Annotated in this window: 95 protein-coding genes, 4 tRNA genes, 4 rRNA genes and 1 other RNA gene (2 of these 104 only partly in view); 35 read left to right on the forward strand and 69 right to left on the reverse strand. The window is 45.5% G+C overall.

The window, feature by feature from the left end:
• A protein-coding gene (locus J4N42_RS11750) for a phosphoglucomutase/phosphomannomutase family protein (protein WP_252028173.1) crosses the window boundary here: on the forward strand, positions 1-185 show its final stretch. It extends 1228 nt beyond the left edge of the window; 185 of the gene's 1413 nt are visible here — the last part of the coding sequence; its start codon lies beyond the left edge, outside the window; it ends in the stop codon at positions 183-185.
• A gap of 72 nt (positions 186-257) precedes the next feature.
• On the opposite strand, the gene J4N42_RS11755 is transcribed toward J4N42_RS11750, so the two are convergent.
• The 11 genes from J4N42_RS11755 to hrpB form a co-directional block, all read right to left on the reverse strand.
• On the reverse strand, positions 258-1286 hold the full coding sequence (locus J4N42_RS11755) for an ABC transporter ATP-binding protein (protein WP_252028175.1): 1029 nt from the start codon (positions 1284-1286) through the stop codon (positions 258-260).
• Positions 1286-2911: an ABC transporter permease gene (locus tag J4N42_RS11760; RefSeq protein ID WP_252028177.1), complete on the reverse strand. Its 1626-nt coding sequence runs from the start codon at positions 2909-2911 to the stop codon at positions 1286-1288. The genes J4N42_RS11755 and J4N42_RS11760 overlap by 1 nt, the downstream gene beginning before the upstream one ends.
• A gap of 100 nt (positions 2912-3011) precedes the next feature.
• Positions 3012-4028 carry a Fe(3+) ABC transporter substrate-binding protein gene (locus J4N42_RS11765; RefSeq protein WP_252028178.1) on the reverse strand — a complete coding sequence of 339 codons (1017 nt, stop codon included), beginning with the start codon at positions 4026-4028 and terminating at the stop codon, positions 3012-3014.
• Between the two features lie 163 nt (positions 4029-4191).
• Entirely contained in the window at positions 4192-5010 is an 819-nt protein-coding gene (locus J4N42_RS11770; RefSeq protein WP_252028180.1) for a DsbC family protein, read from the reverse strand.
• Positions 5011-5134: 124 nt separating this feature from the next.
• Positions 5135-6364: an ammonium transporter AmtB gene (locus J4N42_RS11775; protein WP_252028182.1), complete on the reverse strand. Its 1230-nt coding sequence runs from the start codon at positions 6362-6364 to the stop codon at positions 5135-5137.
• Between the two features lie 26 nt (positions 6365-6390).
• Positions 6391-6729, reverse strand: coding sequence for a P-II family nitrogen regulator (gene glnK / locus J4N42_RS11780; protein WP_004742633.1), 339 nt, complete (start codon positions 6727-6729; stop codon positions 6391-6393).
• Between the two features lie 198 nt (positions 6730-6927).
• On the reverse strand, positions 6928-7290 hold the full coding sequence (locus J4N42_RS11785; RefSeq protein WP_252028183.1) for a YacL family protein: 363 nt from the start codon (positions 7288-7290) through the stop codon (positions 6928-6930).
• Positions 7291-7432: 142 nt separating this feature from the next.
• Positions 7433-10021: a bifunctional aconitate hydratase 2/2-methylisocitrate dehydratase gene (gene acnB / locus J4N42_RS11790; RefSeq protein WP_252028185.1), complete on the reverse strand. Its 2589-nt coding sequence runs from the start codon at positions 10019-10021 to the stop codon at positions 7433-7435.
• A 253-nt stretch (positions 10022-10274) separates the two neighbouring features.
• Entirely contained in the window at positions 10275-12542 is a 2268-nt protein-coding gene (locus J4N42_RS11795; RefSeq protein ID WP_503034768.1) for a patatin-like phospholipase family protein, read from the reverse strand.
• Positions 12543-12622: 80 nt separating this feature from the next.
• Positions 12623-15010 (reverse strand): penicillin-binding protein 1B, encoded by a 2388-nt coding sequence (mrcB, locus tag J4N42_RS11800; RefSeq protein ID WP_252028187.1) that lies wholly within the window; start codon positions 15008-15010, stop codon positions 12623-12625.
• The gene (gene hrpB, locus J4N42_RS11805; protein WP_286036671.1) at positions 15007-17514 is read right to left on the reverse strand and encodes an ATP-dependent helicase HrpB; all 2508 of its coding nucleotides are present in this window, start codon (positions 17512-17514) and stop codon (positions 15007-15009) included. Before hrpB ends, mrcB begins: the two co-directional genes overlap by 4 nt.
• A gap of 64 nt (positions 17515-17578) precedes the next feature.
• On the opposite strand from hrpB, the gene sfsA reads away from it, so the two are divergent.
• The 7 genes from sfsA (at position 17579) to panC (ending at position 23539) form a co-directional block, all read left to right on the forward strand.
• Positions 17579-18295 carry a DNA/RNA nuclease SfsA gene (gene sfsA / locus J4N42_RS11810; protein ID WP_252028189.1) on the forward strand — a complete coding sequence of 239 codons (717 nt, stop codon included), beginning with the start codon at positions 17579-17581 and terminating at the stop codon, positions 18293-18295.
• Between the two features lie 135 nt (positions 18296-18430).
• Entirely contained in the window at positions 18431-18877 is a 447-nt protein-coding gene (gene dksA, locus J4N42_RS11815) for an RNA polymerase-binding protein DksA (protein WP_252028191.1), read from the forward strand.
• Between the two features lie 121 nt (positions 18878-18998).
• Positions 18999-19889, forward strand: coding sequence for a tRNA glutamyl-Q(34) synthetase GluQRS (gene gluQRS / locus J4N42_RS11820; RefSeq protein ID WP_252028193.1), 891 nt, complete (start codon positions 18999-19001; stop codon positions 19887-19889).
• Between the two features lie 88 nt (positions 19890-19977).
• Positions 19978-21324 carry a polynucleotide adenylyltransferase PcnB gene (gene pcnB / locus J4N42_RS11825; protein WP_252030841.1) on the forward strand — a complete coding sequence of 449 codons (1347 nt, stop codon included), beginning with the start codon at positions 19978-19980 and terminating at the stop codon, positions 21322-21324.
• Complete coding sequence (folK, locus tag J4N42_RS11830) at positions 21324-21809, forward strand: 2-amino-4-hydroxy-6-hydroxymethyldihydropteridine diphosphokinase (RefSeq protein ID WP_252028194.1); 486 nt, start codon at positions 21324-21326, stop codon at positions 21807-21809. The genes pcnB and folK overlap by 1 nt, the downstream gene beginning before the upstream one ends.
• A gap of 25 nt (positions 21810-21834) precedes the next feature.
• The gene (gene panB, locus J4N42_RS11835; protein ID WP_252028197.1) at positions 21835-22629 is read left to right on the forward strand and encodes a 3-methyl-2-oxobutanoate hydroxymethyltransferase; all 795 of its coding nucleotides are present in this window, start codon (positions 21835-21837) and stop codon (positions 22627-22629) included.
• A 10-nt stretch (positions 22630-22639) separates the two neighbouring features.
• Positions 22640-23539: a pantoate--beta-alanine ligase gene (gene panC, locus J4N42_RS11840; RefSeq protein WP_252028199.1), complete on the forward strand. Its 900-nt coding sequence runs from the start codon at positions 22640-22642 to the stop codon at positions 23537-23539.
• 89 nt (positions 23540-23628) lie between these two features.
• Here the strand turns inward: panC and J4N42_RS11845 are convergent, their stop codons facing one another.
• The 3 genes from J4N42_RS11845 to J4N42_RS11855 form a co-directional block, all read right to left on the reverse strand.
• Positions 23629-24399 (reverse strand): ABC transporter permease, encoded by a 771-nt coding sequence (locus tag J4N42_RS11845; protein WP_252028200.1) that lies wholly within the window; start codon positions 24397-24399, stop codon positions 23629-23631.
• 1 nt (position 24400) lies between these two features.
• Entirely contained in the window at positions 24401-25318 is a 918-nt protein-coding gene (locus tag J4N42_RS11850) for an ABC transporter ATP-binding protein (protein WP_252028202.1), read from the reverse strand.
• A 206-nt stretch (positions 25319-25524) separates the two neighbouring features.
• Positions 25525-27195 (reverse strand): SulP family inorganic anion transporter, encoded by a 1671-nt coding sequence (locus J4N42_RS11855; protein ID WP_252028203.1) that lies wholly within the window; start codon positions 27193-27195, stop codon positions 25525-25527.
• 238 nt (positions 27196-27433) lie between these two features.
• Here J4N42_RS11855 and can point away from each other — a divergent pair, with 238 nt between their 5' ends.
• A complete protein-coding gene (can, locus tag J4N42_RS11860; protein WP_252028205.1) occupies positions 27434-28093 on the forward strand; it encodes a carbonate dehydratase in 660 nt (219 codons plus the stop codon).
• A gap of 70 nt (positions 28094-28163) precedes the next feature.
• On the opposite strand, the gene hpt is transcribed toward can, so the two are convergent.
• Positions 28164-28694: a hypoxanthine phosphoribosyltransferase gene (gene hpt / locus J4N42_RS11865; RefSeq protein WP_252028207.1), complete on the reverse strand. Its 531-nt coding sequence runs from the start codon at positions 28692-28694 to the stop codon at positions 28164-28166.
• A gap of 313 nt (positions 28695-29007) precedes the next feature.
• On the opposite strand from hpt, the gene J4N42_RS11870 reads away from it, so the two are divergent.
• Entirely contained in the window at positions 29008-29625 is a 618-nt protein-coding gene (locus J4N42_RS11870) for a LuxR/HapR/OpaR family quorum-sensing transcriptional regulator (RefSeq protein ID WP_252028208.1), read from the forward strand.
• A 127-nt stretch (positions 29626-29752) separates the two neighbouring features.
• On the opposite strand, the gene lpdA is transcribed toward J4N42_RS11870, so the two are convergent.
• From lpdA to xerD, 7 genes are all read right to left on the reverse strand, one after another.
• The gene (gene lpdA, locus J4N42_RS11875) at positions 29753-31183 is read right to left on the reverse strand and encodes a dihydrolipoyl dehydrogenase (protein ID WP_252028210.1); all 1431 of its coding nucleotides are present in this window, start codon (positions 31181-31183) and stop codon (positions 29753-29755) included.
• Positions 31184-31442: 259 nt separating this feature from the next.
• Complete coding sequence (gene aceF, locus J4N42_RS11880; protein ID WP_252028212.1) at positions 31443-33332, reverse strand: pyruvate dehydrogenase complex dihydrolipoyllysine-residue acetyltransferase; 1890 nt, start codon at positions 33330-33332, stop codon at positions 31443-31445.
• Positions 33333-33362: 30 nt separating this feature from the next.
• Complete coding sequence (gene aceE, locus J4N42_RS11885; RefSeq protein WP_252028214.1) at positions 33363-36026, reverse strand: pyruvate dehydrogenase (acetyl-transferring), homodimeric type; 2664 nt, start codon at positions 36024-36026, stop codon at positions 33363-33365.
• 49 nt (positions 36027-36075) lie between these two features.
• On the reverse strand, positions 36076-36846 hold the full coding sequence (gene pdhR, locus J4N42_RS11890) for a pyruvate dehydrogenase complex transcriptional repressor PdhR (protein ID WP_252028216.1): 771 nt from the start codon (positions 36844-36846) through the stop codon (positions 36076-36078).
• Between the two features lie 414 nt (positions 36847-37260).
• The gene (gene recJ / locus J4N42_RS11895) at positions 37261-38997 is read right to left on the reverse strand and encodes a single-stranded-DNA-specific exonuclease RecJ (protein WP_252028218.1); all 1737 of its coding nucleotides are present in this window, start codon (positions 38995-38997) and stop codon (positions 37261-37263) included.
• A 48-nt stretch (positions 38998-39045) separates the two neighbouring features.
• A complete protein-coding gene (locus J4N42_RS11900) occupies positions 39046-39852 on the reverse strand; it encodes a thioredoxin fold domain-containing protein (RefSeq protein ID WP_252028220.1) in 807 nt (268 codons plus the stop codon).
• A 15-nt stretch (positions 39853-39867) separates the two neighbouring features.
• Positions 39868-40764, reverse strand: a complete 897-nt coding sequence (xerD, locus tag J4N42_RS11905; protein ID WP_252030842.1) for a site-specific tyrosine recombinase XerD — start codon at positions 40762-40764, stop codon at positions 39868-39870.
• Positions 40765-40922: 158 nt separating this feature from the next.
• Between xerD and fldB the strand changes: the two genes are divergently transcribed.
• Positions 40923-41441 (forward strand): flavodoxin FldB, encoded by a 519-nt coding sequence (gene fldB / locus J4N42_RS11910; RefSeq protein WP_252028222.1) that lies wholly within the window; start codon positions 40923-40925, stop codon positions 41439-41441.
• Between the two features lie 104 nt (positions 41442-41545).
• Here the strand turns inward: fldB and ampD are convergent, their stop codons facing one another.
• The gene (gene ampD, locus J4N42_RS11915) at positions 41546-42100 is read right to left on the reverse strand and encodes a 1,6-anhydro-N-acetylmuramyl-L-alanine amidase AmpD (protein WP_252028224.1); all 555 of its coding nucleotides are present in this window, start codon (positions 42098-42100) and stop codon (positions 41546-41548) included.
• Positions 42101-42255: 155 nt separating this feature from the next.
• Between ampD and nadC the strand changes: the two genes are divergently transcribed.
• The 8 genes from nadC to yacG all read left to right on the forward strand — a co-directional run bounded on the left by nadC (position 42256) and on the right by yacG (position 49362).
• Positions 42256-43158 (forward strand): carboxylating nicotinate-nucleotide diphosphorylase, encoded by a 903-nt coding sequence (gene nadC, locus J4N42_RS11920; RefSeq protein WP_252028226.1) that lies wholly within the window; start codon positions 42256-42258, stop codon positions 43156-43158.
• A 254-nt stretch (positions 43159-43412) separates the two neighbouring features.
• Positions 43413-43841, forward strand: a complete 429-nt coding sequence (locus tag J4N42_RS11925) for a pilin (protein WP_252028227.1) — start codon at positions 43413-43415, stop codon at positions 43839-43841.
• 10 nt (positions 43842-43851) lie between these two features.
• Entirely contained in the window at positions 43852-45537 is a 1686-nt protein-coding gene (pilB, locus tag J4N42_RS11930) for a type IV-A pilus assembly ATPase PilB (RefSeq protein WP_252028229.1), read from the forward strand.
• Between the two features lie 23 nt (positions 45538-45560).
• Entirely contained in the window at positions 45561-46787 is a 1227-nt protein-coding gene (locus tag J4N42_RS11935) for a type II secretion system F family protein (RefSeq protein WP_252028230.1), read from the forward strand.
• 45 nt (positions 46788-46832) lie between these two features.
• Complete coding sequence (locus J4N42_RS11940; RefSeq protein WP_252028231.1) at positions 46833-47702, forward strand: prepilin peptidase; 870 nt, start codon at positions 46833-46835, stop codon at positions 47700-47702.
• 1 nt (position 47703) lies between these two features.
• Positions 47704-48318: a dephospho-CoA kinase gene (gene coaE / locus J4N42_RS11945; protein ID WP_252028232.1), complete on the forward strand. Its 615-nt coding sequence runs from the start codon at positions 47704-47706 to the stop codon at positions 48316-48318.
• A gap of 26 nt (positions 48319-48344) precedes the next feature.
• Positions 48345-49085, forward strand: a complete 741-nt coding sequence (gene zapD, locus J4N42_RS11950; RefSeq protein ID WP_252028233.1) for a cell division protein ZapD — start codon at positions 48345-48347, stop codon at positions 49083-49085.
• 79 nt (positions 49086-49164) lie between these two features.
• Positions 49165-49362: a DNA gyrase inhibitor YacG gene (yacG, locus tag J4N42_RS11955; protein ID WP_252028234.1), complete on the forward strand. Its 198-nt coding sequence runs from the start codon at positions 49165-49167 to the stop codon at positions 49360-49362.
• Between the two features lie 507 nt (positions 49363-49869).
• On the opposite strand, the gene eno is transcribed toward yacG, so the two are convergent.
• The 5 genes from eno to rlmD form a co-directional block, all read right to left on the reverse strand.
• A complete protein-coding gene (gene eno, locus J4N42_RS11960; protein ID WP_252028235.1) occupies positions 49870-51168 on the reverse strand; it encodes a phosphopyruvate hydratase in 1299 nt (432 codons plus the stop codon).
• A 77-nt stretch (positions 51169-51245) separates the two neighbouring features.
• Positions 51246-52886, reverse strand: a complete 1641-nt coding sequence (pyrG, locus tag J4N42_RS11965) for a CTP synthase (protein WP_252028236.1) — start codon at positions 52884-52886, stop codon at positions 51246-51248.
• A 211-nt stretch (positions 52887-53097) separates the two neighbouring features.
• Positions 53098-53901: a nucleoside triphosphate pyrophosphohydrolase gene (gene mazG / locus J4N42_RS11970; RefSeq protein WP_252028237.1), complete on the reverse strand. Its 804-nt coding sequence runs from the start codon at positions 53899-53901 to the stop codon at positions 53098-53100.
• Between the two features lie 203 nt (positions 53902-54104).
• A complete protein-coding gene (gene relA / locus J4N42_RS11975) occupies positions 54105-56327 on the reverse strand; it encodes a GTP diphosphokinase (protein ID WP_252028239.1) in 2223 nt (740 codons plus the stop codon).
• A 91-nt stretch (positions 56328-56418) separates the two neighbouring features.
• Complete coding sequence (gene rlmD, locus J4N42_RS11980) at positions 56419-57735, reverse strand: 23S rRNA (uracil(1939)-C(5))-methyltransferase RlmD (protein ID WP_252028241.1); 1317 nt, start codon at positions 57733-57735, stop codon at positions 56419-56421.
• Positions 57736-57901: 166 nt separating this feature from the next.
• On the opposite strand from rlmD, the gene barA reads away from it, so the two are divergent.
• Positions 57902-60691 (forward strand): two-component sensor histidine kinase BarA, encoded by a 2790-nt coding sequence (barA, locus tag J4N42_RS11985; protein WP_252028243.1) that lies wholly within the window; start codon positions 57902-57904, stop codon positions 60689-60691.
• Between the two features lie 12 nt (positions 60692-60703).
• Here barA and J4N42_RS11990 read toward each other — a convergent pair whose 3' ends face one another.
• The 14 genes from J4N42_RS11990 to rpoE form a co-directional block, all read right to left on the reverse strand.
• On the reverse strand, positions 60704-61930 hold the full coding sequence (locus tag J4N42_RS11990; RefSeq protein WP_252028244.1) for a diguanylate cyclase: 1227 nt from the start codon (positions 61928-61930) through the stop codon (positions 60704-60706).
• Positions 61923-62333 carry a hypothetical protein gene (locus J4N42_RS11995; protein ID WP_252028246.1) on the reverse strand — a complete coding sequence of 137 codons (411 nt, stop codon included), beginning with the start codon at positions 62331-62333 and terminating at the stop codon, positions 61923-61925. The genes J4N42_RS11990 and J4N42_RS11995 overlap by 8 nt, the downstream gene beginning before the upstream one ends.
• A 9-nt stretch (positions 62334-62342) precedes the next feature.
• Positions 62343-63614 carry a hypothetical protein gene (locus J4N42_RS12000; RefSeq protein WP_252028248.1) on the reverse strand — a complete coding sequence of 424 codons (1272 nt, stop codon included), beginning with the start codon at positions 63612-63614 and terminating at the stop codon, positions 62343-62345.
• A gap of 123 nt (positions 63615-63737) precedes the next feature.
• The gene (acpS, locus tag J4N42_RS12005) at positions 63738-64118 is read right to left on the reverse strand and encodes a holo-ACP synthase (protein ID WP_252028250.1); all 381 of its coding nucleotides are present in this window, start codon (positions 64116-64118) and stop codon (positions 63738-63740) included.
• A gap of 18 nt (positions 64119-64136) precedes the next feature.
• Entirely contained in the window at positions 64137-64868 is a 732-nt protein-coding gene (pdxJ, locus tag J4N42_RS12010) for a pyridoxine 5'-phosphate synthase (RefSeq protein WP_252028251.1), read from the reverse strand.
• Positions 64865-65605: a DNA repair protein RecO gene (recO, locus tag J4N42_RS12015; protein ID WP_252028253.1), complete on the reverse strand. Its 741-nt coding sequence runs from the start codon at positions 65603-65605 to the stop codon at positions 64865-64867. Before recO ends, pdxJ begins: the two co-directional genes overlap by 4 nt.
• 105 nt (positions 65606-65710) lie before the next feature.
• Positions 65711-66673 (reverse strand): GTPase Era, encoded by a 963-nt coding sequence (era, locus tag J4N42_RS12020; protein ID WP_252028254.1) that lies wholly within the window; start codon positions 66671-66673, stop codon positions 65711-65713.
• Positions 66674-67360, reverse strand: coding sequence for a ribonuclease III (rnc, locus tag J4N42_RS12025; RefSeq protein ID WP_252028256.1), 687 nt, complete (start codon positions 67358-67360; stop codon positions 66674-66676). It lies immediately after the preceding gene.
• Positions 67361-67455: 95 nt separating this feature from the next.
• The gene (gene lepB, locus J4N42_RS12030; RefSeq protein ID WP_252028258.1) at positions 67456-68352 is read right to left on the reverse strand and encodes a signal peptidase I; all 897 of its coding nucleotides are present in this window, start codon (positions 68350-68352) and stop codon (positions 67456-67458) included.
• A 104-nt stretch (positions 68353-68456) separates the two neighbouring features.
• The gene (gene lepA / locus J4N42_RS12035) at positions 68457-70250 is read right to left on the reverse strand and encodes a translation elongation factor 4 (RefSeq protein WP_252028260.1); all 1794 of its coding nucleotides are present in this window, start codon (positions 70248-70250) and stop codon (positions 68457-68459) included.
• 121 nt (positions 70251-70371) lie between these two features.
• Positions 70372-70842, reverse strand: coding sequence for a SoxR reducing system RseC family protein (locus J4N42_RS12040; protein WP_252028262.1), 471 nt, complete (start codon positions 70840-70842; stop codon positions 70372-70374).
• Complete coding sequence (gene rseB / locus J4N42_RS12045) at positions 70839-71813, reverse strand: sigma-E factor regulatory protein RseB (protein WP_252028264.1); 975 nt, start codon at positions 71811-71813, stop codon at positions 70839-70841. Before rseB ends, J4N42_RS12040 begins: the two co-directional genes overlap by 4 nt.
• Positions 71810-72445 carry an RseA family anti-sigma factor gene (locus tag J4N42_RS12050; RefSeq protein WP_252028266.1) on the reverse strand — a complete coding sequence of 212 codons (636 nt, stop codon included), beginning with the start codon at positions 72443-72445 and terminating at the stop codon, positions 71810-71812. The genes rseB and J4N42_RS12050 overlap by 4 nt, the downstream gene beginning before the upstream one ends.
• A 14-nt stretch (positions 72446-72459) precedes the next feature.
• The gene (rpoE, locus tag J4N42_RS12055; RefSeq protein ID WP_252028267.1) at positions 72460-73038 is read right to left on the reverse strand and encodes an RNA polymerase sigma factor RpoE; all 579 of its coding nucleotides are present in this window, start codon (positions 73036-73038) and stop codon (positions 72460-72462) included.
• 343 nt (positions 73039-73381) lie between these two features.
• Here rpoE and nadB point away from each other — a divergent pair, with 343 nt between their 5' ends.
• Positions 73382-74992, forward strand: coding sequence for an L-aspartate oxidase (gene nadB / locus J4N42_RS12060; protein WP_252028269.1), 1611 nt, complete (start codon positions 73382-73384; stop codon positions 74990-74992).
• A 28-nt stretch (positions 74993-75020) separates the two neighbouring features.
• Here nadB and J4N42_RS12065 read toward each other — a convergent pair whose 3' ends face one another.
• Complete coding sequence (locus tag J4N42_RS12065; RefSeq protein ID WP_353505332.1) at positions 75021-75419, reverse strand: protein YgfX; 399 nt, start codon at positions 75417-75419, stop codon at positions 75021-75023.
• Positions 75388-75648, reverse strand: a complete 261-nt coding sequence (locus J4N42_RS12070; RefSeq protein ID WP_252028273.1) for an FAD assembly factor SdhE — start codon at positions 75646-75648, stop codon at positions 75388-75390. The genes J4N42_RS12065 and J4N42_RS12070 overlap by 32 nt, the downstream gene beginning before the upstream one ends.
• 195 nt (positions 75649-75843) lie before the next feature.
• On the opposite strand from J4N42_RS12070, the gene ygfZ reads away from it, so the two are divergent.
• The 3 genes from ygfZ (at position 75844) to J4N42_RS12085 (ending at position 78054) form a co-directional block, all read left to right on the forward strand.
• On the forward strand, positions 75844-76815 hold the full coding sequence (gene ygfZ, locus J4N42_RS12075) for a tRNA-modifying protein YgfZ (protein ID WP_252028275.1): 972 nt from the start codon (positions 75844-75846) through the stop codon (positions 76813-76815).
• Positions 76808-77287, forward strand: a complete 480-nt coding sequence (locus J4N42_RS12080) for an aminoacyl-tRNA deacylase (RefSeq protein WP_252028277.1) — start codon at positions 76808-76810, stop codon at positions 77285-77287. Before ygfZ ends, J4N42_RS12080 begins: the two co-directional genes overlap by 8 nt.
• A 560-nt stretch (positions 77288-77847) precedes the next feature.
• Positions 77848-78054: a DUF1107 domain-containing protein gene (locus J4N42_RS12085; RefSeq protein ID WP_252028279.1), complete on the forward strand. Its 207-nt coding sequence runs from the start codon at positions 77848-77850 to the stop codon at positions 78052-78054.
• Positions 78055-78129: 75 nt separating this feature from the next.
• On the opposite strand, the gene J4N42_RS12090 is transcribed toward J4N42_RS12085, so the two are convergent.
• Genes J4N42_RS12090 through J4N42_RS12100 form a run of 3 tightly spaced genes read right to left on the reverse strand, consistent with a single transcriptional unit; the run spans position 78130 to position 81153 of the window.
• Positions 78130-79350: an FAD-dependent 2-octaprenylphenol hydroxylase gene (locus tag J4N42_RS12090; protein WP_252028281.1), complete on the reverse strand. Its 1221-nt coding sequence runs from the start codon at positions 79348-79350 to the stop codon at positions 78130-78132.
• A gap of 22 nt (positions 79351-79372) precedes the next feature.
• Positions 79373-80551, reverse strand: a complete 1179-nt coding sequence (gene ubiH / locus J4N42_RS12095) for a 2-octaprenyl-6-methoxyphenyl hydroxylase (RefSeq protein WP_252028283.1) — start codon at positions 80549-80551, stop codon at positions 79373-79375.
• 20 nt (positions 80552-80571) lie between these two features.
• Positions 80572-81153 (reverse strand): YecA/YgfB family protein, encoded by a 582-nt coding sequence (locus tag J4N42_RS12100; protein ID WP_252028285.1) that lies wholly within the window; start codon positions 81151-81153, stop codon positions 80572-80574.
• Positions 81154-81395: 242 nt separating this feature from the next.
• Between J4N42_RS12100 and zapA the strand changes: the two genes are divergently transcribed.
• From zapA to serA, 5 genes are all read left to right on the forward strand, one after another.
• Positions 81396-81704 (forward strand): cell division protein ZapA, encoded by a 309-nt coding sequence (gene zapA / locus J4N42_RS12105; RefSeq protein ID WP_252028287.1) that lies wholly within the window; start codon positions 81396-81398, stop codon positions 81702-81704.
• Between the two features lie 18 nt (positions 81705-81722).
• Positions 81723-81907, forward strand: a non-coding RNA gene (gene ssrS / locus J4N42_RS12110) — 6S RNA.
• Between the two features lie 60 nt (positions 81908-81967).
• Positions 81968-82558, forward strand: a complete 591-nt coding sequence (locus tag J4N42_RS12115) for a 5-formyltetrahydrofolate cyclo-ligase (RefSeq protein ID WP_252028289.1) — start codon at positions 81968-81970, stop codon at positions 82556-82558.
• Positions 82559-82644: 86 nt separating this feature from the next.
• Positions 82645-83301 carry a ribose-5-phosphate isomerase RpiA gene (gene rpiA, locus J4N42_RS12120; protein WP_252028291.1) on the forward strand — a complete coding sequence of 219 codons (657 nt, stop codon included), beginning with the start codon at positions 82645-82647 and terminating at the stop codon, positions 83299-83301.
• Positions 83302-83553: 252 nt separating this feature from the next.
• Complete coding sequence (gene serA / locus J4N42_RS12125; RefSeq protein ID WP_252028293.1) at positions 83554-84783, forward strand: phosphoglycerate dehydrogenase; 1230 nt, start codon at positions 83554-83556, stop codon at positions 84781-84783.
• A 62-nt stretch (positions 84784-84845) separates the two neighbouring features.
• Here serA and ilvN read toward each other — a convergent pair whose 3' ends face one another.
• From ilvN to J4N42_RS12170, 9 genes are all read right to left on the reverse strand, one after another.
• Positions 84846-85340 carry an acetolactate synthase small subunit gene (gene ilvN, locus J4N42_RS12130; RefSeq protein ID WP_252028295.1) on the reverse strand — a complete coding sequence of 165 codons (495 nt, stop codon included), beginning with the start codon at positions 85338-85340 and terminating at the stop codon, positions 84846-84848.
• A 1-nt stretch (position 85341) separates the two neighbouring features.
• A complete protein-coding gene (locus J4N42_RS12135; RefSeq protein ID WP_252028297.1) occupies positions 85342-87063 on the reverse strand; it encodes an acetolactate synthase 3 large subunit in 1722 nt (573 codons plus the stop codon).
• A 435-nt stretch (positions 87064-87498) separates the two neighbouring features.
• Positions 87499-89307: an AMP-dependent synthetase/ligase gene (locus tag J4N42_RS12140; protein ID WP_252028299.1), complete on the reverse strand. Its 1809-nt coding sequence runs from the start codon at positions 89305-89307 to the stop codon at positions 87499-87501.
• Between the two features lie 175 nt (positions 89308-89482).
• Positions 89483-90442: a transcriptional regulator LeuO gene (gene leuO, locus J4N42_RS12145; RefSeq protein WP_252028301.1), complete on the reverse strand. Its 960-nt coding sequence runs from the start codon at positions 90440-90442 to the stop codon at positions 89483-89485.
• Positions 90443-90793: 351 nt separating this feature from the next.
• Positions 90794-91840, reverse strand: coding sequence for an MJ1255/VC2487 family glycosyltransferase (locus J4N42_RS12150; protein ID WP_252028303.1), 1047 nt, complete (start codon positions 91838-91840; stop codon positions 90794-90796).
• On the reverse strand, positions 91840-92373 hold the full coding sequence (locus J4N42_RS12155) for a phosphatase PAP2 family protein (RefSeq protein ID WP_252028305.1): 534 nt from the start codon (positions 92371-92373) through the stop codon (positions 91840-91842). The genes J4N42_RS12150 and J4N42_RS12155 overlap by 1 nt, the downstream gene beginning before the upstream one ends.
• Before the next feature lie 174 nt (positions 92374-92547).
• On the reverse strand, positions 92548-95652 hold the full coding sequence (locus J4N42_RS12160) for an efflux RND transporter permease subunit (RefSeq protein WP_252028307.1): 3105 nt from the start codon (positions 95650-95652) through the stop codon (positions 92548-92550).
• Positions 95649-96965 carry an efflux RND transporter periplasmic adaptor subunit gene (locus J4N42_RS12165; protein WP_252028309.1) on the reverse strand — a complete coding sequence of 439 codons (1317 nt, stop codon included), beginning with the start codon at positions 96963-96965 and terminating at the stop codon, positions 95649-95651. The genes J4N42_RS12160 and J4N42_RS12165 overlap by 4 nt, the downstream gene beginning before the upstream one ends.
• Positions 96966-96975: 10 nt before the next feature.
• Positions 96976-97620, reverse strand: coding sequence for a TetR/AcrR family transcriptional regulator (locus J4N42_RS12170; RefSeq protein ID WP_252028310.1), 645 nt, complete (start codon positions 97618-97620; stop codon positions 96976-96978).
• 436 nt (positions 97621-98056) lie between these two features.
• Here J4N42_RS12170 and leuA point away from each other — a divergent pair, with 436 nt between their 5' ends.
• From leuA to J4N42_RS12195, 5 genes are all read left to right on the forward strand, one after another.
• The gene (gene leuA, locus J4N42_RS12175) at positions 98057-99607 is read left to right on the forward strand and encodes a 2-isopropylmalate synthase (RefSeq protein ID WP_252028311.1); all 1551 of its coding nucleotides are present in this window, start codon (positions 98057-98059) and stop codon (positions 99605-99607) included.
• An 88-nt stretch (positions 99608-99695) separates the two neighbouring features.
• A complete protein-coding gene (gene leuB / locus J4N42_RS12180) occupies positions 99696-100787 on the forward strand; it encodes a 3-isopropylmalate dehydrogenase (protein ID WP_252028312.1) in 1092 nt (363 codons plus the stop codon).
• A gap of 72 nt (positions 100788-100859) precedes the next feature.
• The gene (gene leuC / locus J4N42_RS12185) at positions 100860-102257 is read left to right on the forward strand and encodes a 3-isopropylmalate dehydratase large subunit (protein WP_252030843.1); all 1398 of its coding nucleotides are present in this window, start codon (positions 100860-100862) and stop codon (positions 102255-102257) included.
• Between the two features lie 11 nt (positions 102258-102268).
• Positions 102269-102871 carry a 3-isopropylmalate dehydratase small subunit gene (gene leuD, locus J4N42_RS12190; protein WP_252028313.1) on the forward strand — a complete coding sequence of 201 codons (603 nt, stop codon included), beginning with the start codon at positions 102269-102271 and terminating at the stop codon, positions 102869-102871.
• A 121-nt stretch (positions 102872-102992) separates the two neighbouring features.
• The gene (locus J4N42_RS12195) at positions 102993-103775 is read left to right on the forward strand and encodes a DUF547 domain-containing protein (protein ID WP_252028314.1); all 783 of its coding nucleotides are present in this window, start codon (positions 102993-102995) and stop codon (positions 103773-103775) included.
• A 161-nt stretch (positions 103776-103936) separates the two neighbouring features.
• Here J4N42_RS12195 and rrf (J4N42_RS12200) read toward each other — a convergent pair.
• The 11 genes from rrf (J4N42_RS12200) to J4N42_RS12250 form a co-directional block, all read right to left on the reverse strand.
• Positions 103937-104052, reverse strand: a 5S ribosomal RNA gene (gene rrf / locus J4N42_RS12200).
• 15 nt (positions 104053-104067) lie between these two features.
• Positions 104068-104143: transfer RNA gene (locus tag J4N42_RS12205), tRNA-Thr, on the reverse strand.
• A 99-nt stretch (positions 104144-104242) separates the two neighbouring features.
• A 5S ribosomal RNA gene (gene rrf / locus J4N42_RS12210) occupies positions 104243-104358 on the reverse strand.
• Between the two features lie 85 nt (positions 104359-104443).
• Positions 104444-107331, reverse strand: a 23S ribosomal RNA gene (locus J4N42_RS12215).
• A gap of 291 nt (positions 107332-107622) precedes the next feature.
• Positions 107623-107698 (reverse strand) — tRNA-Ala (locus J4N42_RS12220).
• 43 nt (positions 107699-107741) lie between these two features.
• A tRNA-Ile gene (locus J4N42_RS12225) sits at positions 107742-107818 on the reverse strand.
• Between the two features lie 68 nt (positions 107819-107886).
• A 16S ribosomal RNA gene (locus J4N42_RS12230) occupies positions 107887-109439 on the reverse strand.
• Together the 16S, 23S and 5S rRNA genes with 3 tRNA genes alongside form the textbook arrangement of a ribosomal RNA operon.
• Before the next feature lie 490 nt (positions 109440-109929).
• Positions 109930-111186, reverse strand: a complete 1257-nt coding sequence (locus J4N42_RS12235; protein WP_252028315.1) for a cyclic di-GMP phosphodiesterase — start codon at positions 111184-111186, stop codon at positions 109930-109932.
• Positions 111187-111307: 121 nt separating this feature from the next.
• Positions 111308-111712 (reverse strand): VOC family protein, encoded by a 405-nt coding sequence (locus tag J4N42_RS12240; protein ID WP_252028316.1) that lies wholly within the window; start codon positions 111710-111712, stop codon positions 111308-111310.
• A 204-nt stretch (positions 111713-111916) separates the two neighbouring features.
• Complete coding sequence (locus J4N42_RS12245) at positions 111917-112612, reverse strand: VC0807 family protein (RefSeq protein ID WP_252028317.1); 696 nt, start codon at positions 112610-112612, stop codon at positions 111917-111919.
• 331 nt (positions 112613-112943) lie between these two features.
• Positions 112944-113028: transfer RNA gene (locus tag J4N42_RS12250), tRNA-Leu, on the reverse strand.
• A gap of 192 nt (positions 113029-113220) precedes the next feature.
• On the opposite strand from J4N42_RS12250, the gene J4N42_RS12255 reads away from it, so the two are divergent.
• Positions 113221-113697, forward strand: coding sequence for an RDD family protein (locus J4N42_RS12255; RefSeq protein WP_252028318.1), 477 nt, complete (start codon positions 113221-113223; stop codon positions 113695-113697).
• A gap of 43 nt (positions 113698-113740) precedes the next feature.
• On the opposite strand, the gene lptG is transcribed toward J4N42_RS12255, so the two are convergent.
• Positions 113741-114811, reverse strand: a complete 1071-nt coding sequence (lptG, locus tag J4N42_RS12260) for an LPS export ABC transporter permease LptG (protein WP_252028319.1) — start codon at positions 114809-114811, stop codon at positions 113741-113743.
• On the reverse strand, positions 114804-115343 hold the final stretch of the coding sequence (gene lptF / locus J4N42_RS12265; RefSeq protein ID WP_252028320.1) for an LPS export ABC transporter permease LptF. 573 nt of this gene lie beyond the right edge of the window; only the last 540 of its 1113 coding nucleotides appear in the window; its start codon lies beyond the right edge, outside the window; the stop codon is at positions 114804-114806. Before lptF ends, lptG begins: the two co-directional genes overlap by 8 nt.

Consider the following 115343-nt stretch of genomic DNA (forward strand, 5'->3'; position numbering starts at 1 on the left):
AGTTTGAATATGAGATCGAGAAAGTCAGCTACGAAGATGGTGCGAAAGTCTACTTCAAAAACGGCGGCTGGGTTATTGCACGTTTCTCTGGTACAGAACCATTACTACGAATTTTTGCAGAAATGCAAGATAAAGACACTGCGGAACGTGTTCTTCAACAGGTAAAAGACTTCTTGTCTTTGTAATTACCCGACCACTTGCTCTTACGAGCACCCTATAGGTGAAGAACACTTGCCCGGCGAAAGCCGGGCTTTTTTCTAGAAGGCTAAGATTCCGTTAGTGTTCACTTTCACCGACACCATTTGACCAAGGTTCAGTGCTTCACTTGAACTTGCCAATAATTTACTGCCACTCGCATCAATCACATAACGACAATGGTCACCCATAAACTGTTGTTCAAGCACACGAACACTACTGTCTTCTGTCGAACTAATTTGAATGTGTTGTGGACGCAATAGCAACTCGCATTGAGTATCGACATCAATATGTTGCTGAGCTTTTGCTTCCACCACCCCGAGATCGGTTTGATATTCAGATTCAGAAATACGTTTAGCTGGTAAGTAACTCCCGCCGCCTAAGAAATCTGCAACGAACTTACTCGATGGGTGGTAATACAACTCTGTTGCGGTGCCGTACTGCTCAATAACACCATTATTCATTACCGCCATCTTGTCGGAAAACGCAAAAGCTTCCTCGCGACTGTGTGTAACGAAAATCGCTGTCACACCTTGCGCTTTGAAGATCTTGCGAATTTCACCAATCAACTTATGGCGAACTTGTGTATCAATATTAGAAAATGGCTCATCTAACAATAGGAGATCGGGCTTATACGCCAAAGAGCGAGCGATGGCTACACGCTGCTGTTGACCACCAGACAACTGATGTGGGAAGCGATCACCGTACTCAGCAAGACGTACTAAGTGAAGCATTTCACTCACTTTCTCCTGCTTTTCTTGTACGCTGATATTCCTTAATCCAAACGCGATATTTTCCGCAACGGTGAGATGAGGAAAAAGGGCGTAATCTTGAAATATCATGCCAATGTTACGTTGCTCAGGAGGTAGCCAATTGTCACCATCATCAATGGTCATGCAGTTTAAGCTCATCGTTCCTGAGCTTAACGGCAAAAGACCAGCAATTGCTTTCAACAAAGTGGTTTTGCCACAACCGCTCGCCCCCAACAAACAAACGATCTCGCCATGCTCAACGTTTAAAGATAGTGACTCTAAGATGGTCTGAGACTCATATTTACATGTCAGGTTTTGAATTGATAACGCACAGCTCATTAGTGGGATTGCTCCAAGGAACGGTTAACAACAACAAGTGGAATCAAACCCACTAACACAAGAAGTACAGCCGGCATTGCCGCCAACTCTAGATGCTCATCAGAAGCATAGTTAAATACATAAGTCGCCAAGGTTTCAAAGTTGAACGGACGAAGCAACAAAGCGGCATTAAGCTCTTTCATTGACTCTATGAACACAAGCAAACCTGCAATCAATGCTCCACGACGAATAAGTGGTAAATGTATCCGACGGAGCATTTGATTTGAGTTACACCCCATGGTGCGAGAAGCCATATCCAAAGACGGCGACACTTTATTTAGGCTACTTTCAATACTGCCGATCGCGACTGCAGAAAATCGCACAACCAGAGCAAAGATAAGTGCGAACATTGAACCAGAGAAAATCAAACCCGGTCTGCCCCACTCCATGGCTCTAGCGATATCATTCACAAAATGATCCATGAACAGTACCGGCACCATCACACCAATAGCTAAAACAGTTCCAGGTACGGCATAGCCCATCGAGGATAGACGCATGAACGCCAAACTACGGCGCGTTGGGCTCACTCGATGGCAAAAATTAACGATAAGGGCAATGGCAACACCAATAAATGCAGCCGCGAACGAAACTTGTAAACTATTGATTGCGTACTGCTTAAACTCCGCCGTCCAGCTTTGTTCGAAGTATTTGTAAGCATAGATACACAGCTGAAGTAACGGGAATATAAATGCCACCGAGACTAATCCCCAACACCAACTTAGCGCTGTCCACTTTTTCCAACCTTTCAGTTCATAACGAAAATCTTCTCGGCTGCTAAATTGGCTTTGGAAGAGTTTCTGCTTACGTCGGCTGTATCTTTCAGCACTTAAAAATAGCAGGACAAATATCAACATAATCGCAGATATTTTGGCCGCAGCACTGAGGCTAGAGTATCCGAGCCAAGTATCGTAAACGGCGGTCGTCAATGTACTCACGGCAAAATAGTTCACCGTGCCAAAGTCGCCGATGGTTTCCATTGCAACCAACGACAAGCCTACAGCGATAGATGGGCGAACAAGCGGCAAAGAAATTCGTCTAAAGCTTTCCCAAGGTGAACACTTCAACAATCGAGCAGATTGAAGCAAAGAGACATTTTGCTCCATGAAGGCGGCGCGGCATAACAGGTAAACGTAAGGATAAAGTACCAACGCCAACACAATCGTCGCGCCCGTTAAAGTACGTATATCAGGGAACCAGTATTCACCAGGCCCCCACCCTGTCATATCTCGCAGTAGTATCTGAATCGGCCCGGCGAAATCAAACCAATCGGTAAAAATGTATCCCACGATATAGCCCGGCATCGCAAGAGGCAGAACTAATGCCCATTGTAATACGCGCTCTGATGGAAGTTTGCACATCGCCATCAACCAAGCACTAGGGATACCGAACACCAAGGAAAGTGCCATCACTCCTACAACAAGAGTAATAGTGTTAGTGGTGTAGGTTGGAAGTACCGTTGACATCAGATGAGGGAAAATATCATCAGTGTCACCGATAGCCGTATAGAAGATCGCTAAGATCGGCAAAACCAGTAGCAGAGCCAAGCTCGCACTACTGGTTTTCCATAAGAAATTTTTTTCTTTCATCGCCTAATTACAACAAGGCTGTATGAAACACAAATGCCATTGCAAATACATCTCATATCCCTTTAAAAAAATAGGGGTACAGTTATACCCCTAGATTCAATTAAAGGTCAAATTTCACTTCGTCTAGAAGTTTGATTGCTGCTGCGTGATGCGCTGCAATTTCATCCAAAGAGACAGTATCTGCTTTGAAATCGCCCCATGAAGCAACAAGTTCAGAACGCTTAACGCCTTCTTTCACAGGGTACTCATAGTTAACTTCAGCGTACATTTGTTGAGCTGTGTCACCCGTTAGGAATTCCATCAGCTTAAGCGCGTTCTCTTTGTTTGGAGAGTATTTTGCCATCGCCATACCGCTAATGTTTACGTGTGTACCTTCTGCGTTTTGGCCAGGGAAGTTAATGTAAACAGCGTCAGCCCAAGCTTTTTGCTCTTTATCGTTAACCATTTTACCTAGGTAGTAGCTGTTACCTAGAGAAACATCACATAGGCCTTCTTTGATTGCTTTAACTTGAGCGCGGTCGTTGCCTTGTGGTTTACGTGCTAGATTAGCCTTTACGCCTTCTAGCCACTCTTTCGTTTCCGCTTCACCTTTATGAGCGATCATCGCTGATACGAGAGATACGTTGTATGGGTGCTTACCACTACGAGTACAGATCTTGCCTTTGAATTCAGGCTTAGCAAGGTCAGCGTATGTGAAGTCATCACCTAGCTTACCAACACGGTCACGTGACGAGTACACGCTGCGAGTACGAGTTGTCAGAGCAAACCACTCGTTGTTGTCGTCTTGGTATTGTGCTGGTACGTTAGCTTCAATAACTTCGCTATCGACTTTTTGTACTAAACCTTTGTCAGTTAGTTCAGCGAGACGGCTGATATCCACAGTAAGGATAACGTCTGCAGGGCTGTACTCACCTTCTTGAGCCAGTTTCTCAGCTAAGCCTTTTTTAGCAAACTTAACGTTTACTTTAATGCCTGTTTCTTTAGTGAACTCATTGAACATTGGTTCAACCAAGAATGGTTGGCGGTAAGAGTATACGTTCACTTCTTCAGCAGCCATCGCCGCTGCTGGTACTAGAGTGCTACATGCTAATGCTGATAGAGCTAGCAGTTTTTTCATGGTTTAGTCCTTTACATCGTAATGATAACGTTTATCAGTTGCGTTATTATATTCATCAATATTTTAATTACAATGATCGTAAACAAAAAAACCAGCTTTTGCTGGCTGGTTTCTTTGTGGTTATTTTGTAACAAGACTTTTCATGCACTCAACTCGGTGACCTTTATAACTGATCAAGTGTATGACGCAGCTGCGCTGCCGGCACATAACCACCAACCTGATAGCCTGACACGGCATAAATACTTGGTGTGCCAGAAATGCCAAGCTGAGCCCCCAAAGTGAGGTACTTGTTGACGATGTCTTCACACTTTTGCAGTTCACTTGCAGAAATATCCGCTGGAAGTTGAGGTGGCTTTTGGTTTGCTTTCGCATAATCCAAGCCTGCTTTTCGGTCCTTTGAGCAATAGGCGTTCACCAGCATTTTATATGCAGCGCCGTTTTTACCGCTTCTTGGGTAAGGTAAATATTGAATTGAAAGCCCTTGTTGCTGGTACTCCGCAATCTCTCGATGCAGTCGGTTGCAATAGCCACAAGTTGGGTCAGTAAAGACATACAGCTTATCCCCACCACCTGATTCAGGTGAGGACATATCAATCAGGTCACTTGAATCAATATTGGCGAGTAACGGCTTTACGTAGCTCGCTTGATATTCTTGACTGATGGATGACTTATCATCCAGTCGAATCAGGCTAGTTCTATCTCCAACAATGATGGCATCGACATCAGCAAGGTACGTTAGGGTGTGAACATCCTCTGAACTTGGATCTTGGAGCTTTAGTAAGTAATTATTGCTCTGCCCTATCTGGCGAACATGACCTACATACTTTTTATTGCTTTCCATCTTTATACTGGTGCCAAACAGCTTGTCCATGATCCTTTGTTCAATGTCGGCACGCTGTTTTTCTGCTACTTGGTTTAGCTCTGAACTGGCATAAACGCTGGAAGACAACATAACGATAAGACTCACTAACCAAACTTTCATTCATCACTCCATGACGTATCTTTTATTCAAATTCACTATAAGAATAAATGAGTTCACCTTCTAGCACCATAAACAAAAAGGCCAGCTCTTTGCAGAGCTGGCCTTTTCATATTCCATTGAAGGGTTATTTTACTGTGACAAACTCAGGGTAAGCACCCACACCACAGTCGTGCATATCCATGCCTTCTAGTTCTTCGTCTTCGCTAACACGGATACCCATTGTCGCTTTCAGTACAGCCCAAACCGCTAGACTTGCACCAAATACCCAAGCAAAGATTACCGCAGCACCAAATAGCTGTGCACCGAAGCTCGCATCACCGTTGCTTAGTGGAACAACCATTAGGCCGAAGAAACCACACACACCGTGTACAGAGATAGCACCAACAGGATCGTCGATTTTCAGTTTATCTAGACCGATAATGCTGAATACCACTAGTGCACCTGATACTGCGCCGATAGATACCGCATAAAGTGGCGATGGAGACAGTGGGTCAGCAGTGATAGCCACTAAGCCTGCTAATGCACCATTTAACACCATAGTTAAATCAGCTTTGCCCCACGTTGTTTTACACACTAATAGTGCAGCGATCGCACCTGCAGCAGCTGCAGCGTTAGTGTTAAGGAAGATCTGACCAACTGCGGTTGCATTCTCGAAGTCAGAAACCATCAATTGAGAGCCACCGTTAAAGCCGAACCAACCAAACCATAGAATAAACGTACCCAATGTCGCTAGCGGCATGTTTGAACCAGGAATTGGGTAGATTTCACCGTTTTTACCGTATTTACCCTTACGAGCACCTAGCAGTAGAACACCAGCAAGAGCGGCAGCCGCACCAGCCATGTGAACGATACCTGAACCTGCAAAGTCACTGAAGCCAGCTTCAGATAGGAAACCGCCGCCCCATGTCCAGTAACCTTCCATAGGATAAATAAACGCAGTTAGTACTACTGAGAAGATAAGGAATGACCAAAGCTTCATACGCTCAGCAACCGCACCTGAAACCACAGACATGGCTGTAGCAACGAACACAACTTGGAAGAAGAAGTCTGACTCAAGTGAGTGATCTGCGCCTTCGCTTTGTGTACCAATCAATGTTCCAAATGAAGGTAACCAACCGCCTTCTCCATTGTCGACATACATAATGTTGTAGCCAACCAGTAAGAAAGTCGTACACGCGATTGCGTACAAACAAATATTTTTAGTTAAGATCTCGGTCGTATTCTTCGAACGTACAAGGCCCGCTTCCAGCATCGCAAAACCTGCTGCCATCCACATTACTAACGCACCTGAAATGAGGAAGAAAAAAGTGTCTAGTGCGTAACGTAATTCCGTTACTGTTGTTGATAGTTCCATCTTAGTGTCTCCAGTCCTTTGAATTCTTAAAGTGCCTCTGCGTCCATCTCGCCAGTACGAATACGTACCGCCTGGCTCAGGTCGTAGACAAAGATTTTTCCGTCACCAATCTTGCCGGTGTGCGCCGCTTTAGATACGGCTTCAATCACGCGATCGACGTTTTCAGCTTGTGTCGCAATTTCTAGTTTTACTTTTGGCAAGAAATCCACTTGGTATTCTGCACCGCGATACAACTCTGTATGACCTTTCTGGCGGCCAAAACCTTTTACTTCTGAAACTGTCATTCCTTCAATTCCCACATCCGCTAATGCTTCACGAACGTCGTCTAGTTTGAACGGTTTGATAATGGCATTAATTAGTTTCATCGCATCCTCTCTGAAGCTGTAGTCCTTTTAACACTTCTATTAATCCAAGGTACGTGCCAACTTGTTAAGTCTTTGTTTATCAATACTTATTCAACATAACCCTTTATAAAAACAAAAAAGGTCGCACCATAATAGTGCGACCTTTTCACAATAATAATGCGCTGCACTATAAGGCAGCATCTAAAGCGTTAATGAAGGTTAGTAACCCAGAAAGTCTATCCACCGCTCAATCAGCAATTCAAAATCATCCAACCCGCAACTGGCGCTTGCTTCACTATCATAGAAGTCAAACTCACCTTCTAGTTCTTGTTCGTGAGCGAGGACATTTTCCTCAACCACCACCTCATTATCATGAATGGATAGGCTAATTTCAGTGCCAAGTAGTTTTAGTTCTTGGGCTGGGTTACTTTTCGCCAATTCAATCAGCTGGTCCACTTCTTCTATCTTGTTACGGTTCTTACCAATTTCTTCTTGTAGCCAACGACCAACAACTTCATGACCCATACTGCATTTCACGTAGTACTCCCCCATAAGGGTATTGCGAGTAAATTGAAATTCCATACTGGCTCCTAGGCATTTAAACGACTTGAAAAAATAGGCGCAGAGTATAACGACTCACTCGCCAACTCTCTAGGGCCTTAAAACAAAAAAGCACTTGTGAAAATCACAAGTGCTTTTGTATCAATCCATTAGAGCTTTTCGATTATGCAGGCTCTTGGAAAATAACCGTATCTGCTTTCTCTGTGTACTGACCCATCTTGTGGAAGTTCAAGTAACGGTAAGTATCTGCTGCCGTTGCATCAATCTTCGCAGAGTACTCTAGATACTCTTCCTTAGTAGGGATGCGACCAAGAATCGCACCTACTGCAGAAAGTTCAGCAGAGGCGAGGTAAACATTCGCACCGGTACCTAAACGGTTAGGGAAGTTACGCGTAGAGGTAGACATTACTGTCGCTTTATCAGCAACACGCGCTTGGTTACCCATACATAGAGAACAACCTGGAGTTTCGATACGAACCCCTGCACGTCCAAAGATGCCGTAGTAGCCTTCTTCGGTAAGTTGGTCTTTATCCATCTTCGTCGGTGGAGCTACCCATAGGCGAGTGCTCAATGAGCCGTTAAACTCTTCAAGCATCTTACCTGCGGCACGGAAGTGACCAATGTTGGTCATACAAGAACCGATGAATACTTCTTGGATTTCTGTACCTTGAACATCAGACAGAAGACGAGCGTCATCTGGGTCATTCGGAGCACATAGTATTGGCTGATCGATTTCTGCTAGGTCAATCTCAATTACGTGAGCGTATTCTGCATCATCGTCAGCAGACAGTAGCTCTGGGTTTGCTAACCACTCTTCCATCGCTGTAATACGACGCTCAATAGTACGCACGTCACCGTAACCTTCAGCGATCATCCACTTCAGCATTACGATGTTAGAGTTCAAGTACTCTTCGATAGACTCTTGAGAAAGCTTAACCGTACAACCAGCAGCTGAACGCTCAGCAGAAGCATCTGATAATTCAAACGCCTGCTCTACTGATAGGTGTTCAACACCTTCGATTTCAAGTACACGACCAGAGAATTCATTGATCTTACCTGCTTTCTCTACAGTCAGTAGACCTTGCTTAATACCGTAGTAAGGGATGGCATGCACTAGGTCACGAAGTGTAATACCTGGCTTCATTTCACCTTTAAAGCGAACCAAGATTGATTCTGGCATATCAAGAGGCATAACACCTGTTGCAGCAGCAAATGCGACTAGGCCTGAGCCTGCTGGGAAAGAAATACCTAGAGGGAAGCGAGTATGAGAATCACCACCAGTACCTACCGTGTCAGGTAGAAGCATACGGTTTAGCCATGAGTGGATAACACCATCACCTGGGCGTAATGAAACACCTGCGCGGTTCATGATGAAATCTGGCAACGTATGGTGAGTGTTAACATCAACTGGTTTCGGATACGCAGATGTGTGACAGAAAGACTGCATCACAAGGTCTGCCGAGAAGCCAAGACACGCAAGATCTTTCAGCTCGTCACGAGTCATAGGGCCAGTAGTATCCTGAGAACCTACTGTCGTCATTTTTGGCTCACAGTATTGACCAGCGCGAACACCCTCAACACCACATGCTTTACCAACCATCTTCTGAGCCAGCGTGTAGCCTTTATCTGAAGCAGAAGGATCAATTGGCTTAGCAAACAAATCTGTTTCTTCTAGACCTAGAGAAGTACGAGCACGGCTTGTTAGACCACGACCAATGATCAGTGGAATACGACCACCTGCACGAACTTCATCAAGTAGTACTTTACTTAACTCAAAGCTAGAGATTTCAGCACCATTCTTACGTACTACACCTTCATACGGGAAAATATCGATAACATCGCCCATATTCATTTGTTGTACGTCGAGTTCAATCGGTAATGCACCTGAATCTTCCATTGTGTTGTAGAAGATTGGCGCGATCTTACCACCTAAACAAACACCACCAGTGCGTTTGTTTGGTACGTATGGGATATCTTCGCCCATAAACCAAAGTACTGAGTTTGTCGCAGACTTACGTGAAGAACCTGTACCAACAACGTCACCTACGTAAGCAAGCTGAATACCGTCTTTTTGCAGTTCTTCGATTTGGTTGATAGGGCCAACACTACCAGGCTGGTCCGGATTAATACCGTCACGCTCCATTTTTAGCATCGCTTTCGCATGCACTGGGATATCTGGGCGAGACCATGCATCTGGGGCTGGAGATAGGTCATCGGTGTTGGTTTCACCGGTAACTTTGAATACTTTAACTGTGATTTTTTCAGCCACTTTTTCTTTCGACGTGAACCAATCAGCATCAGCCCAAGATTGAAGTACCTGCTGAGCAGCGGCATTGCCTGCTTTCGCTTTTTCTTCAACGTCGTAGAACGCATCAAACATCAGTAGAGTGTGAGACAGCGCTTTCACCGCAATTGGTGCGAGCTCTGCATCTTCAAGTAGTGCAATCAGTGATTCAATGTTGTAACCACCTTGCATTGTGCCTAGAAGTTCAGCAGCTTTCGCGCGACTTACTAGTGGTGATTCAACTTCACCTTTAGTGATAGCTGTTAAAAAGCCAGCTTTAACGTAAGCAGCTTCGTCTACACCAGGTGGAATTCGATTTTCTAGAAGGTCAAGAATAAACTCTTCTTCACCTTGAGGGGGATTTTTCAGTAACTCAACAAGTCCAGCGACTTGCTCAGCATCAAGGGGCTTAGGAACAACTCCCTCGGCAGCACGCTCTTCGACGTGTTTACGGTAGGCTTCAAGCACGACTTTTTCCTCTCATTGCGGTTCCTCCTTTTCTAATAGCTTTTATAAAAAGAAAGGAGTGAACATCCTTGGAAACTTGGCTCTCCATTGCCAGCGTTTTCATTCAATTAGACTGAGAAACAGCGCCAGAGAGGCCAAACTGTGGAACGCAGAATAGCAAATTTAACTTAAAATTAAAATCTTATCATTTTGACCAACATAGCAACTTAAGACTAAAGTCCCACTATTTTTCACTATAAAGTCGACAAATTTGCTACTTAAACGTCGTTCCAATAATTAAATATACTGAGCTAAAATTATCTTCGGTACGGCCATAACCTAGCATGATAGGTCCTACTGGTGAATCTACCCCAGCAAACACCGAACCCGCCAAATACAATGGCGCTTCATTGAGGTCGATATCAGGATCAGACCACACACCACCATATTCAATCGAGGTACCGACGTAAAATGGTGAGGTAAATATACCGAAATCATTATCAAACCAACGGTATCGGTACATTAAGCTACTAAACACCTTATTCTGACCAATTAAGCTATTTCTAGGAATGCCAGAAAGGTTCAAGAAGCCGCCGATTTCTTTCGGGTTGATCGGCACAGAAGAGTTCTTGCTCTGTACGACGCCATAATCTAAATTTGCGACCAAAGTATGGCGTTTAATACTCTTGGCACCAATGAATCGAGCACTGATTTCGTGCACAGTATCTTCTGATTCTTCAGCACTAATCCCCGCGGTGCTGCCATCCACTGTGTCATGGGAAACCATGTATTCGAGGTTGAGATAGATGCCGCGAGTTGGAAGGCTAAAATCGTTCAGAGTATCGATTCGGAAACTGGTAAAGCCGCCGATTCGCTTGTACTCCATATCTAGATAAGACGGTAAGCTAGAGAGCTCCGCCTCACCATCTACATAGCGAACCCCCAATTTCAGCTCATTCCAAAGCGCATTTTGGTAACCCAACGCAAACTCTGCTCCCCACTCGGTGTAAGTCACAGGTAAGTAGTCTTTAGTCGCTTCTAAACTGGTATCTTCAAATCCGCCTATTGGTGCATTTCGCTTATCATTACTGTACTTAATGCCTAGCGTGGTGAAGGCTTTTTGGCTCGAAAGTAAAGGAGAGTATAGTTGGGCTTCAATCAGCTTGTCTGTACCCATATCCAGATTGGTACGTAGCTCCGCCCCATTGTCATTGAGGTCAGTAAAATTGGTCGAAATACCAATCGAGTACTGACTATCGGTACTAAAATCATCTTCGAGGAAGAAACGGAAGTTGACGTAATTAGGCCCCCAAGATTTTTCGTTTACATCGACAACTAGCTGGTTATTGCCTTCTTCGTCCTGAGCATACTCGTAAGTAATCAACTCAAAACGGTCGAGTGCATATAAGCTTTGGACGCTTTTCTCGATCTCTTCAGTGGTGTGCCTTTTGCCCGCTTGCAAATTAAGGCGTTGCGCGAGCAGTTCATCACTATAGTGGGTGTTGTTGTTAATCACGACTTGGTCGACAACTACTTCATCCCCATATGTGAGCTTTTTGCGCGCTTGCTGCTTTGCTTCAACATAACGTTGGTACTCTTTGCTCGAAACAGAGAGTTGCACTAGTCGCTCTTGCTGCTCCATCGCAATTTCAACACCTTCTTTGTATGCATCGGGCATCTTGGCAAACTCAGTAGTCTGCATACCACCAACATCAGGGTGCAAGTACACATCTTTGTCGGTCAAGGTTTCTGCTTGTTGCTGGGTACTGCGGCGAACTAGATAGTTTGAAAGCTGATTAGCGACTGTTAGGTAAGTGGTAAATTCTTCTTCGTCTTTGTAGTCACTACTGATATCAACGGCGATAATGATGTCTGCACCGAGTTCACGAGCGACGTCGACAGGCATATTGTTGGTGACGCCGCCATCCACAAGAAGTTGGCCGTCAATTTCATAAGGCGGTAAAGCGCCAGGGACTGACATACTGGCCATCATGGCATCAACTAAATGCCCTTTCCCCAATACGACTGGCTTTAAATCAATGATATCGGTCGCAACCGAACGATAAGGAATTGCGAGCTCGTCGAAAGAATCTAATGCAGGCAGGTTTCCAGAAGTCTCGCGCAAAATGCGCAACATGTTTTGCCCTTGCACAACACCTTTAGGTGCACGCATCTCACCCCAGCTTAATCCGAGATCGGTGTTGATTTGATACCTGTCTTCGTACTCTTTGTCTCTGACTCGGCGGTCGCTACGGCTCACTCGATCGCGGTAACCGTCATTCCACTCTACCGAATAAATAAAACTCTCGATTTCATCGGCGCTCATGCCTGTCGCATATAAGCCACCAACATAAGCACCCATACTAGTGCCGGTAATAATATCGACTGGTATTCGCAGTTCTTCTAACGCCTTCAGCACGCCTATGTGTGCAGCACCTTTAGCGCCTCCACCAGCTAAAACAACAGCGACTTTCGGTCGCTCTTTATCCGTTGAGTTCACTTGTTCAGCATGAGCAACGGTTGAAACTGCACACGCAAAAATGGCAAGTCGAGTAAACAAAGAATGTATCACGAGCAGTTATAATTCCTTTTAAAGTATCTCATTCAATATTACTGAATACTCTACCAACTGAATATCTTTTTTATCCAAGTAGCAGGTTGTTCATCACAGCTTTTCTTAAGCGCACCGCTTTTATCCCACACTGGTAGTTTAAATTTGTTTGAGCAATCTAACCTTAGATCGCCTTGCGCAGTTTTTTCAAAGCCTAGCGTCGTAATCTGACTTGGCCATGGCAGGGTAAGTCTCTCTGGGATTCGATGTTTAAGGTATTCCGCATAGACTCTCAACGCCCCACTTGAGCCGGTTAACTTGGTAGGCTTGTTGTCATCTCTGCCTAACCAAATGGTGGTCACCTCACGTCCATCGACCCCAACGAACCAACTGTCTCGTGTGTCGTTACTGGTTCCGGTTTTGCCAGCTAAAGCAGCCCAAGCAAACTGGCTATTGAGATAACGACCTGTCCCTTCTAATACACCACGCTTCATCGCGTAAGTCGTCAACCATGCTGCCTGCTGGTCAACAGATTGCGAGACTCTTGGAATAGACTCATACAGCACATTCCCTTCGATATCGAGCACTGAACGTAATGCAGACAGCTCCGCCTTTTTGCCAGAGTTGGTCAATGTTTGATACATCTGTGCCACTTGGAATGGCGTTAGAGTAAACGAACCGAGGAACATCGATGGGACTGGCCTAATTTCTGAGCCATCCACCCCTAGACGCTCAAACGTCTTAACCACACTTGGGATACCAAGCTTCATCCCCAGTTGGACAGTCGGCACATTTAAAGATTTAGCCAAAGCCATATACAAAGGCACATCACCACGGAATTTCCTGTCGTAATTTCTCGGAGACCACACATTGCCTTTACTGCCTTTTAGGCTAATCGGCTTATCTTGCAAGGTAGAAGCAAGAGTGTATTCGTCTGGCTTCTGCAATGCCGTCAAGTAAACCGCCGGTTTCGCCAATGAGCCTATCTGTCGACTCGCATTCAGAGCGCGGTTGAAGCCATCATAGCCAGTGCGCTTTCCACCAACCATCGCTCGAATCTCACCACTGTGTCTGTCTACTGCTACCGCAGCCGCTTCGAGATCTTTGCCTGCGATTTTTGCAAGGCTGGGTATTTTACGGTCGATCGCTTGTTCAAGCTTTTCTTGAGAAACCGGGTCTAATGAAGTGAATACTCTTAAGCCGGTATCAGATTGGAACACATCACCAACCTTCTCCCGGAGCTCTATTTTCAACTGCTGGAAATAGGCCGGTTGTCGACTCGCAATTTTAGGGTTGGCTTGAATATCAAGAGGCCTACTGGCCGCTTGCTCAAACTCACTTGCTGTCAACGTATGTTGCTGCATCATCAAACGCAGTACGAGATCGCGACGCTGCTTAGCGCGCTCTGGGGAGCGCACTGGATTGTAGTAAGACGGACCTTTCACCATACCGACTAGCAAAGCCAATTGATCAATACGCAGCTCTTGAATTGGCTGACCAAAATAGAGCCTAGCGGCCAAGCCAAAGCCATGAATGGCTTCGCCACCACTTTGACCCAAATAGACTTCGTTGAGATAAGCTTCCAGAATTCGGTCTTTGCTGTAACGATAATCCAAAATAATCGCGATATACGCTTCTCTCACCTTGCGCCATAAAGTGCGGTCACTGGATAAGAATAAGTTCTTCGCCAACTGCTGCGTCAGCGTGCTACCGCCCTGCACTGTGCGTCCAGCTTTGACATTCACTATCATCGCGCGTGCTATTGCTAGTGGTGACACACCATCATGCTGATAAAAGTTTCTATCTTCAGTGGCAAGCAGAGCATCAACCATCACTTCAGGGAACTGGTCACGACGCAGGAATAAACGCTGCTCATCGGTGTTTTTTTCCAGCATCCCTAGCATCTTAGGCTCAACGCGTAAGTAGCCTAAGTCGCCTTGCTGCTCTAGCGACTGAATACGCTGCAACCCACTACTGTCGAAGTGAAGCATGACGTGACGATCGGGCTCTGGTCCATCTGAAAACTCAAATGGACGGCGGATCATTTCTATCTTAGTGGAAGACGAAGAGTACTCGCCAGCATAACGAGGCTGCCTTACCTTACGATAATTAAGTACATCCAGTTCATTGCGTACTTCTTGAATAGTGATGTTATCGCCAGGCGCTAAATTTAAAATTCTTGCGTATACCACCGTTGGTAAATCAAACAATTGCCCTTCAAAGCGCTGCTTCACCACACTGTCTAAATAAATTCCAATAAACAGTAAGATGGCAATACCGGCCACACCGACTTTCCAGCCAATGCTCCAAAGTACTTTGAGCCAAGTGCGCTTTCCTGATTTAGCCGTTTTTTTCGTTCGGGTAGTTTTACGCTTGGCAGGCTTTCGCGCTGCCGTGGTTTTACGTGTTGTAGTCTTCTTGCTACTTGTTTTGCCTTCAGGCTTTTTCTTCGTTGTCATTTATCTAGCTGTCGCTTTGTTTTAGTCGTTGCTACATGGTTTGCAGGATCATCTGGCCAAACATGTTTGGGGTAACGACCTTTCATTTCTTTTTGTACTTCACGATAAGCACCCTGCCAAAATCCGGCTAAATCTTTAGTCACTTGCAGCGGCCGCTGTGCTGGAGAGAGCAACTCCACCACCAATTTAACTTTACCTAACGCAACGGCAGGGGACTCTTGTTCCCCAAACATTTCTTGCATTCTTACCGATAGCATTGGCTCAGAGCCTTGTTGATAACAGATCTTTTTTTTGCTTCCGGTAGGAACGACATGATGCGTTGGTAACCATTTGTCTATGTCTTGATTCAGAGGCCAGCCAAGCCGAGCCAACAAAGCCTGCTCTAGCGAAATATTCTTCAGTGCTTTCGCTGAATTGACGCCTTGCATATAAGGCTCAATCCAAAGCTCTAGTTCATCTAGTAAAGATTGATCATCCATAGCAGGCCACTCTTGTTCAGGAAGCCAATCAATTGCGCAACGAATCCGTTGTAAAAGCTCCTGAGACGACACGCTCCAATTTAATACTGAAAGCCCCTTACGACGAACATAGCTAAGTAAAGCTTGCGTCATTTTTTCTGGGCTCGGTTCTGGCAGCTCTTTTCGTTCAATGACTAACCGACCGATGCGCAGCTGATGTTCAGCTACCAATCGCCCTCTCGATTCATCCCAGTCTACACATTCCGTTTGTTTGAATAGTTTGGGAAGTTTGTCTTTCACATAGTGAATATCAATAGGACTTGCTAGCTGAATAAAACTCGATTGCTGCCCTGAGCGCAACAAATCAATCGTGATTAAGTAGTCGTTGCCAAACAGGGCATCTTCATCGCGTAGTTGTGCGCCATGGCCATTCGCCAATAAATACTGCCCCCCGGAGTTAGAACGCAACTGTGCAATACGATCTGGGAAAGCGAGAGCTGCGACTACCGAAATGGAATCGTCGCAGATCGACGCATTTTGAAATTTGACCGCAAGCTTGGACGACAAGTTTTTAATTCGCTGCGCAATAACCGATTGTTTACTGTGTTTACCAACATTAAAACGATGCACGCTTTGCAACAAATCACTGACTTGGCGCTCAGGTTCTTCACTTAACGCGGCAACAAGCAAAGCATTGCTCACCAAGCCTGTATCTTGTTCACTCATTTGAGCAGATATTGTCAGCATACTGGCCAGCCGCGGCTCGACACCAAGAGTATGTGCTTGCTGCCCCAGCGACGTGAGTTGATCGTTTTCATCCATCAGGCTCAACCGTTTAAGCAATTGTTTCGCTTGAGACATGGATGCTTTTGCTGGCGTATCTAACCATGACAATTCCGCAGGATCTCGAGTACCCCACTGGGCAAGCTCCATCGCAAGAGAAGACAAATCAGAATGCAGGATTTCAGCTTCTGGTACTTTGGGTTGTTGAAGCAATGAGGATTCAGAATACAGCCGTACGCAGATCCCTTCTTCCAAACGGCCAGCACGCCCCGCGCGTTGCTCAGCAGAAGATTGGGCAATTTTAACTTGCTCAAGCTTAGTCACACCGGTTTTCAGGTCAAATCGAGCGACTCGTTCGAGCCCGCTATCCACAACTATACGAATACCTTCAATCGTTAGTGAGGTTTCAGCAATGTTTGTCGCCAGCACGACTTTACGCTGCCCCGGCTCCGCGGGAGCAATGGCTTTTTGCTGCTGAGAAAAGTTCAACTGACCGTACAAAGGGCAAATTTCATACTGGTTCTTCAAGTGAGAGAGTTTTTCTTCAACTTGTTTTATTGCCGCAACTCCCGGCAAAAACGCCAGTAAAGAGCCAGGCTCATTCGCCATCAAAAATTCAATTTGATTAGCCATTGCTTGTGGCAGATATTCGTTAGGCTTCAAAGGTTGATATCTTTGCGCCACAGCAAAAGCGCGTCCATGAGATTCTATGTATTTAGCATCGGGTAACAGTGCTTGAAGGGCTTCGTTGTCCAAAGTGGCAGACATCACTACCAACTTTAACTCTTCACGCAACGCAGCTTGTATCTCTAGACTCAACGCCAATGCCGTATCAGCATGGATACTACGTTCATGAAATTCATCAAAGATCAGTAAATCAACCCCCGTTAACTCAGGATCATCTTGAATCATTCGGGTCATGATTCCCTCAGTCACAATTTCGAGCTGCGTGTTTGGACCTGCTTTGGTGTCCCCTCTCACTCGATAGCCCACACGCTCACCGACCTTTTCCCCTAATTGAGCAGCCAGATACTGTGCAATGTTTCGAGCAGCCAAACGACGTGGCTCTAGCATGATAATTTTTCCCGCGACACACTGATTTTTCACCAGTTGCAAAGGAAAATAGGTCGACTTACCCGCCCCCGGTGCCGCTTTGAGAATCACTTGGTTGGAATTTTGTACGCTAGAGAGCAATTGTGAGATAACCGACTGAATCGGTAATGCATCTTGGCTGTCTGATAAAATCGATTGCTGTGAGGTCAATTGTGACAAAGCAAAAACCTTGTGGTGTAATACTGAAAGTATTGTACATAAAAACAGTAGATAAATGCAGTTCAATCCATCTTTAGAATCCGCCAAACTAATAAAACGCTATAAACGCTTTCTTACCGATATCGAACTGGCCGACGGCTCAATCCGTACCATTCACTGTGCCAACACTGGCGCCATGACTGGTTGCGCTGAACCGGGTAACACCATTTGGTATTCCACATCCGATAATCCGAAAAGAAAGTACCCCAACAGTTGGGAGATCAGTCAGACTCAACAGGGACATAGTATCTGTGTCAACACTGCGAGAGCGAACCAGTTAGCAGTCGAAGCGATTGAAAACGGCACTATTACTGAGCTTGCAGGATATGACCAACTTCAAACTGAAGTAAAATATGGCAATGAAAATAGTCGGATTGATATCTTGCTCAATTCAGAAACTAAACCAAACTGCTATATAGAAGTGAAAAGCGTCACCTTATTGGATGAGGATAACAACGGACAGGGCTATTTTCCGGATGCCGTCACCACTCGCGGTCAAAAGCATCTTAGAGAGCTCACTGAGATGGCGAATAATGGAAGCAGAGCCGTACTTTTATTTACTGTTTTGCATACAGGGATTGAAAAAGTTTCCGCTGCACACCATATAGACGCCAAATATTCAAATTTACTGAAAATCGCACAAGAACAAGGGGTGGAAGTCCTGTGCTACAAAGCAGAACTTTCCGAATCTGAAATCAAACTCGTTTCAGCTGTTAAGTTTATCAATAACTAGCGAAAAATGATGTCACCTTCACATTGACAATAAGTTTGCAATTCAGAATTTGCCTCACTAAGTTCTTTTTGCTATAGATACCCGCCTCAAATTAACTGCTCAAGCAGTTGACTAGGTGTTAGTAGGAGATGCTGCATGCCAGAATCGAAGAAAAAAGCGCTAGGCATCCTAGCCATCGCAGGTGTTGAACCGTATCAAGAAAAAGCTGGTGAAGAATACATGTCACCAGAGCAGACGGCTCATTTTACAAAGATTTTAGAAGCTTGGCGTAACCAGCTCAGGGAAGAAGTTGATCGCACCGTTCACCATATGCAGGACGAAGCGGCAAACTTTCCAGATCCAGTAGACCGCGCTTCGCAAGAAGAAGAATTCAGCTTAGAGCTACGTAACCGTGACCGTGAGCGTCGTCTGATCAAGAAGATCGAGAAAACGCTAACAAAAATCGAAGAAGATGACTTCGGCTTTTGTGAGTCATGTGGCGTTGAGATTGGTATCCGTCGCCTAGAAGCTCGCCCAACCGCTGACCTTTGTATCGACTGTAAGACACTTGCAGAAATCAAAGAGAAACAGATGCAAGGTTAATCCGAGCGATTGTTGAGAAAGGGAGCTTATGCTCCCTTTTTGTTGTTTTTGTGCCATCCCCAATGAACACTGCTGTTATAGAGTACTCATCATTGGAAATGGTATGTGAGGTTGTTACACCATGAGTTACGTTGGCCGCTTTGCGCCGTCGCCTTCAGGTCCACTACATTTCGGCTCTTTGGTTGCCGCTCTAGGTAGCTATTTTCAAGCGAAGTCGCAACAAGGTAAGTGGTTAGTTAGAATCGAAGACCTCGATCCACCTCGTGAAATGCCCGGGGCTGCAGAGCTCATCTTACAGACACTGCGTACTTATGGCCTTCATTGGGATGATGAAGTGGTATACCAAAGTCAGCGCCACTCGCTTTATCAGCGTCAAATTGCTCAATGGCTCGAATCAGGCTTGGCTTATTACTGCCAATGTACTCGAAAGCAAATCAAACTCGCAGGTGGCTACTATCAAGGAACCTGCCGAAGTAAGCAGCTTGAGAACTCAACCGACTGCGCAGTTCGACTCAGGGTCGAGCACCCTATCGAATCGTTTCTCGATATCAAGCATGGCTCCATGACGATTCCAAGCGCTTTAGCGCATGAAGATTTTATTATAAAGCGCCGTGATGGCTTATTTGCTTACAACCTTGCGGTAGTATTGGATGACATAGACCAAAACGTGACGCAAGTGGTTCGCGGTGCAGACCTTATAGAACCAACAGGCAGACAAATCAGCTTGTATCGAGCGTTAGGGACACCAGAAGTGAGTTACCTTCACCTCCCTTTAGCAATAGACGATAACGGCAACAAACTGTCGAAACAGAACCATGCGCCGGCGATTGAGATTAGTAATCCAAAGCCTGCATTGCTCGACGCAATGGCATTCTTAGGCTTTAAACTCAATACGAGCATTAGAACGGCAGATTTAGATGAAATCATTCACTGGGGAGCTCGACATTGGCAGCTTAATCAGTTGCCACCATCGATCGAGATCACACCAAGATTCTCAAATGGCGCTACGTAGGCTATCATTAGCCGCAAATTAGGCCTGTTTGGGCGACGATAACCAAATTAAAGCAAGCTTGGCTAATGCCAAATTGCCAGATGCACACATGACTAAAGACGACTATACACCAAGCCAATACCCAGAACTCGCACTGAATATTATCACTCGTCAAGAGCACAATATTTCGCGCAAGCAAATCAGCGATAATGCGTTGAAGGTGCTATACCGACTCCATGGAGCAGGTTTTGACGCTTACCTAGTAGGCGGCGGCGTACGTGATTTGCTGTTAGAACAATCACCAAAAGATTTTGATATCGCGACAAATGCGACACCTGAGCAAATCAAGCACTTGTTTAGAAACTGCCGCCTCATTGGCCGCCGTTTCCGCCTAGCGCATATTATGTTTGGCCGCGATATTATCGAAGTCGCTACTTTCCGTGGTCACCACCAAGAGCCAAGTAAGAATGTATCAGCGCAGTCAAAAGAAGGCATGCTGCTACGAGATAACGTCTATGGCACCATCGATGAAGATGCTGAGCGCCGTGACTTCAGTATTAATGCGATGTACTACAGCATTGGCGACTACAGCATCCATGATTACGCTGGCGGCATTGAAGATTTAGAAGATAAACTGATTCGCTTAATCGGTGATCCGGAAACTCGCTACCGTGAAGACCCGGTACGGATGCTACGTGCGATCCGATTTGCAGCAAAACTCGATTTTGATATCGAAGAAGACACCGCCGATCCTATCGAGCACTTAGCGCCATTGTTGCAAGACATCCCTGCAGCACGTCTCTACGAAGAGTCACTAAAGCTCTTACAGTCTGGGTGTGGGCTTGAAACCTACCACCTAATGCGTGAATACAACTTGTTCCAGCAGCTATTCCCTGTAATCGCAGAGCACTTCACCGAAGATTACTCCTCACCAACTGAGCAGATGCTTGACTTAGTGCTGGATTCGACGGATATCCGCATCGAAGAAGGCAAACGTATTAATCCTGCTTTCATGTTCGCAGCTATGCTGTGGTACCCGTTACAAGAAAAAGCTAAGCAACTGATGGAAACACGCAAGTTGTCATACTACGACGCCATAATGGAAGCCAGTAACTATGTTCTGGATGACCAAGTGCGTACGATTGCGATTCCACGCCGTCACACAGCGACTATTCGTGAGATTTGGCAGCTGCAACTTCGTCTCCCTAGACGCAACGGTAAACGTGCATTCCGCTTAATGGAACTTAACAAGTTCCGTGCGGGCTTCGATTTCTTAGAAATGCGCGGCGAAGTTGAGGGTGAAGAAACGGCACAGCTAGCCAAATGGTGGGCGACCTTCCAAAATGCAGGCCGCAATATGCGCCAAGCTATGGTCGCTGATCTAGATGGTGGAGCGTCAAAGCCAACTCATCGCCGCCGAAAAACGTATCGCAACAAGAAGAGCAAAGCGGAATAATGATCACTGCATACATTGCGGTCGGCAGTAATCTCGCCGACCCCGTAACTCAAGCGAATAACGCGATTGAAGCGCTAAAAAGCCTACCGAGATCAGAGTTTCTACAAGCTTCCATGCTGTACAGTAGCACTCCAATGGGGCCACAAGACCAACCCGACTACATTAATGCGGTAGTGGCCATCAAAACCGAATTAGCACCACTTGAACTACTCGATAGCACTCAGACTATCGAGCAAGAGCAAGGGCGCGTCCGTAAAGATGAACGATGGGGGCCAAGAACGCTCGACCTCGATATCATCCTATACGGCAATGAGGTGATCGATTCCGAGCGCCTAACCGTTCCTCACTATGGAATGAAGGAAAGAGAGTTCGTACTCTACCCGCTCGCGGAAATCGCGCCAAATTTACAACTCCCTGATGGGACTGAGCTGCGAGAGCTACTAAAGCAAGTAGACAGAAACGGACTCAGCACTTGGCAATCATAGCCAACTCTCCTAGTAAGGAAATCCAATGAAAAAAATTACCATCAACGACCTGATTAAGTGGAAACAAGAAGGTCGTAAATTTGCCACTTCTACTGCTTACGATGCGAGCTTCGCTCAACTTTTCGAAAGCCAAAATATGCCAGTACTGCTAGTCGGTGATTCATTAGGCATGGTACTGCAAGGTCGCCCAGACACTTTGCCAGTTACGGTAGAAGAAATGGCTTACCATACACGCTGTGTACGTGCCGGTAGTCCAAACTGCTTATTGATGGCTGACATGCCATTTATGAGCTACGCGACACCTGCACAAGCCTGCGAAAATGCGGCTAAGCTTATGCAAGCAGGCGCGAACATGGTAAAAATCGAGGGTGGTGAATGGCTAGTTGATACCATCAAAATGCTGACCGAACGAGCAGTCCCTGTATGTGCTCACTTAGGCCTAACCCCTCAATCAGTAAATATTTTTGGCGGCTATAAAGTGCAAGGCCGTGATCAAGAAAAAGCAGATAAGATGGTTAAAGATGCGCTGGCATTACAAGAAGCTGGCGCTCAAATCATACTTTTAGAGTGTGTACCATCTAGCTTGGCAAAACGTATCACCGAAGTGCTAGACGTGCCGGTAATCGGTATCGGAGCAGGCAACGAGACCGATGGCCAAATCCTAGTGATGCACGATATGTTCGGCATTTCAGCGACTTATATGCCAAAATTCTCTAAAAACTTTCTGGCTGAGACTGGTGATATGCAGTCAGCGGTTGCGAAATACATTGAACAAGTTCAAGACGCAACCTTCCCAGACGAAGCTCATACGATTGCCTAGAGGGTAAGATATGCAAACTTTCGCAGATATCTCTGCGCTGCGTGAACAAATCAAGCAGCTAAAGCGTGAAGGCCGAAAAATCGCGTTTGTCCCTACAATGGGCAACCTACACGAAGGCCACCTAACGCTCGTTCGCAAGGCTCGAGAAAATGCCGATGTGGTTGTGGTTAGTATCTTCGTCAACCCTATGCAATTTGAGCGCGCAGACGATCTAAACAACTACCCGAGAACACTCGAAGACGACCTGAGCAAACTGAATGCAGAAGCGGTTGAGCTTGTTTTCACTCCAACGCCTGAAGTTATGTACCCAGACGGCCTAGATAAACAGACTTTCGTTGAAGTACCTGGTTTGTCACATATGCTGGAAGGCGCTTCTCGCCCTGGGCATTTCCGAGGTGTAGCAACTATCGTCACTAAGCTGTTTAACATTGTTCAGCCAGACGTAGCGTGCTTTGGTGAAAAAGATTTCCAGCAGTTGGCTGTCATTCGTCAGATGACCATCGATCTTGCGATGGATATTGAAATCATCGGCGTTCCGACAGTGCGCGAGATGGATGGCCTAGCAATGAGCTCTCGTAATGGCCTACTGACCATGGATGAGCGGCAGCGTGCCCCTGTATTAGCACGTACGATGCGTTGGATAAACAGTGCAATGCGTGGTGGCCGAGATGACTATGCATCCATCATTGAAGATGCAAGTGACCAGCTACGAGCCGCAGGCCTACAGCCGGATGAAATCTTTATTCGTGATGCGCGCACTCTGCAAGCTATTACCTCTGAATCTACCCAGGCGGTTATTCTAATGTCTGCGTTCTTGGGCCAAGCACGTTTGATTGATAACCAAACTGTTGAACTCGTAGTAGAAAGCAAAGAAGAAGAAAACACCGAATCTTCAGCTGAAGCTGAATAACGGGACTAGCGGATACAATAAAGGGTTGGCATATGCCAACCCTTTTCTTTTTATGCTCAGCTCAAGCTAGGGTCTATTGACCCTAAGCATTAACTTCTCAGCCCAATGCCTCGAGTTACCAAATAGTGCGCAACCGCATATAGAGCCACGACAAAGGCACCAAGCACGCTGAACGACGTCACAATCCCAACATCAGACACACCTAAAAATCCATAGCGGAACGCATTCACCATGTAGACGATTGGGTTGATTTTCGACACGCCTTGCCAAAACTCAGGCAATAAGCTGATTGAGTAGAACACACCACCAAGGTATGTCAGCGGAGTCAGCACGAAAGTAGGGATGATGGAAATATCATCAAATGTTTTTGCGTATACCGCATTGATCAATCCGCCTAACGAGAACACAACTGAGGTCATAAACACCGTAGCGATGATAATGCCCCAATGATCCACTTGAAGATCGACAAAGAACAGCGAAACAAACGTAACAATCGTTCCCACGAGCAAACCTCGTACTACGCCTCCCATGACAAAACCGAAAATGATCACATAGTTAGGTACTGGCGCGACTAAAAGCTCTTCAATATTTTTCTGGAACTTTGCACTAAAGAATGAGGAAGCCACGTTGGAGTATGAGTTGGTGATCACCGACATCATGATCAAACCAGGGACGATATATTCCATATAGCTAAAGCCGTTCATTTCACCGATTCTAGAGCCTATTAAGCTACCAAAAATGATGAAATATAGCGTCATGGTAATGGCTGGTGGTACAAGTGTTTGTACCCAAATCCGTGTAAAGCGGTTCACTTCTTTCGTCAGCAAGCTAACAAAGGCAGTCCAATATAGCTGATACATTTTACTTACCTCCTTCACGCACAATACTGACAAACAGCTCTTCTAAGCGGTTAGCCTTGTTACGCATCGACAACACTTTGATGCCTTGTTCGGTCAACTGAGTAAAGATAGCGTTCAGCCCTTGCGTTTTCTCGATCTCAATCTCTAGAGAGCCATTCACAAAGACTTGGCTATTCACTCCAGTTAACTGTGGTTCAACGCTGCCTTCTTCTAGATCGAGAATGAAGGTTTCTACATGCAACTTACCCAAAAGATCTTTCATGGTCGTGTTTTCAATCAGCTCACCTTTGTTGATGATGCCAATATTGCGACACAACATTTCTGCCTCTTCAAGGTAGTGAGTTGTCAGAATGATTGTAATGCCCTGCTCAGAGTTGATTTCTTTAAGAAACTCCCACATAGATCGGCGCAGCTCGATATCGACACCAGCGGTAGGCTCATCGAGGATCAAAAGTTGAGGTTCATGCATCAACGCTCGCGCAATCATTAATCGGCGTTTCATACCACCAGATAAGTTTCGCGCACGTTCGCTACGTTTTTCCCAAAGATCGAGTTTTGTCAGGTACTTTTGAGCTCTTTCCTTTGCCAGCGTTTTAGGTACACCGTAGTAACCAGCCTGCTGCAGCACAATCTGCTCGACCGTCTCAAACTGGTTAAAATTGAATTCTTGCGGAACTAATCCAAGGTTTTGCTTGGCGAGTTCGAGGTCGGTATCAATATCAAAACCGAACACTTTAACCTTGCCCGATGTTTTATTGACTAGCGAAGAGATCACCCCAATGGTGGTAGATTTACCCGCTCCATTTGGCCCAAGTAAAGCGTAGAAGTCGCCTTTTTTCACGCTAAGGCTAATCCCTTTTAATGCTTCGAAGCCACCCGCATAGGTCTTGCGAAGCTGTTCTATTTCTAATGCGTACATTGCTTTTAGTTACCTTCAATTCATCAGGCAGTCGTTATTTAATCAGTTTATCGTCGAATGACGATGAAGACAAACAACAGTTCGATTTTTTTGGAAATATTTAAGTATAAATGCTCAATTGAGATATGGGTTGCCGTACACCCGGTAATAAAAAAGCCGCTGAATAAATCAAGCGGCTTCAAGTGAAGTCATTAAGACATCAATGATTATACAGCCTGTACTTGGTGCTCATCAGTTTCTACGTACTTAAGCGCCGCATTTAATGCTTCATAGCGGAATGAGTAAGTATTGCCATCATCCACTAAATCCAACACATGGAATTTCTCCAATTGCTGACGAGTCTGCTCGTTCGGGCACAGTAAAAAGACTTCACAATTTGCATCTTGAGCATCTTTAATTGCATTCTCTAATGCCAAACCAACGGTAACATCGATCATTGGTACGTCAGTCAGATCTAAAATCATGACTTCATAATCCGAGATACTGCTGTGCTGACGAGAGATCGCTTTAGAGACACTGAAGATCATTGGGCCTGATAAGTAGAAAAACAAGACCTTGCCACTGGCTTGATCCAATAAACCGCGTTCGCTATCGGTAAGTGGCACATCATCTTCATCCGCATCACTAATGGCTTTGACTTGCCTTGCTTGTTCACGGCTCAAGCGTTCGATGATGATGATGTTTGAAATAAACACCCCAAGCCCCACAGCCACAATAAGGTCAACGAAGACAGTTAATAACATCACGCCATACATCACCGCCATGCCCGGGAAACTGACTTTATGAGCGCGCTGGATAAAGCTCCAGTCGAGAATGTTAAAACCGACGTAAACCGCAATACCAGCTAGTACTGCCATCGGGATCGGTTCGGTCAATCCACCCGCAACCAACACAACCAAGGCCAGCACCAGTGCACGCACGACACCCGACATCGGAGAGCGAGCTCCGACCTGAATGTTGGTTACTGTGCCCATTGTAGCGCCGGCTCCAGGAAGAGCACCGAACAAACCGGAAATCATGTTAGCTAGCCCCTGACCGCGAAGCTCTTTATCTGAATCGTGTTCTTTACGCGTCAGTGAGTCTCCAATAATAGCGGTTAGCAACGTATCAATACAACCTAATGTACCCAACACCAATGCATCAATCACCATCTCAGTAAACATCGCTGGTTCAATATGCGGCACAACAAGCGAAGGTAAGCCTGCTGGTATTTCACCAATTCGACGAATCGATTCTGTGTCAAACACTATCACCGACAGCAGTGTCACTGCGACCAAAGCAACTAACTGAGCGGGTACATACTTTCGGTATTTTTTTGGGAAGAAGAATAAGATACCCAAAGTCAGTAAGCCAAGAAACAACTCACTAAACTTCATGTTTTCGACAGTTTCAGGTAGTGCTGAAAGTGTGCCCATAACCCCACCAGCTGGAGCGGCATGGCCCAATAAAGGAGACAACTGAAGAATGATTAAAATGACACCAATTCCCGACATAAAGCCGGAAATCACGCTGTATGGCATTAAAGTAACGTACTTACCCAGCTTTAAAGTACCCAGTAGGATCTGAAACGCACCAGCCATCATCACCACAGTGAAGGTCATCGCCATCCCCGTTTCAGGGTATTTCGCCATCATGCTGGTCAATACCGCGGTCATGATAACCGTCATAGGGCCTGTTGGCTCTGAGATAAGAGTATTAGAGCCACCAAACAGCGAGGCAAACAACCCCACCATGATAGCGCCCCAAAGGCCGGCTTCTGCTCCTGCCCCCGAAGCTACACCAAACGCTAGTGCTAGAGGTAAGGAGATAATAGCGGTCGTCACACCACCAAATGCATCTCCTTTCAGATTAAAATCTGCGAAACGACTTCCAAACAAAATTCAGCTCCCTGCTGATAAAAAAACAAATCACATTACTGTATCAAATGTTAACAAAAAGGTTTATATATTCAGATTCGACCATATAGTTTTTACTTATAACTAAAAAGCAGGACTACTGCTAAATCAATGATTTTAAGTGCTATAACTCGTCAGATGAGTGCATTTAGACACACTTTTAAAGAGATTGAAATTGTAACATTGTGTATAGTGGGCGGAGTTGATGAAGGGAATTAAGATGCCGGAAATTAAACAGCTTTTTGAAAACAATTCTAAGTGGTCTGAGTCTATCAAATCAGAGCGCCCAGAGTACTTTGCCAAGCTCGAAGAAGGGCAAAACCCTGGCTTTCTTTGGATTGGATGTTCCGACAGTCGCGTGCCAGCAGAGCGCCTAACAGGCCTGTATTCTGGAGAACTGTTTGTTCACCGCAACGTCGCCAACCAAGTCATTCATACCGATCTAAACTGTTTATCAGTTGTGCAGTATGCTGTAGACGTATTGAAGGTAAAACACATTATTGTATGTGGTCACTACGGCTGTGGTGGTGTCAATGCAGCAATTGATAATCCGCAATTAGGTCTTATCAATAACTGGCTACTGCACATACGTGATCTTTACTTGAAGCACCGTAATTGGCTAGGTGAGTTACCGCGTGAGCAATGGGGTGACAAGCTTTGTGAGATTAACGTTGCTGAGCAAGTTTATAATCTAGGAAACTCGACCATCATGCAGACTGCATGGGAAAGAGGACAAGACGTCGAAATCCACGGCGTAGTTTACGGCATCGGTGATGGCAAACTACAGGACCTTGGTGTTCGTTGTTCCAGCCGAGAAACATTAGAAGTGAACTATCAAGCGGCGATGTCGAAAATACTGAGTACTCAGGTCAGCAAATAAACAAATTCACAAATAAAAAACGCCCGCTACTGCGGGCGTTTTTTATTTTTAACTGAGGATAAGCGAATGCTTATTCTTGTGGTACCACTTTACCAATGTACGGAAGGTGACGGTACTTCTGTGCGTAGTCGATACCTACACCCACAACAAACTCATCTGGGATTTCAAAACCAATCCACTTAACATCTACGTCAACTTCACGACGAGATGGCTTATCCAACAGAGTACAGATTTGTACAGATTTAGGCTCACGTAAGCTCAGAATTTCTTTGACCTTGTTCAAGGTATTACCCGTGTCGATAATGTCTTCTACAAGCAGTACATCTTTGCCTTTGATGTCGTCATCAAGATCTTTAAGAATACGTACATCACGAGAGCTTTCCATCGTATTACCGTAGCTAGAAGCAGTCATGAAATCGACTTGGTGAGTAAGCTCAATCGCACGAGCCAAATCTGCCATAAACACAAAAGATCCACGTAGTAGACCCACCATGACTAGATCTTCGCTACCTTGGTAGTGCTCTGTAATCTGTTTGCCTAGTTCTTGAACTCGTTCGTGGACTTCCTTCTCAGAAATCATCACTTCAATTGTATGCTTCATACCAATCTCGTTTAGTAGGTGACTATAGCAGTATCGGCCACTTTGGCGGTGTCTGCTACTTAGTTTCGGCGCTCATAATACCACTCCTCACAGCCTGTGTTAAACCCTCCAGACCGCTAAGGTTGTTAGTAGGTTGTTGTTTTACTATCACATTAAAACCCAACCTTATTAACACAATTGACTATAAAACAACCGACAGGCATTGACCTCTTTCATATGCACCATTACACTCATAGAGCGTCAGAAATAATAAAATAATCAACAGGGTAAAACCCAAATATAAATAAACAACTCAATTGGCAAGGAATATAAAATGGACACAATAGCTAAAAGACCGCGCACGCGCCTGTCTCCACAAAAGCGCAAACTTCAGCTAATGGAAATTTCATTAGAGGTATTTGCAAAACGAGGAATTGGCCGCGGAGGTCACGCAGACATTGCTGAAATCGCTCAAGTTTCAGTAGCAACGGTATTTAATTACTTCCCTACCCGCGAAGATTTGGTCGACGATGTCCTTAACCACGTAGTTCGTCAATTCTCGAACTTCCTATCAGACAACATCGATCTTGATCTTCACGCGAAAGAGAACCTTAGCAACATCACTAACGAAATGATCAACCTAGTGATCCAAGACTGTCACTGGCTGAAAGTTTGGTTTGAGTGGAGTGCTTCTACTCGCGATGAAGTATGGCCACTGTTTGTTTCAACTAACCGCACAAACCAATTGCTGGTCAAAAACATGTTTGTAAAAGCAATTGAACGTGGCGAAGTATGCGACGAACACGAACCAGAAGATCTGGCGACTCTGTTCCACGGCATGTGCTACTCACTGTTCGTTCAAGCTAACCGCGTTAAGAACGAAGCAGCAATGCACAAACTAATTAACAGCTACCTTGATATGCTGTGTATCTACAAGCACGAAGAGGCTTAACTTCCTGCTTTGAAAGTGAATAATCACTTCTGACGCTTTGATTATTCATTTTCACGAGATATAAAAAAACCGCTGATAAATCAGCGGTTTTTTTTATGCATTCAAAAAAGCGTTTGCTTCAGAAGAATTATTTTTTCTTCTTAACTGCTTTCTTGTTTGGAAGGTCAGTGATTGAACCTTCAAATACTTCCGCAGCTAGACCAACTGACTCATGTAGAGTTGGGTGAGCGTGGATAGTTAGCGCGATATCTTCAGCATCACAACCCATTTCGATTGCTAGACCGATTTCACCTAGTAGTTCACCACCGTTAGTACCAACGATAGCACCACCAATTACGCGGTGAGTTTCTTTGTCGAAGATAAGCTTAGTCATACCATCTGCACAGTCAGATGCGATTGCACGACCAGAAGCAGCCCATGGGAATGTTGCCACTTCGTACTTGATACCTTCTTCTTTCGCTTCTTTCTCAGTCTTACCAACCCATGCCACTTCTGGCTCAGTGTAAGCAATTGAAGGAATAACTTTAGGGTCGAAGTAGTGCTTCTTACCAGAGATAACTTCAGCCGCTACGTGACCTTCATGCACACCTTTATGCGCTAGCATTGGTTGACCAACGATATCACCGATTGCAAAGATATGAGGAACGTTAGTACGCATTTGCTTATCAACGTTGATGAAGCCGCGCTCGTCGATTTCTAGACCCGCTTTCTCACCATCGATTAGTTGACCGTTTGGTACACGACCGATAGCAACTAGAACGGCATCGTAACGCTCAGCTTCCGCTGGCGCTTTCTTGCCTTCCATTGATACGTAGATACCGTCTTCTTTCGCTTCAACTGCAGTAACTTTCGTTTCTAGCATTAGGTTGAACTTGTTCTTCACACGCTTAGTGTAAACTTTAACGATATCTTTATCCGCAGCAGGGATAACTTGGTCGAACATCTCAACCACATCTACTTTAGAACCTAGAGATTGGTAAACGGTACCCATTTCAAGACCGATGATACCACCGCCCATGATAAGTAGTTTTCCAGGAACTTCTTTCAGCTCTAGAGCATCTGTAGAATCCCAAATACGTGGGTCTTCGTGTGGGATGAATGGCAGTTTGATTGGACGAGAGCCCGCAGCAACGATTGCATTATCGAAGTTAACCGTTGTTGATTCGCCTTCACCTTCAACCAAAATAGAGTTAGGACCAGTGAACTTACCGTAGCCGTTAACTACAGTTACGTTACGCATCTTAGCCATACCGCCAAGACCGCCAGTCAGTTGGTTTACAACTTTCTCTTTCCAGATGCGGATCTTGTTGATATCAGTTTGTGGCTCACCAAAAACGACACCGTGATCAGCCATCGCTTTTGCTTCTTCAATTACTTTAGAAACGTGTAGAAGCGCTTTAGATGGGATACAGCCAACATTTAGACATACACCGCCTAAGGTGCTGTAGCGCTCGATCAGTACAGTTTCAAGACCTAAGTCTGCACAACGGAATGCAGCTGAGTAACCAGCAGGACCAGAACCAAGTACAACAACTTGGGCTTTAATTTCTTTGCTCATTGTGACCTCTTGTAGTCATTATCCCTAACAGGCTGAGTGGGTATTGATTTATTTGTTCAAGTCGATTTGTTTTAAACAGTTATTTTCAGACCGCCAACAGTTTACAGAGATGTTAATGGAGTGAAAAGTAAATCAATTTAGCCTGTGAGCTAGACAACAATTCGTTTGAGAATCTACGTTTTCTTGTCAACGTGAGACGGCGAATTGTCGGTATTCTTAGTAGTAGAGGCGGCAACTGCCGCCTCTAAATTTATGGTTCTTAAAGAACTAGACGACGAATGTCTGATAGTGCACCGTTTAGGAACGTAATGAAACGCGCACCTTCAGCACCATCGATCACACGGTGGTCGTATGAAAGAGATAGTGGAAGCTGTAGACGTGGTTCGAACTCTTTACCGTTCCACACTGGTTTCATTTCAGACTTAGACACCCCTAGGATACCAACTTCTGGAGCGTTTACGATTGGTGTAAACGCAGTACCACCGATACCACCTAGGCTAGAGATTGTGAAACAACCGCCTTGCATATCACCAGCAGTTAGCTTACCAGCACGTGCTTTCTTAGAAATAGCCATTAGCTCTTCAGATAGCTCGTAGATGCCTTTCTTGTTCACGTCTTTGAATACAGGAACAACAAGACCGTTAGGCGTATCTACTGCGATACCGATGTTCACGTATTTCTTAAGAATGATGCTTTCGCCATCTTCAGATAGAGAAGAGTTGAACGCTGGGAACGCTTCAAGTGCTTTAGCAGCAGCTTTCATGATGAACACTAGTGGAGTGATCTTCATTCCAGTGTCTTTCTTCGCTTCGATTGCATTCTGCTCTTTACGGAATGCTTCTAGCTCAGTGATATCTGCGTTATCCCACTGTGTAACGTGAGGGATCATTACCCAGTTACGGTGTAGGTTAGCACCAGAGATCTTCTTGATCTTAGAAAGCTTCTGAACTTCAGTTTCGCCGAACTTGCTGAAGTCCACTTTTGGCCAAGGTAGTAGACCAAGCGCTGCACCGTCACCTTTGCCAGATGCTGCTGCGCCAGACTCTAGACGCTTAAGTGCATCTTTAACGTAAGCTTGAACGTCTTCTTTTAGAATACGGCTCTTACGACCAGTACCTTTAACCTTAGATAGGTTAACGCCGAACTCACGAGCAAGACGACGAACAACTGGAGACGCGTGAGCGTAATCATTGTTCTCTTGGAAATCACCAGTCGTTGCTGGAGCTGCTGCCGCTGGAGCTTCAGCTTTAGGAGCTGGTGCTGCCGCAGGTGCCGCTGCTTGAGCAGGGGCTGCAACAGGAGCTGGAGCTGCGCCAGCTACTTCGAATACCATGATTAGAGAACCAGTCGTTACTTTATCGCCAGCTGCAATCTTGATCTCTTTTACTGTACCAGCAAATGGTGCAGGAACTTCCATTGAAGCTTTGTCGCCTTCAACAGTAATTAGAGATTGCTCTTCTTCAACTGTATCGCCAACCGCTACCATTACTTCAGTAACTTCAACTTCATCACCGCCGATATCTGGAACGTTTACTTCTTTGTCAGCTGATGCCGCTGGAGCAGCTGCTACTGGAGCTTCTGCTGCAACAGGTGCCGCTGGAGCGCCAGAGCCTGCAGTTTCAAATACCATGATCAGAGAGCCAGTCGTTACTTTGTCGCCAGCTGCTACTTTGATCTCTTTTAGCGTACCAGCGAATGGTGCTGGTACTTCCATTGAAGCTTTGTCGCCTTCAACCGTTAGAAGAGATTGCTCTTCTTCGATGCTGTCGCCAACTGCAACCATGATTTCAGTAACTTCTACTTCGTCGCCACCGATATCTGGAACGTGAACTTCTTTCAATTCTGCCGCTGCTGCTGGAGCAGGAGCTGCTGCTGGAGCCGCTTCTGCTGCAGGAGCAGGTGCAGCAGCTGCTGCACCCTCGGCTTCGAAAATCATGATTAGAGAACCAGTCGTAACAGAATCACCTTCCGCTACTTTGATTTCTTTAACAATACCTGCTTGAGACGCTGGAACTTCCATAGAAGCTTTGTCGCCTTCAACAGTGATCAGAGACTGTTCTTCTTCAACCTTGTCGCCAACGCTTACAAGAATTTCAGTAACTTCAACCTCATCCGCACCGATGTCAGGTACATTAATTTCGATTGCCATTGCTTATTTACCTTCTAGTTAAGCGCTGTATTAAGCGTATTGTGGGTTAGTTTTTTCAGTGTCGATGTTGAACTTAGCAATCGCTTCAACGACTACTGATTTCTCAACATCACCACGCTTCGCTAGCTCAGTAAGAGCTGCAACAACTACGTAGCCTGCATTAACTTCGAAGTGACGACGTAGGTTCTCACGGCTGTCAGAACGGCCGTAACCATCAGTACCCAGCACTTTGTAAGACTCAGAAGGCATGAACGCGCGAACTTGCTCAGAGTAGTTCTTCATGTAGTCAGTCGCTGCGATAGCTGGCTCAGTACCCATAACTTGTGCAATGTAAGGTACTTTCGCTTCACCTTCAGGGTGTAGCATGTTGTAACGCTCTGCGTCTTGACCGTCACGAGTTAGCTCGTTGAACGATGTTACAGAGAACACGTCAGATGCGATGCCATACTCTTCGCTTAGGATAGCCGCTGCTTTACGTACTTCGTTCATGATAGTACCAGAGCCCATTAGCTGAACTTTAGACTTGTCACCTGCGTAAGACTCAAGCTTGTAGATACCCTTACGGATGCCTTCTTCAGCGCCTTCTGGCATTGCTGGCATTGCGTAGTTTTCGTTCATTACAGTCAGGTAGTAGAACACGTTCTCTTGGTTCTCACCGTACATGCGACGGATACCGTCTTGCATGATTACTGCAACTTCGTAAGCGAATGTTGGGTCGTAAGAGATACAGTTAGGTACTGTATTCGCCATGATGTGCGAGTGGCCATCTTCGTGCTGTAGGCCTTCACCGTTTAGCGTTGTACGGCCTGCAGTTGCACCTAGTAGGAAACCACGAGCTTGTTGGTCACCTGCCATCCATGCCATATCACCTACACGTTGGAAACCAAACATTGAGTAGTAGATGTAGAACGGAATCATTGGCAGATCGTTTGTGCTGTATGACGTTGCAGCAGCAACCCAAGAAGCCATTGAGCCTAGCTCGTTGATACCTTCTTGTAGAACCTGACCAGACGTAGCTTCTTTGTAGTAAGAAACGATGCCTTTATCTTCTGGCGTGTACTCCTGGCCGTGCGGGTTGTAGATACCGATCTGACGGAATAGACCTTCCATACCAAACGTACGAGCTTCGTCACAGATGATAGGAACGATGTTCTTACCAATGTTCTTGTTCTTAAGCAAAATGTTAAGAGTACGAACGTAAGCCATAGTTGTAGAGATATCACGCTTCTGCTCGCTTAGTAGCGGCGCGAACTCTTCTAGCTCAGGTGTTTTGAATTCTTGAGTGAACTTAGGTAGACGCTGCGGCGTGTAACCTTTTAGTTCTTTACGACGAGCGTGTAGGTATTCGTATTCTGCAGTACCTTCTTCAAGTTTCAGGTATGGCAGTTCCGCTACTTTCTCATCAGATAGGATATCTTGAAGACCTAGACGATCACGTAGGTGTAGTACGTGAGTCATATCCATCTTCTTAACTTGGTGCGCGATGTTCTTACCTTCAGCCGCTTCACCCATGCCGTAACCTTTAACAGTCTTAGCTAGGATTACTGTTGGGCGACCTTTAGTTTCTGCCGCGTTTTTGTAAGCTGCGTATAGCTTAGAAGACTCGTGACCACCACGCTTAAGAGCGAAGATTTCGTCATCAGTCATGTCCGCAACTAGTGCAGCTGTTTCTGGGTACTTACCAAAGAAGTGCTCACGTACGTACGCGCCATCTTTAGATTTAAATGTTTGGTAGTCGCCATCTACAGTTTCATTCATTAGCTGTAGTAGTTTACCAGACGTATCTTTAGCAAGTAGTGAATCCCAGTTGCTACCCCAGATAACTTTAACAACGTTCCAACCAGCACCTTTGAATAGGCCTTCTAGTTCTTGGATGATGCTACCGTTACCCATTACAGGGCCATCTAGACGCTGTAGGTTACAGTTGATTAGGAAACATAGGTTGTCTAGTTTCTCACGCGCAGCGAAAGAAAGTGAACCACGTGATTCAGGCTCGTCCATCTCGCCGTCACCTAGGAATGCGTATACACGCTGTGCAGACGTGTCTTTCATGCCACGGCCGTCTAGGTACTTAAGGAAACGCGCTTGGTAGATCGCAGAAATTGGACCTAGACCCATAGATACAGTTGGGAACTGCCAGAACTCAGGCATCAGTTTAGGGTGCGGGTATGATGGAATACCTTTGCCGTCTACTTCTTGACGGAAGTTGTCTAGCTGCTCTTCAGTTAGACGACCTTCAACGAATGCACGAGAGTAGATGCCTGGTGAAATATGACCTTGGTAGTAAACTAGATCGCCACCATCCGTCTCATTTGGAGCGCGGAAGAAGTGGTTGAAACATACTTCGTAGAATGCAGCAGCAGACTGGTAAGAAGCCATGTGACCACCTAGGTCTAGGTCTTTCTTAGATGCACGCAATACGATCATGATTGCGTTCCAGCGAATGATTGAGCGAATACGGCGCTCTAGAGTAACGTCACCTGGGTAAGCTGGCTCTTGAGCTGCAGGAATGGTGTTGATGTAGTTAGTGTTGATACCTGTTGGCATATCAACGCCATCTAAACGAGCTTTCTCTAGAACAGTTTCTAGTAGGAACTGAGCGCGTTCTACACCTTCTTCACGTACAACTGACTCAAGGGCTTGTAGCCAATCCTGAGTTTCTAGTGCGTCTACGTCATGCTTCATATCAGACATGGCGATCTATCCTTCTGTTGGTTGGATCTAGTTAAACAAGTAATGGCCGCTATAGCGGCTCATTACCTCGTTGAATTCGACGCAAAGAGCGTTCTCTGCGCGACTCTTCTCGAGTCAAATCCAACAAAGTTTCTTCGATATAAGCTAAGTGTGAGTGACACATTTCACGCGCCTTTTCAGGCTGACCCGAAACAATGGCATCCACCATGTTAGCTCTGTGTTTACTTACTTTTTCGACCACTTCATCGCGGCGATGTAACAGCTTTAGATTCTGTAAGACATTTTGCTCAAGCAGAGGGGCTAAGCTACGAACAATGTGCAGCAGAACTACGTTATGAGCGGCTTCCGTCAGGGCAACAAGAAATTCCATCACGGCGGCTGCTTCAGCTTCCACATTTTTGTTCGTTTGCTCTACTCCGATTTTTTCAAGGCAAGCTTGAATTCGAGCAAAGTCTTCATCGGTTCCACGAATTGCTGCAAAGTACGCAGAAATCCCTTCCATCGCATGGCGAGATTCAAGTAAATCAAGCTGTGTTTCGGAGTGGCTAGACAATAAATTTAGCAGAGGATCTGAAAAGTTCTTCCAGATATTCTCACTAACAAACGTTCCGCCACCTTGGCGACGGTTAAGAAGTTTCTTTGCTTCTAAGCGTTGGATAGCTTCTCGGACTGAAGGACGTGACACATCGAACTGTTTTGCCAGCTCACGCTCTGGTGGCAGTTGTTGCCCCGGAGACAATGTTCCTTCCACAATCAGCCTTTCTAATTCTTGTTCTATGACATCAGAAAGTTTTGGCTGACGAATCCTTTGATAAGCCATATTTATTGTTCTTCTACTATTGCAGTCAATTGGTAATACCAATTCTAAGTTGGTGCAGAAATTAACATAATTAAAACAGCGCTGTCCAGCCAAAATTTGATTCAAATCATAGAACACTTCACGCTTAAACACTTTGATAACAATAAGCCATTAAAACAGCAAAAAAAATGGTCTGACCAATTACAAAATGTAAACAGATGGGAATATAGCGTGCTAGATATCACAGTTTAGCGAGGCACTTTTAAAGAAATATGAATAGAGTATGTCGATAAAAGAAGGGAAATGTGAACCGGTACCGGGCAGTTTAGATGCCCTCTAAAACAAGAAAGCATTGAGCTACTCGTAACTCAATGCTTACACTAGGAACAAAGGTCAGCTCTTGAAACAATGGGTTAGTTCACCCTCCAGTTTCCATTACTTCGCTTCAAGGTGGTCGACCATCAATTGTAAAGATTGGTTACCTCGAAACTCGTTAATATCCAACTTGTACGCTAAGCGTACTGTTTTTACTGACGCATCTGGCCAACGGCGCAAATCGACGTTAAATGCGATTCCATCAATCATGATATTAGTTGGGTGACCTTTATGCAGAGGCTCTAGCATTAACTTGAGGTGTTTCTCCCCCACCAATTTCTGGTGCAACACTTTGAACTCACCATCGAAGATAGGTTCTGGGAACGCTTGCCCCCATGGACCACCAGCGCGAAGCAACTCTGCAGTGTGCATAGAAAACTCTTCCGGCGTGAGTTCACCATCACTCAATATGACCCCTTTTAATGCGGCTTCATCAAGATCTTCTTTCACGGCGGCATCAAATAGCTTAGAAAACTGTTCAAAATTATTTTCAGCTACCGTCAAACCTGCCGCCATAGCATGGCCACCAAATTTTACAATTAAGCCAGGATTTTGAGTATCAATCCGATCCAATACATCTCGCATGTGTAAACCTGGAATCGATCGACAAGAGCCTTTAATGCTACCTTCACCACCGTCGGCAAACGCAATCACTGGGCGATGGAATTTTTCTTTGATTCTCGACGCTAAAATGCCGATTACACCTTGATGCCAATCACGTTGGAACAGCACAAGTCCATGGGGCATGTCCTTATCACCAAACTGGAGTCGTTCACAAAAAGCCATGGCTTCTTGCTTCATCCCCTCTTCAATCTCTTTGCGCGTTTGATTCAATCCATCCAGCTCACTCGCCATTCTTCTTGCTGCATGGATGTTATTACTCATAAGTAGCTCTACACCGAATGACATGTCATCCAATCGGCCCGCGGCATTGATTCTTGGCCCCAATGCAAAGCCAAAATCTGAAGCGACTAAGCGGCGTGCATCGCGCTTCGCTACTTCAATCAAAGCTTGAATTCCTGGCCGGGCTTTACCTGCGCGAATACGTTGTAAGCCTTGATGAACCAAAATTCGGTTGTTATCGTCCAGCGGCACGACATCGGCTACGGTACCGAGTGCCACAAGGTCTATAAGCTCCATTAACTTTGGCTCGGCCATCCCTTTATCGGCAAACCAACCAACCTTTCTCATATGCACACACAGCGCCATCATGAGATAAAATGCAACGCCTACTCCCGCCAGTGCCTTTGACGGGAAATCGCAGCTGTCTAGATTCGGGTTCACCATTGCATCAACATCAGGCAGCACATGTCCAGGCAAGTGATGATCGGTGACAAGTACTTGTAAGCCTTGCTCTTTGGCATAACGAACACCGTCAATCGACGATACTCCGTTATCTACCGTCATGATGACTTCAGCACCGATTTCAATCGCTTGATCAACCACTTCAGGGCTCAAACCATAACCATCTTCAAAACGGTTAGGCACCAAGTAGTCAACGTTATGGCTACCAAGCATTCTTAATGCAAGCACTGATAACGCGGAACTGGTTGCACCATCAGCATCAAAATCACCGACAACAATAATGCGCTTGTTTTCAGTAATTGCATTGAAAAGCAGCACAACAGCGGCATCAATGCCACCTAACTTTTGATAAGAGTGCAGAGCGCGCGCTGATGTTTCTAGTTGCTGGGTAGAAGCAATACCACGGTTGATATAGATGCGCTTTAAGATAGGTGCTATCGAGTCAGGCAGTAAGGATAAATCAGGTTCGGGGCGGCGTTGAATTTCTATCATAACAGAGTAATAAGGCAGGCTTTACGCCTGCCTCCTTTTCAATATTGATTATTTTTCTAGGCGAGAAAGCAGTTCTGAAGGCGGTAAGTAACCACCAATCATTTCCCCACCAGGTAGGAATATGGAAGGTGTACCACTAATACCTAACTCACGGCCTAGAGTATAATGCTGAGCGATGGTTTTCTTAAACGGTGTTAGATCACCATTTGGCTCCGGCATTTTACGATTAACTTTCGCATCATGCATTGCGAGCTTAGGATCTTGTGCAGCCCATATTGCCGCCATCTGCTCAGCCACAGAGCCCGTTGCACCTTGCCTTGGGTATGCCATGTATCTAACCGTGATGCCTAGCTTATTGTAATCGCTCATTTGATCATGCAGGCGAACGCAGTAACCACAAGTAATATCGGTAAATACCGTCACGACATACTTTTCGTTTTCAGCCTTAAACTCGATGGTTGAATCTTTAAGAGCGGCAATTTTCTCCGCGTTAATTGGCGCTTGACGTTTAGCCAAAACATCTTCGTAGCTGCCATCTTCTTTTAGGTGGTACAACGTTCCGGCTAAGAAGTAGTCTCCAGTTGGTGAGGCGAATAATACCCCTCCAGAAGTTTGAACCTCGACCAAACCGTCAATATCCGAAGGCTTTACGCTTAGGACTTTAAGGCCTAGCTTGCTGAACTTGTCTTGGAATTGTTTCGCTTCACCAGTCAATTGCCCTTCTTTACTCGCAACAGCGGTATTATCAGTCTGAGCAGGTTGTTGTTCTGCGGCTTCCGCGGATTTATTTTCTTCACTACATGCAGCAAGCAGTAGTGGCAATGCAATAAGTGGTAGTCGGCGTAGTACGCTCATTAAATTCACCTTAAATCAAGCTCTTGGATGATGCTCGCTATGTAGCTGTTTCAATCTTTCTGTGGCGACGTGAGTATAAATTTGTGTAGTAGATAAGTCACTATGGCCTAAAAGCATCTGTACGACTCTGAGATCTGCGCCATAGTTCAATAAATGCGTTGCAAACGCGTGCCGCAGCACATGTGGGGACAATAACTCTGTGTCGATACCTGCGATCACTGCATAGTGCTTGATTCGATGCCAAAACGTCTGCCTTGTCATTTGACGTGCGCGTTTACTCGGAAAGACTACGTCAGATGTATTATCACCAAGCAGATCAGCTCGTCCGTTAGAAAGAAATGCTTCAATCCAATCAACAGCATTCTCTCCCATTGGCACCAGCCTTTCTTTACCACCTTTACCCGTTACTCGAACAACACCTTGGCGTAGGCTGATGTTCTCCATGGTCAAGCTCACTAACTCTGTCACGCGCAGCCCTGTCGCGTACAAAAGTTCAAGCATGGCTTTATCTCTTAGTTCCATAGGGTCGTTAGGGTCTGGCGCATCGAGTAATGCGTCCACCTGCGCTTCCGACAAATCTTTGGGTAAACGCTTTGGCAGCTTAGGACTGACCAATAGTGCACTAGGATCATCAGCTCGAAGTTTTTCTCTGTGCAAATACTGGAACAAACGGCGAATTGCCGACAGCATGCGAGCCCGAGAGGTTTGTTTGTAATCTTGGTCCACCAGCCACGTTTGATATTCTTGCAATCCCGACAAGCTGATAAAGTCCAATCGATAGTTATTCTGCTCCATCCACTGCAACAATTTTTTCAGATCATTACGGTAAGACGCCAGTGTATTTTCCGATAGGCCTCGCTCCATCCACATAGAATCAAGAAACTGCTCAACGATACCTTGGTCAGCTGACATTATTTCAGACACGGTAAAACCTCTTTATTTAGCTGTCCTCAGGTTAAGTGAGAGTGGGCGCTAATGCTATAAAAATTCACATTTCGCTCTGATAGGCGCTGCAATTCTCGTCAGAATATGGGTAGAATCCGACATCTCCCATCAAAAATCACAATTTTATGAAGATCGGACTGTTTTACGGCTCAACCACCTGCTATACCGAAATGGCAGCAGAAAAAATTCGCGCAATTATCGGTGAAGACCTTGTCGACATCCATAACGTTAAAGAAAGTCCACTTTCTTTAGTCAGTGATTACGATCTGTTGATCTTTGGTATCTCTACGTGGGATTTTGGCGAAATCCAAGAAGATTGGAGCGCAATATGGGATCAAATCGCTGGCGTATCTCTAAACGGCAAGTGCGTCGCCTTGTTCGGACTCGGCGATCAAGAAGGCTATGGCGAGTGGTATCTCGATGCCATGGGGATGCTGCATGATGAAATCGTCGCAATTGGTGCACAGGTCATCGGTTACTGGCCAAATCAAGGCTACGAATTCGAAGCATCGAAAGCGCTGACAGAAGACAAGTCTCATTTTGTTGGTCTGGCTCTTGATGAAGATTCACAATATGAACTTAGCGATGAACGCATTGCGTCTTGGGTAGAGCAAATTTTGGTGGAATACCAAGAAACGCTTTAACAGACCGCTTCAATAAAGGATAACAAAGGGCTGGGGTGAAAATACCAGCCCTTTTTCTATGATGCCACTCATACATAGTGGCTCCAACAATCTGACTTCAACGACTAGAGCGCGTTATTTTTTAGAGACCGACGGAATCTAACCCAATCAAAGACTAATCCAGGGTCGGTTTTTCTCAGTGGCGCAATGTATTGATGGCCTGTGATTCTCGGCACGGTGATACCTGGGAATGTGTCCATTAACTGCAGAGTAAGTGCCTGCAACGCAGCATACTGTTCTTCTGTATAAGCAAGGTAATCACAGCCTTCCAGCTCAATGCCTATTGAGTAGTCATTGCACTTCTCCCGCCCTGCAAAGCTAGACGCCCCCGCATGCCACGCTCGAGCCTTAAAAGGGACAAACTGTACTACCTCTCCATCTCTGCGAATTAAGCAGTGCGCCGACACACCCATCTTATGGATTACCTGAAAAAAAGGGTGTTCATTCGGGTCCAGATTACCAGTAAAGAATTGCTCAATATACGGCCCACCAAACTGACCCGGAGGCAAACTGATGTTATGGACCACCAGCAAAGATATGTCGCTGTTGTCACTTCTTTGGTCGAAATAGGGAGACGGCACATGCCGCGCGTGGCTATACCAGCCTTGGCTATCAATCATATTCGGCTTTCACTAGAGTTGGAGCTAATAATTTGGAGTTGATCTAATAGTTTGATTTTATCGGTTTAGAAATGAAATGCGAACTTAAGGGCTGAATTTCATGTTCAGTCAGCGTATCATGCCCACCCCACTTCAATTCAGATGTTAGATTTGCGATGAAAGACACACATAACAGCCAAGAGCGCCTTGAATATTTGAAGCAACAACTACCTCTAGAAATTTCTCGAGCAGTCGCCGACACCCTAAGAGAAGATCTTGGTGGCACACTGGATCCTGTCGCTGATATTACTGCAAGTCTAATCCCTGCTGGTGCCAACAACACTGCGACAATTATTACTCGTGAACATGGTGTTTTCTGTGGCAAAGCGTGGGCAGATGAAGTGTTCAAACAACTTGCTGAACAAGAGAACGGTAGCGCAGTTACGATCGAATGGCACGTTGAAGATGGCGATAAAGTAGAACCGAATCAGGTACTTTGTACTCTATCCGGTTCAGCACGTATGCTCCTGACGGGAGAGCGTAACGCAATGAACTTTATCCAAACGCTATCAGGTTGTGCGACAGTAACCGCCGAATACGCAGAGAAGATCAAGCATACTAACTGCCGCTTACTCGATACTCGCAAAACCATTCCAGGCCTTCGTAGTGCCCTCAAGTACGCCGTTGCTTGTGGTGGTGGCTTTAATCACCGCATTGGTGTTTTTGATGCTTACTTAATCAAAGAAAACCATATCATCGCCAATGGTGGTATTTCACAGACCATCAAAACTGCTAAAGAACTCAACCCAGGCAAACCGGTTGAAGTGGAAACCGAGAGCATAGAAGAGCTAAAAGAAGCGATTGAAGCTGGTGCTGATATTATCATGCTAGATAACTTCACCACCGATATGATGCGTGAAGCGGTTAAAATCAACGCCGGCCGAGCTGCACTAGAAAATTCAGGCAACGTTACCCTTGAAACCATTTCTGAATTTGCTGAAACCGGTGTCGATTACATTTCTGTTGGTGCTTTAACTAAGCATTTAAAGGCACTCGACCTCTCAATGAGATTCCAATAGCCTTACATTTAAATTGGAATAAACATCTTATTTTTCAAACAATAAAGGGAAGCTTAGGCTTCCCTTTTCAGTTTCTCTCGTTGTTAATATATATACAATTAGTTTGACATCCATCGAATACATTTGCTCGGAGTATGAAAGCGTGCATTAACTTTTACTAATTGACTCGCGCAAACTCTTTAACCTCATTCCCCACTTTTCAGATGCTTCCTATGCTCAGCGACATTCATTTTTCATCGCATATGGAGACTAGGATGAAAACAAGTAACAAACCTAAGCAGAGTGGTTTCACTCTGATCGAGCTTATGATTGTAGTGGCGATCATTGGTGTATTGTCAGCAATCGCTGTTCCTGCGTATAAGGATTATGTAACGAAAAGCGAGGTAGCTTCAGCTGTAGCTACCCTAAAATCGATCATTACTCCAGCGGAATTGTTTTATCAAGAAAACGGTGATGTCCCGAGTAATACCAACGACCTCAACTCTGTTGGTGTTGGTAGTAATGCAGTTAAAACAGGGGCTCTAGGCTTCTCATCAAATGCTATTAATGTATCCTCATTTATCGACTCAAATAGCGCCGCTACAGTCACTATTACTCGAGACGATAATAATGGTTGGATTTGTTCTGTATCAGGCTTAGGAAGCCTATCAAGCGCAGCACCTACGGGCTGCCCTCATAGCTAATCACCAGCAAGTGCTCACCAACCTCGCAACCATACTTCGCCAAGCAGAGCTGCTCTCACCTACTCAAGAGCAAGCACTTGGCGAACATATACAAGCTTCAGGAACATGTGTTCCTGAAGCTTTACTTGCTCTCGACATCTTCAGTCATCAAGAACTCACCACTCATCTAAGCCAGCTCTTTGGTTTACCCGAAACGGACATTACTCGATTTGATTACTCATCTCTTTGTGGCCAACTAGGACTACGAGAGCTGATTACTCGCTTTCAAGCACTCCCGCTACTCAGCAATAATTCAGTTTTGACCATTGCGGTAGCCGATCCTACTCATATCCAAATCGAAGACGAGTTTCGTTTCGCTACAGGGCTACAAGTCGAGTTAGTTCTGGCTGACTTCAAAGTGATTCAATCGGCGATCCGGCAACTGTATGGTAAGCGAATCGGTCAGCAGGCTTCTGGCAATCGGGACATAAGCCAAGACGAACTCGCCGATCTTGTCGAAGTGGCCGATGATGAAATCAACGCGATTGAAGATCTTAGCCAAGACGACTCCCCCGTGAGTCGATTTATCAACCAAATCTTGCTCGATGCGGTCCGAAAAGGGGCCTCAGATATTCATTTTGAGCCATACGAAGACCTTTATCGAGTGCGCCTCCGCTGCGATGGAATATTGGTTGAAACCCAACAGCCTGCCAACCATCTCAGCCGGCGCTTGTCGGCGCGAGTGAAAATTCTAGCTAGCCTTGATATCGCAGAACGTAGGCTGCCGCAAGATGGGCGCATCAAGCTCAAGCTAAACGAAACCACAGCCGTCGACATGCGCGTTTCAACCCTACCAACCCTTTGGGGGGAGAAAATAGTACTCCGTATTCTAGATAGTAGCAGCGCAAATTTGGATATCGATAAATTGGGTTATAACGAACAACAAAAGCAACTGTACCTGCAAGCACTTAAACGTCCTCAGGGCATGATTCTAATGACAGGCCCAACGGGGAGTGGAAAAACGGTCTCCCTATATACAGGCCTTTCCATTCTCAACACGTCCCAAGTCAACATATCTACTGCTGAAGATCCGGTTGAGATCAACTTGACCGGGATAAATCAAGTTCAGGTACAACCAAAGATCGGTTTCGGTTTCGCCCAAGCACTACGATCATTCCTTCGTCAAGATCCGGATATCGTCATGGTAGGGGAAATTCGCGATTTTGAAACCGCAGAGATCGCCGTTAAAGCTTCGCAAACAGGCCATCTCGTCTTATCAACTCTCCATACTAACTCTGCGGCAGAAACCGTAGTTCGATTAAGTAACATGGGGGTCGAAGCCTTCAACCTTGCCTCATCCCTCAGCCTAATTATCGCCCAGCGATTAGCTCGCAGGCTTTGTTCACATTGTAAGACTCCAGTACAGGATGATGCATTAATTCACCAACTCTCTCTGCCGAAAGAAAGCACGCTATTTGAAGCCAATCCCAAAGGGTGTAGTGAATGTACTGGTGGTTATTTAGGGCGGGTTGGGATTTACGAAGTAATGCCATTTGATGACAAGCTTTCTCAAGCTGTCATAAAAGGCGCAGTGGTTCAGGACATTGAACTACTGGCTAAATCGCGAGGAATGCAAACGTTAAAAGAGTCAGGGCTCGAAAAGCTGAAGCATGGCATAACCAGCTACAGTGAACTGCAGCGCGTTCTTTATCTTTAAATCTCATCAACACCGTGACTTCTATGAAACGATCGACAACCTCTACGCTCAAAAATTACCGCTGGAAAGGCATCAATAGTTCAGGAAAAAAAGTCGCAGGACAAACCCTTGCACTCACTGAACTTGAGGTTCGAGATAAACTGAAAGAACAGCATATTCAGATCAAGAAAGTAAAAAAAGGCAGTGTCTCTCTTTTCACACGTTTGGCACATCGAGTTAAAGCGAAAGATATCACTTTACTCACTCGTCAGTTAGCGACCATGCTCGCCACGGGGGTTCCAATCGTCCAAGCACTTAAACTCGTCTCTGATAACCACCGCAAAGCAGAAATGAAATCGATCTTGTCGCAAGTCACCAAAGCCGTCGAAGCGGGAACACCTATCTCCAAAGCAATGCGCACCGCAAGCCCACACTTTGATTCACTCTACGTCGATTTAGTCGCAACAGGAGAGCAAGCGGGTAATATTGCACAGGTCTTTGAAAGGCTTGCTACCTACAGAGAAAAAAGCGAACAGCTGAAAGCCAAGGTGATCAAAGCCCTCATTTACCCCGCGATGGTTGTATTAGTCGCTCTAGGTGTATCTTATCTAATGCTCACAATGGTTATCCCTGAATTTGAGATGATGTTTAAAGGCTTTGGTGCAGATCTTCCGTGGTTTACGCAGCAAGTGCTAAAGCTGTCTCATTTAGCGCAAGCGTACAGTGTGTTCATCGCTGCAGGCATCGCTACTATCGTATTGGCTATCAAGATTATCCGCAGTCGCTCACTTCAATTTCGCCTTTCGACTTGCAGAGCGGGGTTACGTTTTCCCATCATAGGCGGGGTGCTAACCAAAGCCGCTATTGCTAAGTTCAGCCGTACACTCGCGACGAGCTTTAGCGCGGGAATTCCTATACTCTCAAGCTTAAAAACTACCGCAAAAACCGCAGGGAACATTCACTACCAAGTCGCAATCGATGATGTTTACCGAGATACCGCAGCAGGCATGCCGATGTATATTGCAATGCGTAACACCCAAGCATTTCCGGAGATGGTGCTACAAATGGTAATGATTGGTGAGGAGTCGGGGAAACTGGATGACATGCTCAACAAAGTTGCCAGTATTTATGAATTCGAAGTCGATAACACCGTTGATAACCTTGGAAAGATTCTTGAGCCTCTGATCATTGTCTTTCTAGGTGGGGTTGTAGGTGGATTAGTGGTCGCAATGTATCTACCAATCTTTAACTTAATGAGTGTATTAGGATAATATGAGGCATTGCTAACAACCGCACCACTCTAACTCGAGCCCCTTATGGAAGCATTTGACTACTACCCCTGGCTTTTCCCTACACTTGCAACCCTATTTGGGCTTATCATTGGCAGCTTCCTTAATGTAGTGATCCATCGCTTACCGATTATTATGGAACGAGAGTGGCGTAAAGAATGCTCTGAAAGCTTCCCTGAATATAAAATTTCCCCACCCGAAGGGGAATATACTCTGAGCCTCCCTCGCTCGACTTGCCCAAAATGCAAGACTCAACTGAGATTAATCGACAATATTCCTGTCTTAAGTTGGCTAATGCTAAAAGGCAAATGCCATCAATGCAGCCAACCCATCAGCGTCCGTTACCCTTTAGTTGAACTACTTGCTGCGTCGATGAGCTTCATCGTCGCTTTCCACTTTGGTTTTAGCTATTTCTCAGTCGCGCTTCTGTTTTTCACTTTTATTTTGATTGCTGCGACCTTTATCGACCTCGATACCATGCTGCTTCCCGACCAACTCACACTGCCACTCGTTTGGTTTGGCATCGCTTTATCGCTCTTCGGGGTAAGCCCTGTTTCATTAGAGGATTCCGTCATTGGTGCCATGGCTGGGTATTTGTGTTTATGGAGTGTCTACTGGCTATTTAAGTTGCTCACAGGGAAGGAAGGTATGGGCTACGGTGACTTTAAGCTGTTAGCAGCACTCGGAGCGTGGCTTGGCTGGCAACACCTACCTTTGATTATCTTACTCTCTTCCCTAGTTGGTCTGTGCTTTGGGCTAATTCAGCTACGCTTACAAAAGAAAGGGATAGATAAAGCGTTTCCGTTCGGCCCCTACTTAGCTATTGCGGGGTGGATAAGCTTGATTTTCGGCGAACAAATCATGGCTTGGTACTTAGGCTCGGTAATGGGAATTTAAAATGCCTTTTGTAATTGGATTAACCGGCGGTATCGCCAGTGGCAAGACCACAGTGGCAAACCTATTTCACCACCACTTTGGTATCGATATTGTCGATGCCGATATTGTGGCGCGAGAAGTTGTTGAACCTGGAACTAAAGGGTTAACTGCGATAGCAGAGCATTTTGGTAACGACATTTTGCTAAGCTCCGGCGAACTCAACCGCAGCGCATTGAGAGAACGTATTTTTTCCAATCCAGAGGAAAAGAGCTGGCTCAATCAATTACTGCATCCAATGATTCGTCAGCAAATGACTGAACAACTTGAAAAGACCCGTTCAGACTATGCATTACTTGTTGTGCCATTGCTTGTCGAAAACAATTTGCAAACAATGGCAAATAGAGTGCTTGTGGTCGATGTAGACGAAAATACTCAAATCTCGCGCACCATGGAAAGAGACAAGGTATCAGAGCAACAAGTTCGCTCTATCCTTGCTTCTCAAAGCTCTAGAGAACAGAGGTTATCCATCGCTGATGATGTGGTTAAAAATAATACGGGAAACGAAAAACTTTTGCCTCAAATCACAGAATTACATCAAAAGTACCTAGCTATTTGTAGGGAAAATCGGTCAGAATAAAAGGGTTAAGGACGAAGGCGCGCTAAATGACCACTCATAAGTTTGAACATCCTCTCAATGAGAAAACTCGCATATACCTCAGGGTTGAATCTCTGCTCAAGCAGCTGCACGTCTCTTCACAATTTTCTGATGATCTTCAACACCTATTATTCTTCCGTTCGCTGTTTGATTTGCTAGAGATTTTCGAGCAAATTCAACTAAAAAGTGAATTGGCAAAAGATATTGAAAAGCAAAGGCTGTCCTACAAAAGTTGGCTCAATGTGGACGGAGTCGATCAAGCGATGTTGCTAGATGTTCTTAAAGAAGTCGACGCTGTGCATAACGATCTGATGGGTGCTGAACGCTTTGGTCAATCGCTAAAAGAGGATCGTTTCCTCAGCACCATTCGCCAGCGTTTTAATCTTCCTGGTGGCGCATGCTGCTTTGATCTACCAGCTCTTGACCACTGGTTGCACCTGCCTATTGAGCAAAAAAACTCAGACACTAACCAATGGATGGATACGCTTCAGCCACTAGCCAATGCTCTGCAATTATGGCTTAAACTCGCACGTGAAACTGGCCACTTTAAGTCGCGTATTGCCCAAAATGGCTTTTACCAAAGCGACGCCGAAGATGCCAATATATTGCGTCTGGATATCCCCCTCAGCTATGGTGTTTACCCTATGATTTCGGGGCACAAAAATCGATTTGCAATTAAGTTTATTGATTTTCAAACCGGCCAAGCATGTACTCAAGATATCGAATTTGAACTCGCGGTATGTAGCTAATTTCAAGCTTCTGCCTTTAAATCACTATCTGTTATAATCTCCTACATCTTGTTTAGTAGCGTTAACCCTAGGACAACTCATGTCTAAGAAACTCACGATAGTGAAATGCCCACAATGCGAAGCCGACGTTGAATGGGGTGAGCAAAGCCCTCATCGTCCATTTTGCAGTAAACAATGCCAAATGATCGATTTTGGTGAGTGGGCCGATGAGGAAAATGCAATTCCTGGTGCTCCAGATATGTCGGATGCCGACGGTTGGTCTGAAGACCAATACTAAAAGCGCATTACAATTCACATATACAAGGGCTGACATGTACGTCAGCCCTTTGTGTTTCTGTTTATACGCCAAGACTAAGCTGCGTATTTCAAAAGCTTTGAGCGAGTCATTATCTGGAAGCTCTTAAGCTCTAACTTCTTCAAGGCCACTTTCTGCAGACAAAAAAACCCGCATAAGCGAGGTATTCAAAGCTCAGGTTAATCACTCGCTAGGAATTATTGACCTTTAACTTCTTTTAGACCGCTTTCGTTGTAAAAGGGAGAGCTATAGAACCTAGAGCTTCTTCATTCAACTTTCACAGACAAAAAAATGCCCCGCATAAGCGAGGCATTCAAAGCTTAGGTTAATAACTCGCTAAGAATTATTGACCTTTAACTTCTTTTAGACCGCTTTCGTTGTAAAAGGGGGAGCTATAGAACCTAGAGCTTCTTCTTTCAACTTTCACAGACAAAAAAATGCCCCGCATAAGCGAGGCATTCAAAGCTTAGGTTAATAACTCGCTAGGAATTATTGACCTTTAACTTCTTTTAGACCGTTGTAAGGAGCTTTAGAACCTAGAGCTTCTTCGATACGGATAAGTTGGTTGTACTTAGCAACACGGTCAGAGCGGCTCATAGAACCAGTCTTGATTTGACCTGCAGCTGTACCTACCGCTAGGTCAGCGATAGTTGCATCTTCAGTTTCGCCAGAACGGTGAGAGATTACAGCTGTGTAACCTGCATCTTTAGCCATCTTGATTGCAGCTAGAGTCTCAGTTAGAGAACCGATTTGGTTGAACTTGATAAGGATAGAGTTAGCTACGCCTTTCTCGATACCTTCAGCAAGGATCTTAGTGTTAGTAACGAATAGATCGTCACCTACTAGTTGAAGCTTGTCACCTAGTAGTTCAGTTTGGTGCTTGAAGCCATCCCAGTCAGACTCGTCTAGACCGTCTTCGATAGAAACGATTGGGAATTGGTTAGCTAGCTCAGCTAGGTAGTGGTTGAACTCTTCAGAAGAGAAAGTCTTACCTTCGCCTTTCATGTTGTAGATGCCAGCTTCTTTGTCGAAGAACTCAGATGCAGCACAGTCCATAGCTAGAGTAACGTCTTTACCTAGTTCGTAACCAGCAGCTGCAACAGCTTCTGCGATAACTTCTAGAGCTTCAGCGTTAGACTTAAGGTTAGGAGCGAAACCACCTTCGTCACCAACTGCAGTGCTGTAGCCTTTAGACTTAAGAACTTTAGCTAGGTTGTGGAATACTTCAGCACCGATACGTAGACCTTCTTTAAGAGTCTTAGCTCCAACTGGTTGGATCATGAACTCTTGGATGTCAACGTTGTTGTCTGCGTGCTCACCACCGTTGATGATGTTCATCATTGGTAGAGGCATAGAGAACTGACCAGCAGTACCGTTTAGCTCAGCAATGTGCTCGTATAAAGGCATGCCTTTAGCCGCTGCAGCAGCTTTAGCGTTAGCTAGAGAAACAGCTAGGATTGCGTTAGCACCGAACTTAGATTTGTTCTCAGTGCCGTCTAGCTCGATCATTACTGCGTCGATTGCAGCTTGGTCTTTAGCGTCTTTACCAACTAGAGCTTCAGCGATTTCGCCGTTTACAGCTTCAACAGCTTTAAGAACACCTTTACCTAGGAAACGAGCTTTGTCGCCGTCACGTAGCTCAAGAGCTTCACGTGAACCAGTTGATGCGCCAGATGGAGCAGCAGCCATACCTACGAAACCGCCTTCTAGGTGTACTTCAGCTTCTACAGTTGGGTTACCACGTGAATCGATGATTTCACGACCTAGAACTTTAACGATCTTAGACATTGAATGTTTCCTTCTCGTTGAATATATAATGTCAAAATTAAGGGCAGCAGCACTACTAACGCTACTGCCCGTATCCTTTACTTCTCTAATTCGCCGCGTTGGTATTCACCAGCCGCTTTCACGAAACCTGCAAATAGTGGGTGACCATCGCGAGGTGTTGAAGTGAACTCTGGGTGGAACTGAGCCGCTACAAACCATGGGTGAGCTGGGTTCTCAATAACTTCTACCAGTTTCTTGTCTGCAGATAGACCCGATACTTTTAGGCCTGCTTTTTCAATCTGTGGACGAAGAACGTTGTTCACTTCGTAACGATGACGGTGACGTTCATGAATTGTCGCGTTACCGTATAGTTCACGAGCTTTAGTCCCTTTCTCTAGGTGACATAGCTGTGAACCAAGACGCATAGTACCACCTAGATCAGAGGTTTCAGTACGTTCTTCAACTTTACCTTCACCATCAACCCACTCAGTGATTAGACCAACAACTGGGTACTTCGTCTCTTTATTAAATTCTGTTGAGTGTGCACCTTCCATACCCGCAACGTTACGCGCATATTCGATCAGTGCTACTTGCATGCCTAGACAAATACCTAAGTAAGGTACTTTGTTTTCACGAGCGTATTTTGCTGCAAGGATCTTACCTTCAACACCACGGTCGCCAAAACCACCAGGAACAAGGATTGCGTCAAGATCAGCCAGTGCTTCTTCACCTTTTGACTCGACATCTTGAGAATCTACGTATTTGATCTTCACGCTTAGACGGTTCTTAAGACCAGCGTGCTTCAGAGCTTCGTTCACTGACTTATATGCATCTGGTAGTTCAATGTACTTACCAACCATACCGATAGTCACTTCACCCGTTGGGTTTGCTTCTTCGTAGATTACTTGTTCCCACTCTGACAGATCTGCTTCAGGAGCTGTAATGCCAAAGCGTGTACATACTAGGTCATCTAGACCTTGAGATTTGATTAGCTGAGGGATCTTGTAGATAGAGTCTACGTCCTTCATAGAGATTACTGCTTTTTCTGAAACGTTACAGAATAGAGCAATCTTCTTACGCTCGTTCGCTGGGATCATACGATCTGAGCGACAAACTAGAATATCTGGCTGGATACCGATAGATAGCAGCTCTTTAACAGAGTGCTGAGTCGGCTTAGTTTTCACTTCACCCGCAGCTGCTAGGTAAGGAACTAGCGTTAGGTGCATGAACATTGCGCGTTCACGACCTAGTTCTACAGCAAGCTGACGAATCGCTTCCATAAATGGCAGAGACTCGATATCACCAACCGTACCACCCACTTCAACGATCGCAACATCGTGGCCTTCTGAGCCTGCGATTACGCGGTCTTTGATTGAGTTAGTAATGTGAGGGATAACCTGAATAGTTGCACCTAGGTAATCACCGCGACGCTCTTTTGCTAGAACGTCTGAGTAAACACGACCTGCTGTGAAATTGTTACGCTTAGTCATCTTGGTGCGAATGAATCGCTCATAGTGACCAAGGTCAAGGTCAGTTTCAGCGCCATCTTCCGTAACGAACACTTCACCATGTTGAGTTGGGCTCATTGTGCCTGGGTCAACGTTGATGTAAGGGTCAAGCTTCATCATAGTCACTTTAAGACCACGAGCTTCTAAAATAGCCGCAAGAGATGCTGCTGCAATACCTTTACCTAGAGAGGATACAACCCCGCCAGTAACAAAAATGTAATTTGTCGTCATGTTTAACCTGAAATTGGTTGAATGAGGGAAATGGATTTCTTCTGGACGGGATATAAATATACCAGAAGCCCTTTTCCGCTACAACGTGAAATCTATCACACTGCAATTTTTTATTTTTTGCTTCAAATCAAAGTGTGTTGTCGGATATTCCGTCATTTCAACTCTGATTTCACCAAACTCTGCTCATCCATAAGCTAAGCCATTCATTTACTTAAAGCTTAGATTTTTCTTCAGCTTTGACTTGGTCCCAAAAGGCATCCAACTGTTCCAAACTGTAGTCTGTGAGTTGCTTACTTTCTTTCGCAACGTGTGCTTCGACTTGCTTAAATCGACGTGCGAACTTCAAGTTGGCTTTGCTCAATGCCACTTCTGGGTCTTTACCTAAATGCCGAGTTAGATTGACTGTTGCAAATAATAGGTCACCCAGCTCAAGCTCTACTTTGTCTTCATCAGGAGAGATTTGAAGTGCTTCATCCATGACTTCTTGGATCTCTTCTTCTACCTTGCCAACAACCGGACCGATACTGTCCCAATCGAAACCAAACTTAGCACATTTCTTTTGAATTTTTGTAGCACGAGAAAGTGCCGGCAGAGAATTCGGTATTGAGTCTAGAATACTTTGCTCTGCTTTGCCTTGCTGGGCTTTTTCTTTTGCTTTCTCCGCTTCCCAGTTGGCATTAATCTGCTCATCATTCTCAAATGTGGTATCAGAAAAAACATGAGGATGGCGACGAGTTAGCTTTTCGTTTACGGTGTCTACAACTTCAGAAAAATCAAACAGACCCTGTTCCTTGGCCAACTGACTGTAAAAAATCACTTGGAATAACAGATCACCAAGCTCTTCTTTGAGGTTTGGCCAATCGCGGTTTTGAATCGCATCAACCACTTCATACGTCTCTTCAATCGTATGTGGGACTATGGTGTCAAAGTTCTGCTTTAAGTCCCAAGGGCATCCACCCTCTGGATCACGTAGCTTCGCCATGATCTGTTCTAACTGTTCGATTGGGTGACTCATTTCTCTGTTCCTTTAAATCTTTATCTAAAGAAAAAGGTGAGCAGCCAAAACCACTCACCTTTGTAATATATTGGTCAATTCTCTAAATAATTGAAGTTGTAGCTAGGCGGCAAGCGAGCGAGACTCCTGAGCATAGCTTGCCTATGTGATGGAGCGAGTGAGCGCAGGCAACAACGCTAACAACTTCAAGTATGACGAGAATTTTAGCCGAGGCGCTTAACGCTCATAACATCCTTAATTTGCTCAACACGTTTTGAAACGCGCGACAACACCTCGATGTTGGTCACTTCTAAATCAAAATCCATCACAGAGAGCTGACGCTTATAGTCGGTGCGGCTCTTCATGCTGGTCACTTTAATTTTTTCGTTGGCAAATAGCGTGGTGATGTCTTTGAGTAAACCACCTCGTTCCATTGCCTCAACACGCACTGTTAAGATGTAAGAGCCCACAAAACCACTTCCCCAAACCGTATCAATGATACGCTCCGGCGCATGATGACTTAGCTCTTCTAGTTGTTCACAATCGCCACGGTGCACCGAAATACCACGTCCTTGGGTTATGTAGCCTTTGATTTCATCGCCCGGAATTGGCTGACAGCATCGCGCTAGGTGGGTCATCAAATTATCGACGCCTTCCACGACCACGGCATCTTTCTTAGGTCGGCTTTGAGCTGGTGCTTTGTTTTCCGATTCTTGTAGACGTTCTAAGGCTTGCTGATCTTCTTCTTCCGCTGTTGGCTTGTTCACCAAAGCGTTAATGTGATTAACGATCTGGTTGATACGCAAATCACCGCTACCCACGCCTGCATACAATTCATCTGGCGTATTAACATTGAAACGCTTAAGAGCGTATTCGTCGGCATGTTTGAGCGTTGCACCAATCTTGGCTAATTCAACTTCTAGGATCTCGCGCCCAGCTTCGACGTTTTTCTCTCGGCTTTGCTTACGGAACCATGCATTAATCTTAGCGCGAGCTCGGCCTGAATGAACAAAGCCTAATGATGGGTTTAACCAGTCACGTGATGGATTCGGTTCTTTTTGGGTGATGATTTCAACTTGATCGCCCATTGCCAGTTTGTGGGTGAATGGAACGATTCGTCCAGCCACTTTAGCGCCGATACAGCGGTGACCCACTTCCGAGTGAATGTGGTAAGCGAAATCTAGCGGAGTTGCGCCCATTGGTAGATCAACGACATCACCACGAGGAGTAAAGGCATACACTCGGTCATCGAATACCTGACTACGCAGCTCATCAAGCATTTCGCCGGAGTCTGACATTTCCTCTTGCCAGTCAAGCAGCTTACGTAGCCAAGTAATTTTCTCATCGTATCCACTGCGCCCAGCGCTGCCACCTTCTTTATATTTCCAGTGTGCCGCCACCCCGAGCTCCGAGTCTTCGTGCATATCTTTAGTACGAATCTGGATCTCGATGGTTTTTCCTTCAGGCCCAAGTACGACGGTATGAATCGATTGATAACCGTTCGGCTTAGGGTTAGCAACGTAATCGTCAAATTCACTTGGAAGGTGTTTATACTTGGTGTGAACCACACCTAATGCCGCATAACAGTCTTGAAGTTTGTCTGCGATAATACGCACTGCTCGTACATCAAACAATTCGTCGAACGCTAAGCTCTTCTTCTGCATTTTGCGCCAAATACTGTAGATGTGTTTCGGGCGCCCGCTCACCTCAGCGTTGATATTTGACGATTTCATTTCGGAAGTTAAGTCGTCAACAAAGTCGGTAATGTATTGCTCACGTACAATACGACGTTCAGATAACTGCTTGGCAATTTGCTTATAGGTATCTGGCTGCTGGTAGCGGAAAGCATAATCTTCAATTTCCCATTTAAGCTGACCAATACCTAAACGGTTGGCTAATGGCGCATAAATATTGGCACATTCTTTTGCCGCTGCGCGCCTTACTTCATCGGGTGCTTTTTTCACTTCCAGCAGATTAGCAATTCGTTCTGCAAGCTTAATTACCACGCAACGGAAGTCATCGACCATGGCCAATAGCATGCGGCGCACATTATCAACTTGACCAGAAGCAGCACTTCCTTCAAGGGTAACGTTCAACTGGCCAATTGCCGCCATTTCTTCCACACCATCGATCAGTTTGATGGTTTCTTTGCCGTAACTTTCTTCTAAAGATTCTCGGTCAAATGCGCCGCTGGATACCAACGGGAATAATTGTGCTGCAACCAGTGTTGCCGTATCCATAGAAAGAGTGACCAAAATTTCATTCATTTCGCGGCCACGCCAAAGCAATAGTTCGGCTTGCTCGTTATCAGAGACTATCGTTTCACAGTGGCGATAGACCTCTTTCAAGCGTTTAGAAGTGTTCTTATCTTGTCCTAGGCTAGCCACCCAGTTATCTAAATTAAACTGCTCGTTTGGGTTTAAATGTGCGCTTCTTACCGCAACCATCTTTACATCCTAGTTATTATATTTTGTCTATATCGACTAACTGATTCCGCGTTAGTTCGAGTTCGAAGCAGGTACTTCTGACCACATTCTTCTATTTTTCAAACAGAGCCATTGACTCTAAGTGACTGGTATGTGGGAACATATCCAACATACCCAATTTAGTTAGCTTGTAGCCTTGTTTTAGTAGGCTCTGGCTGTCCCTTGCAAGGGTAGCAGGATTACACGAAACATAAACAACGCTTTGCGCACCGAGTGCGGAAAGTTGATCTACGATCCCACTTGCACCAGCTCTCGCTGGATCGAGCAACACTTTGTCGAATTTTTCGTCCGCCCAAGCTTGGCCTTCAAACTCTTGCTCAAGGTTAGCATGGTAGAACGTCGCATTGCTTAGACCGTTCAAGCTAGCATTAGAAGACGCACGTTCTACCATTTCAGGCACACCTTCAACTCCGACCACCGCATGCGCTCGCTTGGCCAAAGGCAGGCTAAAGTTACCTAGCCCACAGAAAAGGTCTAAAACGCGCTCATCTTTCTGAGGCGACAGCCAATCCAAAGCTTGTTGTACCATTTGCTGATTCACATTCTGGTTCACCTGAATAAAGTTATTCGGTTCAAATGGAATCGTCACGCCGACTTCTTGGTAATTAGGTTGCTCCCCAACCACTCGATTCAGCTGGTCACTTTCAGGCATAAGATACAAGATCGCACCGTGAGCCTGTGCTAGCTCAGCAACAGTGTTATGTTCCTGCTCAGTCAATTTTCGTGTGTGGCGGAACACTATACACGGGCCATTATCCGCTTGTACCAATTCGATATGGCCAAAGCCGTCTTGATTTGAAAAGCCGCGCAGCATGGCATCAAGTTCTGGGAGTAGCTGATTGAGTTGAGGGTGCAACACTGGACAATCAGTGACATCAACAATTTGCTTGCTCTGCTTTTTACGGAAACCAAACTTGAACTGGCGAGAGCCTTTTTCCACCTGCAGACTAATACGAGCTCGGCGTCTATAACCTTGCTCGCCACCGGCAATCGTAGGTTCTAACTCAATGTCGGTTCCACCAATTTTTTTTACCAACTGGGTTAATGTTTGCTGTTTATGAGCCACCTGAGCGGAATACGCCAGGTGTTGTAAATCACATCCTCCGCATTGATGGTAATGCGGACAAAACGGCTCAATTCGCTCTTCACTCGGCTGCAAAATCTTAATCAGCTTGCCGCGAGAATATTTACTCTTACTTTCAGTCAACTGAGTTAGCACTTGCTCACCCGGTAATACGCCATCAATAAACAAGGGTTTCTTGTTTAAGTAAGCAATACCAGCACCGTGGTGATCCAGTCGCTCAATTGAAACCGACTGATGCTTAGTGTTTAGTTGCGTTTTCTTTTTTGGTTGGAAGAAACGTGCCATGCTCTTAGTGCCTAAAGTGTTTTCAATATTATAATTGGTCCCAGTATCACTATTTAGCACTGGGAATATTGTCGAACTGTGTCGACTTGATTAAGCTAATTGATTAACTCTGTAATTCGCTTAGCGAGTTATTTTCCCATATCCAACCCACGATGTTTAGATAATAATGACCAGATATGGCTTACGTGCGCGTGTTATTACTCTTACTTTAGCGCCAACCCTAATCATTGGCTTGTTGCTCAGCGCCTTCTTTTCTTTCAATCGCTATCACGACCTTGAGCGCCAAGTAATCAATTCCGGCCTTAGCATCATCGAACCGCTTGCTATTGCGAGTGAAGACGGAATGAAAACCCAGAGCCGAGAATCTGTTCGTCGCTTGATAAGCTACGCTCACCGTAAGAACTCTAAATTTGTTCGCAGTATTGCGGTATTTGATTCAAACCATGACTTATTCGTAACATCAAACTTTCACCCAAATTTTGAAACGCTCACCTTTCCCAAAGATCAGCCCATTCCATTACTCGGCTCGTCTGAATTAAAAGAAAACACGCTAATCTTACGCACCCCTATTTTACCAGAGACTCATTTGGTCGCGACGCCAAATAGCTCAACCGACCCTAATCAAGCATTTGGTTACATCTCTGTTGAGCTTGATCTGTCGTCGCTGCGCTTACAGCAATACCAAGAGATCTTCTTAGCGGTTCTGGTGCTCTTGATTGGACTTGGGCTGTCTGGCGTATTTGCGTTTCGCTTGATGCACGATGTGACTCGCCCGATCGAGCACATGAAAAACATGATCGAACGTATTCGTCGCGGCCACCTCGATGTGCGTATCGAAGGCAAGATGCATGGCGAACTCGACTCACTGAAAAAGGGCATCAACGCTATGGCTGAATCGCTGTCGGCGTACCACAGTGAAATGCAACACAGCATCGATCAGGCCACTTCAGATCTACGTGAAACTCTAGAACAGCTAGAGATCCAAAACGTTGAATTAGACATCGCGAAAAAACGCGCTCAAGAAGCAGCACGAGTTAAATCTGAGTTCTTAGCCAACATGTCCCATGAGTTGAGAACGCCACTAAATGGGGTCATTGGCTTTACCCGCCAAATGCTGAAAACTCAATTAACCAATAGCCAAACCGATTACTTACAAACCATTGAGAAGTCGGCCAACAATCTATTGAACATCATTAACGACATTCTAGACTTCTCGAAACTAGAAGCGGGTAAACTTGCTCTGGAAAACATCCCATTTGAGTTCCAAGAAAGTCTTGAAGAAGTTGTCAGCCTGCAAGCCACCAGCGCCCATGAGAAAGGATTAGAGCTCACCCTTAAGGTTGATTCTAAGATCCCGACAGGCCTAGTGGGTGATCCACTCAGGATCCAGCAAGTGCTTACCAACTTGGTTGGTAACTCGATTAAATTTACGGAGCGCGGCAACATTGATATCAGTGTTGAATTACGTTCGCAAAAAGACGATGTGGTCGAGCTGCAGTTTATGGTCAGAGATACTGGTATTGGTATTTCTGAGCGTCAGCAAGCGCAGCTATTCCAAGCCTTCAGCCAAGCCGATGCAAGTATCTCTCGCCGCTATGGCGGTACAGGGTTAGGTCTCGTTATCACCCAGAAACTGGTCAGCCAAATGGGTGGGGAAATCAGTTTAACCAGTCGCTTACACCAAGGCTCAACCTTCTGGTTTACGCTACGTTTGCACGCGACGGATATGCCAGTAAGTGACTTGATCGAATCACAAGTACTTGAGCAGCGTCAGCTGCTGCTCATTGAACCAAACATGCAAGCGGCTTCGGTTACACAGCAGATGCTGGTACAAGAAGGCCTAGTGGTCACCTATCGTTCTTCAATGCCAGATGAAGGCGAACAATACGATTACGTTCTGCTCAACCTCGCACCGAACAAAGACATCGACTACGAAACGATTTCTAACTGGGTCGAACGTGCACAATCTATCGCGCCACATGTGATTGTGGGAACACCAAGTACCGAGTTAGCCCTATCTGACCAATTGATACAAAACCACCAAGTGCAATGTATCACCAAACCTCTATCACGTAAGAAGCTGCTGCAACTGTTAATTGCTAATCAACCAATACCGCTATTGCCGGCTATCGATACCCCTCAAAGTGAGTCGCTGCCACTTAAAGTGATGGCAGTGGATGATAACCCAGCTAACTTGAAGCTGATCACCGCTCTATTGCAAGAGCGCGTCGACACCGTTGTCGCCTGTACTAATGGTCATGACGCTGTTGAGAAAGCCATGCAGCAGAAGTTCGACATCGTGCTGATGGATATCCAAATGCCGAAAATGGATGGCGTAACAGCGTGTGGCAAGATTAAGCAGACCGAGCTGAATAAACACACTCCTGTGATTGCCGTTACTGCACATGCAATGACGGGTGAAAGGGACAGGCTACTTGCAGCTGGTATGGATGACTACCTGACCAAACCGATCGAAGAGCACGTTCTTCAGCAGGTACTGGTACACTGGAATCCATACACCAATGAGAATGAAGTTGAAAAGCTGGAGATCCCTCAACAGCTTGAGCCTGAAACCTTAAGCCCAAATACCGAGCCAACTCACCATGAAATGATCATTGATTGGCAAGCGGCCTTAAAGCAAGCAGCGAACAAAGATGATCTAGCCAAAGATATGCTAACCATGCTGCTGGAGTACATCCCAGAGGTGAATGGCATTGTAGATCAAGCGGTTGAAAGCGATGACTTCGACTCAGAACAGCTCATCCATCATATTCACAAGTTGCATGGTAGCTGCTCATACAGCGGAGTTCCACGCCTGAAGAAAGTCTGTGCTGAGCTTGAAAAAGCACTGCGTTCAGGTGCGCAAATTGAGGATATAGAGCCAGAGCTTTTCGAGCTACAGGACGAAATGGAGAAAGTCGCAGCAACCGCGTACCTCTATTTAGAGCAGATCTAATCAAGCTAGCATTTATATGTTGGAAGAGAGAGTGGTGAGAGTGCTGTAAAAGCAATAGGCGTTCTTACCACTTTCTTTAACATGGTACATCGCATGATCCGCTTCGAGCATCAACGTCTCCAACGAGTATTCCTCAATAGAAGCAAAACTGATCCCAATGCTCGCTCCAATATGAACATCACTGTTCCCATTCAGCACGATCTTTTTACAAGAGGCACGAATCAGCGCCGAAGCTACCTGCTCCGCTTGTTTTTCATCAGGAAAATCTAAGGGTAGTACCACGATAAACTCGTCTCCCCCCATACGGCCAACTATCCCACTTCCCCTCGCGACCATCTGGAAGCGCTTAGCAATTTTGACCAACACGGTATCCCCAGCCGCATGGCCAAAGCGGTCATTTACCGATTTAAACCCGTCTAAATCGATGATGAGTAATGCAAGGTAAGGCGATTCTAGCTGCGCAATTGCTACCTCACAGCCGAGTCGGTTTTTTAACTGAGTTAAGTTATCGAACTGGGCAATATGCCGATAGTGTTGCTCCATCTCTTCGACTTTCAATCGCAGGGACTTTTCCCTTTGAATCGCGCTGTCGGTCGATTCCACAAACTGATTAATACTACGCGTTACAAGACCGATTTCATTACTGCGGTTTTTTCTCTTCAATTGAATTTTTTTCGAACTACCGGGCTTCACCAACAATAGTTCTCGTGCTAACTCCGTGAGTGGTTGACCAATTACGCGCTGCACAACCCACACGATTACGACGAACACAACGACCCACTGAAATAACAAAAAGCTGATTTGATAGAGGATTTCATCGAAAGTCTGCTGCCGAATATACTCCTCATTTTCCTTCAATTGAATGTAGCCAATATGTTTACCATCAACCGGAGATTGCAGTGCAAAGCTAAAGGGCAATTCGCCAACAGGCCCTGCCAACTTCGATTTAGAAAAGGTAGCTCCACTTGAACTCACAATTCGCGCTTGTTCTATTTCCTCATGAAGCAATAAAGCATCCAGCACTTCATCCGCTATCTGTTGGTTATCAGCAAACAACGCAATTGAGGCTGAGCCTGATACCGTCAGCGCCAAGCGGCTTTTGAACTCATCTAGTTGTTTACCTCGATTGGCTAAGCCAAAGCTGGTGATGATCACCACCGCTATTGCCATGTAACTCACGGCACTTAGCGCAACAATACTAAGCAGTTGATTGGTAAGCGAGCGAGTGACCCTATTCATTGATCACCATCACCACTTTCAAATGCTTGTCACTGGGTTTTTGCAAGGTATACCCAATACTGGCGGGGTTAGAAATGAGGTGCTGTTCGAGCTCAGTATTATCGTTAAAACTATCAAGTGGTTGCACTCGCCCTGAAAACCGCAGCTTCGCCCAATAGGCATTGACCTGATTAACACTCATATTGGTGATCGATTCAAAGAACTGAGAACGTATCTCGCCTTCTCTATCCAATGGATAGATACGCGTATCTTGGTCTATCGTTCGCTTACGCCCTAAATACAGCGCTGCAAGCTCACTTTTTGAAATACTGTCTATTTGACTGTTCTGGCTAACCACGACATAGATTTCCGCTCTAACAGTGGAAGAGAAAGCTGCAATGCATAGTAATAATAGTAGCCGCATACCCCCTCCTCAGAACGCAAAGTTAAGTGAAAGGGTATAGAGTTCAAGTTGAGTCTCGACTGAGTTCAACTCAGGTTCATTCGCCCAAAGGCCGTAGCCATTCGGTGCTATCTCGACCAGATCGATTTGGGCTTTCAAAGCAATATTCTTGGCGACATCCCATCGTAAACCTAGCGACCATGTCTGTTGCTCAATTCGGCTGAGGTTCACACCATTAATCACTTGTTGCTGAAGATAGCCAAGTTGAGGTGAAATCGAGCTCCAATCCACAGCCGCGGTTTGTGGATCGAGATCAGGAGAAAAAGCCGATGCGATGATGTACGGTGACCATCCATCAACGTAATAACTTAGCGTGACATACCCACCTAAGCCCGATGGCAAAATGACTTGATCGGAGTCGGAGTGAATCGATACTAACTCGCTGGCAACCATCCATGTGCCATCGAAGTACTCAAGTCCTAACTGGGTATACATCACGGCTTCATCTTCAACAATTAATGCTCGAGATAGTGCTTGGGCTTCTTGGCTAATCGTACCTAGCCCCATCATGGATACACCACCTAACTGATTCACTAACTGCTGGGTAGAAAATGAAACTTCAGAGCTAACACCAGGTGAGTAGAGTATTGAGCCTCGTGCACGCCATTCTCCCCATAAGGCTTTAAGTGAAAGCGACACCAACTCTGTACCAGAGGTATCAACCAACTCACCAGCTGGGGATTCTACAGACGTATGGAAGTAGCCTAATTGAGAGCTGATATACCAATCGATCTCGTCGGTATAGAAGAAATAGACCGCGTCGACACCATCTACCGATTGGAAAGGCAACCATGAATAGATTTCAATTGGTGGACGAACCCAATTGTGGCCAAAGTCGATATTGCGAGTTTCTGTTGCCCAAAAGGCATCGGGAGGTAGGCGGCCTAAGCGTATATCCCAGCGTTCGCTAGGCTGGTAACCCACAAAACCAATTTCAATGACATCAAGCCAATCGTCGCTCACTCGCTTCTTAGCGACACCTTGTAAGGTAAATCGCCAGTTAGGGTTCATTGAGTAGTCTAGTTGCAGGCCAAAGCGTGAGTCCGTTAGCCATGAACCATTCGTCGTGGTGTCATAAGGTTGGGCGAGATCGCGCCTAAATCCGATACCCTCTTCATCTTCATAGCTGTAAGCGAGCGTACCAAACCCAGACAAATGCACATCACTTGCCCACGAATTAGGCGTGATAGAAAAGAGAACAACAATGCTAATAGCCCAAAGGACAACATAGCGATTACACATACGGTTAACTCCCATAAAGGAAGAAGACCAGGCGAATAATTCACTGTTGTATCGATTAAGCCTTTATTGTTATTGCGATAACGCTTGAATTTGCCTACTCAAACAATGCTTATAAGACAAATATTAGGACTCAAGTAGCACAGTCGCCACTGCATAATGGCGCTCATCAGAAATGGTTAAATGGATATTTTGCACTTTCATGCCTTGAGCAATATCTAGTGCTTTGTTTGATAAGGATAATATCGGTTTGCCATTTTGGTCATTGGCAATCGTAAAGTCTTGGAAAGAAACACCGTGGGCAATGCCCGTTCCAAGCGCTTTAGAAGCCGCTTCTTTAGCTGCGAATCGCTTTGCCAAAAAGCGGCCTTGTTGTTTAAGGCCAGTGAAGGTTTCCATTTCAGACTCGGTAAGAATGCGACGAGCGAATGCTTCTCCCGTACGCGCTAGCGCTTTTTCAATCCGCTCTATCTCAGCGATGTCTGTACCTAAACCTACCACTGCCATTGCTTTGTCCTGCTACCCTTACTTACGCGCTGCATCCATGATCGCTTTCATGTCTGCTACCGCTTTTTGCAAACCGTCAAACATCGCGCGCCCCATGATCGAGTGACCAATGTTTAGCTCATAGATTTCAGGCAGTGCCGCAATTGGAGCCACATTGTGGTAAGTCAATCCATGGCCAGCATTAACCGTAATACCTAAGTCTGCGGCATAGCTAGCACCCGCTGCAATTTTCTTCAGTTCGTCTTGTTGATCTTCTTCTGTGGTCGCATCGGCGTAGTGACCCGTATGAAGCTCAATATAAGGAGCACCACACGCTTTTGCAGCATCAATCTGTTGACGGTCGGCATCAATAAACAGTGAAACCTTGATACCTGCTTCAGTCAGTTTCTCGGTTGCCGCTTTCACTTTTTCAAGTTGACCGGCCACATCTAAGCCGCCTTCAGTCGTCAGTTCTTCACGCTTTTCTGGCACTAAACAAACAAACTCAGGTTTGGTTTGCAGAGCAATATCTACCATCTCATCAGTCACGGCCATTTCAAGATTCATACGTGTCTGAAGAGTTTCACGTAGGACTCGAACATCGCGATCAACAATGTGACGACGGTCTTCACGTAGGTGAATCGTAATACCATCCGCGCCTGCACGCTCAGCGATTTCTGCTGCGTGAACAGGGTCTGGATATTTTGTCCCGCGAGCGTTACGTAAAGTCGCAATATGATCGATGTTAACACCTAAGTAGATTGAGCTCATTTTCCAATACTCCGTGCTCCGGGAAGGCCTGCTTTTGGAAGAAACAGTTCCCTGCTTTTTAATGGTTTGCCGCCAAGATACGGCTTTAATGCTATACGTGTAAAGCGTTTTGCCGCTTTTAGTTGCTCCTTGGTCACAAAGCGACGCTCACTGATAGCAATCAGCTCATTACCAAGGAAAGTTAAGTTGTCTCTGCGTACCGATGCGATAAAACCTTTTTGCTCTCTGTAGCGATAGGTCATGTCTGGGTCAACGGGTTCACCCGTTCCCGCACAATGCAAAAAATCCACTCCATAGCCCATGGCAGAAAGTAACGCTAACTCAAAACGCCTCAGAGCAGGCTCTGGATTGTCAGCTTGGGCCAGTTCAGTCAGTGCATGCAAATAGTCATGAAACAAAGCTGGCATCGCGACTTCCGCCATTAATACGCGCCCTACCAACTCATTGATGTACATTGCCGAATAAAGGTTGATACCTGTAAGCGGCAAACCAAGGCTAATAGGTTCTGCTTGGCGTAATGTCTTCATTGAGCCGTTTCCAGACCACTTCAACAACAATGGTGTAAATGGCTGCAAAGCACCTTTAAGGTTCGAACGTTTGCTACGCGCTCCCTTAGACATCAGAGTAATACGACCATACTCCTCGCTAAATACATCGAGGATTAAACTTGATTCGCTGTATGGACGTCGGTGCAGCACAAAGCAGCGCTGCAAACCGTCTCTTGGACCATCGCTCACGGATACCCTTACAGATACAAAAAGAGAGAGTTTATACTCTCTCTTTTACAGTAGAAAAACAATTTATACCCAATTTAAGTGGATAAAGGCTAACTAGCTACGCGATTATAAGTCGTCGATGTAGCCTAGTGAGCGTAATGCACGTTCGTCATCCGCCCAACCTGATTTCACTTTCACCCAAGTTTCTAGGTAAACCTTACGTCCAAATAGCTCTTCCATGTCTAAGCGAGCTTCACGACCAATCGTTTTGATCTTCTCCCCGCCTTTACCAATTACCATTTTCTTCTGTCCGCTACGCTCAACCAGAATCAGGCCATTGATGTGGAAGCCATCAGTATCTGGGTTGTAATCGAAACGCTCGATCTCAACCGTGACTGAATACGGTAGCTCATCGCCGGTAAAGCGCATGAGCTTTTCACGCAAAATTTCTGATGCCATAAAACGCTGAGAGCGATCAGTCACATACTCTTCTGGAAAGTGGTGAGTCGCTTTCGGTAAGTGTTCACGTACGTGCTTACGCAATACATCAATGTTCTTACCATGTTTAGCAGAGATAGGCACAACATCAACGAAGTCCATCTTAGTGGACATTTCCTGCATGTGCAGCATCACGTCATTACGGTCTTGAACGTTGTCTACTTTGTTGACACACAGAACCACAGGGAAGTTCGACTTCTGCAGCTTGGTTAGCACCATTTCGTCGTCTTTAGTCCAGTGAGTACCATCTACAAGGAAGAACACTAGGTTTACATCACTTAAAGAAGAGTTTGCCGCACGGTTCATCAAACGGTTGATGGCACGCTTCTCCTCAATGTGAAGCCCTGGGGTATCAACGAAAATCGCTTGGTAATCACCTTCAGTGTCCACACCCATTATACGGTGACGTGTCGTTTGAGGCTTACGCGATGTAATCGAGATCTTCTGACCTAAAATCTTATTCAGTAGTGTCGATTTACCCACATTTGGACGACCAACAATAGCCACAAAGCCACAGTGTTGGTTTTCTGGTGAAGTTTCTTCACCACTCGACGCAAAGTACGCGTCGATATCAAATTCGTTATCAGACATTTAGCTATTACTCTGATTGACTAACTGCTCCAGAGCAGTTTCAGCAGCCGCTTGCTCTGCCTTGCGGCGGCTTGTACCTTTACCGATTACAGGCTGTCCTATTCCTGCGACTTCACACGCAACCGTGAACTCTTGGTTGTGTGCTTCACCTTTAATATTAGTCACTGTATAGACAGGTAGCGGTTTTCTTCTACCTTGCAGGAACTCTTGTAAACGTGTTTTCGGGTCTTTTTGCGAGACACCTGGCTTGATCTCTTCAAGGCGAGTTTGATACCAACTCAATACAATCGAGCGGACTTTCTCAATATCACTGTCTAAGTAAATAGCGCCAATTATCGCTTCTACTGCATCAGCCAAAATTGAGTCGCGGCGGAAACCACCACTTTTTAACTCACCTGGACCTAATTTTAAGTAATCTCCTAGTTCGAATTCACGACCTAGTTCCGCCAATGTATTGCCGCGAACTAGCGTTGCACGCATGCGGCTCATGTCTCCCTCATTCACCTTAGGGAAGCGGTGATACAGGTCATCAGCAATAACAAAACTTAAAATTGAATCGCCCAGAAACTCAAGACGTTCATTGTGTTTACCATTCGCACTACGGTGAGTCAGTGCCAGGTTAATTAGCTCAGCACTATTAAACTGGTAGCCAATTTTTCTTTCTAACTTTTCAATTGGAGAATTCATGCTCTCTCATTAATTTATGTTTAATTCTCGATACGCAACTGGCATTGCAGCGCTGATTTAACTCATCAATACTGCAACGCCAACAAGGAAGAGAATTAGTTAATACCACCAATGCGGTTGAAACGCACACCAGTTGGGATCCACGATGGTAGAACACTGTCAGCGCCGCGTTCAAACTCAAAGCTAATCCAGATACCGACAGCTTTACCCACAAGGTTAGCCTCCGGTACAAAACCCCAGTAACGGCTATCCGCACTGTTGTCACGGTTATCACCCATTACAAAGTACTGCCCTTCAGGAACAACCCACTCATTAACGCCGCTACGAGGCTGATACGCTTCAACACGATCACCACGAAGTGGGTTTACTAGGATTTGGTGTCCAACCTCACCCAGTTTTTCGTCAAGTTGAATCAAAGGAATACCGTTTTGGATAAATGGACTTTCTTCGACATTAGACAACTTCACTTGAGTACAACTGCTTTCACCTTTTGGCTGAATGCAGATTTCTTTTTTACTGCTGTAGCGAACTGTATCACCAGGCAAACCAACAACACGCTTAATGTAGTCAATGTTTGGTTGAGGTGGGTATTTAAATACCGCAATATCACCACGCTCAGGTTTACCTGTTTCAATCAGCTCAGAGCGCCAAACAGGGTCTTTAATCCCGTAGGCATACTTCTCAACTAGGATGAAGTCACCCACCAGCAGAGTTGGCATCATTGAACCAGAAGGGATCTGAAACGGTTCATAGATAAAAGAACGCAGTACCAACACGAATGCAATCACAGGGAAGATGGACACGCTGTTCTCAATCCACCACGGTTGCGCTTTTACTTTTTCCACTAACGCAGCATCTAAACCATTAGTTTGAGCTTCCACTTCAGCAACTTTCTGCAGACGCTTCTTACCCCAAACGAATTTCTCTAGCGCCCAAACAACACCGGTCACAAGCGTTACAAGAACCAGAATAAGTGAAAATGTATTCGCCATTGAATTCCCTTATCTAAAAAATACGAAAGTGAAAGAGCCGAAACCCTTTCACTTATTGAATATCTAACGTCTTATGACAGACTCAAGTCGAATTAAGTTCAACTCTAATCTTTGCCTACGTGAAGAATTGCGAGGAACGCTTCTTGTGGCAGCTCAACGTTACCGATCTGCTTCATGCGTTTTTTACCTTCTTTCTGCTTCTTCAGTAGCTTTTTCTTACGACTCACGTCACCACCGTAACACTTCGCGATTACGTTCTTACGTAGCTGTTTAACCGTTGAACGTGCAATGATGTGGTTACCGATCGCTGCCTGAATAGCAATATCGAACATTTGGCGAGGGATGAATTCCTTCATCTTCTCAACAAGTTGACGACCACGAGTTTGCGACTGGTCTTTATGGGTGATCATCGCAAGTGCATCAACGGTATCACCGTTAAGTAGAACATCAACACGAACCATATTTGACGCTTCAAAGCGCTGGAAGTTGTAGTCTAGCGATGCATAGCCACGTGAGGTTGACTTCAGACGGTCGAAGAAATCCAATACCACTTCAGCCATCGGGATATCGTATGTCACAGCAACTTGGTTACCGTGGTAAACCATATCTACCTGAACGCCACGTTTCTCAACACAAAGCGTAATTACGTTACCTAAATACTCTGAAGGAACCAGAATATTACAACGTGCAATCGGCTCACGAATTTCTTCAATATCATTAACCGCTGGGAGCTTGGCTGGGCTATCTACGTATAGTAAATTACCGTTAGTTTCTTCAACTTCATAAACTACTGTTGGTGCCGTTGTGATCAAGTCGAGATCGTATTCACGCTCTAGGCGTTCTTGGATGATCTCCATGTGCAACATACCAAGGAATCCACAGCGGAAGCCAAAGCCAAGTGCTGCTGAGTTTTCTGGTTCATAGAACAGAGACGCATCGTTCAAGCTCAGTTTACCTAACGCATCACGGAAATTTTCGTAATCGTCAGAAGATACCGGGAATAAACCTGCGTACACCTGAGGCTTAACTTTCTTAAAGCCTGGTAGTGCTGTTTCACAACCGTTCTTGGATAGTGTTAGCGTATCACCTACAGGTGCGCCAAGAATGTCCTTGATACCACACACAACCCAGCCTACTTCGCCAGTACGTAGAACATCAGTATCTACTTGTTTCGGTGTGAAGATACCTAGGCGATCAACACCCCACACTTGGCCAGTGCTCATAACTTTGATCTTGTCATTCTTCTTCAGCTCACCGTTTTTGATACGAACTAAAGAAACAACACCAAGGTAGTTATCAAACCATGAGTCAATAATCAGTGCTTGTAGCGGCGCTTCAGGATCGCCTTCAGGCGCAGGAATAGCAGAAACAATGTTTTCTAGAACATCGTCGACGCCAATACCTGTTTTCGCACTACAACGAGTCGCTTCCATCGCATCAATACCTACGATTTCTTCGATCTCTTCTGCTACGCGCTCTGGATCTGCTGCTGGTAAGTCAATTTTGTTCAAAATTGGCACTACCTCTAGATCCATTTCGATCGCGGTATAACAGTTCGCAAGAGTTTGCGCTTCAACACCTTGTCCAGCATCAACAACCAACAATGCGCCTTCACAGGCAGCGAGAGAGCGTGATACTTCGTACGCGAAGTCTACGTGTCCTGGAGTATCGATGAAGTTAAGCTGATACGTTTCACCATCTTTGGCAGTGTAGTTCAGTGTCACACTCTGAGATTTGATGGTGATACCGCGCTCACGCTCAAGGTCCATAGAATCAAGAACCTGCGCAGCCATTTCACGGTCGCTCAATCCACCACAAACTTGGATTAGACGGTCAGATAGGGTCGACTTACCATGGTCGATGTGGGCGATAATCGAAAAATTACGAATGTGCTTCATGATTTGGTGTGAATTAACTCGTTGCTATAAGGATAAATAAGAAAGCCGTCTTTTGACGGCATTTCAATCAAGTTGGCAGATTCTACCCAATTTCTAGGCGGTTCGCACCATTATTTGCTGGCTAGGTGAGTGGCTTTCCTAGAACACGAAGTAAAATGACTTGCTGCTTAGAGGCTTGCTCAAGTTTTGTTGCTAAACGCTTAGCGATGGTAAACCCACCCCAAGCGAACAAAACCGATGATAAAATGACGATTCCTTCCCCCATTGAAAACACGGGGGCCAGCAACCACTGACCAATCAGGGCACCAAACATCATCATCAATAATGGAACGATATAGACAACAGCAGCGGATTGAATCAAGCTCTTTTCAGGAAAGCCAATCTCGACAACTTCACCTTTGGACACCCCTTTCTGGGTGGTGAGCTGCCAAGATAGAGCCTTATTTCCTACTGCCTTTGATACAATGCCTGTACCACAGCTTTTTTGCGACGAGCAACTACTACAACTCGTTTGCTGTTCGCAACTAAGCTCTACACGATACCCTTTCGAATCATGCTCTACGGAAGCCACTGTCGCCAATGCTGTCATCATTGGGTTGAGGTCTCAGGTTGAGGCTGAGGTTGGAAAGTCACTGACTGCGCAATACGCTTTGCAGTTGCTGGCGGAATATCGCCAATCACAGAAACTTCGGCATCACCTTGCACAAAGCTATGCAAAGTGCGTCTGCCCTGTCTTACCAACTGACCGCGCAATGAATTGTTATCGCTGTCGGACACATATACAGAGAAACTGAATAAGCCATCACTATACACTTGGCTCTCTACCATACGATCGGTATTGGCCATACGGTAACGATTTAGATCTTTCGCTTCAAAACCGTTCGGGATCCAACCAACACTCCAGTCAGTTTGTTTGACATTACCTTTTGGCAAAGACAGTACCTCTGGCAACTGTACTTCATTAAGACCGTCTAAGATATTCGCAATTTGATCATTGATAGAATAAGAAATGGTACGGTACTGTTCTAGCACCTCGCCATCTCGGTCAACCAAATCTGCGCGCAATGGCAGTTTAGTCTTTTCATCGACCCATAATACGTACGAGTACCTTAAGCCATCTTTTGGCACAACTCTCAATACCTGACATGCAGCACCAGCTTCGCGCGCGCGACCCACTTGAATAAAGTCGTAGAATTCGCTCAGCTCACCTACATCGCTATTTAGCAAAGGGATCGTTGGAGCAACCATCTGCCCTGATTCAATCGTAAATGGGTCGGTACCCGGTTCAATATAGCTAATTTCAGAACCACGCCTTATCACTTCTCTTACTGGGCCGCTAAGGTACACAAGATGGGCTAATTGTTGGGAGTCTTGACGAGCGTGACGATACAACAGCGGTTCAATGCTGTTCTTTTTGATAAGGATATAGGAGAGCTCGTAATTTAAATGCTGACTCGCTTCGTTCATTTGAAGCAACAAAGCCTCTGCAGGCGTTTGCTCTGCAAAGGCATTGGTTGTATTCAAGCTGAACAGCGTCAGAGCACTGATCAGAAATTTTTTCATTCAACTACCGGTTCTATATGATCGAAATCCGCTTTTTCACCTTCGCTATTTAGGCGAAGCTGTAATTCGTAGTCTTGCAGCAGAGCATTCACTCGGCGTCTTTGTTCTTGCACATTAACGTTATTGTTAGATTTTTCAACCGACTCTCTTGTTAAGCTCACAGGCTCTGCACTACCCGAAAACGGAATGGTTTCTAACACAGGCAGTTGGTCGGCAGCTGGCTGAGCGGAATCGCTTCCACCGTATTGCTGAACACCAAGAATAACCGCTAAAGATACACAAGCAGCCACAGCAACTTGACCAAATTGCGCTAACCAAGCAGGAAGCTGACGCTTCGCTTGAGCAGGTGTTGGTTGCGACTCGATATGTGGTGTTGCCACTTCCGCAACACTACTTTGATTCAACGCACTATGCGCTGGTTCATCTTCGAGCGCCAATGCAACACTTTCAGCAATATTCCACTCCGGCTTTTCCGGGGCATCGCCACGCATCACATCACCAATCAAATGGTAATTTTTCCACGTTTGTAGGCTTTCTTGATCGTGCTCCAATTCTGAAATTAGAACTTTATCGATCGTTTCTCCATCCATGAGTGCTGAAAGTTTTTCTTTGTCAGCCATTATTTTCACCATAGTAATTACTGGTTCTAGCGTTGCAAAAGAGGTTTGATTTTCTTTTCCACCGCCTCACGAGCTCGGAAGATACGCGAACGCACCGTTCCTACGGGGCAATCCATTACTTCAGCAATTTCCTCATAGCTTAAGCCGTCAAGCTCTCGCAAGGTCATCGCGGTTTTTAAATCTTCAGGAAGTGCTTCTATCGCACTGAAAACAACTTGTTTCAGTTCTTTCGACAACGTTAAGTTCTCAGGGTTCGATATTTCTTTTAACGCACTTCCCGTTTCGTAATATTCAGCTTCTTCAGCATCAACATCGCTTGCAGGTGGCCTTCTGCTCTGTGCAACAATGTGATTCTTAGCGGTATTTACGGCAATTCGATATAACCAAGTATAGAAGGCGCTCTCACCACGAAAAGTAGGGATCGCCCTATATGCCTTTATGAAAGCCTCTTGGGCTACATCGGCTACATCTCCAGAATTGCTCACATACCGAGAGATAAGGTTGCACACTTTATTTTGGTATCGTAAAACCAATAGGTTAAAAGCTTGCTTATCTCCACTCTGAACTCGCTCAATCAATACTTGATCGGTCAGCTGCTCGTTCATTCGAGCGTGTACTCCTATTGTTATTTACTCTTATCCTCACAGATATGAGCATTAATTATGCAAAATGTAGTATTGACACCACCGCTTACATGAGCACTATTGTGACTCAGTGAATGTAAGAAAGTTCCACCCTTTCTCAAATAAATTACTCTTTATTTTGGGCAGTGTGATGTAATCGTCACTAATTGGTTGCTCAAATACTGGGGATGAAAGCGGTGAAAAGCAATGGTATTTACAAAGTATTGCATCAGCAGTAGTGGTAATATACCAGCAGTAAACGCTATTTGGCGTAGTTAATAGAGAGTTGGACGACTCTAATATAGTTCGGGATTTTAATACTTTTATGAACGCAAACCGTGAACATCAATGTGATGTGTTAGTGGTGGGCAGTGGCGCAGCGGGTTTGTCACTGGCTTTACGTGTCGCTGAGCATGGCAAAGTTATCGTGCTGAGTAAGGGCCCACGTAGTGAAGGTGCAACCTATTACGCACAAGGTGGTATTGCCGCCGTATTCGATGAGTCGGACAGCATCGAATCTCATGTGCAAGATACGCAAATCGCCGGTGCAGGGATCTGCGAAGAAGACACCGTGAAATTTATCGCCGAAAACGCAAAAGACTGCGTACAGTGGTTGATTGATGGCGGCGTTCCTTTCGACCGTGAAGATGATGATAGCGATGAATCTCCGCGTTACCATTTAACGCGCGAAGGTGGTCATAGCCACAGGCGAATTCTTCATGCTGCCGATGCAACTGGCATGGCAATGCAAACTTCTTTGCAGGACAACGTGCACAACCACCCAAATATCACGGTTTTAGAGCGTCATAACGCATTAGATCTGATCACTGAAGATAAAGTTGGTGGTGATAAAAACAAAGTTGTCGGGGCTTACATTTGGAACCGCAACGACGAACATGTCGAAACAGTACGTGCTAAGTTTGTCGTCCTAGCCACTGGTGGTGCTTCCAAGGTGTATCAATACACATCTAATCCAGATGTCTCATCTGGAGACGGTATTGCAATGGCTTGGCGTGCAGGCTGTCGCGTCGCCAACTTGGAGTTTAACCAATTCCACCCAACCTGTTTGTTCCACCCTGAAGCGAGAAACTTCCTGCTGACAGAAGCACTTCGCGGTGAAGGCGCATATTTGAAACGCCCTGATGGCACACGCTTTATGCCCGATTTTGATGATCGTGGCGAGCTTGCCCCACGTGATGTGGTTGCTCGAGCGATAGACTTTGAGATGAAAAGACTGGGTGCTGATTGTATGTACTTAGATATCAGCCACAAGCCCGCTGATTTTATCGAAAAGCATTTTCCGACCATCCACATGCGCTTGCAAGACCTTGGCATTGATATGACCAAAGAAGCGATTCCTGTCGTACCTGCAGCGCACTACACTTGTGGTGGCGTTATCGTCAATCAGCAAGGTAAAACAGACCTTTCTCAGCTGTATGCGATTGGTGAAGTGAGCTACACCGGCTTACACGGTGCTAACCGAATGGCGTCAAACTCCCTGTTAGAGTGTGTGGTTTATGCTTGGTCTGCTTCCAATGACATCATCAAGAAAATTGCCAATGCTGAGCTTCCACCTACACTACCGGCGTGGGATGAAAGCCAAGTCAGCTGTTCTGATGAAGAAGTCGTAATCCAACATAACTGGCACGAACTGCGTTTGTTTATGTGGGATTACATGGGCATCGTTCGCACAGATAAGCGACTAGAACGCGCATTACGACGCATCCAGCTGTTGCAACAAGAAACCCATGAGTACTACAGTAACTTCAAGGTATCGAATAACCTTCTCGAGCTTCGTAACCTATTGCAAGTTGCAGAGTTAATGGTTCGCTGCGCGATGCAACGTAAAGAAAGCCGGGGGCTGCACTACACCTTGGACTACCCTGAACTCGCTGAAGACAGTGGGCCGACTATTTTAAGTCCACATAAATCTTAAACCCGAGTAAATGAACATAAAGGGAGCATCACTGCTCCCTTTTTAGTTCCGCCACCACTCGACGATAGTCAGCTTCGCAGAGGCTATCTCGCCATAAGCAATAACGCTTTCCATCCGAATAGGTAATTAAAATTGCCAACCAAGAATAGGCCAACTGCGCGTGACGAATTGAGTTCGACTGATTATTTACTTCGAGAATATTACCGGGTTTGACGGTCAGTTTTCCCTTCAGTGGTGCAGGAAAGAAGCCACCTTTTAGGTAAAGCGCAGCGACTATCAGAGCGAGATATAGCGTGATAACAAGAGGAATTGGCGAAACAATGAGCGCCCACATTGCGAACACCAGTACAACAGTATTGGCAAAATGGGCGTATGAAGAATGGGCTAGGTTAAGGTTAGCGCACCTTGCTAAGGTTGTGAGCGACAATCTTATCTACCATTGACGCATGACCTAAGTTTTCACTTCGGCCGTGGCCCATTATCCATGTAAACAGATCAGGGTCATCGCATTCAAGCAACGAAACAAAATCCTGCTGTTCGTTGTCATTTAGTTCATCAAAGCACTCTTCAAAAAAAGGCATGATAACGACGTCTAGCTCGAGCATACCGCGGCGGCATCCCCACTTAATACGAGCTTTCTCTTCTGTGGTGTACATTCCACGTCCTCACATTGAATCCTAACGTGTCAGATTGTAACAATCTCACTACTCACCATCTAGCGGATAAATCTCAGTCCGTGCTTTGGTCGACAAAAAGATAATCGCTCACTTGCTCACTACGTCTTGAAGTGGTTGAGCATTCAGGATTACCATAGCGACAACCCTTTACCAAATGCGATTAGGTACTCATACATGGACTGGCAAAACACATTCACTCCGTTCTCTATAGCCTCTGACGAAGCGCTTCCACCACTCATTTTGTCTCACCTAACCACTTGGGGAGCCATCACAATAGTAGGCGATGACAAAAAGTCTTACTTACAAGGACAAGTGACTTGCGATGTAGTGACCTTAACCGAAGATGAGTCAACACTGGGTGCACATTGTGATGCCAAAGGAAAAGTCTGGAGTATTTTTAGGTTGTTCAATCACAACCAAGGCTATGCCATGCTTCAGCCGCACTCAGCGATCGAAGTTGAACTGGCTGAAATTCGTAAGTACGCCGTATTCTCTAAAGTCGATATTGCTCAAAGCAGCGATGTCATCCTAGGCGTTATTGGTGAACAGGCGCAAACGTTAGTTGATGGTTTATCAGAATCACGCGGCAACGTTCGTGCAATAGAGGGTGGTAGCGCAATCAAAGTCGACAGTTCACGCTGGGTGCTACTTCTGACAGAAGAAGCAGCGCAAAAAGTCGTAGAGAGTCATGATGCAGTCAATACCGACGCCGCAATCTGGACACGTTTTGATATTGAAGCGGCACTACCAATCATCGAAAAGGACCAGCAAAACGCTCACATACCACAAGCGGTAAACTTAGATGCGCTGGGAGGCATTAGTTTCTCTAAAGGTTGCTACACTGGTCAGGAAACCGTAGCTAGGGCGAAGTATCGTGGTATGAACAAACGCGCGATGTTTATTGTAAAAGGTACCACCAGCGAGCCATTGAACATGGATGCTCCTGTATCACTAGAGCGTGCAGTGGGTGAGAACTGGCGTAGCGCAGGTCAATTATTGGCAAGCTACCAATTCTCCAATAATCAAGCGATTGGCCTTCTTGTTGCTTCAAAAGATCTCGATTCAGATACTCAGCTTCGATTGGCAGAACAACCAGATCAGCTGTGGTCACTTGAAGCACTGCCATACACGCTAGACGATGAGTAACCCATTCTCCACCGAGCTTACACGCTATCTTGAGCAACAGCAGGTACCTTTTACGCTGTTGCTCCAAGAAAAGCCAACGCTCACCATTGAAGAAACGGCCAACGCGCGTGGGATAAACGCCAAGCAGATGGTCAAATCTATTTTGCTGCGAGACATGGGCGGCCAGTATGCCTTAGCGTGCGTGCCCGGCGATCAAGCGGTTGATCCAAAGAAAGTACGTTCGGTATTAACGAGCCGAAGAATGACTTGTGTTAGCCTTGAAGACGTACCTCAGATTACTGGTTATCAAGTCGGAACGGTAGCGCCACTATTGCTCGCAACGGAGATGCCTATTGTCTTAGATCCCCAACTTCTTGATAACAACTTGGTCACTATCAGCAGCGGTCACCCCATGGCTGGTATTGCTTTGACTCCCGATTCATTACTTCGGCTTTGCCAACCAACCCTCGCGTCAATCTGTCGCGATGAGTGAAACTTTCCAATTTATTGCATTTTGATGTGATCAGCCTCGTGGTAATCGATTACACCCATTAGATTATTATTCATTTTTAAAACATAAATAGTCACATGGCGTTTTTTGCAGTATGCTGATCTTCGTTGGTTAAAATTGATGCAAATCGAGCAGTATTGCTGAGATCCTTCTCCAACGAAAAAGTGAATCCACTGATTGTTTCAGGACATCCACTTTTTGTGTAATGCATCTGTGACTATTCGCCCGCGCTAGAAGCGGGCTTTTTTTATGCAAAAAATTTACCGTAATTTCGCACAATCTAAAAATTTCCAACTATTCTTAAAACTGTCACATAGCTCCGGCTTAATATGCACGAGCTATGGTTCACCCGTGGTTCCTATAGAAAGATAACTTTGAGGAAGTTGTCACATAAACTTGGATATAATTCCAAAAAACTGCTTACAGCAGCACAAATATCCAAGGTTATCAGTTGAATCTGCATAATCCCCTATCTTCATCACAATATTATTATCGGGGCTTTTTTATAATCTGCAGTGCTAGAAGAATAAAAGGAAAGATATATGAGACTGTTTAAGCGCTATACACCAGGTATGATTGCTAAACATGTAAGTCGTTTATTTAAGGGAAGAATCTACATCTACGGAGTTGGAAAATTTGAATTTGACAATGGTAAACTCATCTTGCCAGACCGCGCCGAAAAAAGGCATTTTCAAGCGGTAAAAGAGGTAAACAACGAGATCATGAAACTTCGTTGTGCATACGCCTAAGGCGAAATTCTTCACACCTCTTCGCATAAAGCACAAATTAGAAGGGTTGGCACTTGCCAACCCTTTCCGTTTCTATCAACCTTCAGAGCTTGTACCAGCTAACTCTGGTAAGTTCCCTTTTAACCCTAACGCTCGTTTCATTATCTCATCTTTGGCGCCTGGAATTTGTCCCGCGAGCTTCATTCCAATCCCGCGAATGAGCTTCTTCGCTGGGTTATTGCCTTCAAACAAATCTTTAAATCCTTGCATTGCTGCGATCATTTTCGCCGCCTCTGCTTTTCGCCAGCGCTCATAATCACGTAAATTGCGTTTACTGCCGAAATCTTCACCCTTATGCCATAGCGCTAACACTTCTTGTGCCAAACTGGCTGCATCAAGCAAGCCTAGGTTTACCCCTTGCCCTGCCAGAGGATGAATTGTATGAGCAGCATCACCGACCAAAGCGACACGCTCTACAGCAAAGTCACGTGCGTAGCGCATTTTCAACGGGAATGCGAAACGTTCACCAACCACTTCACATAAGCCCAAGCGGTTATCAAACTCAGAAGTGAGTGCTTTATTGAACTCGTTCGGAGACATCGCGACTAAACGCTCTGCGCGGCTAGGTTCAGTAGACCACACGATAGAGCTCATGTTGTCGCCCGACATTGGCAAAAACGCCAATGGGCCTTGAGGAGTAAAAGTTTGCCTCGCAACAGCTTGGTGTGGCTCAACAGTACGAATATTTGCAACCACTGCACTATGACCATAATCCCAATGTGTGAGAGGAATATCCAGCTGATTGCGAACCCAAGAGTTCGCTCCATCAGCGCCAACTACCAGCTTGGCAGTAATAGCTTGGCCATTGTCTAATGTTAACCAAGCTTCACTTTCACCAATCGCCATCGTGGCGCACTTAGCTGGCATAAACAGAGTCACATTGCTTTGCTGCTTAACTTGCTCGAGTAGAGATAACTGAATAACTCTGTTTTCAACAATATGGCCTAAATCAGGCTGAGCGAGTTGATTAGCACTAAACTCGATACGAGCGAAACTGTCTTGCTCCCACACTTCCATCGCAGAATACGGCGAAGCACGTCGCTGCATAATGCCACCCCAAGCACCTAGATTCTTGAGAATGTTTTCGCTTGAGCGGCTCAGAGCAGAAACACGAACATCGGGTAATTCGTTGAGTTGATCATCTGGTTGTTGCCCTTCAATCACTGCAATTCTCAATTCAGAATCTTTAAATGCAGCAGCCAGTGCAAGGCCAACCATTCCACCGCCTACAATTGCGATATCAACACTTTGCATCATTCTATTTTGTACCTTTTGCTAATTAGCGTTCTACAATGCCGAGAGTTCGACGCAGTAATGGAGCCTTGAAGGCTGGGAGGTTATCCATTGCAAATAGCCCTAAGTTTCGACCGATTCTAGTCGCAAGCCAATCGTTGGAAAACAGATGAACAAGGCTAGATGTCAGCTCGATGGTTGCTTTTCTATCACCTTGCCTTCTTTTCTTATAAGACATTAACGAAGCATAACTTCCGATATCGTTCGAGTGCACCATAATCTCTTCCGCTAAACTCGCTACATCGCGTATGCCCAAGTTAAAGCCCTGCCCGGCTATAGGGTGCAGTGTTTGCGCCGCATTGCCAACGATAGCAAAACGATGAGCGATATTTTGTTCTCGATAACGCAGCAATAGCGGGTAACTCGCGCGTGAGCCTACCTTTTCCAGTTTACCCAAACGCCAGCCAAATTCTTCTTGCAACTGGTGTAAAAACGCGCCGTCGTCCATTTCCATGACAGTTTGAGCGCTTTCCGGCGGTAAACACCACACCAAAGACAAACGGTTTTCACTCATCGGCAATAGCGCAACTGGACCATGCTGAGTAAATCGCTCAAAAGCACGACCTGCATGTGGCTCACTGGACACGATATTGGCAATCACTGCGACTTGCTCAAAATCGTGCTCATTTAACTCCAAGCCGATTTGCTGACAACACGTCGACACAGCGCCATCCGCGGCAACCAGAAGCTTGGCTTGAAGCTCATCACCACTAGAGAGCTTGATCTGAGTGGTATCGAGTTGTTGGTTAATTTCAGCCACCGAATCTGGGCAGTAAAAGGTGACATTATCCGCTTTCTGCAACTGCTCTGCGTAAATGCGGCCAATGTCGGCTAGCTCCACTACATACCCTAGTGCGGGTACAGACAAGTCATTGGTCCGAATATCCGTCATCCCAGCATGACTGCGATCAGACACGTGAATATGTTCGATCGCTGTAGCAACCGGTTGAATTTCTGACCATAACTTGAACTGTTTAAGAACCTCAATGGTTCCGTAGGACAAAGCAATAGAACGAGAATCAAACCCCGGATGAGATTGATGATCGGTTTCGAACGGTTCTACAACCGCTACCGACAGTGCCCCAGAACTCATTCGGCTTAAGGCGAGTGCCAGGGTTGCACCAGCCATCGCACCGCCAGCAATTACAACGTCATATTGCTTCATTCAGCCCAGCTCCTATCGGATTAGTGAATAGTCGGTGATGGCTCTGCATCTTTACTTGGCTTTACGCCAAACTCAGCGTGAATTGTGAGAGCACAAGCCTTCACGTGCTCAACCACTTGCTCAAGCAAAATAGCTTGCTCTTGCATGTCATCATCTTCATCGATGCCTAGCTTGGCTATTTCTTCAAGGTCAGCCAACGCTTCTTTACAATCAGCCGAGGCTTTATTCATTTTTGCTCCGACTAAGCCTAAACCAGAAATGAAGTGATTGACCCAATCTGCGACACCATCAGCCATATCAAATAAGCTCGCGCTTGCGTCTTCATCAGGCAATAGTACTGACAGTTCCATGCTGCTGCCGGTTAACTCAGATTTAGTCACATCCAAAATTTGCTGAGCCACTTTAAGAGCCTTATCCGGCCAGCCCATACCTTCATTGGTGTAGTCGAAAATTAGAGGTTGCCAACTATCATCATTCAAGCTCAAGCCACCACTCAACATACCAGCAATCAGTCCGTGCAGTTCAGCAGGATTTACCGCCAGTGCCGATGACTGTAATGTTGAAGCGGAAGAAAGATAATCTGGAAGTGTTTTTTCACTCATGTGGGCAACCCAATAAATTCAAATTTATCCAATCGTATCACTTCACCCACTGAGCGAAAATGGCAGAGAGGCAATTGTGGGTAGCTTTTGCTCAAATTGCCCAATATCTGTGTTATTGAGCTGCCATTTACATGACCACCGTGGGAAAAGCTTGAATGTTATAGGCGCTTTTCCTATAGTTTCCCCCTCGGTGGTTGTATTATTATCAGCCCCTTAAGTAGCGCGAAAAGAGTTCATCCATCATGAGTAATCAAGCGGTAGACGTTGAAATTTTAGGTAAACTGACTCGAGTCAATTGCCCTGCGGGTCAAGAAGAGTCACTGATTGAAGCGGCAAAAGATCTTGATAATCGACTGAAAGAGATGACTGAGCGTACTAAGGTCACTAACGAAGTTCAGTTACTGAAGTTTGCAGCACTGAACATTTGCTATGAACTGCGAACCAAAAACCGAGCCGAGCAAGATCAACAGGACTTGCTAACAGAGCGAATGGAGCAGCTCTCAGCATCTTTGGAAGATGCACTACGTAAAGTTAACGCTGGACAGCAATAAGCTTTACTCACGACAAAATTTACCCTGGAGTGTGCGTCAGCAGGATTTAAGTCCCTGAGCCGATAAGCAATACCCAAGGGTTAGTACTTGATAACTATTGAGCAAGCTCGGCTCGTATCGAGAAGCCTACGGTCATCATTGCTGATCCGCCTTGAACCAGCTGGTTCAAGGGCCACAATCCTCAACGGCACTCTGGGGTATCCTCTCGATACCTATCACGCTATTCTATTCACCATGTCGTTACTCACACATAAGGTGAAGGGATGCCTCTCTCAAGACAAGATTTTCGCAAGCAAATCCGTCACATACGCAATCAGCTTAGTGATCGTCAACAAGTTCAAGCAGGGCAAACACTCGTCCAACAGTTTTCTTCAATTCGAGAAATTGAACACTGTCAGCGTATAGCAGTCTACCTTTCTGCGGATGGTGAAATTGATACCAATCCATTAATCGAATGGCTATGGCAGCAAGGCAGGTCCGTTTATCTCCCTGTTTTGCATCCATTTTCCAAAGGGCACTTACTGTTCCTGCATTACACGCCAGACACACCCATGGTACATAACAAATACGGCATTCTTGAACCTAAGCTAAATCAAACGCTGATTGCTCCAGTTAACAGCCTCGACTTAATCTGCACGCCATTGGTCGGATTCGATTCCCAAGGCCACAGATTGGGGATGGGGGGAGGCTATTACGACCGAACCCTTGAGAGATGGTTTAAAACAGGCTTAGGCCCAGTTCCTCTCGGTTTAGCACACGACTGCCAACACGTTGAACAACTGCCTACCGAATCTTGGGATGTTCCACTCCCTAAAATAGTGACGCCAAGCAAAATATGGCAATGGGAATCCTAACGCATTCTAGCTATAATCACGCCGCTTACACGGCATTCAAGCCGTAAGACTCAATCCAATACCGTCACACATCTCAGGAGATAGGCATGACTCAAGATGAAATGAAAAAAGCCGCTGGTTGGGCAGCGCTAAAGTATGTAGAAAAAGGCAGCATCGTAGGTGTTGGTACAGGCTCTACTGTTAATCACTTCATCGACGCTTTAGGTTCAATCAAAGAAGAGATCAAAGGTGCGGTATCAAGCTCAGAAGCCTCAACAGAACGTTTAAAAGCACTAGAAATCGAAGTATTCGACTGCAATGAAGTCGCAGGCCTTGATGTTTACGTAGATGGCGCAGACGAAATCAACCCGACACGTGACATGATCAAAGGCGGTGGTGCAGCGCTCACTCGTGAGAAGATCGTTGCCGCGATTGCAGATAAGTTTGTTTGTATCGTTGATGGTAGCAAAGCCGTTGACGTACTGGGTGAATTCCCACTGCCAGTTGAAGTCATTCCAATGGCGCGCTCTTACGTAGGTCGCGAACTGGTGAAACTAGGCGGAGATCCGGTATACCGTGAAGGTGTTATTACCGACAACGGCAACGTGATTCTTGATGTTCACAGTTTGAAAATCACAGATGCAAAAGCTCTGGAAGACAAAATCAATGCTATCGCTGGTGTTGTGACTGTTGGTCTATTCGCTCATCGCGGCGCAGATGTTGTCATTACAGGAACGCCTGAAGGCGCAAAAATCGAAGAATAAGACCTTCATTTTTGTTGTTTCATTACAAACGGTGCCTATTGGCGCCGTTTTTTCATTTTAGTCTATAAAAATTATGGCTTATTCCGTAATTTTCTTACCCAAACTGTATTTTTTTTGTTAACTTAATGGTCAGAAGACGCACAAGGAAAACGTTTGCGTGCTACATAATGCCTACAAAAACGTTTGCTTTACCTATTTTTGCTTAATGTGCGCCCGTTAAGCCCAAATTTCCCCACTTTAAGGAAGAAGACAATGGCCAAAGTTTCACTGGAAAAAGACAAAATTAAGATCCTCTTGCTTGAAGGTCTACATCCATCATCTGTAGAAGTTCTTCAGGCTGCTGGTTATACCAATATCGAATACCACAAGGGCTCTCTTCCAGAAGAAGAACTACTTGAAGCGGTGAAAGATGTTCACTTTATCGGTATTCGTTCGCGCACTAACCTATCCCAGCAAGTTATCGATGCCGCTGAAAAGTTAGTGGCTATCGGTTGTTTCTGTATTGGTACCAACCAAGTTGATCTCAATGCAGCTGCAGAACGTGGTATTCCAGTTTTCAACGCACCATTCTCAAATACACGCAGTGTTGCTGAACTAGTACTTGGCCAAGTGCTTCTGCTGCTACGCGGGATTCCAGAGAAAAACGCACTGGCGCACCGAGGAATTTGGAAAAAGAGTGCCGATAACTCTTATGAAGCCCGTGGTAAGCGCTTAGGTATCATTGGTTACGGCCACATCGGAACACAGCTGGGTATTATTGCCGAAAACTTAGGTATGCGTGTTTACTTCTATGACATTGAAAACAAGCTGTCGTTGGGTAACGCTACTCAAGTACATACGATGAGCGACCTGCTAAACAAGTGTGATGTCATTTCTTTGCACGTACCTGAAACGGCTGGCACTAAGAATATGATGGGTGCAGAAGAGTTTGCTCGTATGAAGCCGGGCTCTATCTTCATCAATGCCGCGCGCGGTACAGTCGTCGATATTCCAGCACTTTGTGCTTCTCTAGAGTCAGGCCACCTTGCTGGTGCGGCGATTGACGTATTTCCTGTCGAGCCAAAAACCAATGCGGACCCGTTTGAGTCACCGTTAATGCAGTTTGATAACGTTATCCTGACTCCTCACGTAGGTGGTTCTACGCAAGAAGCTCAAGAGAACATCGGAGTCGAAGTAGCGGGTAAGCTGGCGAAATACTCTGACAATGGTTCAACACTATCAAGTGTGAACTTCCCTGAAGTATCATTGCCAGAACACCGTGAATGCTCTCGTCTACTCCACATTCACAAAAACCGCCCAGGTATCCTAACGCAAATCAACACCATCTTTGCCGAAGAAGGGATTAACATTGCAGGTCAGTACCTACAAACATCTTCAGACATGGGTTACGTAGTGATTGATGTTGAAACGGCTCGCTCTGAAGAGGCGTTGGCGAAACTGAAGAAAATCGAAGGCACGATCCGCGCTCGTATTCTTCACTAATCTAGCGAACCACAAAACACAAAAAGGCCACATAACAATGCGGCCTTTTTATTATCTACTATTTAGGCTTTTAGCGCACGCTCACCACGAGCGATACCTACCACACCACTACGCGCAACCTCTATCACGTCAGTGACTTCAGATAGCGCCTGAATGAAAGCATCCAGCTTTTCACTGGTACCCGCCATTTGTACGGTGTATTGAGAAGCCGTAACATCCACAATCTGACCTCGGAAAATGTCCGCAGTACGCTTCACTTCTGCACGAGCAAAACCACTCGCTTTCACCTTAACCATGAGCAGTTCACGCTCAATGTGTTCAAGCTCAGATACCTCTTGCACTTTAAGCACATCAATCAGCTTATGCAGCTGTTTTTGGATCTGCTCAAGCTGCATTTCATCTGACGTGGTCGTCACGTTCAAGCGAGAAAGTGTTTCATCATCCGTTGGTGACACGTTCAGTGACTCAATGTTGTAGCCGCGCTGAGAAAACAGACCAACTACACGAGATAGAGCACCAGGTTGGTTTTCCATTAATAGTGAAATTATGTGTCTCATATTAGGTTCTCTCCGTTTTGCTTAGCCACATTTTGTCCATACCCTCGCCTTTGATTTGCATTGGGTATACGTGCTCGGTGTCATCCACACTGATGTCGACGAATACTAAGCGATCTTTCATTTCGAGTGCTTTTTGCAATCCAGATTCTAGTTCGTCTGGCGACGAGATACGCATGCCTACATGGCCATACGCTTCTGCAATCGCGGCAAAATCTGGAACAGAGTCCATGTATGAGTTTGAGTGACGACCTTGATAAACAATGTCTTGCCACTGTTTCACCATTCCTAAGAAACGGTTGTTCAGGTTGATGATTTTAACCGGGATATTGTATTGCAGTGCTGTGGACAGCTCTTGGATATTCATCTGAATACTGCCATCACCTGTTACAACTACCACTTCTTCATCTGGGTTGGCGAATTTAACGCCCATGCCCGCAGGCAAACCGAAGCCCATCGTGCCCAAGCCACCCGAGTTGATCCAGCGACGCGGCTTATTAAACGGGTAATAAAGCGCTGCAAACATCTGGTGCTGACCAACGTCAGACGCTACGTAAGCGTCTCCATTAGTAACTTTATGCAGGGTTTCAATAACTTGTTGAGGCTTAATACGCTCTGAAGATTTATCGTATGCAAGGCAGTTACGATCTTGCCAAACTTTAATCTCGCTCCACCAGCTATCAAGTGCTTGTGCATCATTAGTTCCACCCTGTTCCTCCAGCACTTTTAGCATGCTTTCCAGTACTTTTTCAGCCGAACCAACAATGGGTAAATCAACCTTAACATTCTTAGAAATAGAAGATGGGTCGATATCAATATGCATGATTTTTGCGTCAGGACAGTACTTTTCTAAGTTGTTAGTCGTACGGTCATCAAAACGCACACCAATACCGAATATCAGATCGGCATTGTGCATAGCCATGTTAGCTTCATACACGCCGTGCATGCCTAACATACCTAATGAATTCTTGTGTGTGCCAGGGAAGGCACCTAGCCCCATAAGGGTGCTAACCACAGGTAGGTTCAGTGTTTCTGCAAGCTTCAATAAATGTGCATCAGCTTCAGAAATAATCGCGCCACCACCCACATAAAGAACGGGCTTCTTCGCGTCTAGTAACGCTTTCAAAGCCTTTTTGATCTGGCCCTTGTGCCCCGAAATAGTCGGGTTGTAAGAGCGCATTTTGATCGACTTAGGGTATTCATATGGCAGCTTGATTTGTGGGTTCATTACATCTTTTGGAAGATCAATAACCACTGGGCCAGGACGTCCAGTCGTAGAGATATAGAAGGCTTTCTTCATGATCTCTGGAATGTCTTCGGCTTTTTTCACTAGGAAGCTGTGTTTAACAATCGGGCGAGAAACACCCACGATGTCACACTCTTGGAAAGCATCGTTGCCGATCAGGTTGTTCGGTACGTTACCTGAAATAACGATCATTGGAATGGAGTCCATATAAGCGGTTGCAATGCCTGTAACCGTATTGGTTGCTCCAGGACCAGAACACACTAGCACAACACCCGGTTTACCGGTTGCGCGCGTATAGCCATCTGCCATATGAGTTGCAGCTTGTTCGTGGCGAACAAGTACATGTTTGATTTGATCGGTTTTCGCATGAAGAGCGTCATAGATATCAAGAACAGAGCCACCAGGGTAACCAAAAATCTGTTCTACGCCTTCTTCGATCAGAGACTGAACCACCATCTCTGCGCCGGATAACATTGCCATATTTTTCTCCTTACCAGTGTCCGAGATGATTGGGTGTATCAAATGGGCTGGTTTTACATAGTCTAGGTCTTATTTGTAGCCTAATTCGAAATTTATCCACTTTCGGCTATGTCCTGTCTTTGTCATAACAAAGAACAAGGAATCGAAACAACTGTAACCTTTTATTTCCATACGGTCTAATGCGACAAAGATCCAAAATTTCCAGATCGTCTAGCTTTCAGCTAAATACCAAAATTAACCGCTACTTAATCTCAACATAACACCACATCTTGAAATAAAAGCCAGACAAAAAAGAATTAAATATCAATACAGGCGTTCTGTTTAGAGCAAATATTTGGTGTTTTCACCCCAGTTATTCATAAATCAAACAATAAAAAAGCCTCCACATCGCATGTGGAGGCTTTTTAATCACTTCAAATATTATCTAACGGAAAACTAGCTCTGTTTCTTTTTTTCCGTATACATTTCTTCGATTTCGTCCTGATATTTATCGTTAATCACTTTACGACGAAGTTTCTGAGTTGGTGTCAGCTCGCCATCATTCATAGAGAATGCTTTAGGCAACAGCTTGAACTTCTTCACTTGTTCAAACTTCGCGAGCTCTTTCTGCAATTCATTCACTCGCTTTTCAAACATTTCGACGATTTGATGATGCTTAATCAATTCAAGGCGATCATGATATTTAATATTCAGCTCTTTAGCGTGCTCTTCTAACGTATCGAAACATGGCACTATCAGAGCCGAAACGAATTTACGAGTATCAGCGATAACCGCAATTTGCTCGATGTAATGATCTTTACCAATCGCACCTTCGATCATCTGTGGAGCGATGTACTTACCACCCGATGTTTTCATTAATTCTTTAATGCGGTCGGTAATAAAGAGATTACCTTGCTCATCAATATGACCCGCATCGCCCGTTTTTAGGAAGCCATGTTCATCAAATGTTTTTGCGGTTTCTTCAGGTAGCTTGTAATAACCACGCATAACCATTGGGCCGCGTACCAAGATTTCGTTGTTTTCGCCAATTTTCACTTGGGCGCCGGGCATAGACATACCGATCGAATCCGGGTTAAAGCATTGGTCATCCCAACATGAAATGGTTGCCGTCGTTTCTGTCATGCCATAGCCAAGCTTTACATTGATACCAATCGCATGGAAAAAACGACCAATAGTTTCATCAAGCTTAGCGCCACCACATGGCATGAAGTTGATTCGACCACCCAGCAAGTCACGCAGCTTAGACAACACCATTTTGTCCGCTAGGTTATGTGCTTTCTTCAGCATCAGCGATGGTTTTCTACCTTCTTGCTGGCAAACCGCCATTTTAGCCCCCATATTCACCGCCCAAGTGAAAATCACTTTGCGTATGAATGGGGCTTTCGACACTTTTTCATGGATAGCAGAGAAGATTTTTTCGTAGAAGCGAGGAACAGCGCACATCACGGTCGGGCGTATTTCACCAAGAGCGTCGCGCACCTGCATCGTGTCTTGTAAGTAACAGTTGGTTGCACCGCGGTAAAGAACGTAGAAAGTCCAAGCTCGCTCGAAAACATGAGATAACGGTAAGAAACACAGTGATACATCACTTTCACTCAAGCTAAGGCGTTGGTCGTGACCTTCTAGCTGCGCTGCAATATTAGCGTAATCCAGCATCACGCCCTTTGGCTGGCCAGTTGTGCCTGAGGTGTAGATAAGCGTTAGCAGATCATCAAAATTAGCTTGCTCAAGACGTTGCGCTAGTTCTGCTTGATTCTCTTCGCTGCCTTTAGCAAGAAATTCATTCCAGCTCAAAGCAAACTCGCAACCGTCAACATTGATGTCGTGCGACATCGCAACAATCAATTCAAGTTGTTCACACTGCTCGAAAATCCCTACCGCTGCATCAAACTGCTCTTGCTCGCCGACAAACAGTACTTTCACATCGGCATTTTGGATAATGTAAGCCGCCTGAGCTGCTGTGTTGGTTGGGTAAATCGGTACTGTTACTGCGCGTAGCTGCAGAGAAGCGAAGTCAGCCACAGTCCAATTAGGCATATTGTTGGAGAAGATCCCCACTTTATCTTGAGTTCTCAGTCCTTGAGCCAATAGTGCAAGTGACAATGCGTCTACCTGCTGACCAAACTGCGTCCAGCTAATACCTTGCCATACAGTGCCGACTTTATGCTTTAAAGCAATACGCTCGCCACCCTTCGCAATTTGCTCTCGAATTCGTTTTACGATATGAAAATCTAAATTGGCCATGTCTCTTACCTTTGGCTTACACATGTAAGCTATTTTGAGCGCACAAGTGTACATTTCGAGTTAAAAAAGGCAACTGACGAACATCAAACTTATCAACAAAACTGTCAGTTTTAGCCATAAAAAAACCTTGTCCAAGCTAGCCTGGACAAGGTTTTTGTGTTGCGAAATGTAACGCTTAGTCTAGTGCGACAACTTCACCACAGATCATCATTAGTTGGTCACGGAACCAGATGTGGCCTTTGTCTTTTTCGCTCGACTCATGCCAGCTTAGGTAACCGCTGATGCTTGCGTTCTCGAATGGGAACTCTAGCACTTGAAGCTGATCTTTATTTGCAGCGTTTTCTACCATCCAACGAGGTGCAATCGTTACAAGCTCAGATTGACCAACAACGTACAGTACGTTGCTTAAGCTTGTGCCTTCGTAGTATGGCTGGCAGTCAAGTTCGCGGTACGCTTGCTCAGAGAAGCTGCGTTGGCCGTGAATTTTAGATAGTTTTGCGTGTTTCTCTTGAAGTAGAGCTTCTGGAGTCACAGAGCCTTGGATACGGCTGTGTGCTTTAGACGCAACAACAACAAGTTCATCTTGGAAGATTTCAGTGCTTGAGAAACCTTGCTCATCAAAACGAGCGTAATCGATAACGAAGTCGATTTCTTGGTAACGCATACGCTCAGCAAGCATACGGTCGAATTCTGCATCTAGGTGAAGCTGTACGTTAGGCGCTTGTTCATGAACAGTAGACATGATCTTTGGAGCAAAGCGCATATCACAAGGGCTGCAAATCGCGAGTTTGAATAGGCGAGTTGAAGTCTCTGGAGAGAACACCGAGCTTGGTAGTTCGTTGCGGATAAGTTGCAGTGCTTGACGAATAGGACCAAACAATTGGCGAGCGCGTTGAGTAGGCTGAATACCGCGGCCTTGACGCATGAATAGTTCGTCGTTGAACATCACTTTAAGGCGAGCAACTGCGTTACTTACCGCTGGTTGTGACATACCTAGGTTGTGCGCTGCACGAGTAATGTTTTGCTCTTGCATAACTGCATCAAATACGGTCAACAGATTTAAATCTACTCCGCGTAATGTGCTTTCCATACGGTAACTAGCAATAGCGCTCATTGCGTCTTTTTTATCTAACATTGGGTTACGCCTCTTGTTGTCATCGTCAACATTATTTAATGGGTGGTCGGAAAATAGATAACCTGTCGTTGTTATATTTACGCCTTAGATACTTCTCGGCTGACACCCACTATCGGCGAATCAATTGATGATTAGCAACAAGATTGACATTTAATCAGCAAATTTTACCCTCCAATAAAGAATCTCCTTAATTTTCAACCAATTAACTCTTTTATAAAAAACTATAAAACACATTTTTTTATGGTTTTAGTTCATTCATTCGGCTTAGCTATGAGTTAAATACTTTACCTTTGGTTACATTTAGCAAATCTATTGGTTACTCCGCCAATTAAATGACACCGCTTATATTGTTCATAAGTTTGAAACATAACTAGGAAAGTCGACCTTATCCCACAGCGTTTGGCTTAGCGTTCCATGGGTATCCCATTGCCCTGCCAACACCCAGTCCACAATAGCTTCTGCCACATCGGGATACTGCACACTTTCACCCGGTTTCTCATCCAGCCATTGACGAACAACACTGGCATCCAAAATATCCATCGCGGTTGCTAAACCTAAGCTTTCCAGCGTGGCAACATTGCTTTGCTGCTCAAACTGACCAGCCAACGGTTTCAGCAGTAGCTTTTTTCCTAAGCTCAAGGCTTCAGAAGGCAATTCAAAACCACCATTAGCAATCACGCCCCCACATTGATGTAAGTGATGCTGAAAATTGCTGTGACATAGTGGGAATAACTGAACATTTCCAATCTCATGTTTATCTACAACGTCAGGATGAAAACAGACGAACTTATGGCTGTTAAAGCGCGTTAACAACTCCTGAATGTCATCAACATTTTCAAACGGTAAATAGACCAAAATGAAGTCGCCTTGCGCGACTTGCTGCTCTATCGTCGCGACAATTGGTGGCAAAATAGGCTGCTCGAAATGATACCAATGCAGTCCAATAGCATAATCAGAAGGCGCAAAATGATGGATCACTTGCTTATCTAGCCAACTCGCGCCCTTTTTCGGCACCGAATAACGAAAAGCATTTTGGTGACTGATACTGATACAAGGTTTATTTTGTTTCTTCGCAGCCCACGCTGAAACTGGCTCGAAATCGTTAATAACCACATCATATTGGCTCAAATCGAGAGAGCGAATGTCCTTATTGAGCTGAACTAAACTGTTATCTAACGCGGTTTTCACGTAATCCACTTTGCCCTTTTGAGTGACAAAGCTCAGTCCCCTACGCGTTTCAAACTCTCCAAACTCCTGCATCGAGAAATACTTATCTTTCGCTCTTCCGGAAAACAGAAAATCGGCTTCGATGTCTCTCGCTTTTAATGCCTTATTCATTGCTCTTGCCCGAGCGATATGACCGTTGCCAGTCCCTTGCACTCCGTAAAGTATCTTCATTAGCTCACTCCAGAGGTAACTGAAAGAGCAATATTGGCGCAAGTAACCCCTAGCAATGCGCCAATCACCACATCGGTAAAGAAATGCACTCCAAGCAAAATGCGAGAAACACCAATCAGGCTTGCCCATAACAATGCATATTCAGTAAGAGCAGGATAGAAAGCTCCGATTAAGGTCGCCATTAGAAAACCGGCTGCTGTGTGACCTGACGGTAAGCTATAGCGATCTGAAGGAGTAATAAAAGCGGGGAGTAACGCAGACAACTCTTCTGGCCTGCGACGTTTAAAACTGTTTTTAAGAAACCAATAAATGGGTAGCTCAATAGCAAATGCAATTAAGCCTGCGAGTAAGAAAAGCTGCCCGACAAGGCCATCAAAAAACCAAGCCAATAGCCCAATGACAATATACAAATGGCCATCACCGCTGTGGGAAATAGCTTTACTGACATTAGCCACTTGCTGATTGAATCTGTGTTGTAAGCAGAAGGTTGAAAAAGCCAAATCAAACTTCGCTACAGGTTCGATAGTACGCATCACTAGCTCCTTTAAATGAAACGATGCAAGTACGATCAAATTAGTGCGACTAAATGACAATCTGGTTAAGGTTTGTTGGAGAAAGAATGAAGATTGCTATCGAAGCCTATCGAAATCGAAACCGCCTGTAAGAGTCAGGCGGTTTTGATGGTATGCCAGTTAACGTTAGTTAGCTTAGTGCAGTTCTTCATGTTTATGGACTAAGCCGAAGTCGGCCAATACAGCGTATGCGGCTGGGATCATAAACAGTACCAATAAGGTAGAAGCAAAAATACCGAACACAATCGAAATGACCAGCGGCTGAATCACCTGCGCCTGCAAGCTGGTTTCGGTGAGTAGCGGTAGCAAGCCTGCAGCGGTAGTCATCGAAGTTAAAAATACCGCCCTGAAGCGTTCTCGACTCGCTTTCACCACGGAGTCATGCACGCTGTCACCTTCATCGACGTGATGACGAATATATTGCACCAACAGAATAGAATCGTTAACGACAATACCGGCCAATGACACAAAGCCCATCATGCTTGGCATACTCAGTGAGTGGCCGAGTAGGATATGCCCCCACACGACACCAATGAAAGCGAGTGGAATCGCCAGCATCACCACTACAGGTTCTAAGTAACTACGGAACTGATAACTCAATATCGCAAACACACCAAACAAGCCGAGCAAGAAGCCTTTGCCCATTGATGCGCCCGTTTTCGCTGCATCTTTTGCCTCACCTTCAAAATCGAAACGTAAACCTGGGTATTTTTGCACTAACCTTGGCGCTTCATCTCGCTGGAACTGAGCGATGATTGCAGACGAGCTGGCTTTGGTATTGTCGACGTCACCAAACACACTAATAGTACGCAGCCCATCAATACGCTGAATTCTCACGTAGTTGCGCTGAAAATCCAAAGTTGCGATAGTCGCAAGCGGGATCTGAATACCGTCTGGCATAATAATTGGGAAGTTAGCTAGCTGCTGTAAATCACCGGCTTGAACCTTATCCAATCTCACTTCAATCGAAATATTCTCGACTCCAACCTGGATTTCGTCAGCCGTTTGCCCGAAGAACGCAGCTCGTAGCTGATTTGCGATCATCTGGCCATTTACGCCGTAGGTTTCTGCGCCTGGGCGAAGTTTCACTAACACCTCTTCTTTACCCATACGCATATCATCAAGCACACCGTGCACGCCTTCAAATTCATTCAGATACTGCTGAATTTCAATCGATGCTGCTTTCAATTCATCTAAATCATCATGCTTGGCGCGAATTTCGATCGCTCGACCACCTGGCCCCATTGTTGGCTGCTTAAAGACCAATGAAATAGGATCGGCCAAATCACCGATATCTTCTCGCCATGCGTTGATGAACTCATCAATGACTGTATTGCGTTGCTCTGCGCCGAGTAAGTCGAGTCGCACCGTCGCGACATGTGGCCCCGACTCATTTGCATCCGCATTGGCATTGAATTGGCTGGTAATATGCTGAACGAGGTTTCGACCTCCTTCTACTTCCTCACTCCAACTTTCATTTAAACGTTGAGCGGACGCGACTATTCTCTCCACGACTCGTTCAGTTTGAGATAGGGAAGCGCCAGGAGGAAGGATAATGCGCGCCTCTGCAATGTCGCCATCTAGCTCAGGGAAAGGTTGGAACTTGAGTAAACCACCAGCAATCGCAGCAACCGAAATCAGTAGTAAAGCAATCACACCACCCAAAAACGCATAACGGAACGCAACGACTTTCTCCACCGCATTCATCAGTGTGGTATTACGAAAGTGTTCAAATTTCTCTAGCAGTACACGCTTAAACTTAAGCGGTGGCTTCTCTTTCTTTTCTTTATGTAATGAATGCGACAAGTGGTTCGGCAGAATCAAAAATGCTTCGACAAGGCTCAGAGTCAGAACCAAAATCAGCACTTGAGGAACCGCTTTGAGCACCGCACCCATCTCACCATCTAGGAACAGTAAGCTACCAAAGATACAGACTGTGGTAAGGAAAGATGACAAGACCCCCGGCAGTACCTTCTTCACCCCATTAACAACCGCATCATCGACTTTCTGCCCTCGCTCTAAGTGAGCAGCAATGGATTCGGCGATAACAATGGCATCGTCCATCATGATACCGATAGCCATGAGCAAACCAACCAACGACATGATGTTGATTGATAAGCCAAGGTTCGCCATCAAAAACAAGCCACCAAGGAACGCAACCGGAAGCCCCGCAGCAACCCAAAACGAGTAACGTAAGCTGAAAAATAGCCACATGGTCGCGAACACCAACACAATCCCCTGCCAGCCATTTCTCACCATCATGGTGAGGCGATCCCATAAGACCGAGGAGAGATCGTTTGTCATCTGCAGCTTCACACCATCTGGTGCGATTAAGCTTTGCTCTTCGACAAACTGAGTGACTCTGTCTTTGATCCGCAGTGCATCATCTTCTTTGTTCTTACTGATCTTCAGCAAAGCCGATGGCTTACCGTCGAACAGTACTTTCTGCTCATCAAGTTCAAAACGATCAGTGATCTTCGCGATGTCTCTTAGTCGAATCAGAGATCCATTTGGACCAGAGCCTACCACGATGCTTTCCAGCTCTTGCGGAGTAATGCGCCTTTCATCAAAACGGATCAGAAAGTTTTTGTCTGGCGTTTCCACATTACCACTAGGCAGCTTAACGTTTTGACGTCCAACTTGATCAGCAATGTCCCCGACACTCAAACCCAGTTGTCGCATCGCTTGAGCATCCAGTTCAATGCGATATTGGTGATCAGAAAATCCACTGACTTCCACCAATGAAACGCCGTAATCTAACTTGAGAGTACGTTTTAAATCTTCGGCGTACGCTTTAAGCTCCGGCCAGGTGGTATCTGCGGTAATCGCTACATCAACAACAGGCTCATTCCAATCTAGCTCTTGAACGATCGGTGACTCTATTTCTGCCGGAAAGTCATTGATTGAATTGATCTGCGTTTGCACATCGACCAACATCCTACCGATATCAGCTTTTTCATTGAGCTTTAAGATAAGGCGAGCAGAGCCTTCAATCGCTTCACATTGCGTCTCTTCAATATTTGCTAGGCCATCGACTGCATCTTCCATACGCATACAAATGCTTTCTTCCACCTCTTGTGGTGAAGCACCTGGGTAGACAACCCCAGCCATGATGTACGGTGGATCAAACTCAGGAAAGGTCTCACGTTTAATCGTCGGTAACGACACTAGACCAACCAACAACAGTCCGAGCATCAGTAGATTTGCAGCTGTTGGGTGTCTGGAAAAGAATGCGATCATGCTTTTGGCTCCTCAGTTTGAGTGCCAATTTCTCTTAATAGCATGCCATCAATAGCAGGAAGAAGATCGTTGAGAATCACTTTGTCGCCTTCTGATAATTCACCATCCACAACCACTTGATTGTCACGGCGATATAGCACTTCAACAGGGAGGATCTCTAAACGACTCTCTTGACTAAGTAGATAGATCTTATCGCCATGCAGCGCTCGTTCCGGTATCGACCAGCTCGGATTCGCATGACCTTCGATCTCCGCTTTGACAAACATCCCATTCACCAGTGGTGGCACAGTTTGAGGCTTAAGATCGGTATAATCTTGGCTGATCTCCAAGATCACTCCAGCCGTAGCTTGGTTAGGATCAACCGTTTCACTAATGCGGGCGACTTTCGCTGGCCAACGGGATCGCAAACTGCCACTACTCAGCTCAATATTGGCCTTAATAAACGCCATATCAGGCTGAGGGATACCCGATTCATCTCGGCTGAAGTCTTTTAGGCTCATTGCCAACGTTTGCATGTCGTGAATAGAAAGTTGCGCTTCAACTTCCATGACATCGATACCGTGCGCGGTAACCATCGTTTGCTGCAGATTCACCACTTGGTTCTGCTCGATTTCCACATCAGCAATACGCAGGTTTTCAGGTAAAGTGATCGACGTTTTCTCTAACGAACGCTGCGCTTCTTGTACTTTAGATACATTCACTTTGATTACGGCTTCTGCCACACGTTTTTCATCAGGCATCAGGTCGATCTGGTTCTGAATGTCCAACACCAACTTTCTTTGTGACAAAGCACTTTGTTCTTGTTGATCGACATCAGACTGGGACGTTAGTCCTTTCTTACGCAGATTCAGTTTTCGCTCAAGCTCAGTATTGGCAATGTTTAAGCGGTTGTTCTCAATTTTAAGTGTTTGTTTGAGGTTCTCTTCCTCCTGATTCAATTTCGCCAATGAGGTTTTACTCGACTTCAAATCCGCCTGCGCTTGCACCAACTTCAGCTCATAATCGAGTGGATCAATACGCAGAATCTCTGTCCCCGCTGGGAGTATTTGCCCTTTCTCAAGTTTCGGGTGCCTGTAAACGACTTTACCCGTTACTTCTGCAATAGCTTTCCACTCCATTTTTGGCGTGATCTTGCCGAAGCCAATCGCCAAAGGCGCCATGTTAGTTAGCGCTAAGGTTTGCACTTCGACGACCCTTGCTCTATCGCCTGCAGGTTTAACGGGTAAATCCGGGCGCATGTTAATCGCCAACACTAAAACCAATATACCGACCGCTAAAGCAGGGAAAAAAAGAAGTTTGCGGTTAATTTTCATCAATGTGTCCTTAAGATTCTTGCGGCAGCATAAAGCCATGTGTCATGAGCTTGATGTTGTGCTCCAACAGCTCGCTGAGAAATTGTTCATTCAACTCTATGCCATGAATGGCTAAGAGAGCCGGAGGGGCGATAAATGGAAATACCATCAAGCTGATATACGAAACTCGACATAGTTTTGGATCCATGTCTGGCTGCAAAATGCCGCTATCGACCAATTTATCGAACATCACGTCCTGCATCGGTTTACTAATATCAAAGAACACCTTCTCCATTAGCTTGCGCTGAGTATCAGAAGGCGGCATGAACATCACTTGAGAAATCAATCGAGGAAACTGCGGCACTTTGATCATTTCTCGGTAATAGGTTCGCATTAAATCTAGGAAATTCTTACGTGAACTATCCGCCATTAGGGTCTGCATTTGCTTCTGCATCGGCGCTAAAGTTTCGCGTAGCATGGTTTCAAATAACCCTTCCTTATTACCGAAGTAATATCGAATCATGGCACTATTTACGCCTGCTTTATTGGCGACCAACCGAGTGGATACTTTGTCATAAGCCATTACTGTAAACAGCTCGCGAGCGTGATAGATTAGCTTTTCTCGGGCATCGGTTTTATTCTGTGGGCGTCCCGCCTTTCTCGCTTCATCTGCCATAGAAAAGACCCTAATTATTAATCAGTTGATTAATTGTAGGATGACGACTTTGTAAACAACAGAGTTATTATTAATCAATATTTCATCAAGTGATTAATTAAAGTATTTCTAATGTTAGCCATACAAACTGATCCGATATGAATAAAATATCGACTTTAGGGTTGACGTTCCACACTGAGTGCGGTACTAATTTGTTAACTTAATTTTGTGGTTTATTTAACTCCTTATAGGAAGTAGTTAACAATGACTAAGCGTTTTTCTATCCTGCTGAGCCTCCTCCTTATCGTGAAGACATCGCGCGGGTAGGCTGTGGAAGAAAAATAACCACATAAGAATTCCAAAAAACCCGCATCGAGATGCGGGTTTTTTTATAACTATTGACTGGAAGTAAACGATTAACCTGTGTGAAAACACAAGAATCTTAAAGGAAGCAAACATGAACGATCAGGTGATTATATTCGACACCACTCTACGTGATGGCGAACAAGCGTTGTCAGCAAGTTTGACAGTTAAGGAAAAACTGCAAATTGCCTATGCGCTCGAGCGTCTAGGTGTTGATGTCATTGAAGCGGGCTTCCCTGTGTCTTCACCAGGTGATTTTGAATCGGTAAGAGCCATTGCTCAGAATATTAAAAACAGCCGTATCTGTGGCTTATCACGTGCAGTCGCAAAAGATATCGATGCCGCTGCAGAAGCGCTAAAAGTAGCAGAAGCCTTCCGAATCCATACCTTTATTTCCACTTCAACTGTTCACGTTCAAGACAAACTTCGCCGCAGCTACGACGACGTAGTAGAAATGGGTGTAAAAGCAGTTAAACATGCGCGCAGGTACACTGATGACGTTGAGTTTTCTTGTGAAGATGCAGGTCGCACACCTATCGACAACTTATGCCGTATGGTAGAAGCAGCAATCGATGCTGGCGCAAACACCATCAACATTCCAGACACCGTTGGCTACACTGTGCCAAACGAGTTTGGCGGCATTATCCAAACTCTTTTCAATCGAGTACCAAACATCGACAAAGCGATTATCTCCGTTCACTGTCACGATGATTTGGGCATGTCTGTTGCTAACTCGATTGCCGCTGTGCAAGCAGGTGCTCGCCAAGTAGAAGGCACCATTAATGGTATTGGTGAACGTGCAGGTAACTGTTCTTTAGAAGAAATCGCAATGATCATCAAAACTCGTCAAGAGTTGCTTGGTGTTCACACCGGCCTTAAGCACGATGAAATTCATCGCACCAGCAAATTGGTTAGCCAACTATGTAACATGCCAATCCAAGACAACAAAGCCGTTGTCGGTGCTAATGCATTTAGTCACTCTTCAGGCATCCACCAAGATGGAATGCTTAAGAACAAGAATACCTACGAAATCATGACTCCAGAGTCTATTGGCCTTAAGAACAAAGCACTTAACCTAACCAGCCGTAGTGGCCGAGCAGCGGTTAAGAGCCATATGGATGCGATGGGCTACAACGAAGGTGATGAATACAATCTAGATGCGTTGTACGAAGATTTCTTGAAACTAGCCGACCGTAAAGGCCAAGTCTTCGATTATGACTTAGAAGCATTGATGCACTTCTCTAACCTACGTGAAGAAGATGACTTCTATAAACTGAACTACCTAAGTGTTCAGTCTGGCAGTGTCATGGCAACCACCAGTATTAAGATGCAATGTGGTGATGAAGAAACTAGCGAAGCTGCTGTAGGCAATGGACCGGTAGATGCTCTTTACCAATGTATCTATCGAGTAACAGGATATGATATTGTTCTTGATAAGTTTGATTTGACCGCAAAAGGCGAAGGTGAAGATGGCTTAGGCCAAGCCGATATTATCGCCAACTACAAAGGCCGCAAGTACCACGGCACTGGCGTATCAACTGACATCGTTGAAGCCTCTGGCCAAGCACTATTGCACGTGATTAACAGCATTCACCGTGCAAACAAAATAGAAGAAATCAAACAGCGTAAAATCGAAGCCGTTTAATACTCCTGGGCAATAGCCAAACTCCCAGATGTTCAGGGAATTTGGCTCTAACCGAGAGAGTCAAAAAATATAAACATAAAGGATTAACATGACAGACAAATCGTACAAAATTGCCGTTCTACCAGGTGATGGCATTGGCCCAGAAGTAATGCAGCAAGCACACAAAGTGCTAGACGCAATTGAAAAGAAACACGGTATCGAATTCGCTCGAGATGAACATGATGTAGGTGGTATCGCCATTGATAACCACGGCTGTCCACTTCCAGAGTCGACAGTAAAAGCCTGTGAAGACTCAGATGCTGTATTGTTTGGTTCTGTTGGCGGCCCGAAATGGGAACACCTTCCACCAAACGATCAACCAGAACGTGGGGCGCTACTTCCTCTGCGTAAACACTTCCAGCTTTTCTGTAACCTGCGCCCAGCTCAAATCCACGCTGGTTTAGAAGCATTCTCTCCACTACGTGCTGATATTTCAGGTCGCGGCTTCGACATTGTTGTGGTTCGTGAGCTAACTGGCGGTATTTACTTTGGTCAGCCAAAAGGGCGCGAAGGCGAAGGTGCTAACGAAAAAGCGTTTGATACTGAGGTCTACCACCGCTTTGAGATTGAACGTATCGCTAAGATTGCATTTGAATCAGCTCGCCTACGTGATAAAAAAGTGTGCTCGATTGATAAAGCTAACGTGCTTCAAAGCTCTATCCTATGGCGTGAAGTAGTTGAAGAAATCGCGAAAGACTACCCAGATGTCGAGCTAACACACATGTACATTGATAACGCGACCATGCAGCTAATCAAAGATCCTGCGCAGTTCGATGTCATGCTATGTTCAAACATCTTCGGTGACATCATTTCTGATGAATGTGCGATGATCACAGGTTCGATGGGTATGCTTCCATCTGCATCACTAAACGAAAGTAAGTTCGGTCTATACGAGCCAGCAGGTGGTAGTGCTCCTGATATTGCAGGGAAGAATATTGCAAACCCTGTGGCACAGATCCTATCTGCAGCGTTAATGCTACGATACAGCCTGGGTGAAGAGTCTGCAGCACAAGATATCGAAGCAGCCGTTTCTAAAGCGCTTTCAGCAGGTGAGCTGACAGGCGATCTTGCGGGTGATAAACCTGCACTATCAACGTCAGAAATGGGCGACAAGATCGCTGAGTACATTTTGAACTCATAATAAACAGTTAAATTCATAATTATTATTCGCTCCTGATTGCCGTTATCAGGAGCTACGCACAGGATTGTGATGATGGGCAAAACATTATACGAAAAAGTCTACGACGCACACGTTGCCGTGGCTGCAGAGGGTGAAAACCCAATTTTATACATCGACCGCCATTTGGTTCACGAAGTAACGTCTCCACAAGCGTTTGATGGCTTACGTGAAAAGGGTCGTAAGGTTCGTCAAGTTGGTAAGACATTTGCTACCATGGACCACAACGTTTCTACGCAAACTAAAGATATTAATGCTTCCGGTGAGATGGCTCGTATCCAGATGGAAACGCTATCCAAGAACTGTGAAGAGTTTGGTGTCACCCTTTACGACATCAACCACAAATACCAAGGTATCGTGCACGTCATGGGCCCTGAATTAGGTATTACTCTACCGGGTATGACGATTGTTTGTGGTGACTCCCATACAGCGACGCACGGTGCATTCGGTTCGCTAGCATTCGGTATTGGTACTTCTGAAGTTGAGCACGTGTTAGCAACTCAAACGCTAAAACAAGCTCGCGCGAAGACGATGAAGATCGAAGTGAAAGGCAAAGTTGCACCAGGCATCACAGCGAAAGATATCGTACTAGCCATCATCGGTGAAACAACGGCAGCCGGCGGTACTGGCTACGTTGTTGAGTTTTGTGGTGAAGCGATTACTGATCTTACGATGGAAGGTCGTATGACAGTATGTAATATGGCTATTGAATTAGGTGCCAAAGCAGGACTTATCGCGCCAGACGAAACTACATTCGAATACATTAAAGGTCGTAAGTTCGCGCCAGTTGGTGAAGATTTAGAAGCAGCAATTGAATACTGGTCATCTCTAAAAACTGACGACGACGCAGAATTCGATGCAGTGGTAACGCTTAACGCAGCAGACATCAAACCACAGGTTACTTGGGGTACCAATCCGGGTCAGGTTATTGCAGTAGATGAAGCAATCCCAGCTCCAGAAAGCTTTTCAGATCCAGTAGAAAAAGCCTCTGCTGAAAAAGCGCTGGCTTACATGGGGCTAGAAGCGGGCAAAGCGCTGTCAGACTACAAAGTCGATAAAGTGTTTGTTGGTTCTTGTACTAACTCTCGTATCGAAGATATGCGCGCCGCTGCTGCAGTTGCGAAAGGTCGCAAAGTCGCTGATAACGTGCAAGCGCTTATCGTACCTGGCTCTGAGCAAGTAAAAGCTCAAGCGGAAGCGGAAGGTTTGGATGTAATTTTCAAAGACGCAGGCTTTGAGTGGCGCCTACCGGGCTGTTCTATGTGTCTAGCGATGAACAATGACCGCCTAGGTCCACACGAGCGTTGTGCTTCTACCTCAAACCGTAACTTTGAAGGTCGCCAAGGCCGTGATGGTCGTACCCACCTAGTAAGCCCTGCAATGGCAGCGGCGGCAGCGATTGCTGGTCATTTTGTTGATATTCGTGAGTTATAAGGAGAATAGTCATGTCAGGTTTTAAACAACACACAGGCTTGGTTGTTCCTCTAGATGCAGCGAACGTCGATACCGATGCAATCATCCCTAAGCAGTTCCTTCAAAAGGTTTCTCGCCTAGGTTTTGGTAAGCACCTATTCCACGATTGGCGTTTTCTAGATGACGCAGGTGAGCAGCCAAATCCAGAGTTTGTAATGAATGCTCCTCGTTACCAAGGCGCTTCGATTTTACTTGCTCGAGAAAACTTTGGCTGTGGTTCATCACGTGAACACGCACCATGGGCGTTAGCGGATTACGGCATCAAGGCAATGATCGCTCCAAGCTTTGCGGACATTTTCTACGGCAACTCAATTAACAATCAGATGGTTCCAGTTCGTCTAACTGAACAAGAAGTGGATGAAATCTTCCAATTCGTAGACGCTAACGAAGGTGCTGAAGTCGAGGTAGACCTAGAAGCAAACCTAGTTCGAGCAAATGGCAAAGAGTACTCATTTGAAATCGATGAGTTCCGCCGTCACTGCTTGTTGAATGGCTTAGATAACATAGGCCTAACGCTTCAACATGAAGACAAAATTGCAGCATATGAAGAAAGCATTCCTGCTTTCCTCAAATAGACTCATATCTAGTTTGATAGAGTTCAAAAGGGTTGGCATATGCCAACCCTTTTTATTTTGAAATGAAACTCCTCAAGGCACGGTCTTAAGTTTTAGATTCACGCTTACTAATTAGGTCACTATGAAGATTCTATTTACTCTAATATTCACTCTGCTTTCTTTTAGCACCTACGCAGCACCGAAATCTGAGCTATGGCCTTATTGGAATACCAGTAATGAGAGCAACACAGTTCAAGTTAACCACCAAGCTTGGCAAGCATTACTTGATACATATTTAGTCGTTGACGGTGAAAACACCTTATTCAAATACTCTTCAGTCACTCTTGAAGATAAACAAAAACTAAATGCCTACCTAACTAACCTATCAAAACTGAACCCAAGAGAGTTTAGTCGAGCAGAACAGTATGCCTATTGGGTCAACTTGTATAATGCTATTACGGTCCAGCTCATCCTCGATGCTTATCCAGTCAAGTCAATCACTAAGCTAGGAGGCTTTTTTAGCTTTGGGCCTTGGGGGGATGAAGTGATCAGCATCAATGGTAAAGCCTTAACCCTAAATGATATCGAACATCGCATTCTTCGCCCTATTTGGAACGACCCACGCACTCACTACGCAGTGAATTGTGCTAGCCTTGGCTGTCCCAACCTACAACCTAATGCATTTACTGTCGACAATACAGAACAACAGCTCGAAAGCGCCGCATTTACCTTTATTAACAGTGATAAAGGCGTGTTGGTAGATAATGGCAAAATCCAACTATCATCTATCTATGAGTGGTTTGCAGAAGACTTTGGAAATCGACAACAACTTACTGAGCATTTAGCCCATTACCGCCCTGACCTGGTGACGCTAAGCGGAAGGTTTCACTATGAATACAATTGGGATTTAAATGACAAGAAGTAGACCCGAAGCTATCAGTGCATATTTTCATGCTTACGGTTGATATGAATAACTATCGATACCTCAACTCCTCATCGAAGCATTTGGCGTACTAGGTCATTGGATTTGTAGGTACAGAAACGAAAAACGCCCTGACTTGATTAGTCAGGGCGTTGCAAATATAAGCCTGGCGATGTCCTACTCTCACATGGGGAAGCCCCACACTACCATCGGCGCTATTGCGTTTCACTTCTGAGTTCGGCATGGAATCAGGTGGGTCCACAATGCTATTGTCGCCAAGCAAAAACTGTATAAGTGGTGCTAGTACCCAGATTTGAACTGGGGACCTCACCCTTACCAAGGGTGCGCTCTACCAACTGAGCTATACCAGCACACTAAATCTTTATGCTTGGACTAAAAAAGCCCGCTTTTTCAAACGGGCTCTTTTAATCTATGTCTTCACCTTTCAAAAGGTAAAAACTAAATTTAAAGCCTGGCGATGTCCTACTCTCACATGGGGAAGCCCCACACTACCATCGGCGCTATTGCGTTTCACTTCTGAGTTCGGCATGGGATCAGGTGGGTCCACAACGCTATGGTCGCCAAGCAAATTCTTTAATTCGGAAAGCTGTTTCGTTCTACACTACATTCAATGTTCTTATCTGAGTCCATCAAAACCCCTTGGGTGTTGTATGGTTAAGCCTCACGGGCAATTAGTACAGGTTAGCTCAACGCCTCACAACGCTTACACACCCTGCCTATCAACGTTCTAGTCTCGAACAACCCTTTAGGACGCTTAAAGCGCCAGGGAAGACTCATCTCAGGGCTCGCTTCCCGCTTAGATGCTTTCAGCGGTTATCGATTCCGAACTTAGCTACCGGGCAATGCGTCTGGCGACACAACCCGAACACCAGAGGTTCGTCCACTCCGGTCCTCTCGTACTAGGAGCAGCCCCCTTCAATCTTCCAACGCCCACGGCAGATAGGGACCGAACTGTCTCACGACGTTCTAAACCCAGCTCGCGTACCACTTTAAATGGCGAACAGCCATACCCTTGGGACCGACTTCAGCCCCAGGATGTGATGAGCCGACATCGAGGTGCCAAACACCGCCGTCGATATGAACTCTTGGGCGGTATCAGCCTGTTATCCCCGGAGTACCTTTTATCCGTTGAGCGATGGCCCTTCCATACAGAACCACCGGATCACTATGACCTGCTTTCGCACCTGCTCGAATTGTCATTCTCGCAGTCAAGCGGGCTTATGCCATTGCACTAACCTCACGATGTCCAACCGTGATTAGCCCACCTTCGTGCTCCTCCGTTACTCTTTGGGAGGAGACCGCCCCAGTCAAACTACCCACCAGGCACTGTCCTCAACCCAGATAATGGGTCTAAGTTAGAACATCAAACATACAAGGGTGGTATTTCAAGGATGGCTCCAACGATACTGGCGTACCGTCTTCAAAGCCTCCCACCTATCCTACACATGTAGGCTCAATGTTCAGTGCCAAGCTGTAGTAAAGGTTCACGGGGTCTTTCCGTCTAGCCGCGGGTACACTGCATCTTCACAGCGATTTCAATTTCACTGAGTCTCGGGTGGAGACAGCGTGGCCATCATTACGCCATTCGTGCAGGTCGGAACTTACCCGACAAGGAATTTCGCTACCTTAGGACCGTTATAGTTACGGCCGCCGTTTACCGGGGCTTCGATCAAGAGCTTCGACCGAAGTCTAACCCCATCAATTAACCTTCCGGCACCGGGCAGGCGTCACACCGTATACGTCATCTTACGATTTTGCACAGTGCTGTGTTTTTAATAAACAGTTGCAGCCACCTGGTATCTGCGACTCTCAATAGCTCCATCCGCAAGGGACTTCACCGTCAAGAGCGTACCTTCTCCCGAAGTTACGGTACCATTTTGCCTAGTTCCTTCACCCGAGTTCTCTCAAGCGCCTTGGTATTCTCTACCCGACCACCTGTGTCGGTTTGGGGTACGATTCCTTACAATCTGAAGCTTAGAGGCTTTTCCTGGAAGCATGGCATCAATGACTTCACTACCGTAGTAGCTCGACATCGTGTCTCAGCCTTAAAAAGAGCCGGATTTACCTAACTCTTAAGCCTACGCACTTGAACCTGGACAACCGTCGCCAGGCCCACCTAGCCTTCTCCGTCCCCCCATCGCAATTGTAAGAAGTACGGGAATATTAACCCGTTTCCCATCGACTACGCCTTTCGGCCTCGCCTTAGGGGTCGACTTACCCTGCCCCGATTAACGTTGGACAGGAACCCTTGGTCTTCCGGCGAGGAGGTTTTTCACCCCCTTTATCGTTACTCATGTCAGCATTCGCACTTCTGATACCTCCAGCAGGCTTTACAACCCACCTTCAACGGCTTACAGAACGCTCCCCTACCCAATACATAAATCGCATTGCCGCAGCTTCGGTGTATAGCTTAGCCCCGTTACATCTTCCGCGCAGGCCGACTCGACTAGTGAGCTATTACGCTTTCTTTAAATGATGGCTGCTTCTAAGCCAACATCCTAGCTGTCTAAGCCTTCCCACATCGTTTCCCACTTAGCTATACTTTGGGACCTTAGCTGGCGGTCTGGGTTGTTTCCCTCTCCACGACGGACGTTAGCACCCGCCGTGTGTCTCCCGGATAGTACTTACTGGTATTCGGAGTTTGCAAAGGGTTGGTAAGTCGGGATGACCCCCTAGCCTTAACAGTGCTCTACCCCCAGTAGTATTCGTCCGAGGCTCTACCTAAATAGATTTCGGGGAGAACCAGCTATCTCCAGGTTTGATTGGCCTTTCACCCCTAGCCACAAGTCATCCGCTAATTTTTCAACATTAGTCGGTTCGGTCCTCCAGTTGATGTTACTCAACCTTCAACCTGCCCATGGCTAGATCACCTGGTTTCGGGTCTATATCCAGAAACTCGACGCCCAGTTAAGACTCGATTTCTCTACGGCTCCCCTAATCGGTTAACCTTGCTACTGAATATAAGTCGCTGACCCATTATACAAAAGGTACGCAGTCACACCACGAAGGTGCTCCTACTGCTTGTACGTACACGGTTTAGGTTCTATTTCACTCCCCTCACAGGGGTTCTTTTCGCCTTTCCCTCACGGTACTGGTTCACTATCGGTCAGTCAGTAGTATTTAGCCTTGGAGGATGGTCCCCCCATATTCAGACAGGATATCACGTGTCCCGCCCTACTCGATTTCACTGATTATGATGTGTCGGTTACGGGGCTATCACCCTGTATCGCGAGACTTTCCAGACTCTTCACCTGCATCATTAAAAGCTTAAGGGCTAATCCAATTTCGCTCGCCGCTACTTTCGGAATCTCGGTTGATTTCTACTCCTCCGGGTACTTAGATGTTTCAGTTCCCCGGGTTCGCCCTGTTAACCTATGTATTCAGTTAACAGTAACTGCTTATGCAGTTGGGTTTCCCCATTCGGAAATCCCAGACTCAAATGGTTTTTACTACCTAATCTGGGCTTATCGCAAGTTAATACGTCCTTCATCGCCTCTGACTGCCAAGGCATCCACCGTGTACGCTTAGTCACTTAACCATACAACCCGAAGGGGTCTTTACGTATGGCAAACAACCAAGGTGTGTCTCTCATTATTTGAATGAGCGAGAGACATTCGATTTTGCCGGACTCAAATATGAATAACTCGAAAGTTATTCCCAAGAACACTTGAATGTGTGTTGGTACCTACATCTCTAAGAGACATAGGATTTGAGAACTTTTATTTGAATAACATCAATCAAATGTTATTCGTCAGCTTTCCAAATTGTTAAAGAGCTAGATTCATTTAAGAACCATTTTTAAAAACACTATCGCTAATGCGCTTAAAGATGGTGGAGCTAAGCAGGATCGAACTGCTGACCTCCTGCGTGCAAGGCAGGCGCTCTCCCAGCTGAGCTATAGCCCCATCAAGGTGTCGATACTATCAGCCAATCCCCTGGGAGGAAGATTGGTGGGTCTGAGTGGACTTGAACCACCGACCTCTCGCTTATCAGGCGAACGCTCTAACCACCTGAGCTACAGACCCAGTATCGTCTCTTAAACTTTTTTAAACCATATCAATCTGTGTGAACACTCATCGCAATAATCATCGTATAAGGAGGTGATCCAGCCCCAGGTTCCCCTAGGGCTACCTTGTTACGACTTCACCCCAGTCATGAACCACAAAGTGGTGAGCGTCCTCCCGAAGGTTAAACTACCCACTTCTTTTGCAGCCCACTCCCATGGTGTGACGGGCGGTGTGTACAAGGCCCGGGAACGTATTCACCGTAGCATTCTGATCTACGATTACTAGCGATTCCGACTTCATGGAGTCGAGTTGCAGACTCCAATCCGGACTACGACGCACTTTTTGGGATTCGCTGACCATCGCTGGCTCGCCGCCCTCTGTATGCGCCATTGTAGCACGTGTGTAGCCCTACTCGTAAGGGCCATGATGACTTGACGTCGTCCCCACCTTCCTCCGGTTTATCACCGGCAGTCTCCCTGGAGTTCCCGACATTACTCGCTGGCAAACAAGGATAAGGGTTGCGCTCGTTGCGGGACTTAACCCAACATTTCACAACACGAGCTGACGACAGCCATGCAGCACCTGTCTCAGAGTTCCCGAAGGCACCAATCCATCTCTGGAAAGTTCTCTGGATGTCAAGAGTAGGTAAGGTTCTTCGCGTTGCATCGAATTAAACCACATGCTCCACCGCTTGTGCGGGCCCCCGTCAATTCATTTGAGTTTTAATCTTGCGACCGTACTCCCCAGGCGGTCTACTTAACGCGTTAGCTCCGAAAGCCACGGCTCAAGGCCACAACCTCCAAGTAGACATCGTTTACGGCGTGGACTACCAGGGTATCTAATCCTGTTTGCTCCCCACGCTTTCGCATCTGAGTGTCAGTATCTGTCCAGGGGGCCGCCTTCGCCACCGGTATTCCTTCAGATCTCTACGCATTTCACCGCTACACCTGAAATTCTACCCCCCTCTACAGTACTCTAGTGAACCAGTTTCAAATGCAGTTCCGAGGTTGAGCCCCGGGCTTTCACATCTGACTTAATCCACCACCTGCATGCGCTTTACGCCCAGTAATTCCGATTAACGCTCGCACCCTCCGTATTACCGCGGCTGCTGGCACGGAGTTAGCCGGTGCTTCTTCTGCAGCTAACGTCAAACACCAAGAGTATTAATCTTAATGCCTTCCTCACTGCTGAAAGTGCTTTACAACCCGAAGGCCTTCTTCACACACGCGGCATGGCTGCATCAGGCTTTCGCCCATTGTGCAATATTCCCCACTGCTGCCTCCCGTAGGAGTCTGGACCGTGTCTCAGTTCCAGTGTGGCTGATCATCCTCTCAGACCAGCTAGGGATCGTCGCCTTGGTGAGCCATTACCTCACCAACTAGCTAATCCCACCTAGGCGTATCCAATAGCGCAAGGCCCGAAGGTCCCCTGCTTTGCTCCGAAGAGGTTATGCGGTATTAGCCATCGTTTCCAATGGTTATCCCCCTCTACTGGGCAACTTCCTAGGCATTACTCACCCGTCCGCCGCTCGACGCCGTTAACGTTCCCCGAAGGTTCAGTTAACTCGTTTCCGCTCGACTTGCATGTGTTAGGCCTGCCGCCAGCGTTCAATCTGAGCCATGATCAAACTCTTCAATTTAAGATTTTGTCGGCTCAATGAATACTGAACATTACATAAAGTAATGTTTGAATTGACTGTGCTGAATCCGAAGATTCAATGGTCACTTCGTTTCATTGAAACCTAATTTGAAACCGAAGTTTCTAATTGGATTATCATCAACGAGTGCCCACACAGATTGATAGGTTTAAATTTTTAAAGAGCGTTTCTTCTTTGTGACTTAAGTCACTTCGGAAGAGGCGGTCATTCTAGCGAGATAATCTTCAGTGTCAAACACTTTTTGATATTTATTTTCTCACCAACATTCCGTCTTAACTGTTCACTGCTGAAGCCTTGTGGCATCTGCCGTGTCAGTGGGAGCGCATTATAGAGAGTCAGTTTCTTCTGGCAAGTAAAAAAACGCACTTTTTCAATAAAAAAAGCCCGAATGGCGACAAATCCATCAGGGCGATTTTTATCTATACGTTAACTACCGAAAAGGAACATGTTTTCCACAATTACCTGTGGGTAACTAATCATCACTGTCGAAGAAATAGGAAATACGAGATCTCGGATTCAAATACTCTCGTACTTTGTCTGGCAATTTATTTGGCAGGATTGCATTAACGATTTTTAGCTCTTTATCAGCTAAGTCGATAATGGGCGCTTGCGTCCTAGGTACTGATGGGTCGTATATAAGGACGTTTGGAAACAATATGTTCTTGGCATTGACAGAAATCACTAAGCCAACCATCTCATTAGACAACTGCACAACTGTGCCCGGTGGGTAAACTCCCATGAATTTAATCAGTATGTTGAGATTGTCATTGTCATAAAGGTGTTTGCAATTCTTATACAGATGAGAAAGCGCTATATAAGGAATTTTCTGTTCTGAGGGGATTGCCGGATGGCACAGGTTATCGAAGGCATTAGCAACAGCGACGACTTTAGCTAAATCATTAATCTTGTCTTCTTTTAAACCATTAGGGTAACCAGAGCCATCGTTGAGCTCATGATGTTGTTCTATTACGAGTTTTGCTGCGTCAGGAAAGCTCTCCATATTATTCGCTAGATCTAACCCATATTTCGTATGCAGCTTTAAGTAGTTCTTCTCCGGATCAGTGAGCGGTGTTTGCTTCCTTACAATAGCAGCAGGGACTTTTATCTTGCCCATATCATGGAACAACGCTGCAAAAGCAATATCCTTTATCTTCTGCGCTTCATAATCTTTAGCCTTAGCTATCATCATCGCAATAACGGACACGTTCAACGAATGAAAGTAGATGTCTTCGAATTCACTTTTACCGTTCATCAAATGCAGTGTTACGCTATTGTCACCTAGTAACTTATCGACGATATCATCAATCAGAGCAGCTGCTTCATCGACGGCTTTCTCAGGACGATTACGAATCTTGTTCATTACCGCACGCATACGCGCTAACGAACGCTCAAATTCTTTTTCACATTGAATGACTCGACGACGATAAGCGCTTAGTTCCTCAATTCGCCTTTGTTTCTCGTCCCACATTTTCTGAGCTTCGATATCGATCACCACTTCTTCTTCCGACTCTGAAGTGCCTTTATCATGATCTGGAGGCAATGGTTGGGTATCACTCTGGTTTGGATTAATATAGACATGTTTAATCCCCAGGTGTTTGATCAACTGGATTTGCTCTTGGTCTTTGACCTTAAAGCTATTAAATAAAAATGGGTGCTCGTTCCACTTTACCGGTAGCCGAATGTGCAGCCCTGGTTGGATACGATCGACGGTAATTTTGATGCTTGCCACGTTTTATATACAACACTTTATTTATCGGTGGATTTTATAAGTTTAGATTATCTAAATTATCATTTCATCACTAGCACACGTTGTTAAAAAGTTGAGTAATATCCTCGTAACACTTTGTTAGTTAAACTAATTCGCAGTGCAACATCCAGCGCACTCCAAACTGGTCTTCTACTTTACCGAATCTAGCGCCCCAGAAAGTATCCGCTAAAGGCATCATCACATGCCCCCCTTCCGAGAGTTTGTCATATAACCTTGCCTGCTCATCCAGATTATCCAGCACTATTGATAAAGCAATGTTGTTTCCCCCCAGCTCTTTCGCCACTAAACCATCTGAAAGCATCAGTTTCATTCCGAAAGCTTCAAATTCCGCATGCATGACCCAATTAGGGTCCGCACCTTCAATAACTTGTGGTGCATCTTTGAATAGTTGCTTGGTCAACACGACACCATTAAAGCTCTTACGATAGAACTCGAGAGCCTCTTCACAACGGCCGGCAAAAAATAGATATGGGGTCACTTGATACATTGCTATCTCCATAAACAGATTCATAAGATAAAGATAGGCAACCAATTGAAAATTCGCATGAAAATTTTGAATTTTTTCACTCGATACTTAACGTATTACCGGCTTTAGTGATCGAGTTAGAACTTTGCTTTCGCACTTGAGTAATTGTTTCATTCAAATCAAAAACAAAAAGCCCGACACAATGCCGGGCTTCTGCTATTTAACTTACTTAGTATGGAATATCTGTTCCGTTTCCAACGATGTCATTGCGCGGATCTGTCGCCATACGTAATAGAAGATTCCAAACATCATCAGCATGCTTGGAATCGCAATCACTGGGTAGCTATACAATGTTAACTTCCCCAACTCCTCGTTAAATGCAGCCGTACCCGCAGGGCTCGTCACGATCCATGTTGCAAGGAAGTAGTTCATCACTGACGAAAAGGCAAAGGTACTGGCAAATAGGTAGTTAGAAGTCATCAAACAACGCTCAAATGCTTGTGACTTACCGTTTTCTTCAAGACGCTGGGTGATTAATGGAAGGTTTAAGACAGTATCGTTTAAAACCATCTTTTGCATCAAAGGATAACGAGTGAACGTTGAGCCCAACACCGCTAAACCGATAAGACCAGGAATTAATGCTTCTTTTAACGCCAACCAGCGTGTATCAAGCTCTAGTAAGCCAATCCCCCCCGTCAGTAGAACACTGACAAAACCCAGCGCTGCAATGAAATTAAACTTCTTGTTGCGAATCAAATCCATGCCACCGAACACAACAGGGAATGCCAGCGCAACAACAAGCGCCATGACCGTTCCTAAGTGCTCGTCACCACTGAACTTCATTAAAATGAAAGAAGGGATAAAAACGTTGAAAAGGACTTCAAACAATGGATTCGACTTTTTCGTCTCAGTGCTACTCATAATTTCCTAGTGACTTGTCATGCTTTTGGTGTTTTCAAACGTGATTGTTCATCGCATAACGCCAGATGTAAAGCCCTAACCCTCTAGGCTGTGTAACGACTTGTGAAATAAAATCGTATTTCGCGAGACAAAACAGCGAACTAGACCTCTACCCTATGTATAGTTTTAATCGCTATAACATTGACTTTCTAGGTAACCAGAATGAATAAGGGAGCGAGCTAATGATGATAAGGAGGCTTTCATAGGCTATCACGCCCTTTGGGCACTGCACCCTACGAATATACACTGCCTAAAACGACGAAAGGCCGCTATAAAGCGACCTTTCTATGTATGGTACCGGTGGGCGGACTTGAACCGCCACGCCCGAAGGCAACGGATTTTGAATCCGTCGTGTATACCAATTTCACCACACCGGCATCTTAGGGTGTTCCCCTTTGATGTTTGGCATTATACGTAAGAAGCTTAGGTGCGCAAGAGTAAAAGATTGAAAAATCTTTTGTTTGCCGATAATTTCACCACAAATTGGTAAGCTGTGCGTTAGCTCTCTTTAAAGTGTCCCTTTGAGGCATTATTCTTTCGCGCAATTTGAATTAGGTAAGTACTTAACTATGACTCACTCCACCACTCTTCCACCAGCAGGTCTTATGCGTCGCTTTGGTGCTCTTTTCTACGACGCATTAATTGTACTCGCGATTGAAATGATGGCCGCAGGGCTTGTGATTGCGGTTATTTTTGCTCTTAACGCAGCGGGCATTCTCAGTTACGGTGAGTACGGTGATGCGGCTGGTCTTGTGGGTGAACACCCAATAGTAAGCCCACTGTTTACACTATACCTTGCTGCGGTATGGGTTTACTTCTTTGTATTCTTTTGGACCCGCGCTGGCCAAACTCTTGGAATGCGAGCTTGGAAGCTGCAAATTAGAAACGAAGACGCGACACCTATTACTGTTACTCAAGCATTGATCCGCTTAGGGACTTCCGGTTTCGGCCTGGCTAACTTCACCGTACCTTTTGACCCTAAAAAGCGTGGCTTCCACGACATTTGGGCTAAAACTCAAGTAGTAGTATTAAAGAACGCACAATAGAAAAAAGGAGGCTTTCGCCTCCTTTTTCAATAACCGTATTGCTTTATAATTTTCTTCGCAGCAACATTATCGCCACCGATAAGAACACCACACTTGGAGCAACAGCGCCAAATACTGGCGGTATTCCGTACACCAAGCTCAATGGGCCAAAAAACTCACTCGATATGTAGAAAGTAAAGCCTGCGATAACACCAGATAAAATCCTAGCGCCCATTGTCACACTTCTCAGCGGACCAAAGATAAACGATAGTGCCATCAACATCATTACCGCAATCGAGAATGGCTGAGTTATCTTACGCCACAACGCGAGCTCATAGCGTGACGAGTCTTGTTCTGATGCGTCAAGATAGGTGACGTAGTCGTATAAGCCACTGAGCGAGAGTTCTTCTGGTTTAACCGTCACCACAGCAAGTTTGTCTGGAGCTAAAGACGTCGTCCAACGATAAGTCGGCAAAGTATCTTTTGATATTTCAATACCATCACGCATGTCCGTCACTTGAACGTCTTTCATCTCCCATTCGTTATCGGAAATGAAATCGACTTTCCTGGCGTATATAACCGACTCTAAGTTTTTCTCTTCATCGAAACGCCACATGTTCATCTGATGAATTGTTTCGTCTTCTACTTTACCGATAAAGATAAAGTCGTTGGCATCCCTTGCCCACACACCAGTTCTCACTGACATGATATTACCGCCAGATGTGGCAATAGCACGTAAGTCTCGCGCCATTTTTTGAGCTTGCGGTGCGCCCCACTGGCCAAGCAAAGTCACAATGATCATTAACGGTACCGCGGTTTTTAGCACCGACATACCGATGTTGAGTTTAGAAAACCCAGACGCCTGCATTACCACTAGCTCTGAACTCGCCGCTAGCATCCCCAAACCAATCAAAGCACCAAGCAAAGCCGCCATTGGAAAAAACATCTCGATATCACGTGGAATACTCAACACCACAAACATCAACGCTTGGAATAAGTCGTAAGTGCCCTGCCCGACCTTCCTTAGCTGCTCAACATATTTAATGATGGCGGAAAGGCCAACAAAAGTGATCAATACAAGCGAAGTGGTCGCGATAATCGTTCTACCGATGTATAAATCTAGAATCTTAAACACTTGCTTTCGCCACCTTCTTTTGTCTCAACTTATCTTTAAACCTTCTTACTGGAATGCTATCCATGGTGTTCACTCCTATGGCAGCAAGCAGTAAAGCAGCATTAATAGGCCACATGCCGACAATAATTGGAATACTTCCATCTTCAATCGCAGATTTAGTTGCACTGATCGATAAGAAATACGCCAGATAAATCAAAATTGCCGGCCCCATTTTCGCGAAGCGACCTTGGCGAGGGTTCACCGCCGAAAGTGGTACCACCAGCATAGTGAGTAGCGGAATACATAGAACCAAAGAGATACGCCACTGCAGCTCGGCTTGTGCTCTAGGGTCTGGGTTAGATAATAGCGCTAAGGTTGGGATTGCTTCCCAGTCACGTCCTTTCTCTTTTACGCTGCGCTGGCCAATTAGGCCTTCATATTCATCAAAGTCAGTGATTCGATAATCAACTCGTGTCGGTACTCCTTCATAACGAGTACCTTCATACATAGTGATCACTTGGCGACCATCACTGGTTTCTTTGACATCACCATA

The sequence above is a fragment of the Vibrio sp. SCSIO 43135 genome (genome assembly GCF_023716665.1).
In the GTDB taxonomy this organism is placed as follows: domain Bacteria; phylum Pseudomonadota; class Gammaproteobacteria; order Enterobacterales; family Vibrionaceae; genus Vibrio; species Vibrio paucivorans.

Coding starts and splice junctions, on each gene's coding strand:
- J4N42_RS11755 (WP_252028175.1), bottom strand. CDS start 1,286: ATGAGCTGTGCGTTATCAATTCAAAACCTGACATGTAAATATGAGTCT.
- J4N42_RS11760 (WP_252028177.1), bottom strand. CDS start 2,911: ATGAAAGAAAAAAATTTCTTATGGAAAACCAGTAGTGCGAGCTTGGCT.
- J4N42_RS11765 (WP_252028178.1), bottom strand. CDS start 4,028: ATGAAAAAACTGCTAGCTCTATCAGCATTAGCATGTAGCACTCTAGTA.
- J4N42_RS11770 (WP_252028180.1), bottom strand. CDS start 5,010: ATGAAAGTTTGGTTAGTGAGTCTTATCGTTATGTTGTCTTCCAGCGTT.
- J4N42_RS11775 (WP_252028182.1), bottom strand. CDS start 6,364: ATGGAACTATCAACAACAGTAACGGAATTACGTTACGCACTAGACACT.
- glnK (WP_004742633.1), bottom strand. CDS start 6,729: ATGAAACTAATTAATGCCATTATCAAACCGTTCAAACTAGACGACGTT.
- J4N42_RS11785 (WP_252028183.1), bottom strand. CDS start 7,290: ATGGAATTTCAATTTACTCGCAATACCCTTATGGGGGAGTACTACGTG.
- mrcB (WP_252028187.1), bottom strand. CDS start 15,010: ATGACAACGAAGAAAAAGCCTGAAGGCAAAACAAGTAGCAAGAAGACT.
- sfsA (WP_252028189.1), top strand. CDS start 17,579: ATGCAGTTCAATCCATCTTTAGAATCCGCCAAACTAATAAAACGCTAT.
- dksA (WP_252028191.1), top strand. CDS start 18,431: ATGCCAGAATCGAAGAAAAAAGCGCTAGGCATCCTAGCCATCGCAGGT.
- gluQRS (WP_252028193.1), top strand. CDS start 18,999: ATGAGTTACGTTGGCCGCTTTGCGCCGTCGCCTTCAGGTCCACTACAT.
- pcnB (WP_252030841.1), top strand. CDS start 19,978: ATGACTAAAGACGACTATACACCAAGCCAATACCCAGAACTCGCACTG.
- folK (WP_252028194.1), top strand. CDS start 21,324: ATGATCACTGCATACATTGCGGTCGGCAGTAATCTCGCCGACCCCGTA.
- panB (WP_252028197.1), top strand. CDS start 21,835: ATGAAAAAAATTACCATCAACGACCTGATTAAGTGGAAACAAGAAGGT.
- panC (WP_252028199.1), top strand. CDS start 22,640: ATGCAAACTTTCGCAGATATCTCTGCGCTGCGTGAACAAATCAAGCAG.
- J4N42_RS11845 (WP_252028200.1), bottom strand. CDS start 24,399: ATGTATCAGCTATATTGGACTGCCTTTGTTAGCTTGCTGACGAAAGAA.
- J4N42_RS11850 (WP_252028202.1), bottom strand. CDS start 25,318: ATGTACGCATTAGAAATAGAACAGCTTCGCAAGACCTATGCGGGTGGC.
- can (WP_252028205.1), top strand. CDS start 27,434: ATGCCGGAAATTAAACAGCTTTTTGAAAACAATTCTAAGTGGTCTGAG.
- hpt (WP_252028207.1), bottom strand. CDS start 28,694: ATGAAGCATACAATTGAAGTGATGATTTCTGAGAAGGAAGTCCACGAA.
- J4N42_RS11870 (WP_252028208.1), top strand. CDS start 29,008: ATGGACACAATAGCTAAAAGACCGCGCACGCGCCTGTCTCCACAAAAG.
- lpdA (WP_252028210.1), bottom strand. CDS start 31,183: ATGAGCAAAGAAATTAAAGCCCAAGTTGTTGTACTTGGTTCTGGTCCT.
- aceF (WP_252028212.1), bottom strand. CDS start 33,332: ATGGCAATCGAAATTAATGTACCTGACATCGGTGCGGATGAGGTTGAA.
- aceE (WP_252028214.1), bottom strand. CDS start 36,026: ATGTCTGATATGAAGCATGACGTAGACGCACTAGAAACTCAGGATTGG.
- pdhR (WP_252028216.1), bottom strand. CDS start 36,846: ATGGCTTATCAAAGGATTCGTCAGCCAAAACTTTCTGATGTCATAGAA.
- recJ (WP_252028218.1), bottom strand. CDS start 38,997: ATGATAGAAATTCAACGCCGCCCCGAACCTGATTTATCCTTACTGCCT.
- J4N42_RS11900 (WP_252028220.1), bottom strand. CDS start 39,852: ATGAGCGTACTACGCCGACTACCACTTATTGCATTGCCACTACTGCTT.
- xerD (WP_252030842.1), bottom strand. CDS start 40,764: ATGTCAGCTGACCAAGGTATCGTTGAGCAGTTTCTTGATTCTATGTGG.
- fldB (WP_252028222.1), top strand. CDS start 40,923: ATGAAGATCGGACTGTTTTACGGCTCAACCACCTGCTATACCGAAATG.
- ampD (WP_252028224.1), bottom strand. CDS start 42,100: ATGATTGATAGCCAAGGCTGGTATAGCCACGCGCGGCATGTGCCGTCT.
- nadC (WP_252028226.1), top strand. CDS start 42,256: ATGAAAGACACACATAACAGCCAAGAGCGCCTTGAATATTTGAAGCAA.
- J4N42_RS11925 (WP_252028227.1), top strand. CDS start 43,413: ATGAAAACAAGTAACAAACCTAAGCAGAGTGGTTTCACTCTGATCGAG.
- J4N42_RS11935 (WP_252028230.1), top strand. CDS start 45,561: ATGAAACGATCGACAACCTCTACGCTCAAAAATTACCGCTGGAAAGGC.
- J4N42_RS11940 (WP_252028231.1), top strand. CDS start 46,833: ATGGAAGCATTTGACTACTACCCCTGGCTTTTCCCTACACTTGCAACC.
- coaE (WP_252028232.1), top strand. CDS start 47,704: ATGCCTTTTGTAATTGGATTAACCGGCGGTATCGCCAGTGGCAAGACC.
- zapD (WP_252028233.1), top strand. CDS start 48,345: ATGACCACTCATAAGTTTGAACATCCTCTCAATGAGAAAACTCGCATA.
- yacG (WP_252028234.1), top strand. CDS start 49,165: ATGTCTAAGAAACTCACGATAGTGAAATGCCCACAATGCGAAGCCGAC.
- eno (WP_252028235.1), bottom strand. CDS start 51,168: ATGTCTAAGATCGTTAAAGTTCTAGGTCGTGAAATCATCGATTCACGT.
- pyrG (WP_252028236.1), bottom strand. CDS start 52,886: ATGACGACAAATTACATTTTTGTTACTGGCGGGGTTGTATCCTCTCTA.
- mazG (WP_252028237.1), bottom strand. CDS start 53,901: ATGAGTCACCCAATCGAACAGTTAGAACAGATCATGGCGAAGCTACGT.
- relA (WP_252028239.1), bottom strand. CDS start 56,327: ATGGTTGCGGTAAGAAGCGCACATTTAAACCCAAACGAGCAGTTTAAT.
- rlmD (WP_252028241.1), bottom strand. CDS start 57,735: ATGGCACGTTTCTTCCAACCAAAAAAGAAAACGCAACTAAACACTAAG.
- barA (WP_252028243.1), top strand. CDS start 57,902: ATGACCAGATATGGCTTACGTGCGCGTGTTATTACTCTTACTTTAGCG.
- J4N42_RS11990 (WP_252028244.1), bottom strand. CDS start 61,930: ATGAATAGGGTCACTCGCTCGCTTACCAATCAACTGCTTAGTATTGTT.
- J4N42_RS11995 (WP_252028246.1), bottom strand. CDS start 62,333: ATGCGGCTACTATTATTACTATGCATTGCAGCTTTCTCTTCCACTGTT.
- J4N42_RS12000 (WP_252028248.1), bottom strand. CDS start 63,614: ATGTGTAATCGCTATGTTGTCCTTTGGGCTATTAGCATTGTTGTTCTC.
- acpS (WP_252028250.1), bottom strand. CDS start 64,118: ATGGCAGTGGTAGGTTTAGGTACAGACATCGCTGAGATAGAGCGGATT.
- pdxJ (WP_252028251.1), bottom strand. CDS start 64,868: ATGAGCTCAATCTACTTAGGTGTTAACATCGATCATATTGCGACTTTA.
- era (WP_252028254.1), bottom strand. CDS start 66,673: ATGTCTGATAACGAATTTGATATCGACGCGTACTTTGCGTCGAGTGGT.
- rnc (WP_252028256.1), bottom strand. CDS start 67,360: ATGAATTCTCCAATTGAAAAGTTAGAAAGAAAAATTGGCTACCAGTTT.
- lepB (WP_252028258.1), bottom strand. CDS start 68,352: ATGGCGAATACATTTTCACTTATTCTGGTTCTTGTAACGCTTGTGACC.
- lepA (WP_252028260.1), bottom strand. CDS start 70,250: ATGAAGCACATTCGTAATTTTTCGATTATCGCCCACATCGACCATGGT.
- J4N42_RS12040 (WP_252028262.1), bottom strand. CDS start 70,842: ATGATGACAGCATTGGCGACAGTGGCTTCCGTAGAGCATGATTCGAAA.
- rseB (WP_252028264.1), bottom strand. CDS start 71,813: ATGAAAAAATTTCTGATCAGTGCTCTGACGCTGTTCAGCTTGAATACA.
- J4N42_RS12050 (WP_252028266.1), bottom strand. CDS start 72,445: ATGGTGAAAATAATGGCTGACAAAGAAAAACTTTCAGCACTCATGGAT.
- rpoE (WP_252028267.1), bottom strand. CDS start 73,038: ATGAACGAGCAGCTGACCGATCAAGTATTGATTGAGCGAGTTCAGAGT.
- nadB (WP_252028269.1), top strand. CDS start 73,382: ATGAACGCAAACCGTGAACATCAATGTGATGTGTTAGTGGTGGGCAGT.
- J4N42_RS12070 (WP_252028273.1), bottom strand. CDS start 75,648: ATGTACACCACAGAAGAGAAAGCTCGTATTAAGTGGGGATGCCGCCGC.
- ygfZ (WP_252028275.1), top strand. CDS start 75,844: ATGGACTGGCAAAACACATTCACTCCGTTCTCTATAGCCTCTGACGAA.
- J4N42_RS12080 (WP_252028277.1), top strand. CDS start 76,808: ATGAGTAACCCATTCTCCACCGAGCTTACACGCTATCTTGAGCAACAG.
- J4N42_RS12085 (WP_252028279.1), top strand. CDS start 77,848: ATGAGACTGTTTAAGCGCTATACACCAGGTATGATTGCTAAACATGTA.
- J4N42_RS12090 (WP_252028281.1), bottom strand. CDS start 79,350: ATGATGCAAAGTGTTGATATCGCAATTGTAGGCGGTGGAATGGTTGGC.
- ubiH (WP_252028283.1), bottom strand. CDS start 80,551: ATGAAGCAATATGACGTTGTAATTGCTGGCGGTGCGATGGCTGGTGCA.
- J4N42_RS12100 (WP_252028285.1), bottom strand. CDS start 81,153: ATGAGTGAAAAAACACTTCCAGATTATCTTTCTTCCGCTTCAACATTA.
- zapA (WP_252028287.1), top strand. CDS start 81,396: ATGAGTAATCAAGCGGTAGACGTTGAAATTTTAGGTAAACTGACTCGA.
- J4N42_RS12115 (WP_252028289.1), top strand. CDS start 81,968: ATGCCTCTCTCAAGACAAGATTTTCGCAAGCAAATCCGTCACATACGC.
- rpiA (WP_252028291.1), top strand. CDS start 82,645: ATGACTCAAGATGAAATGAAAAAAGCCGCTGGTTGGGCAGCGCTAAAG.
- serA (WP_252028293.1), top strand. CDS start 83,554: ATGGCCAAAGTTTCACTGGAAAAAGACAAAATTAAGATCCTCTTGCTT.
- ilvN (WP_252028295.1), bottom strand. CDS start 85,340: ATGAGACACATAATTTCACTATTAATGGAAAACCAACCTGGTGCTCTA.
- J4N42_RS12135 (WP_252028297.1), bottom strand. CDS start 87,063: ATGGCAATGTTATCCGGCGCAGAGATGGTGGTTCAGTCTCTGATCGAA.
- J4N42_RS12140 (WP_252028299.1), bottom strand. CDS start 89,307: ATGGCCAATTTAGATTTTCATATCGTAAAACGAATTCGAGAGCAAATT.
- leuO (WP_252028301.1), bottom strand. CDS start 90,442: ATGTTAGATAAAAAAGACGCAATGAGCGCTATTGCTAGTTACCGTATG.
- J4N42_RS12150 (WP_252028303.1), bottom strand. CDS start 91,840: ATGAAGATACTTTACGGAGTGCAAGGGACTGGCAACGGTCATATCGCT.
- J4N42_RS12155 (WP_252028305.1), bottom strand. CDS start 92,373: ATGCGTACTATCGAACCTGTAGCGAAGTTTGATTTGGCTTTTTCAACC.
- J4N42_RS12160 (WP_252028307.1), bottom strand. CDS start 95,652: ATGATCGCATTCTTTTCCAGACACCCAACAGCTGCAAATCTACTGATG.
- J4N42_RS12165 (WP_252028309.1), bottom strand. CDS start 96,965: ATGAAAATTAACCGCAAACTTCTTTTTTTCCCTGCTTTAGCGGTCGGT.
- J4N42_RS12170 (WP_252028310.1), bottom strand. CDS start 97,620: ATGGCAGATGAAGCGAGAAAGGCGGGACGCCCACAGAATAAAACCGAT.
- leuA (WP_252028311.1), top strand. CDS start 98,057: ATGAACGATCAGGTGATTATATTCGACACCACTCTACGTGATGGCGAA.
- leuB (WP_252028312.1), top strand. CDS start 99,696: ATGACAGACAAATCGTACAAAATTGCCGTTCTACCAGGTGATGGCATT.
- leuC (WP_252030843.1), top strand. CDS start 100,860: ATGGGCAAAACATTATACGAAAAAGTCTACGACGCACACGTTGCCGTG.
- leuD (WP_252028313.1), top strand. CDS start 102,269: ATGTCAGGTTTTAAACAACACACAGGCTTGGTTGTTCCTCTAGATGCA.
- J4N42_RS12195 (WP_252028314.1), top strand. CDS start 102,993: ATGAAGATTCTATTTACTCTAATATTCACTCTGCTTTCTTTTAGCACC.
- J4N42_RS12240 (WP_252028316.1), bottom strand. CDS start 111,712: ATGTATCAAGTGACCCCATATCTATTTTTTGCCGGCCGTTGTGAAGAG.
- J4N42_RS12245 (WP_252028317.1), bottom strand. CDS start 112,612: ATGAGTAGCACTGAGACGAAAAAGTCGAATCCATTGTTTGAAGTCCTT.
- J4N42_RS12255 (WP_252028318.1), top strand. CDS start 113,221: ATGACTCACTCCACCACTCTTCCACCAGCAGGTCTTATGCGTCGCTTT.